Origin of the sequence: Devosia naphthalenivorans (genome assembly GCF_003056355.1) — a bacterium.
GTDB lineage: Bacteria > Pseudomonadota > Alphaproteobacteria > Rhizobiales > Devosiaceae > Devosia > Devosia naphthalenivorans.
The window spans coordinates 1-113,413 of sequence record NZ_PYVW01000012.1 but is presented as its reverse complement, the minus strand read 5'-3'; the positions used below and the strand labels follow the sequence as shown (position 1 = coordinate 113,413).

Sequence of the window (113,413 nt, the reverse complement as noted above, 5' to 3'; positions counted from 1 at the left end):
GGATTTGCAGCTGCATGGCGGCGAAGAGGGGCTCGGCCGCCAGGTTTGGGACGGGCAAACCGATGAAGCCAACAATGCGGTGCGCTTCACCCATTTCAGCCCCGATGGCGCTATGGGCTATCCTGGCAATGTCAATTTCTCGGCGACCTACATGCTCAAGGGCAACCGGCTGCGGCTGGAGCTGACGGCAACGACGGACCGCGCCACCCCGATCAGCCTTGTCCAGCATCAATATTTCAACCTGGGCACGACCGACCATGTGCTTGACCACACCATCCAGGTCAATTCCAGCGCCTATACCGAACTGGGCTCCGACCTCGCTCCCACCGGCGCCATCCTGCCGTCTGCCAACACCAAGTACGATCTGCGCAAGCCACGGACCATGCGTGACGGCAGCGGCAACCCCGTGGAGTACGACATCGGCATGGCGCTCGACACCGGCCGCAATTTCTCCGATCCAATTGCTACGGTGATCTCGCCGGACCAGGATTTGACCCTCAAGCTCTGGAGCGACCGCCCCGGCGTTCAGGTCTATAACGGCGTGTGGACCGAAAGCGCCGTGCCGGGTCTTGGCGGCAAGAGCTACCAAAAGCATTCCGGCTTCTGCCTTGAAGACCAGGCATTTGCCGACGCGGTGCACAATCCGCACTTCCCCAACGTGATCTATTCGCCCGACCGGTCCTATAGCCATTGGTGCGAGTTCGAGATCGCCTGACGAGCCAATCGGCCCAGCGCTGCTGCCACGCCTTGTCACCATGGGGTCTCATCGTCTCTCCAACAACCCGGAGAAGACCCCATGGAACCCTTTACCATTGCCATCCCCGACGCCGACATCGCTGATCTCAAAAATCGGCTCGGCGCCACGCGCTTTCCCCAAAGCGTTCCGGGCGTCGGCTGGGACTACGGTATCAACGCCGGTTTCCTGCGCGAATTCATCCATTACTGGGCCGAGCAGTTCGATTGGCGCAGCGCCGAAGCGCGGCTCAACAGCTTTCCTCAATTCACCACCGAAATCAGCCGCCAGACCGTGCATTTCGTCCATGTACGGGGCAGGGGAACAAGCAATGTCCCGCTGCTTCTCACCAATGGCTGGCCCGCCAACTTCGTCGAGCTTCTGCCACTGGTGCCGCTGCTGACCGAGCCCGTGGATGGTGTTGCCTTCGACATCATCATTCCGTCCTTGCCCGGTTATGGCTTTTCCAGCCAGCCAACGGCATCAGGCATGAATCTCTCCGCCATCGCCCCGCTCTGGGCCGAACTCATGACGCGGCTGAACTATCCCCGCTTTCTGGTCTCCGGTTCGGACCTCGGAGCCGGCGTGGAAATGGCACTAGTGCGTCAGTTTCCCGAGCGCTTGATTGGCGCGCATTACGTCAATGTCTATTCAGGTTTTCAGCCGCCCGAGCAGCCAACGCCCGAGGAAGCCGAGTACGCGCAGAGGCTCAGGCAATGGGAGTTTGCCGAGGGCGCTTACGCCATGATCCAGGGCACCAAGCCCGCAACTCTCGCCGTGGGACTTAATGACTCCCCCGCGGGGCTCGCCGCCTGGATTCTCGAGAAATACCGCACCTGGAGCGACAATGGCGGCGACATCGCCAACGCCTTCGAGATGGAAGATCTTGCCACCATCCTGAGCGTCTACTGGTTTACCCAGACCATCGGCAGTTCGGTACGCCTCTACAAGGAAGCGTTCAGCGACCCGATGCTTGCGCAGAAGGGCCCCAAACACGACGTGCCCCATGCCGTACTGCTGCCGCCGGCGGATTATCCGGCACCGCGCGCCTGGGGCGAACGGAACTTGTGGAACATCGTGCGCTGGACCGAGCTGACCAGCGGTGGCCATTTTCCGGCGCTGGAAGTGCCCGAAGCCATGGCGCACGATATCAGAGCGTTCCATGCGCAAATCGCGTAATCTTGGCGCATCCCGACCTTCGATCGACTCAGGGGAGCACATTGCATGGACAAGACCGAGCGGCTGTTTGCCGTCATGGATGCCTTACGCCGCCACCGCCGGCCAGTCACCGCTGCGGCACTGGCCGAGGAGCAGGGCGTTTCCGTCCGCACGCTGTACCGCGACGTGCAAACCCTTATCGGTCTGGGCGCACCCATCGATGGTGAAGCGGGGGTCGGCTACATGCTGAAACCCGGCTTCTTCCTGCCACCCCTGATGTTCACCCCCGAGGAGCTCGAAGCCCTGGTCCTCGGCGCCCGCTGGGTCGGCGCGCAGCCTGACGATGGTCTTGGTGCCGCGGCCAGGAACGCCCTCGCCAAGATCGCGACGGCCTCGCCCGAAGATCTGCGCGATCGCATCAACGATACCGGCTTGTGGCCGGTCGCGGTTTGGACCGAAAAAAAGCCCATGCCGGTTCTCGGCCAGGTACGGCTCGCCATGCGAACGGAAAAAGCCATCCTCATCTCCTACGAGGATGAAGCCGGCAATTCGACGGAGCGCACCATCTGGCCAGTGCAACTGGCCTATTACGAGGGCAAGCAGACCATCGCCGCCTGGTGTTGCCTGCGCACCGCCTTCCGCCATTTCCGCACCGACCGCATCATCGATCTGACGGTCACCGACCAACGCTATGGCAAGCGCCGCGCCGTCCTCGAGCGGGAATGGCGTGACACCTGGCACGAGGACCGGCGTCATCTCGGCTGAGCCGGTTTCACGTGAATCACGTCAGACGGGAAGAATGACTTCCAGCCATCCAAAAGCCAGCGCGGCCAGCAGCAGCGTGTGGAACAGCGCGATGGCCCAGGTCGTCGCCACGAAGCGCGGCTTGACCGTCTTGTGCCGGTAAAATTCCTGCGCACAGAGCCCGCCGATGATGCCGAAGCTCAGATCGACCACATGAAGGTTCGCCTCGCTGACGCGCCAGCGGTTCGCCATCGCGTAAATCTTGTCGAAACGGTAGAGCAAAGCCGAAGCAAGCCCCATGCAAACGTAAAGCATACTCAGCCATAAGGGGGCATGCTCGCTGCTAATCGCGAGCAGAATCAGCAGCGTGATCGTAGTTGCTGCGGCCACCCGCAGGCCCAGCTTGTAGCGGGACACCGAAGGAGATTTGCTTCCAAGCACCTTCTGCAGCGTCGATGCGGGAGACCGCACCGCCTGCGTTACCCGCACGTCAACGGCCGAAGGGCGTCCCTTGCGTCCGGCCGCAATCTCGAAAGTCAGCCGGTCACCGATCCGCGGGCGAACACCCCCGTAAACCTTTGATATATGGACGTAAAAATCGTGCCCCGCGTCATCCCGCACGAAGCCATAGCCGCCCTTATTGTTCCATTGCACCAGCTCGCCGGCCCGGCGCGTCACGATCTTGCTCACCAGCCAGCATTAGCCAGCAATTTGTTAACAGGACCTAAGCAGCCCAAGGAACCACCGGGAAACGTTAACAGCGGACCAAGCCTGGCCTAGGATTCACGTGAAACACTTATCCACAGCTTTGTGATTCCAGCCTAAGCCGCCCCCATATTGAGCCGGTAACTCAAGGCTTCCGCGATATGTGAACGCACCACCCGTTCGCTTCCTGCCAGATCCGCCAGCGTCCGCGCCAGCTTTAGGACGCGATGATAGGCTCTGGCCGAAAGATTGAATCGCTCAGCCGCTTGCAGCAGCAGGTTCTGGCTCTCGCGGTCCGGGTCGACCACGGCCTCGATCAGCGTCGAGCCTGCCGCCGCATTGGTGTACACGCCCACAGCGCCCCTCTCCCGGTAGCGCTGCCTCTGCCGTTCCCGGGCTGAAGCAACGCGCTGAGCCACCACGGCAGAGCTTTCGGCCTGCACCGCCGGCGCAATCATGTCGGCGGCGGTGACAGCGGGAACATCGATGCGAATATCGATGCGATCGAGAAACGGCCCTGAAACGCGTCCCTGGTAGTCGGCAGCACAGGCCGGTCCACGCCGACAGGTGTGTCCGGGCGTGCCCGCCAGCCCGCACTTGCATGGGTTCATCGCCGCGATCAGCTGCACCCGGCTGGGGTAACTCACCCGCGCGTTGGCGCGGGCAATGACCGTCTCGCCCGCCTCCAACGGCTGGCGCAGACTATCGAGCACACTGGGAGCAAACTCGGGCAGTTCATCGAGGAACAGCACGCCATTATGCGCCAGGCTTACCTCGCCCGGCCTGACCTTCAGGCCGCCCCCGACCAGCGCCGCCATCGAAGCCGAATGATGCGGCGCCCGGAATGGCCTGCGATCCGACAGACCACCGCCGGCCAACTCGCCCGCGATGGACTGAATCATCGAGATATCGAGGATCTCCCGCGCATCCAAGAGCGGCAGGATCGAGGGCAAACGCTGCGCCAGCATCGACTTGCCAGCGCCCGGTGGTCCGATCATCAGCATGTTATGCCCACCAGCCGCCGCCACTTCGAGCGCACGGCGCGCCACCTGCTGGCCTCGCACATCCGCCAGATCAGGTAGGCCAACTGCCGATACGTGCTTGCGCGGCTCGGGCCTCGCCGCAAGCTGATGGCCGGTCAGATGATTGACCAGCGCCAGCAGGCTTTCGGCCGCGATAATGTCCAGCGTTTCGCCGGCCCATGCGGCTTCCGAGCCTGAAAGGGCAGGGCAGATCAACCCTAGTTCACGCCCCTGCGCCGCTATCGCGGCAGGCAATACGCCGCCGACATGGGCGAGGCGCCCGTCCAGTCCGAGTTCACCCAAAGCCAGATAGCCGTTGAGCGCGTCCTGCGGAATCGCGCCAATCGCCGCCATGATGCCCAAAGCGATCGGCAGATCGTAGTGGCTGCCTTCCTTGGGCAAATCAGCGGGCGCAAGATTGACAGTAATTCGTTTTGGCGGAAGTCCCAGGCCAGACGCCACCAGTGCCGCGCGCACCCGCTCGCCGCTCTCCTTGACCGCCTTGTCGGGCAGCCCAACCAGCACAAATGCTGGCATTCCAGGCGCTATCTGCACCTGAACATCGACAGGTACGGCCTCGATGCCGCGAAACGCCACCGTCGCCACGCGCGTAACCATAACTGAAAGTCCCCCAAGCCCGGCGCACCCTAGCAAACCTACGTAGGGTGAACAAGAACGTAGCGCGAACACGAAACACCCCGTTAACCACGCCACTTGCCACAGCGGTAAACCTAATCGGTCGTTAACCGCGCCATGTTGAATCAAAGGCTTGGTTTATGTGTAAGCAGAGTTCCGAGCATGCTGTTCCGCCGTCCTTTTCCCTCGTTCTCCACGATCGCAAAGGGCGCCATGTCGGCAGTGCTGGCGGCGGTTTTGGTAGCTTGTTCGTCCGGCGGAGGGCTCTATGGCCCGATCCAGGGCGATAACCGGCCGCACTCAGGTGTGGATCGTGCTCGCGGGATGCCGATCCAGGGGATCGACGTCGCGCGCTACCAGACGCACATCAACTTTCGCGAAGCCTTCCAGTCCGGAATTCACTTCGTCTTCATGAAGGCCACCGAGGGCAAGGATTACCTCGATCCCCATTTCCGCAGCAACTGGGTCAAGGCACGCGATGCCGGCATGCCCCGTGGCGCCTACCACTTCATGACCTGGTGCTCGCTTGCCTCCGAACAGGCTGCCTGGTTCATCGCCAATGTTCCCGCTGATTACGACGCACTGCCACCGGTGCTTGATCTCGAGTGGAACAACCACTCAAGCTGCCGCAACAAGCCAAACCGCGCCGATGCGCTGGAGAAGATCCGCTTCATGCTGGACGCGATGGAGCGTCACACCGGCAAGCTGCCGATCATCTATACCGACATGAACTTCCACCGCGATGTCCTGGAGGGCGAGTATTTCCCGAACGCCTTCTGGCTGCGCTCGACCGCCGCCGAACCACATGAGCGCTACTCAAACCGCACCTGGACCTTCTGGCAGTGGACACAGACCGGCGTGGTCCGCGGCATCAAGGGCGAAGTGGACCGCAACGCGTTCTATGGTGGGCAGAACGAATGGATCCAGTTCCTGCTCACTGGCTGCGATCCCCGCGCCATCGCTTCGCTTGGCCCCACCGGCAGATGCCAATCAGCCAAGTAAACCAAGGCTTGCCAGTCCTTGAGGCCAGGTCTAGCCTTGGATGTGCTTTGGGACATACGTCCCATTTGAGGAGGAATTGAACATGGCCAAAGGGCAAATGCGTAGCAACAAGGAAGCCAAGAAGCCAAAGAAGGACAAGGTCGCCGCGACCAAGGCCGTTACCGGCTTGGGCGCTGGCAGCACCGGCAACACCGCAAAGAAGTAGGTGGCTTCACCGCCAGCATGGACGGCTTCCAGGGTCGCCCATGCTCAGGCCAAGGCGTTCGACAGCCGGCGTGGCCTGACTGGCCGTGACACTCGGTGCCGAAGCCGCCAGCATCGCAATGATCAACAAAGCCAGTACTACAGCGATACGCATAGCGCGGCTCCCTCGGAAACAGGACCGACGAACCTCTGCGCTGCTCGCCTCCCGCCGTCAAAGCTAACGTTAAGCTATCGTTAACGACAGCAATTGAGACAAATTCTCAGCGCCGCCGGCCCGAGCGGCGGACCACCTCATCTCGTAGAAAGCGCAAATCTTCCGGGTCGAGCTTGGCTATGTCGGCGGCAAGCCGATTGGTGAGCTCAGTCGCCTCGGGCGCCAGTCCGCCCGTGTCGATCGAAACCTTTGGATCGCTGATTTCCGCCAATCGTTGCAGTTCTTCCGCTTCATCCCAGATGACATTGAAGAACGTAATGATGCGGTGCAGCAGGAACCCCGTCGGCTTGCCCCGCCGCCCATGCTCGAGCGCCGACAGGTAAGCGCTCGATACATTGAGCGCTGCCGCCATGTCCTTGAGGGATATGCCGCGCTCCTCACGCAGTGCGCGCATCTTGGCGCCGAGCGGGGTCATGGCCGGCGCAGGCGCACATACCACGCCCCCTCGCCACCATGCCCGCGCGCGGCCGTGCTCCAGCCCGAAACCATCGGCGCCAGCGAGGGTTCGCTGAGCCAGATCGGTAGCATGGTCCGCAAAATGCCCCGCTCATTCATGGCGGCAATATAATCATCATCGGTCTTGGCGCCCTTGCCGGTAATGACCAGCACGGTCCGGTCACCCCGGCTCCAGCGCGCGTGCAAATAGCGGTGCAATGCGCTGCGCGCTTCTGCCTGGGTCATGCCGTGCAGGTCGATGCGTCCGTCGATCTCAATACGCCCCCGGCCGAGCTTCTTGCGAATCGATGGCTCAACTGCCTTTTCCGGCCGCTGTGCAGAGGGAAGTGGCGCCTGATAGGGCGGCAGGAAGGGCTTGCGCGGTGGCTGCCTAGTCGGTAGTGCCTTTATCGGAACCGCCGGCATTTCCTCGGGCGGCAGCGGCAGGGGCGTGCCGTTCATCTTCAGCAGCCCCTTGCGGCGTAGCGGATCAACCGTGGACGCCACCGCGGTCCAGAGGTGAAAATCGTGCGGCAGGCGCTTGGGATCACGCTTGGACATGGCGCTGCGCCGAACCTGCCGCTTCCGGTTAGTCGAGTTGGCTGGTGGTCACGACCTTCCAATTCGGGTCGCGCGACTTGGGATTGCGCGCAAAAGTCCATTCATCAGCAATGGTTTGGACCTGGTCGGCATTGCCCTCCACCAGATTGCCATCCTTGTCGCGCGTGGCAGAGACGACTTCGGCGTGGAAACGCACGGTAAGCATGACGTTTTTCTTGTCGTACTCGGCCTCGAAGATTTCGGTCTTGGGGAGGCCGACAAAGGTGAAATCGACCGTCTGGCCAGCGGCTTCGCGATCCGCGATTGCACGCTGGAAGCCGTCGAACACGTCTTTTTCCAGCAAATTCTTGAGGGTTTGCCGGTCGCCGGTGGCAAAAGCGGTGACGATCATCTCGTAGGCCTGCTTGGCGCCTTCGAGGAAGGATTTGGGGGTGAAGGTGTTATCGGCGCCGGCAACGGCGCGCAAACCCTCGGCCAATTCGGGGTTGTTCTTGGAAGCCTGCTCTATTTCTGCTTCGATCTTGCGCGTGCGAAGCTCGTCATTTAGCTCGGGATTGCCCGCTCCACGCGGCCGGATTGGCACCACTGTTTCTTCGCTTGCCGCCGCCTCGGCAGGCTTGCGCCGTTCCAGCGGCGGACGCTCGTTGCCGGTGCGGGTTCCCAGCACCGATCGGAGGCGGAACAGAACAAAGACCGCGACGGCGATCACGATGAGAGTGGGCAGATCGAAAAATTCGTCCATGAAGCAGTGCCTTACCGTCGGGGCGTCGATTAATAACGCGGGAACGCTCGCTGAGCGCAGCAATTGACCTATATATAGGAAATGGCTCACCTCAAAACCAGTTCACCATGGGGGGAGCGAAGTTTTGTCGCCCCACGCCAAAGGAAATCAGCCAGTGCTCCGTTTTTTAGGCCTCGGCCTTATTGCACTTCCCATCATCGAAATCGCCATCTTTATCAAGGTGGGTCAGACGATCGGGCTGCTGCCAACCCTTGCGCTGGTGATCGGCGCGGCCTTGCTCGGCGGCCTGTTGCTGCGCGCCCAGGGCATTTCGGTGCTGACGCAATTGCGCAGCAATGTGAGCGCTGGCCACATGCCGGCACGTGCCATCGCCGATACCATGATGATCGGTATTGCGGCGCTGTTCCTGGTTCTGCCGGGCTTTCTGAGTGACATTGTCGCCCTGCTGCTGCTGATCCCGGCGGTACGCGGCTGGATCTATGGGGCGCTTGCCAAACGGGTCACGGTCGTTGCGAGCACTCCCCGTCATCCGGCGGCCGATCCGCGGGGCAGGCCCATCAATGGACCTTCCACCATCGATCTGGACGAGGATGACTATCGTCCGCAATAGGAGCCACTGCGCCCCCGTGCTTGTGAGCCAACGCCAAAGATGTTAGCCAGCCGCAAGCAGTTTTCCGGCAAAGGATCCGAGTGAATGTCCGATGATACACAGGGCGGCGCGGCCCCCCAGGCCAATCCGCCTTCCATGAACATGGTTGGTCAGTATATCCGCGACCTCAGCTTCGAAAATCCGGGCGCACCCGGTTCGATCATGGCCGGCGGCGGCAATCCGGCGTTCAACGTTTCGATCTCGGTTGCGGTCAAGAAGCAGTCCGAGGATCTCTATGCGGTGGAGCTGACGCTCAACGCCAAGGCCAACCGCGAGCAGACCGTGCTGTTCAATGTCGAGCTGGTTTATGGCGGCGTGTTCCGCCTCAAGAACGTGCCGGAAGCAACGCTCAGCCAATTGCTGATGATCGAATGCCCGCGCCTGATCTTCCCGTTCGCGCGCCAGGTGCTCGCCAGCGTGACCCAGCAGGGCGGCTTCCCGCCGCTGATGATGGAGCCGGTGGATTTCGCCTCGATCTATCGCCAGAATTTGGCAGCGCTTGCCGCCAAGCAGAATGCGGCGGCGCCGGCTTCGGAACAGCCGAACTAAGCCAATCTGCCAATGAATACGGAAAAGCCCCGAATCGGTTCGGGGCTTTTTGTTATTCGGCTGCCGTGCTGATCGTTTCCGCGTATTGCGTCCAGATCGCCTCATCGCCGAGCTTGGCGACAAAGGCGGTATGGGCTGCAAATTCCTCGGCGCTGATGCGCGGGGGCAGGGGTGCGGGGCGGGGCCGTGCGACGATGCGAGAAGCGATAGCATCGGCGCCGGACACGCGGTTTTCGGCGATCAGCGCGAGGCTCACCTGCTTGCCGCCGATCAGCTCGAGATAGACCTCGGCCAGGATCTCGCTATCGAGCAAGGCGCCGTGCAGCGTGCGGCGGGAATTGTCGATCCCGTAGTGCTTGCAGAGCGCATCGAGGCTGACGCGGGCGCCGGGGTGCTTTTCGCGCGCCAACATCACGGTATCGAGCACGGGGTTGCTCAGCGGCCGCCGTCCGGCGCGCTCCAGTTCGGCATTGAGAAAGCCCATGTCGAAGGAGGCATTGTGGATGACCAATTGGGCATCATCGATGAATTCGATAAAATCGGCTGCGACATCCTTGAACAGCGGCTTGTCGGCCAGAAATTCTTCGCTCAACCCGTGCACGCGAAACGCTTCCTCGGGCATGGAGCGCTGGGGATTGATATAGACGTGGTAGTGCCGGCCGGACGGGATGTGGTTGATCAGTTCCACACAGCCGATTTCAACCAGCCGGTCCCCCGCAGCGGGAGAAAGGCCGGTGGTTTCGGTGTCGAGGACGATCTCGCGGTTCACTTTTGTTGTTCCCTAGCTCGAACGGCCGCCACAAGGCTTGCGACCTCGGCCCGTGTCTGGTCGATCGGCACACCCGTATCAAAAAGATAGCTCGCCCGTGCTTTCTTTTCGGCCTGTGGGAGTTGGCGGGCAAGGATAGTATCGAGCTTTTCCCCGCTCATTCCCGCTCGGGCGAGCGCCCGCTGGCGTTGAACCGCTTCATCGACCCAGGTCACACCCACGGCATCGAAGCCGTAATCGTAGCCGCTTTCGAACAGAAGCGGCACCTCGACGACGGCGAGCGCTGCACCATTACGCTCGGCATCGTCCATGAACCGCTTTATGCGGGCGCGCACCAGTGGATGCACCACCGCTTCCAGGCGTTTGAAGCCTTCCGGTTCTTCGGCGAGCCGGCGCGATAAAGCTGTCTTGTCGATGGCGCCGCCCTGCGCGACGCCCGGAAACAGTGCCTCTACCGACGCGACCGCCTCGCCGGCATAGAGTTCGGAAACCGCCTCGTCAGCGGAGAACACCGGCACGCCCAGATCGGCAAACGCCTTGAGAACCGTGGATTTGCCGGTGGCTATCGAGCCGGTGATGCCGATGCGCTGCATGCTAATGGCCCAACGTGGCTTCGATTCTAGTCCGTAGTTTCGCATCGACGGCAGGACGGACCCCGAACCAGGCTTCAAACCCCGGCACGGCCTGGTGCAGCAGCATGCCCAGCCCATCCACAATTGGCAGGCCATGCGCCACGGCATCTGCCAGCAATGGCGTGACCAGCGGCGAATAAACGATATCGGTCACCAGGGTCGTCTTGGCCAGCAGGCTCAGGTCGAGCCAGTCGAAGCGCGATCCGTGCATGCCGACCGAACTGGTATTGACCACAAGGCCAATGCGCGGTGCCAGTTCGGCAAAGGCGTCGAAACCATGTGCCTCGAAGGGGCCATCGATTTCCCTGACCAATGCCTGGGCATTGGCGAGCGTACGGTTGAGCACATGGACCTTGCCGCCGTCGCGGCGGCGCAAGGCAACCAGCACCGCCCGCGCGGCGCCACCGGCGCCGATGATCAGGGCGTCGTTAGGGCCATCCGACCAGCCGGGCGCACCGGCATCGAGATTGCCCAGAAAGCCGAGATAATCGGTATTGGTGCCATGCACCTTGCCCTCGCGCACCACCAGCGTATTGACCGCGCCGATGGTTGTCGCCAGTGGATCGACGCTGTCGCACAGGGCAAACACCGCTTCCTTATGGGGGATGGTGACATTGCCACCGGCAAACTCGCCACTCCGCAAGCGCTCGAAAAAACCGGGCAGTTCACCCGGCGTTACATCGATCGCTTCGTAGCTCCCATCGATGCCATGTTCGGCGAGCCAGGTGCCGTGGATCAGGGGCGAGCGGGAATGGTTGATCGGATGGCCGATGACAAAGGCTTTGATGGTCAATTGAGGGTCTCGGGTGCGAACTCGCGCAACGCGGCCAATAGCGGCAGCAGTGGCAGTCCAAGAATGGTGAAGTAATCACCGGCAACAGTCTCGAACAGCCGGATCGAAGGACCTTCAAGCCGATAACCACCTACCGAAGCAAGGACCGCGTCGCCTTCCCGCGACAGAACATCATCGCGTTCCGCCTCGGAAAAGGCACGCATGGTGAGCTCGGCCGTTTGCACGTCGGACCACAGCAATTGCCCGTCGCGCATCAGCGCCACGCCGGCGTGGAGGCGATGGGTCTTGCCCCTGAGATAATCGAGCTGGGCGGCTGCGCCCTGCATGTCCAGCGGCTTGTGCAAAAGCGACGCACCCAGGCTCAGTGTCTGGTCGGCACCAATCACCAGCGCCCCGGAATGGTTAACCGACACCGCGGCAGCCTTGCGCTGGGCCAGCAGCAGCGCTACGTCCCGGCCATCTCCGCCGGCCTCGATTGCACCCTGTTCAAGGGCCCGTTCATCGAGCTCGGCAGCGGCAGTCGAAAACGCTAATCCTGCCTGTTCCAACAAGGCCTTACGGGTTTGACTCTGAGAAGCAAGGATCAACATGGAGCGATGTTTTCCACACTGTCATCCCCAGCTCAAGCCCGAGCTGTGGGAATGACTCATGACTTTGGCAATGTCGCCGACTTGTTCGACTTGGTTAGCGAAACGTTAACAGTTGGAGTCCGGGGGGTCCATTCCAGCGCTTGGGATAATTTTGGGGAAAACCCCATCGCCCGATGAAGGCTCGCCAGGCCGGTTTTGCACACTCAAAAGAGAATAGTTGACTCGGGAGTCGCTTCGTTAAGGCTCCGTTAACCATTGTGGCGAGGTGGTGCCGCAAATTGATCCACAGCGGTCTTAACCTGCTGTTAACCAAGAGGCTGCGCGCTTGTGCCGCCACGCAGCCAATTGTGGAGAGCGCTGAATTGCCTCAAAACACCGCCATGATAATACAAATACCAAGCAAGAAAGACTCTTTAGGGGGTTTGGAAGGGAAGAAGGATTTGGCTCACAAGCCTCTGCTCGCCACTGTTTTGGGACAACGCCAGGAACGGCCCCCGATCTGGATCATGCGCCAGGCAGGCAGATACCTGCCCGAATATCGCGAGATCCGTGCCAACGTCAGGAACTTCCTCGAGCTTTGCTATACGCCGGATCTTGCAACCGAAGTGACGCTGCAGCCGCTGCGCCGCTTCGACCTGGATGCGGCAATCCTGTTTTCCGACATCCTGGTCATTCCCGATGCGCTGGGACAATCGGTCCGCTTTGCGCAGGGAGAAGGCCCGGTCCTCGAGCCTGTCGATCCCCAAATCATCACGCAGCTTCGACGCGAAGGGGCTTTGGAGCATCTGGCACCAGTGCTGGAGACCGTTCGGCGGTTGCGGGCGGCATTGGCTCCAGAAAAGACGCTGATCGGCTTCTGTGGCTCTCCCTGGACTGTTGCTACTTATATGATCGGCGGACGCGGCTCGACCGACCAGGCGGCTGCCCGGCTGTTTGCACTCCGCCATCCCGAGGCCTTCGCGGCGCTGATCGATATCCTGGTGGCAACAAGCATCGATTATCTCGTCGCGCAGTTCGAAGCGGGCGCCGATGTGGTGCAGCTTTTTGAAAGCTGGGCGCTCAACCTGGACGATTCGGCATTTGCCGAGCGGGTGATCGAGCCGAACCGGCGGATCGTGGAAGGCGTGCGGGCTCGTGTTCCCAATGCGCCGATCATCGGCTTCCCGCGTGGTGCTGCTGGGAACCTCGCAAAGTATGCAGCGCTTACTGGCGTCAATGCGCTGGGTCTTGATTATGCAACCCCGCTCGATTTTGCAGCGAAGCATCTGCCCGACACTCTGCCGGTACAGGGCAATCTCGATCCGCTGCGGCTGGTCGCCGGTGGCAAGCAGCTCGACGAGCGTGTCGATCAGATCGTCTCGGCCTTCGCGAACCGTCCGCACATCTTCAATCTCGGCCATGGCATCGTGCCCGAAACGCCGATCGAGCATGTCGCTGCTCTGGTTGATCGCGTGAAAAACGGCTAGACGGCTGCGCTGAACGGAGTTTGCTTTCATGGAATGGGTCAAGGCACTGCATGTCATCTCGGTGATCGCCTGGATGGCCGGAATGCTCTATCTGCCGAGGCTGTTTGTGTATCATTCGGTGGCGGAGATCGGTTCGGTGCAGTCCGAGACCTTCAAGGTCATGGAGCGGCGGCTGCTGCGCGGGATCATCAATCCCGCCATGATCGCGAGCTATGTTTTCGGCTTCTGGATGGTTTTCGCCGGCTGGGTGGACATCTCAGCGGGCTGGTTGCACCTCAAGCTCGCCATGGTGCTGCTGCTGACGGTGTGCCATGGGGTTTTGGCCAAGCACACCAAGCTCTTTGCCCAGGACAAAAACACCAAGCCGCAGAAATTCTTCCGCATCATCAATGAAGTACCCACGGTCCTGATGATCATCATCGTCATTGCCGTGGTCGTGAAACCGTTCTGATCGGGCTTGTTTCACGTGAATCTGGCGGCAGGAAAAGCGTTTCGGTCTTGAATTTACCGGAATGACGCAGTATGTGATTTGCAACGCATCCCAATCTCAAGCTGACTTCCCAAGTCGCTGCGCGGTGCCTACCCCTCCCAAATTAGACTAGCCGTCCAGATTTCCCTCAAGGGTTTATCCGCTACATGCAGAATATGAAGCTCAGTGAGCTCAAGGCCAAATCTCCGGCCGAACTTTTGGTGTTCGCCGAAGAACACGAGGTCGAAAACGCTTCGACCATGCGCAAACAGGAATTGATGTTTGCAATCCTCAAGGAACTGGCCGCCCAGGAAGTTGATATCACCGGCGAAGGCGTCGTTGAAGTTCTGCCGGACGGTTTTGGTTTCCTGCGGTCCCCAGACGCAAACTATCTCCCAGGGCCCGACGATATCTATGTCAGCCCATCCCAGATCCGCCGCTTCGGCCTGCGGACCGGCGATACGGTCGAGGGCCAGATCCGCTCTCCCAAGGATGGCGAGCGCTACTTTGCGCTGCTCAAGGTCAACACCATCAATTTCGAAGACCCCGAAGCCGTTCGGCACAAGGTGAACTTCGACAATTTGACGCCGCTTTATCCGGAAGAGCGGCTGCGGATGGAATTGCCCGATCCGACGCTCAAGGATCGTTCCGCGCGGCTGCTCGATCTGGTTGCGCCGCTGGGCAAGGGGCAGCGTGCGTTGATTGTTGCGCCACCACGGACTGGTAAGACGGTATTGTTGCAGAATATTGCACAATCGATCGCGACTAATCATCCGGAGTGCTATCTGATCGTGCTGCTAATCGACGAGCGGCCGGAAGAAGTGACCGATATGCAGCGCTCGGTGCGCGGCGAGGTGATTTCCTCGACGTTTGACGAGCCGGCTTCACGCCACGTTCAGGTTGCCGAGATGGTGATCGAGAAGGCCAAGCGCCTGGTCGAGCACAAGCGTGACGTGGTGATCCTGCTGGATTCCATCACGCGTCTTGGCCGGGCTTACAACACCGTTGTTCCAAGCTCGGGCAAGGTTCTTACCGGTGGTGTCGATGCCAATGCCCTGCAGCGACCGAAGCGCTTCTTTGGTGCTGCGCGTAACATCGAGGATGGCGGCTCGCTGACCATCATCTCGACGGCGCTGATCGATACTGGGTCGCGCATGGATGAAGTGATCTTCGAGGAATTCAAGGGTACGGGTAACTCCGAAATCATCCTTGATCGCAAGGTCGCCGACAAGCGCATCTTCCCGGCGCTGGACATCACCAAGTCCGGTACGCGCAAGGAAGAGCTGCTGGTGGAGCCCGATATCCTCAAGAAGATGTACGTCCTGCGCCGCATCCTCAATCCGATGGGCACGATCGACGCGATGGAATTCCTGATGGACAAGGTCCGTCAGACGAAGACGAATTCCGATTTCTTCGATTCGATGAACACCTAGCATCATGGGCGCGCTGCATTTCGCTGCCGCCCATTCCTGCGCCTGACCATGCGGTCGGGCGATACAATCGTGGCGCTGTCCTCCGGGGCACCGCCATCTGGGGTCGCGGTTATCCGGCTCTCGGGGCCGGATGTGCCGGCCTATCTGCGGGCGGTGAGCGGCACAGTGCCTGAACCTCGCCGGCTCACGCTTCGGCCCATTGGGCAGCAGTCGCTGCTCGACCGTGGGCTTGTTGCGTATTTCCCCGCACCGCATAGTTTCACCGGTGAAGACTGCGCGGAACTACAGGTGCATGGCTCGCCTGCCGGGGTGCGGGCCATTCTCAAGCTGCTCACTGGCTTGGGTGCGCGGCTGGCTGAACCGGGTGAGTTCACTCGCCGCGCGTTCGAGAATGGCAAGCTCGATCTGGTGGAGATTGAGGGTCTGGGCGATCTACTTGATGCAGAGACCGAGAACCAGCGCCGGCAGGCCCTGGCGCGGTTTGAAGGTGGGTTGACGCAAAGGATTGAGATTTGGCGGAACAGCTTGCTGGATTTGCGCGCCGAGATTGAAGCGCGGCTCGATTTTTCGGATGAGGGCGATGTGGAGGAGAGCCTGCCGGCCGAGTTTGGGGCGCAGGTCGGCTCGCTGAAATCTGACATAGATCAGGCACTGCTTTCGGTGGAGCATGGGCGTATTGTTCGCGAAGGCATTCGCGTGGCACTGGCCGGGCCGCCCAATGTTGGCAAGTCCAGCCTTCTGAACGCCCTGGCGCAGTCGGATATCGCAATCGTTACAGATGAGGCGGGAACTACGCGCGATGTGCGGGAAGTTCCGTTGGACGTGAACGGCCAGCTTTATGTGCTGTTGGATCTCGCCGGTCTGCGGGAGACGGACAGCAAGGCAGAGGCCGAAGGTGTTCGTCGGGCGCAGTTAGCTATCGAGAATGCGGACATTGTGCTGTGGCTCGTAGCGCCAGATATTGAGGACATTCCACGCCCGTCGGTCACCGTTCCCTTGCTTACGGTTGCGACCAAGGCGGACGTTCGGATTGTACCCGAGGCAGATGTCGCAATTTCGGCCAAAACGAATGCCGGCATTGGTGAGTTGATGGCGGCGCTGCAGGAAATTGGCAGTAGTCTCGTGACTGGTGAACCTGCATTGCTCAGTCGCGAGCGTGATCGGCTCGCCCTCTTAGCGGCTTCTCAGGAACTGGATCGCGCCACAGCGCAATTGGGCATGCCAGAACTCGCAGCTGAAAGCCTGCGACGCGCTTCTCATTCCCTGGAGCGACTGGTCGGCAGGCTTGATGCGGAACGTGTGTTGGATCAGCTCTTCAGCAGCTTTTGCATCGGCAAGTGATTCACGTGAAACACCGGCCTTTGCAAGTCGCCCATACATCGGCGTGAATTGATTCACGTGAAACATTGCCGTATGGAGCCGGGTCTGGAGACATGCCATGAGTGATTATGCTGTTATCGTAGTCGGAGGGGGCCACGCAGGATGCGAAGCCGCGGCAGCGTCCGCACGCCTCGGCGTTCCAACGGCATTGATAACGCACCGGTTTGCCACCATCGGGGAGATGAGCTGTAATCCCGCTATCGGGGGCTTGGGCAAGGGCCATCTGGTCCGCGAGATCGACGCCCTTGATGGGTTAATGGGTCGGATCGCTGATCGGGCTGGTATACAGTTTCGCGTCCTGAACCGCCGGAAGGGTCCTGCCGTTCGAGGCCCGCGTGCGCAGGCAGATCGCAAGCTCTATCGGCTAGCCATGCAGGCCGCCATTTCTGCCCAGCCAAATCTCGATGTGATTGAAGGCGAAGTCGACGATATCCAGATCACTGATGGCGTCGTCAGCGGCGTTGTCCTCCTTGATGGTTGCCGGTTTGGCACCAAGGCCGTCGTGCTCACGACCGGCACGTTTCTCCGTGGCCTGATTCACCGGGGGGAGGAAACCACTCCCGCCGGACGGGTAGGTGAGAAGCCGGTTCTTGGTCTCTCCACAAGACTCGAGAATATGGGCCTGCAGCTCGGACGCCTTAAGACCGGCACGCCAGCGCGGCTCGACGCGGCAACAATCAACTACAGCGTCCTGGAAGAACAGCCGGGCGACGATGTTCCGGAGCCCTTCTCTATCCTGACCGGTTCGATTACCACACCGCAGGTCAGCTGCCACATCACGCGGACGACCGCGGATACGCACAGGATCATCTCCGAAAATCTTCACCGATCAGCCATGTATTCCGGGCGAATTCAGAGCCGTGGGCCACGATACTGCCCGTCCATCGAAGACAAGGTGGTGCGCTTCGCAGATCGTGACAGTCACCAGATTTTTCTTGAGCCAGAAGGACTTGAGGAGGACACCGTCTATCCGAACGGGGTTTCCACCTCGTTGCCTGCCGAGGTTCAGGAAGCCTTTCTGCGCACCATGCCGGGGCTAGAGAACGTCGTCATCCGGCGGCCTGGCTATGCCATCGAATATGACTATGTCGATCCGCGGGAGCTTCGCGCCACGCTGGAAGTGAAGCGTCAGCCGGGCCTCTATCTCGCCGGTCAGATCAATGGAACCACCGGTTACGAAGAAGCTGGAGCACAGGGGCTTCTGGCTGGGGCCAATGCCGCGCTGGCCTCGTCGGGCGCTGCGCCCATGATCCTGTCGCGCACTGAGAGCTATCTTGGAGTGATGGTGGATGATCTGATCACCAGAGGCGTGTCCGAGCCATATCGCATGTTCACGTCGCGTGCGGAGTTTCGCCTGCATCTTCGCGCGGACAATGCCGATCAGCGTCTTACGCCTTTGGGAATGGAGGTTGGTCTGATCGATGAGCAACGTGCCGAAGTGTTTGGTGAGAAGCGCGTAGCTTTGGATTCCGGTCGAAAACTCCTTAATGGCCTGACCATTTCGCCGAGTGCGGCTCGCAAGTCTGGGCTTGCGGTGAATGAAGACGGCAAGATCAGAACCGCCTTCGAGATCTTGTCCTATCCGGATATTTCGGCCCAGGACGCCGTTCGCGTCTGGCCGCAGATGGGAGAAATTCCCGCTACGGTCATGGAACAGCTGATGGTGGATGCGCAGTACGCCGTTTATCTGGACCGGCAGAAAGACGACATCGAGGCCGTGAAGCGGGATGAACAAAAGGTCATTCCTGATAGCCTGGACTATGCTGCTATTCCGGGGCTCTCCATGGAACTGCGTCAGAAGCTGGCCGCTTTGCGGCCGCAGACCATTGCCCAGGCGCAGGCTATGGACGGCATGACTCCTGCAGCTACGACGTTGTTGCTGGCTGTGATTCGCAAGGCCGGTCACCTGCGGCAGGCTAGCTAGTGGACAACGCCGCTCCCATCCGGCCCTACGCTAATTGCTTCTCGCGGCCTCTAAATAATGTCGCTGACGATCTGGAATCATATGCTCAGTTGTTGCGTAGGTGGCAGGCTGTGCAGAATCTTGTTTCACGTGAAACATTGAACGACGTCTGGTCGCGCCACTTCGCTGACAGCCTCCAAGTCGTCAAGCTGTTGCAGCCGACGGATGCGGCCTTCCTTGATCTGGGGAGCGGCGGCGGCTTTCCGGCCCTCCCACTTGCGATCGCACTGAAGGGGACCGCGCACCAGTTTACACTCGTGGAACCAAACAGCCGCAAGGTCAGCTTCTTGCGCACCGTAGCGCGCGAGCTTGACCTCAATGTCGATGTTCGCGCGGCGCGGAGTGACCAGCTGGCGCCCGAATCGCTGCCGGTTCCGGACGTAATTACCTCTCGCGCCTTGGCTCCGCTGCCGCAGCTTTGCACCTGGATGGTGCCGTTCTTTGCCCCCAGAACCCGTGCAATCCTTCACAAGGGCCGGGAACATGTTGAAGAGCTCGCAGAAATAGTTCCGCATTGGGATGTTAACGTGCTATTAACGCCAAGTGACACCGACCCGAGCGGTGTCCTGCTCACACTCACCGATTTGCGTGCGAGATCAGTTAGTTAGCGGCGAACGAGCTGGAGGCCGAAGCGTGCCCCGTATCCTTACACTAGCCAACCAGAAAGGCGGCGTCGGCAAGACCACGACAGCCATCAATCTGGCGACAGCCCTTGCCGCTATCGGTGAGCGCGTGCTGATCGTTGACCTCGACCCGCAAGGCAATGCCTCAACCGGCCTTGGCATTTCGCGTAACGACCGCGAAGTCTCCTCCTATGATCTTCTGGTCGGCGAAGCTTCCGTAGCTGAAGCTGCAATCATGACCAGTGTGCCCAATGTCGCTATCGTGCCGTCAACCATGGACCTGCTCGGCGTCGAGTTGACCATCGCGGGGCATGCCGACCGCGCGTTTCGCCTACGCAACGCCTTCAAGCAACTTGGCGAGCTGGCGATAAACGACAAACCGGTCAGCTATATCCTGATCGACTGCCCGCCATCCCTGAACCTGCTGACGGTTAATTCCCTGGTCGCTGCCGACGCCGTTCTGGTCCCTCTGCAATGCGAATTCTTTGCGTTGGAGGGCTTGAGCCAACTCCTTCAAACCATTGAACAAATCCGCTCGACGCTTAACCCGCGCCTGTCCATTCAAGGTGTCGTAATGACCATGTTCGACAAGCGCAACAATCTTAGTGAGCAGGTGCTCCAGGACGTGCGCAGCGAAATGGGCTCACTGGTCTATGACACTGTTATCCCGCGCAATGTGCGGTTGAGCGAGGCGCCATCCTACGGCAAGCCAGCTCTGCTCTATGATCTGAAATGTGCCGGTAGCCAGGCTTATCTGCGCCTGGCAACCGAAGTTATCCGCCGCGAGCGGCAGCTGAACGCCGCCTAGGAGGCCCGCAATGAACGAAAGACCAACACGACTTGGCCGCGGCCTGGCGGCACTGATCGGTGACATGGCCTCCATTGAAGGGGCCCGGGTGACGGAATCCGGTGGCATCAAGAAGCTGCCCGTGGAGTTCATCATTGGCAACCGCGCGAATCCGCGGCGGACCTTCAACGAAGACCAGCTTGAAGAGCTTACGAATTCGATTCGCGAAAAGGGCGTTATGCAGCCTCTGCTGGTGCGCCCGAGCGAAGACCCCAATATTTTCGAGATTATCGCCGGCGAGCGTCGCTGGCGCGCCGCACAAAAGGCCGGACTGCATGAGGTGCCGGTCATCGTGCGTGAGGTCGATGACAAGGAAGCGCTTGAGCTTGCCATCATCGAGAACGTCCAGCGCGCCGACCTCAACCCGCTTGAAGAAGCGATGGGCTATGGTCAGCTGATCGAGCAGTTTGATTACACCCAGCAGGATTTGGCGCAGGTGATCGGCAAGAGCCGGTCGCATGTCGCCAACACATTGCGCCTGCTTCGTTTGCCCGATGACGTGCGCGACATGGTGGCAAGCGGTTCACTGACCGCCGGCCATGCACGGACGCTGATTACAGCAGAAGATCCGGCCGGCCTAGCGCGGCAGATCGTTGCCAGTGGACTTTCGGTGCGTGACGCCGAAGCTCTCAGCCAGCAGCGGGACCTTGGGTCCAAGAAGAAGAGCGCGGCCGGCCTTGCCGAGCGAGACCCCAATACTGTCGCGCTTGAGCGGCAGCTATCGGATGCACTGGGATTGTCCGTCTCGGTGGCCCATGGCGAACGCGGCGGCAAGCTCGAGATTCGCTACAAGACGCTTGAGCAACTCGATGGTATTTGCAACAGGCTGACGAGACATCCGAACTAGCCGGATTCACGTGAAACATTAGTGCGCTGCGGCCATCATGCAGATGGCGAGAAGCGTACGGCGCAGGCTGGCCTCGGCAATAGCGGGACGCCTGCGTGTTTCCGCCGTGACCTGCAGGATGCGTTCTGCAGCCGTCGAGAGTGCTGATTCGCTCCATAGGCGCAGTTGCTGCTCGAGCGATCCGATGCGGGAAAAATGCGGCTTGGGTCGAAGTCCATCCAGCACTGCGCGCGGGCTTTTGCCGGTATCGACCTCTGCCCGCCACCGCCGCAAATTGGCAAAGTGAATGGTGCACATGGCGAGCAGGCGCTGACTATCGACGGCAGACGAAAGCGCCCGGTTGAGCGCCAGTTCAAGCTTCTCGGCATGTCCGCCGGCAGCCGCATCGAGAATGGCGTCGATGACGAGCATGCCATTATCGGCACACAATAGCAGCACATCCTCGCGACTCAAGGTCTTGCTGGATGCCGCATAAAGGCAGAGCTTTTCCAGTTCACGCCGGGTAATTTCCCGGTCGTTGCCCAGGATGTCGCGCAGCAATACCACGACATCAGGGTCGATCCTGATGGCGTTTTGGTTGAAGGTCTCGCGAATGAGCGCCTGCAAAGTCTCGTCACTATCGGGATAGCAGGGCAGGGCGCGGCCGAACTTGGCCGCCTCGACAAGCGCCCTCAGAGCGTCCTTGGGCGCTAGATTGCCGGCCTCCAGCACGATTGCCGCGCCATCAGGATCGTCCCTAAGTTCGGTCAGCGTCATCACCAGCGATTTCGTAGCGCCACGCACGCGCACGATCCGCTTGCCACCAAACAAGGACAGGGTTTTGGCTTCGACCGCGAGCACGGACGGGTCGAAATCAATCTCGGACCCTTCAAGGACGATCACATTGGCCGAAGCGGGGTCGTCCTCCGTCAGCTTGCGAATCAGCCGTTGCGCCGTTTCGCGCACTAGGCCGGCGTCAGGCCCATAGGCAAGAAAAATTCCTTGCGACAGATCAGGCCGCGTGACGAAGCGCGCGACCTCATGGGCCTTGAGCGCCGTCATCAGCGGCTATGGCCAGCCAACACCGCTAGCCGCAAGGATTCGGCAGCGGCCTTTGCAGCCCGCTCCATGGCCTCTTCCTGGGCGGTTCGGTCAGCCAGCACCTGATCGTTGCGGGTATAGCTCGCGGTTGCCCTGCGTGTGTATGTCCTTGCCACTGCACCGCTTCCGTCGCGCGGCGTGATGGTCAGCGTTACGCTCACCGTCACTTCTGCTGGCTTGTTGGGGTTTGCCGTTTGCGACAGCATCGTGTCGCTGAACATCGGTACCACCGCCACAGTGGCGAGTGGTGCCGACTGGCTCTCCGAAGAACCAAGGCGCAGCGCCAGCTCCTGGTAGACAATCTGTTCCAGCCGGCTGTTGGGCTTTGCATAGGCGAGTGCGAAGGAAGGCTGCGCCGCGAGCGTGCCGCTGTAGACGGGCGAAAAGCTGCATCCCCCGAGAGCAAAGGCGCTCCCGAGGATCATTCCATACAAAGCAGCGCGGCGCAGAGTTCTAGACAACGACATTGACGATCCTGTCAGGCACAACGACGATCTTCTTGACCGGCTTGCCATCAAGAATGCGGGCAATTTCGTCTAGAGACAAGACGCGCTGTTCAACTTCGGCTGCTGCAAGGCCCTTTGACACGACGATCTCGGCGCGACGCTTGCCATTGACCTGGATCGGCAAGGTGATTTCATCGTCCACCAGCAGGGCAGGGTCGACCTCCGGCCAGGCCGCATCGGCAACCAGGCCCGGCTTGCCCAGAGCGGACCAGCAGGTTTCGGCCAGGTGCGGCATCATCGGGGCGATCAGCTGTACGAGGCTGCCGACGCCTTCCTCAAGCGCCGCAATCCGGGTGGCAGGAGAGGCAGCCACCAGCCCGGCCGAGCGCACCAGAGCGTTGGTCAGTTCATAAATCTGGGCGACGGCACGGTTGAAGCGCAGGCCCTCGATGTCGCTGGCGACGTTGTGCACGGCGCGGTGGACGCTCTTGCGGAGCGCTTGGGCTTCCTGGTCGGCGGCCTCCCGCGCGGTGTCGGCGGATTGCTGGATCAGTTCGATGGTTTCGCCCACCAGCCGCCAAACGCGCTGCTGGAAGCGGCTGGCGCCTTCGACGCCGGCTTCGGTCCACTGCACGTCACGCTCGGGCGGGGAATCGGACAGCATGAACCAGCGGGCGGTGTCGGCGCCGTAGGTGGCAACGATTTCGTCGGGGTCGACCACGTTCTTCTTGGATTTGCTCATCTTTTCCACCGAACCGATGGTGATCGGTTCGCCGGATTGGAGGTGTTTGGCTTTACGGTCTTCGCCGATTGTTTCCAGCAACACGTCCACTGGGGCCACCCAATCACCCTTAGGCGACTTGTAGGTTTCGTGCGTCACCATGCCTTGGGTGAACAGGCCCTTGAAGGGCTCATCGATCCCGATATGGCCGGTCGCCTTCATGGCGCGGGTGAAATAGCGCGAGTAGAGCAGGTGCAGAATCGCGTGTTCGACGCCACCGATATATTGGTCCACCGGCAGCCAGTGGTCGGCAACGGTCGGTTCGGTCGGCGTTTCCGCGTGCGGTGCGGTGAAGCGGGCGAAGTACCAGGAGGAATCCACGAAGGTGTCCATCGTGTCCGTTTCACGCCGTGCGCTGGCGCCGCATTGCGGGCAGTTCACATGCTTCCAGGTCGGGTGATGGTCCAGGGCGTTGCCGGGCTTGTCGAAGGTCACATCCTCCGGCAGAACCACCGGCAGGTTCTTCTTGGGCACGGGAATGGTGCCGCAGACTTCGCAGTGGATCACCGGGATCGGGCAGCCCCAATAGCGCTGGCGCGATACGCCCCAGTCGCGCAGGCGATATTGCGCCTGAGCCTTGCCCCAGCCGTTCTTTTCGAACAGCGCAAGGGTCTGGTCCATGGCTTCCTGGCAGGTAATTTCGGCGCCGGGTTCGCCGAACCACTGCACATAGCGCACCTTCTGCGTCTTGAGCGGCACGAAGGCGGTGTCGCCAACCGGCTCGTCGCTGTCGAGTGGCTTGAACACGTCGATGACCGGCAAATCATATTTGCGGGCGAAGTCCAGATCGCGCTGGTCATGCGCCGGGCAGCCGATGACGGCGCCGGTGCCATAATCCATCAGCACGAAATTGGCGATGAAGAGCGGCAGTTCCCAGCTTGGATCGGCGGGATGGGTCACCTTGATGCCGGTGTCGTAGCCCAGCTTCTCGGCCTGTTCGATGGCGGCTTCCGAGGTGCCCATGCGCATGCACTGGGCGTTGAACTCCGCAATCGCGGGATTGCCTTCGCCCAGCGCCCTGGCAAGCGGATGGTCTGCCGCGATGGCGGCAAAGGTTGGGCCACGCATGGTGTCGGCGCGGGTGGTGTAGACGGGCAGGGTGTCAAAGCCGGCCGGCGCACCCTTGAGGCCGAATTCAAACGCCAGGCCCTGGCTCTTGCCGATCCAGTTGCGCTGCATGGTGCGCACTTTCTCCGGCCATTCGGTCAGCCCATCCAGGCCTTCCAGCAGCTCTTCGGCCATGTCGGAGATCTTGAAGAACCATTGCGTCAGGTCCCGCTGTTCCACCAGCGCACCGGACCGCCAGCCGCGGCCGTCGATGACCTGCTCATTGGCCAGCACGGTCATGTCGACCGGGTCCCAGTTCACCTTGGACTGCTTGCGGGTCACCAGGCCCGCTTCCATCATGTCGATGAACATCGATTGCTGGTGCTGATAATATTCCGGCTCGCAGGTAGCAATTTCGCGCGTCCAATCGATGGAAAGGCCCATCGATTGCAGCTGCGCCTTCATCGCTTCGATGTTCTGGCGGGTCCAGGTGCCCGGATGGGTCTTGCGCTCGATGGCGGCATTTTCAGCCGGGAGGCCGAAGGCGTCCCAACCCATGGGATGCAGCACATTGCGGCCCTTGGCGCGATAGTAGCGCGCTACGACATCGCCCATCGAATAATTGCGCACGTGACCCATGTGGATCCGGCCGGATGGGTAGGGGAACATCTCGAGGACGTAGTAAGGCTCGCGCGGGTCGTCATTAGAGGTGACGAAGCTTTTGGCATCGGCCCAAACCTGCTGCCATTTGGGTTCCATTTCGCGCGGATTGTAGCGTTCGCCGCTCACTGTCTATGTCCTTGGGTGATTTGCCGGAAGCGCACGCGAAGAAGCGGTGCGGCTTGCGTTTATGAAGGATTTTGGCTACCGGACCATCACCAGAAATCCCCCCTAAGGTCAACAGGAACAGGGCGAAAGCATGGACACTGCTGCCCCGGACAGCCTGATCAACATCCGCCACCGCATTACAGCGGCGCAAAGGCGCTTCGGCGCGCCTCCCCAAGTGGTGGAACTTGTGGCCGTATCCAAGACCTTTCCGGTCGAGGCGATCGAGCCGTTCCTCGCCGCAGGGCAGCGCGTCTTTGGCGAAAACCGGGTGCAGGAGGCGCAAGCCAAGTGGCCGGAGCTGCGGGCCCGCTACAGCGATGTCGAACTCCACCTGATTGGTCCGTTGCAAACCAACAAGGCGCGCGACGCGGTGGAATTGTTCGACGTGATCCAGACCGTGGATCGCGACAAGCTGGCCGGTGTGCTGGCGGTTGAGATGGCGCGCCTTGGGCGGCGCCTGCCGTGCTTTGTCCAGGTCAATATCGGGATGGAGACACAAAAGGCCGGCATTCCACCCGCGGAGGCCGTGGCATTCGTCGAGCGCTGCCGTACGGTGCACCAGCTCGAGATTGCCGGGCTGATGTGCATTCCGCCTGATGGCGTGCCTCCAGGACCCTATTTTGCCCATCTGGCGGAGCTGGCCAAGGCAGCGAATGCCTCCCAATTGTCCATGGGGATGAGCGGCGATTTCGAGACGGCCATCGCCATGGGTGCGACCTATGTTCGCGTTGGCTCGGCGCTATTTGGCGGCCGACCGGCAATCCCCTGATAGATTTGCGCTTTTGAGAGAGGACGTAAGGCCCGCTGCAACTTGTTGCCCCTATTCATCGTTCCTTTCCGAGATAACCTGTTGTGACGCGCTGGCCTTAAGTTAGTCTAGTTGCGTAGGCAGGCTCGGTGGTGCTGCAGACGACCGGAGAGAAATAATGAACAAGAGACGCATCCTGCTCGTGGACGACGATGCAGACCTGCGCCAAACCCTGGTCGAACAACTCGAAACCGAGGACGAGTTCGACATCCTGCAGGCTGGCACGGCCAACGATGCCTTGAAGGCCACGCGAGAAAAGAACGTTGATCTTATGATCCTCGACGTCGGCTTGCCCGACATGGATGGGCGTGAGGCTGTCAAGGTGTTGCGCAACGAAGGCTTCAAGAGCCCGATCCTGATGTTGACCGGCCACGATACCGACGCGGACCAGATCCAGGGGCTCGAATCCGGCGCCAATGACTATCTGACCAAGCCCTTCCGGTTCCCGGTGCTGCTTGCTCGCATCAATGCGGCGCTGCGCCAGCATGACCAGAGCGAGGACGTGGTGTTTACCATCGGGCCCTACAGCTTCCAGCCTTCGGCCAAGATCCTTGAGACCAATGATGGCAACAAGGTTCGCCTGACCGACAAGGAAACCTCCATTCTCAAATATCTCTATCGGCAGGGACCCAAGACCATCACGCGCGATGTCTTGCTCAAGGAAGTGTGGGGCTACAACAACCGCGTTACCACCCATACGCTTGAAACCCACATCTATCGGCTGCGCCAGAAGATCGAGCGTGACCCCTCCAATGCGCGGCTCCTGGTTACCGAAGAAGGCGGCTATCGTCTGGTCCCCTAAATATCCCAAGGGAATGGGTACAAATCGTTGCAAAATGGCCTATAGGATGAAGCGGCTTCGCCTTGGCGTGGCCGATGTGCATCCAGGTAGGATTGATGATCAGGGATCTTGCAGCCGAAGCGCTCGCGCAGGCTGAATTCTTCGATATTTGCGACGACGAGCAGCGGCGCATGCTGGCCTTTGCCGGCGATCAGCGACACTTCGATCCCGATGCCGTGCTGTACAAGGCCGGTGACGTGCCACAGGGCGCATTCGTGCTCATGAGCGGCACCCTTAAGGCTCAGCCACAAGGCGGTGGCAAGCCCACGACAGTATCCGCGCCGGGTAGTGTCGTATCTGCCATGGCGCTGATCCTCGCCAAGCCAAGACCCGTCACCATCACCGCGGTGACGGACACCCAGACGCTATTCGTGCCGCGCACGGCGTTTTTGAAGCTGATTCAGCAGTCGCCCGACTTCGCGCACCGCGCAATCGAGCGCGTCCAGCAGGATATCGGCAACTATCTCGGCGCGCTGCAGCCTGTCAGCCAGAAGATGAAGGCCGAGTAAGGGTCCAAGCCCTCATGGTGAGCCTGTCGAACCGCAGGGGCGTGTTCTCATCGTGCCACGACCTCGTCCTTCGACAGGCTCAGGATGAGGTCTACTGATGCAGGGTCACTGGACTTAGGGGCGCTAAACTCCAGCGAAGCGGGCGATGACCGGTACGTGGTCGCTCGGCTTGTCGGTCCAGCCGCGGGCGGGCTTGATGATCTCGGCGCCGATGCAGTGTTCGGCGATGTCGCGCGTGGCCCAGATATGGTCGAGCCGGCGGCCGCGATCCGAGGCTTCCCAATCGATGCCGCGATAGCTCCACCAGGAATAGATTTTCTGGTCATAGGGGACGTGCTTGCGCACGAGGTCGGTCCAGCCATGCCCGCCGTTCAGGATTGCATCGAGCGCCTGCGTCTCGGCCGGCGTGTGGCTGACGACCTTGAGCAATTGCTTGTGGCTCCACACATCGTTTTCATGCGGCGCGACATTGAAATCGCCGGCGATCAAATGGCCGCGCTCGAATGAGGCTTCACTGAACCAGCTGGTCAGCTCGCTCAAAAAACCCATCTTGTGCTTGAACTTGGGATTGATCTCTGTATCGGGCTCGTCGCCACCCGCCGGAATATAGAAATTGTGGACCGTCAGGGGGCCGCGGCCGAAATCCAGTACCGCCGACACATGTCGGGATTCGGGGATTTCGCAGAACACGCGGCTCGAAATATCGGTCAGCGGGAACTTCGAAACGATGGCTACCCCATGGTAGCCCTTCTGGCCGTGTACCGCCTGATGCGGGTAGCCTGCCTCGGTAAATGCGTTGGCCGGGAATTGGTCATTGGTGCACTTGATTTCCTGCAGCATCAGCACGTCGGGCTGATACTGGCGCAGGAAGTCGAGGACCATCGGCAGCCGAAGCCGAACCGAATTGATGTTCCAGGTAACGATGGAAGCGGACATGTTTACCCTTTGGCTGGCGACGATGTTCTTATCGTCAAGAGAGCGCCCAAGGTAAAGCCGGAAATGGCATAAACCTGACCTCGGCGCCCCAGCGTTTCACGTGAATCCATCAGCCCAGCAAAAAGCCCGGCCTTCTGCAAGGCCGGGCTCGATAAACTCAAATGCTGCAGAACTTATTCTGCCTTGGGCGCCTCATCGGCAGCGGCGGCCTGTTCGGCTGCAGCAGCCGCTGCTGCGGCTTCCGCGTCCTTGGCGGCCTGCTCAGCGGCAAAAGCCTCGGCAGCAGCAACCTTCTCGGCCTCGCGGGCTTCACGGGCAGCCAGGGCTGCGGTGCGCTCGCCGGCTTCTATCTTCTTGGTGCGCGAGTTGGTCGATTCGAAAATACGAGCCGACTTACCGCGACGATCGCGCAGATAGTACAGCTTGGCGCGACGCACCTTGCCGCGCTTGAGCACTTCGATCGAAGCGACGTTCGGCGAATAGAGCGGGAACACGCGTTCCACGCCTTCACCATAGGAAATCTTGCGGACGGTGAAGCTGGAGGTAATGCCGCCGCCATTCATGGCGATCACGACGCCTTCATAGGCCTGCAGGCGTTCCTTCTCGCCTTCACGGATCTTGACCCACACCTTGATGGTGTCGCCATGGGTGAATTCGGGAAGTTCGCGCTTGGCGGCGAGAGCAGCAACCTGCTCGGCCTCGATCTGTTCGATGATATTGGTCATAGCGATTCCGTTCTGAATCTTTTCAAAGGAGCGTCTGTTCGGTCCCCGAAGGGATCGAGCGCCCGGTCTTGGTTGGTAACGGAGGTGGTCGTCTTTTTATTGGTGCGGCCCGGGTCCGATTAGCCCGTGACTGCGATAGTGGCGCGGCTATAGGCGAAAACGCCCCGGGAGTCTAGTGTTTCGGACAGTTTTATGACTTCTGCGGCGGCAGCAAGTCCGGCCGGCGCTTGGCGGTGAGCGCCAGGCTCTGCTCGGCCCGCCATCTGGCGATCTTGCCGTGGTCGCCCGAGGTCAGCACCGGTGGGATTTCGGCACCCTCGAAGTTTTGAGGGCGGGTATATTGCGGGTATTCCAGCAACCCGTTTTCAAAGCTCTCATCGGCATGGCTGTCAGCACCGCCGAGGACGCCTGGAATCAGCCGAACGACAGCTTCCAGCAGCACCATCGCGGCCACTTCGCCGCCAGCCAGCACGTAATCGCCGATGGAAATTTCCTCGAGCCCACGGCCATCGATGACGCGTTGGTCGACACCTTCGAAACGTCCGCACACGATGACCGCCCCCGGACCCAGCGCCAATTCGCGCGCTCGGCTCTGCGTCAGCGGCTTGCCGCGGGGGGACATCAGGATACGCGGCCGTGCATCCCCTGCGGGCGACACCGTATCGATGGCCCGGGCCAGAATATCGGGCTTGAGCACCATGCCGGCGCCACCACCGGACGGCGTGTCGTCAACCGTGCGGTGCCGGTCGGTCGCAATGTCGCGCAACTGGATCGCCTCGAGCGACCACAGCCCGTCCGCCATGCCCCGCCCCAGCACGGATGCGCCGAGCGGCCCGGGGAAGAGTTCGGGAAACAGCGTGATGATCGAGGCGGAAAAGCTCAATCGGGCTCTTCCTCGCCCTCGGGGGCTTCCAGTGGCGCCACGATCACAAGGTAGCCCTCGGCTATCCTTATTGTCGGCACCACGGCCTTGGTGAATGGATAGAGGTAGGTGTCGCCGCTCTGCGCGTTGCGCACTTCGATCAGGTCGCCAGCCCCAAAATTGGGTAGGGCAGACACTGTGCCGATCACCACGCCACTATCGAGGCGCGCCTCTAGGCCAAGCAGGTCTGCGTGATAGAAATCGTCTTCGTCCTCGGGGTCGGGCAATTTGCTGCGCTCCACGTATAGATTGACACCGTTGAGCTGTTCGGCAGCGGTGCGGTCCGATATGCCCTTGATGTGAGCGACGACAACATTCTTGTGCAGGCGCACTTTGGACAGCGTGACGACCAGCCCATCCCGATCGGTGGCCAAGGGACCGTAGGACGCAATGGCTTCGGGGTCCTGGGTGTGCGTGGCGATGCGGACCTGGCCCTTGATGCCGTGTGCGGCACCGATGGTGCCCAAAAGAATGAGATTGCTGCTTGGGGTCGTCATGCTGGCTCCGGCTAGTCACTGCTGCTCATAGCAGGCAGCGCGCGGCTTGGGAATTGATCCGCCTCGGAACCCATTCGCTGGCAGGCGATTATCCGGCTAGAGTTTCCAAGGAGTTCAGCCATGGCCAGAATATTGACGTCACATGAGGAGATCCGCCAATGGGCGACTGCCCGGGGCGGCAATCCGATGATGCTCGATACTCCGGATGTGCACGAGGACCGCGTCCTGCTGCAGATCACCTTTGGCCAGCACGCCCTCAATGCCGAGCGCAATGAAGGCCCGGATAACCCGCTGACCGGCGGCTGGACGCTTTCCGGCTGGGACGAATGGCTCGAGCAGCTGGAGAAGAACGGGCTGGCACTTAAGGTCAATGACGATCAGCCGGGCGTGCTCGACAATGATTTCCACTTCGTGCCGCGCGAGGGCAACAGCGAAGAGCAGACCACCAACGCGGCCCGCCAGCCCGCCAATATCTCGATCAAAACACCCGGCAAGGACGACCGTTCGGCGCCCGATCCGACCTAGTCGTTGTCGGCTGCCGCCTCGATGGCTTCCATGTCATCGTCGGAAAAGCCGAAATGGTGACCCAGTTCGTGGATCAGCACGTGGGTGACGACTTCGCCGAGCGTGTTGTCGTCGTTCTCGGCCCAGTAGTCGAGGATGGCGCGGCGATAGAGGAACACGGTATTGGGCAATTGCCCGGTCTGGGGGACGGCGCCGTCTTCGGTCAGCCCGATGCCGGAGAAAAGTCCCATAAGCTCGAACGGGCTTTCCATGCCGAAGCCTTCGAGCACATCGTCTTCGGCGAAGTCGGCAACCGTGCAGGTCACATCGGCAGCTAGCGAGCGGAACGGCTCGGGGAGTTCCCGCAGGGCCTTGGTCGCCAGCGCCTCGATGTCATCGAGGGTGGGCGCGAACCGCGCCCCCCAATCGTTCTGGCTTACTGCCACTCGCGGATATCGACGAAATGGCCAGCAATCGCGGCAGCGGCAGCCATGGCGGGCGATACCAGATGGGTGCGGCCCTTGAAGCCCTGGCGGCCTTCGAAGTTGCGGTTGGAGGTCGAAGCGCAACGTTCCTGCGGCTTGAGCTTGTCTGGGTTCATGGCAAGGCACATCGAGCAGCCCGGCTCGCGCCATTCAAAGCCTGCATTGAGGAAGATCGTATGCAAGCCTTCGGCCTCGGCCTGATCCTTGACCAGCCCGGAGCCGGGCACGACCATGGCGCTGACGGTGGAAGCGACCTTGCGGTCCCCAATTACGGCGGCGGCAGCGCGCAGGTCTTCGATACGGCCATTGGTGCAGGAGCCGATGAATACGCGATCGACCGCGATCTCGGTGATCGGGGTGCCGGGCTTGAGGCCCATATAATCAAGGGCCCGCCACTTGGACGCGCGCTTGTTCTCGTCGGCAATGTCGTCGGGATTAGGCACTGCGCCGGTCACGGTGATTACGTCCTCGGGGGAGGAACCCCAGGAGACGATGGGCGGAAGCTTGGCGGCATCAAGGATGACCACCTTGTCGTAAACCGCGCCTTCATCCGTGTAGAGCGTCTTCCAGTAATCGACGGCCATGTCGAATGCTTCGCCCTTGGGCGCGCGGGGGCGGTCCTTCACATAGGCAAAGGTCTTTTCGTCGGGCGCGATCAGGCCAGCGCGGGCGCCGCCTTCGATGGTCATGTTGCAGACCGTCATGCGGCCTTCCATGGAGAGCGAACGGATCGCTTCGCCGGCAAATTCGATGACGTGGCCATTGCCGCCGGCGGTGCCGATCTCGCCGATGATGGCAAGAATAATGTCCTTGGCTGTTACGTGTGGTGGCAGCTGGCCGTCCACACGCACCAGCATGTTCTTGGCCTTTTGCTGGATGAGCGTCTGCGTCGCCAGCACATGTTCCACTTCGGACGTGCCGATGCCATGCGCCAGGGCGCCGAAAGCGCCGTGGGTCGATGTATGGCTGTCACCGCAAACAATGGTCATGCCGGGCAGGGTAAAACCCTGTTCGGGTCCAACGATGTGCACGATGCCCTGGCGCTTGTCGAAGGGGTCGAAATATTCGACGCCGAAATCCCTGGTGTTTTCGGCCAGAGCCGCGATCTGGATGGCGCTTTCGGGGTCCGGATTGGGCAGGGAGCGATCGGTGGTGGGCACGTTGTGGTCGACAACGGCCAGGGTGCGCTCGGGGTGGCGCACCTTGCGGTTGTTCATGCGCAGGCCCTCGAAGGCCTGGGGGCTGGTCACTTCGTGCACGAGATGCCGGTCGATATAAATGAGGGACGTGCCGTCCTCATTGTTCTGGACCAGATGGTCGTCCCAGATCTTGTCGTAAAGCGTGCGGGCCTTGGTCATGTCTATGTTCCGGCAGGAAGAGTTTGGAGTCGTTCTAAGCCACAGACAGCAAATGGGTCAAGTTAAACCGTACTCATGGGTACGGTTATTCGATCTCGACCCAGCCGGGCCCCTCCTGCCGAACCCCAGTCAGTGCCGGAAGTGGCGCATGCCAGTCATCACCATGGCGATACCGGCTGCGTCTGCTGCGGCGATCACTTCATCGTCGCGCATCGACCCGCCGGGCTGGATCACGGCCGTCGCACCCGCTGCAACCAAGGCTTCAAGCCCATCGGCAAAGGGGAAAAACGCGTCCGAAGCCACCACCGAGCCTTGCGTCAGCGCATCGGTGAGACCAGCCGCCCCGGCCGCATCGATGGACTTGCGATGGGCGACCCGTGCCGAATCCACCCGGGACATCTGTCCCGCGCCGATGCCGGCCGTCGCGCCGTCCTTGACGTAGATGATGGCGTTGGACTTGACGTGCTTGGCCACCTTGGCGGCCAGCTTGAGGTCCGTCAGTTCATGTTCCGTCGGCTGGCGCTTGGTCACCACCTTGAGTTCGCAATCGTCGACATTGCGGTTGTCGCGGCCTTGTACCAAGAGGCCCCCCGCAACGGATTTGACCTGCAGCCCCTCGGCCTTTGCGTCGGCCAGCCCGCCGGTCAGCAGCAGGCGCAGATTCTTCTTGGCCGCGATGATGTCCTGGGCTTCCGGTGTCGCGGAAGGCGCGACGATCACTTCGGTGAAGACCTTGACGATCTCGGTGGCGGTGTCGGCATCGATCTCGCGGTTGGTGGCGACAATGCCGCCAAAGGCCGAAACCGGATCGGTGCGCAGCGCCCGGAGGTAAGCGGTCTTGAGATCGCCCGCTACGGCGACGCCACACGGATTGGCGTGCTTGATGATGGCGACTGCGGCGCTTTCAGCGGGGTCGAATTCGCTGACCAGTTCGAACGCGGCATCGGTGTCGTTGATGTTGTTGTAGCTCAGCGTCTTGCCCTGCACCTGACGCGCGGTTGCAACGCCGGGGCGGTTCTCCCCGGTCTTGTAGAAGGCGGCCCATTGATGCGGGTTCTCGCCGTAGCGCATGACTTCGCTCAGCGTGCCAGCAAAGCTGCGATAGGTCACATCGGCAAAGTCGATCTCACGAGCGAACCAGCTTGAAATAGCACTGTCATAGGCTGCGGTGCGGGCATAGGCCTTGGCCGCCAGTTTCTGGCGCAGCTCGAACGGGATGCCGCCGGCCTTGATGGCCTCGAGAATGGCCGGGTAATCGGCGGGGTCGACCACCACCGTAACATAGGCGTGGTTCTTGGCCGCCGAGCGCACCATGGCCGGGCCGCCGATATCGATGTTCTCGATGATGTCGTCGTAGCCAGCGCCCGAGGCGACAGTCTTCTCGAAGGGATAAAGATTCACAACCACGAGGTCGATCGCACCGATCTCATGCTCGTCCATGGAAGCGGCGTGCTCGGGCTTGTCGCGCACCGCCAGCAGGCCACCATGCACCTTGGGGTGCAGCGTCTTGACGCGGCCATCCATCATTTCGGGAAAACCCGTCAGGTCAGCGATTTCGCGCACGGGAAGCCCGGAATCCTTGATCAGCTTGTGGGTGCCGCCGGTAGAAACCAGCTCGACCCCGGCCTCCGAGAGACCTTTGGCGAACTCAGCCATGCCGGCCTTATCGAATACCGAAAGCAGCGCCCGCCCGACCTTGACTGTCTTGCTCATCTGGGTTTTCCGCGTGTTTGTGAGTGGTCCGCGCTCGCTAGCATGAACCCGCCAGCGCGGCTAGTTCTGTTCCAGCGTAAAGATCCAGGCAATCTCGCGATCGGCCGCGACTTCGGTCTCCAGCACCAGTTGGCGCGTCTTGTGGAAGCCGACATAGGCCGATTGGCGCACGCTTTCCTCGTCGCGGAAATCGGCGCCCTCCCAAAGAAAGCTCCAGACCGCACCGTTCGGCAGCACCAGCCGCACGATATCCTCATTGTTGTTGCGCCGCACCAGCACGCCCGGCGCCAGATGGAACCGCGCCGAGAGGATGCCTTTGGGGCTTCCGTGCCCGATCAAGCGATCCTGGCCAACCAGGGTCGTGCCGCCCGAAAGCAGTGTCACGCGGCGTTCGATATCAACTCCGAACTGCCTGGCATACCCACCGCTGGTCATGGTGAGCAGATGGTCGTGTGCGTCGAGCTCCACCTGTGGCTTGCCTGACCCAGCCAGATCTTCCGCATCGATGGTGGGCCCGGAATGCGCCACGCCTTGCTGGAACAGCGCCTTGCTCTGCGGCAGGTCGGACGGAGCGGGCCCGCAGGAGCCAAAGATCAGCTCGCTGCCATGGGAAAATTCGAGCGCAAGGGCGCTGGCATGAAGCTCCCCATCCAGCCCTGGTGGAGGCAGGAGTCCCGTATCGGCGATCACCACCGCATCGCCATCACGCAGGATGCCATAGCCGCCCAGCAGCATGGACCGCCGCTTGCGGCTGGGGCCATTGGACTGGATGGCGATCAGCACGTCATGGGGCAAATGCCCGGTGCCGTTGAAGAATACCGGCTCACCGCTCGACAGCGTCAGCGCATCGAGGCTTTCGTGCATGCGGTCGATCTGGGCGGCAAGTTCATTGGCCGCCTCGGACTTGCTGGCGCTGGCGACGCCGCGCACGCTCAACAATTCCACCAGCAATTGCAGCTGCACTTTGGGGCTGCGCGAGAGGTGCATGCCGTTGTCGTCGAGCTGGCTGGCGAGCAATCTGTTGAGCCGCTCCACCTTGCCGGGCACATCGGTCTTGTCGTCCTGCTCGCAATGTTCGGCGCCCAGCACGGCAATGGCGGCAAATAGCGAATCCGTCGGCTCGCTCGCCAATGGCCCGCGAATCTTGAGGCTTTGCACCTGGGTGCCGATGACGCGCTGGATGGTTTTGGCCTGTTCGGGCGTCGCGCCTTCGAGCAGCAGGGGCAGGTGGCGCAGCCAGTTGAGCACGCGCTGCGCCGTCAGCTGCACGGTCCAGCTATCGCTCTCGAACTTGCCTTCGCGGCCGATCCAGTCGAGCACCAGGGTGCGGGCGAAGCGGCGCTCGCCATTGTCGGTTACGTCGCGGAAATGGCGCAGCCAGGAAAAACCGTGCAGATTCAACCACCAATCGAGGTGTTCGACGTCGACAGAAAAGGGAGAGGTGCCGCCGGTTTCAACCAGCTTGCTGGCGAGCAGGTAGCGGCCCGACATCATGTCGCGCACGGCGTCGCGGTCTGCGGGGCGGAATTCGGGGAGGTCGCCGGCAAAGGCGTCGTCGGCCAGGCTCCGCCAGGTCCAGCGTAGCAGGGGCAGCGTTACCGAAGCGTCGGCAAAGCGGTAGGCAGCACGCTGCAATTTGTGGCGAGCACGCTTCAGCATTGCTCTGGTCTTGCAGCACGCCCGACCCTGGCGTGCTTCCCTGTTTGCTTGCTCTTCAACGCCACATACCTTTGCTGGGCCGCCTTCCCCCCGAAAGACGCCGAATCGGCACTGTAGTCTGACGCGGTCTTAAAGCTGCCGGTGAAAATGCGATTTCCACCTATTCGCATCATGACTTACTGCCGGCGAAAACGCGCTACAAAAAATCCATCCATGCCGCCGTCGCGTCCGCCAGGCATCATGCCGGGATGGGTGCGCACCAGTCCGCGCGATGAAACTGCCTGCTCAAGCCCGGTCAATTCACCTGGTTCGATTGGCCAGAGCTTGAGGCCGGGCAGATGCTCCAGCGCCCAATCGACCTGTTCCTCGCCCTCGGCAGGTTCAAGCGAGCAGACGCAATAGATCAGCACGCCACCTGCATCGACGCAGCGGAAGGCGTTGGTCAGAAGCGCGCGCTGCAGCCGCATGCGGCCGGCCACGTCGCCGGATGAACGATGCCAGATCACCTCTGGATGGCGGCGGAACGTTCCGGTGGCCGAACAGGGGGCGTCGAGCAGCACGCCGTCATAGGGGGATCCGGGAGCATAGGTGCCGGCATCGCCGACGATGATCTCGGCCTTGTAGTCGAGCCGTTCGAGATTGCCCTTGAGCCGCTCCACGCGCTTGGGGTCGCTGTCCAGTGCCGTCACCAGGTGACCGGCCTTGATCAATTGTGCCGTCTTGCCACCGGGGGCGGCGCACAGGTCGAGCACCCGCTTGCCCGGCGTCAGACCCAGGAGGCGCGCCGGAATGGCTGATGCGGCATCCTGCACCCACCAGCGGCCTTCAGCATAGCCGGGCAGGGCCTCTACTGGCCGGTCCCGCTGTTCGATGCGCACGGTATCGGCGATCACCGGCTCGGCACTCAATTGGTCGATCAGTTCGGCGTCGTCGTTCTTGAGGGTCAGATCGAGCGGCGCGCCGGCGAGCAGGGCGTCGGAGAAACCGGAAATGGCTTCCTCGCCATAGGCTTCCAGCCAGGTATCGCCAAAAGTTTCGGGAATCAGCAGATCATCGCTCAGCATGCCGAATTTGGCCGAATTGGCCTGGGCATTGCGCAAGACGGCGTTCATCAATCCGCTCAAATGGCGTGCCTTGGGATCGCGCTTGGTGGCTTCTACCGCCAGGAACAGCGCCGAATGGGCGCCAAGATCGGGCAGGAACACCAGCTGGGCGAGGGACAGCCGCAGCACGGCTTCGAAGGTGCCGGACTTACCGGGCATGCCCTTTTCGAGCAGCGCGTGAATAATGAAGTTGAGCTGGCCCTGGCGGCGCAGGGCCGTGGTGATCAACCTGTTGGCCAGCGCACGATCGCGCCCGTCGGGCAGATCGCTTGCGGTCAGGGGCGAGAAGTTTTCGCCCGCCAGAACAGATTTCAGCCGCTGTGCAGCAACGAGGCGGAGCTTGAGCCCCGCCGGATCAGGTTTGTTCGCCACGCTTCTTTTTTATCCCCAGGGACCGCGTTGTCCGCCGTCCTCGTCGGTCCGTCCGACGGTCGGCACGCGCCAGCCACCGCCGATGTCGCGACCGGTCGTGGTCGGGGTAGGGCGAGGCTGAGGCCTTTTGCCCTTATCGTCCACCTGCATCGATGCTGCAAGCTTGCGCAGCGCTGCGATGCGATTGCCAGTATCAGGGTGGGTGGAAAAGAGGTTGTCCATGCGCGCGCCCGACAGGGGATTGATGATGTACATATGCGCCATGGCGGGGTTGCGTTCAGCCGCGACGTTGACTTGCCGCCGGGCGAGTTGCGCGATCTTTTGCAGGGCAGAAGCCAGCGCCAACGGGTCGCTCGAAATTTCGGCGCCGTCTTTGTCTGCTTCGTATTCACGGGTGCGGCTCACCGCCATCTGCACGATCATGGCGGCAACGGGCGCGAGAAACATCATCAGCAGCGCGCCAATGCCGCCCAGCGGATTGTCGCGGTTATTGCCGCCGCCAAAGAACAGCCCAAACTGCGCCAGCGCCGAAATTGCGCCGGCAAAGGTCGCGGTGATGGTCATGATCAGGGTATCGCGCGAGCGGATATGGGCCAGCTCGTGCGCCACCACGGCGGCGACTTCGCGGGTATCGAGATATTTGAGCAGCCCGCTCGATACCGCAACGGCGGCGTTCTGCGGATTGCGGCCGGTGGCAAAGGCATTGGGCTGGTCGGACTGGATCACATAAACCGCAGGGGTCGGGATTCCGGCCTTGCGCGACAGCACGTCGACCATGTCATAGAGTTCGGGGACGCGTGAGCGCTCGACGGGCACGGCGTTCTGCATGCGCAGCACCAGCTTGTCGGAGTTCCAATAGCTGAAGAGATTGGTGAGCAGCGCAAAAACGAAGGCGATCATCATGCCGCTGGTGCCGCCGATGAAATAGCCGACAACCATGAACAGCGCCGTCAGCGCTGCAAGTAGAACGGTGGTGCGGAATGTGTTGAACATCAGGAGCCCTTGGGTTCGCGTTGTTAGGCAATTATGTTGTGATCCCAAGGGTTCCATGCAAGCGCATGACCAAATGGTAATCTGGAGTGATGTCCATGAGCGAGCAAAGCGAAGACGAAGCACCGCGGCCGCCACTGAGCGACGCTGCCAGGCGGGCGCTGGCCGAGGCGGAGGCACGCCGTCGGGAGATCGATGCCAAGGGCGCGTTCGCGCCGAAGGAAGAAGGCGGGCGTGGGGGGCTCGAGCCGGTGCGTTATGGGGATTGGGAGATTAAAGGGCTGACGAGTGATTTTTGAGGGTTATTGCGCCACATCCTGAGCGTTCGATAAGTTCGGGATGTTGAAGGATGTGGTCGCGGCGCGATTTTGCCACGCCCTCGTGGTTCGACAGGCTCACCATGAGGGCTGCTGCCAGTCGTGTGTCTCTACAGCGTACGGCTCCATCGTCCCCTCGCCCCTTAGGGGAGAGGGTAGCGCCGCCAGGAGTGTGAGCGACGTGGCAAAGCTGGGGTGAGGGGTGCGATGCTGGGATATCACCTCGTTGCAGCATCGCACCCCTCACCCGGCGCTACGCGCCGACCTCTCCCCTGAGGGGCGAGGTGATCAGAAAGGCGAGGGGCGGGGTGACTCGAGGTTTAGCCTCGCGCCTTTTTGATCGCCGGCAACAATTCCGCCTCGATCGCCTTGGGCGTCAGCGGGCCTACATGCTTGAAGGTGATGACGCCTTGGGCATCCACGACGAAGGTCTCGGGCACGCCGTACACGCCCCAGTCGATCGAAACACGACGGTCCCGATCGGCGCCGACTGCGTCATAGGGATTGCCCAGTTCAGCCAGAAACGCCCGCGCATTTTCCGGCGCATCGGACTGGTTGATGCCAAAGAGGCGCACGCCTGTCACGTCCTTGAGGGCCACCAGCAGGGGATGTTCGTCGCGGCAGGGGATGCACCAGCTGGCAAAGACATTGACCACCGTCACTTCGCCCTTGAGCGCGGCGGTGTCGAAGCCTGGAACGCCAAGCTCGGGCACTGCGGCCATGGTGAAGGCCGGCGCCGGCTTGTCGATCAGGACGGAGCGGACCAGATTGGGGTCGCGATTGATCGAGAGGGCAAACACCGCCACCAGCGCCACCAGCGCGATCAGCGGCAGGCCGAACAGCACATAGCGCATCATTTGGCGGACCGGCTGGCTTCAAGGGCCGCGAGCTTTTTCGCCGTGTTGCGGGCGTCGATCAGGGTCCAGCCGATCAGGCCCGCTACGCCAAGCGCCACGCCTAGATAGGCCCAGATGATGAAAACCGCATGTGGCCCCAGATCGATCACGATGATGCCCCCTGCGCAGCCTTGCGTTGCAGGGTCACAACGCGGCGGCGCTTGATCTCGGTGTGCATGGCTTTGAGGTGCAGTGTCAGAAACAGCAATGTAAACGCGACAAACATCACCATCAGCGGCGTCAGGATCGAGCCGGGCATGCGTGGTCCATCGGCCCGGAAGACGCTGGCGGGTTGATGCAGCGTCGACCACCAATCGACGGAAAACTTGATGATGGGAATGTTGATGGCCCCCACGAGCGTGAACACCGCGATGATCCGTGCGGCGCGCAACTGGTCATCAAAGGCGCGCCACAGCGCGACGATGCCCAGATAGATGAACAGCAGCACCAAGGTCGAGGTCATCCGCCCGTCCCATTCCCAGAACGTGCCCCAGGTTGGCCGGCCCCACAGCGCGCCGGTGAACAGCGCCAGCGCCGTGAAGAGGGCGCCCAGAGGGGCGGCGGCCTTCATCGATACATCGGCCAGTGGATGGCGCCACACCAGCGTGCCCAGCGCCGACACGGCCATGATGCCGTAGACGAACTGGGAGAGCCAGGCATTGGGCACGTGGACATACATGATGCGCACGGTATCGCCCATCTGGTAGTCCTCGGGCGAAGCGAAGAAGGCGAACCACAGACCCACCACGAACAGAACGGCGGTAAGCGCGGTCAGCGGCCACAGCAGGGGTCTCGTCCAGGCGACGAACTGCCCCGGGTGGGCGATCCGGTTCCACCAGCTTTGCTTGGGGGCTGTGTCTATGCTCATGGGCCTAAATTCACCATTGAGGGTTGGGGCAACCCACTGGGTAATTCCCGCGAAAGCGGGAACCTCCGTTTTCTTCGTGCATCCGCCAACAGAGGTTCCCGCTTTCGCGGGAATGACCCGGTAGCATATTGCGCATCATCAGAACGTCCATGGCTCTAATCTTCAGCCGAACTTATCGCAAGGGCGGCGGCGAAGGGAGCCAAAGCCGCTGCCATGAGGCTCAATGCCGCAAGAAACAGCAGCGCCGCGCTCGATTGCGTAGCCGTGATGGCGCCGACGCCGAAGATCAGCACGGGTATGGAGAGCGGCGCAATCAGGATGGGGGCAATCAGCCCCCCGCGCCGGATCGACACGGTTACGGCGGCGCCGATGGCCCCGAACGCCGCCAGGGCAGGGGTGCCCAGGAGGAGCGACAGAACCGTCCGCCAGAACGCGTCTCCTTCCATTGCCAGCAACACCGTCAGTACGGGTGAAGCGAGGATCAGCGGGACGGCGGAGACCAGCCAATGGGCAATCACTTTTGCGGCAATGGCAGCACTCAGGGGCAGGTCGGCATGGCGCAACAGCGTCAGCGTGCCGTCCTCATAGTCGGGGCGGAACAGCCGGTCGAGCCCCAGCAGCATTGCCAAAAACGCCGCGATCCAGACAATGCCGGGCGCGATCCGCTCCAGCAGCGCCTTGTCGGGCCCTACGGCAAACGGAACGATGGCCCCGACGATCACGAAGAACAGCACCAGCGTCAGCACGTCCCCGCCGCCGCGCAGTGCCAACCGCAATTCGCGGCCCAACATGGCGGCGAAAGCGTTCAAGCCTCTGCTCCAAGCAGTAGAGTGTGGAGACGGCCGGGGCCGGGCAGGGTGATGGGGTCGTGCGTGGCGGCGATGGCGAGACCGCCCACGCCCAGGTGCCGGTCGATCAGCTTCGAGACCAGCTCGTGCCCGGCCGCATCAAGCGCCGCGGTCGGTTCATCTAACAGCCACAGCGGCCGCAGGCTCACCAGCAAGCGTGCGAGGGCCAGGCGCCGTGTCTGCCCGGCCGAGAGATAACCGGCGTCCAGATCCCGCAATTTGCCCAGGCCCACTTCCGCCAGCGCTGCATCGGCGGCTATCCCGGTTGGGCCGTTCATGCTGCGCCAGAATTCGAGATTTTCCCGGACCGACAGCCGTGGTTTGACCGCATTGCGATGGCCGCAATAGTGCAGCATGGGGCTATCGTCATCTGACCCCTGCAGCGCGAACGATCCCTCCAGCGGCGAAACGATCCCGGCAAGGGTCAACAGCAGCGTCGTCTTGCCGGTGCCGTTTGGCCCGCGCAGCAGCATGCACTGACCGGGCTCCACCGAAAATGTCAGATCACGGGAAAGCGCCATGCCTCCGCGTCCGCAGGCAAGGCCTTCGGCGCGCAATGCCAGCGGGGGAAAGACTTGCCGATCGGTCATGACCCCTTCTCGTATTGAACGAAAGGTCGGGCTGGCAAGCCCCATCGTTGTTCTCTATAAGCCCTTGTAGATTGGATTCATTCCAGGAAAGGCAGCGCTGTTGAGCGGTTTACGGGGGTTTCCCCGGGCCGGCGCGCCGCCGCAACCGACAAGATTAGGGCGGAACACCATGACCTCGGTAAACAGCTTCAACGCGAAATCGACCCTTACGGTCGGCAGCAAGACCTATACCTATTATTCCATCGCAGAAGCCGAAAAGAACGGCCTCACCGGCGCGTCCTCGCTGCCGCACTCGATGAAGGTGGTGCTGGAAAACCTGCTGCGCTTCGAGGACAACCGCACCGTGCACCGCGAGGATATCCTGGCTGTCGCCGAGTGGCTCAAGACGCGCACCTCCGAGCACGAGATCTCCTATCGCCCGGCTCGCGTGCTGATGCAGGATTTCACCGGCGTTCCCGCCGTGGTCGATCTGGCCGCCATGCGCGACGCCACTGCCAAGCTCGGCGCCAATCCGCAGAAGATCAATCCGCTGGTGCCCGTCGATCTGGTGATCGACCACTCCGTGATGGTCGACAGCTTCGGCTCGCCCCTCTCGTTCGGCCAGAACGTCGAACTCGAATATGAGCGCAATGGCGAGCGCTATGAATTCCTGCGCTGGGGCCAGTCGGCGTTCGACAATTTCCGCGTCGTTCCGCCCGGCACCGGCATCTGCCACCAGGTGAACCTCGAATATCTGGCCCAGACCGTCTGGACCAAGGACGAGAACGGGGAAACCGTCGCCTATCCCGATACGCTGGTTGGTACTGACTCCCACACCACCATGGTCAACGGCCTGGCCGTGCTGGGTTGGGGCGTTGGCGGTATCGAGGCGGAAGCGGCCATGCTGGGCCAGCCGATCACCATGCTGATCCCAGAAGTCGTCGGCTTCAAGATGACGGGCCGCATCAACGAAGGCGTCACCGCAACCGATCTGGTGCTGACCGTCACGGAAATGCTGCGCAAGAAGGGCGTGGTCGGCAAGTTCGTGGAGTTCTACGGTCCGGGCCTCGATTATCTCAGCCTCGAAGACCAGGCGACCATCGGCAACATGGCGCCCGAATATGGCGCGACCTGCGGCTATTTCCCGGTCGACAGCGATACGCTGAAATATCTCACGACGTCGGGCCGTGATCCGGAGCGCGTGGCGCTGGTGGAAGCCTATTCCAAGGCCCAGGGCATGTTCCGCGACACCAATTCGCCGGACCCGGTTTTCACCTCGACCCTCGAGCTCGACCTCTCCACCGTCGTTCCCTCGATCTCGGGCCCCAAGCGCCCGCAGGACCGGATTGCGCTCGATAATGCCAAGGAGGCGTTCGCCGCAGCCTTGCCCAAGGAATTCGGCAAGACCGACGAGCCGCAGATCGCGGTCGATGGCCGTGATTTCGCGCTGGGCCATGGCGATGTCGTGATCGCCGCGATCACCTCGTGCACCAATACGTCCAACCCATCCGTACTGGTTGCTGCCGGTCTCGTCGCTCGCAAGGCGCGCGAGTTGGGCCTCAACAGCAAGCCATGGGTCAAGACCTCGCTGGCCCCCGGCTCGCAGGTCGTCACCGATTATCTGACCTCCGCCGGGCTGCAGGACGATCTTGACGCGCTGGGCTTCAATCTTGTCGGCTATGGCTGCACCACCTGCATCGGCAACTCGGGCCCGCTGCCGGCGGAAATCTCCAAGGCGGTGCAGGCCGGTGATCTGGTTGCAGCTTCGGTGCTGTCGGGCAACCGCAACTTCGAGGGCCGCGTCAATTCCGACGTGAAGGCCAACTTCCTGGCGTCCCCGCCGCTGGTCGTGGCTTATGCCATCGCCGGCTCGATGAAGATCGACATCACCACCGAACCGCTCGGCACATCAAAGGACGGCAAGCCGGTCTATCTTCGGGATATCTGGCCCACCAACCACGAGATCGCCGAGATCGTGCGCCAGCACGTCACCAAGGAAATGTTCCAGGGCCGCTATTCCGACGTCTTCAAGGGCGACGAAAACTGGCAGGGCATCCAGATCGAAGGTGGCGAGACCTATGGCTGGAACTCGTCCTCGACCTATGTGCAGAACCCGCCCTATTTCGAAGGCATGTCGATGGAGCCCAAGCCCATCACCAATGTCGCCGGCGCCAAGGTCCTCGCACTGTTCCTTGATTCCATCACCACCGATCACATCTCCCCGGCCGGCTCGTTCAAGGCTTCGACGCCTGCCGGCAAGTACCTCGAAGAGCGCCAGGTCGCCCCGCGTGACTTCAACTCCTATGGCGCCCGTCGCGGCAACCATGAAGTGATGATGCGCGGCACCTTCGCCAATATCCGCATCAAGAACCAGATGCTCCCCGGCGTCGAGGGTGGTTACACCAAGGGCCCCGATGGATCGCAGATGCCGATCTACGATGCAGCCATGGCCTATCAGAGCCAGAACACGCCGCTGGTGATCTTTGCCGGCAAGGAATACGGCACCGGCTCCTCGCGTGACTGGGCGGCCAAGGGCACGAACCTGCTCGGCGTGCGCGCCGTGATCGCCCAGAGCTTTGAGCGTATCCACCGCTCGAACCTGGTCGGCATGGGCGTCATCCCGCTGCAGTTCAAGGAAGGCGAGAGCTGGCAGACCCTGGGCCTCGACGGCACCGAAACCATCGACATCGAGGGCGTGACCGAGATCACCCCGCGCGCCCAGGTCACCGTCAAGATCACCCGCGCCGATGGCACGGTGTTGCCGATTGAAACGCTGTGCCGCATCGATACGGCCAATGAGCTCGACTACTACAAAAACGGCGGCATCCTGCACTACGTGCTGCGTAGCCTCGTCGCGGCGTAAAGCCCTTCTGTTGCAAGCGATCAATGGCGGCCCCCGTGGCCGCCATTTTGTTTTGGCGGCGACACAGCTCCGCTAAATCAGACTCTCACCCTCTTTTGACTAGCGGCGCCCGATCACGGCGGCTTACAACTCTGCCCATGACGAAAAGCCCATACTTCCGCATGGCCCTTGGCCTGGTCGCCCTTGGCTTGCTGGCGGCACCCGCCGGCGCCGAGAACATGCGAGCACGCCCCAAGGCCGTGGTCGAACTCTTCACCAGCCAGGGCTGCTCGTCCTGCCCGCCGGCCGATGCGCTGCTGACCGGGCTGGCTCAGGAAGAAGACGTCATCGCCCTGGCCTATCATGTCGATTATTGGGACTATGTGGGCTGGAAGGACACCTTCGCCCATGCCGCCTTTTCGGACCGGCAGCGGGCCTATGCCGAAAGCTGGGGTTCTTCGCGCATCTATACGCCGCAGATGGTGGTCAATGGCCGCAAGGGCGTCGTCGGCTCGCGCCGCAACGACGTGCATCGGGCGCTGGATGGGGTTGCCTTGCCGCTCAAGGTCGACATCACCCGCGAAGAGGACATGCTCAAGATCGCCATTCCGCCCAATGGCGGGCTGGCCGATGCCGTGGTGTGGATGATTACCTATCTCGACCGGGCGGACGTGGCGATCGACAAGGGCGAGAATGCCGGCAAGACCATGGCTTATACGCAGGTGGTCACGGGGCGGCAGGTGTTGGGCATGTGGGAGAGCGCCAGCGGCGCCAATCTCAAGCTGCCCATTCCCGAAGTCCTCGCCGATACCAGCACCGGCATCGCGGTGATCGTGCAGCAGGAGCAGGATGGACTGCCCGGCCCGATCCTGGGCGCGGCAGCGTTCGATCAATAGACACAAAAATCCCGTCCCTGGGGGCAAGGACGGGAGAAGTCTGACTGGTCAACTCAATTGTGGCTGACACCCGGGCTTCAAGGTTTGGGGGCTCGGTAGGCCCGGGTGCCAGTCACTGGAGGCAATGGAGAGAAGCTGACCTCGCATTCTGGCGCGGTGAGGGACAAACTGTGTCCGAATTGGGGTATTTTGTCTTTCCGCAGTGCCACGCTTGCATCATCTGGTAATTGCCGCGATCATGACAGGACGTTGACAACAGGAGGTCATCGGACCGGTGCATAGCCGTAACCCGAACGACAAGGCGGTCAGTCTGGCGCTCGTGCATACCGCGCACGAAGCGCCCCAGCCCGCACCCACCAAAGTGCCGGCCATCGTGGCGTTCGACCGCAGGGAGCTGGCACTCATCCTCAATGTCTATGGCCGCAAGGTCGCCCAAGGCGACTGGCGCGACTATGCGATGGATTTCCTCAAGGAGCGGGCCGTGTTCTCGGTCTATGCGCGCGTTTCGGAGCGCCCGCTGTTTATCATCGAAAAAACCCCACGCTTGCGCAACCGCCAAGGCCAGTATGCGGTCACCAACCAGCAGGGGCGTATTCTGAAGCGCGGGCATGAGCTGAGCCTGGTGCTCCGGGTGCTCGATCCGGATCTGGTTGTGGTGGGGTAGAGCTGGCTTCCGAGTAGACCTGATGGTGAGCCTGTCGAACCATAAGGTCGAGCGAGCGGAGGATTGGGTGCCACGCCCCCGTCCTTCGACAAGCTCAGGATGAGGTCTACTGATGGATCCCTTCTGTGCCACGCCCTAAAGCGCCAGTTGCAGGTGCACGATGTCGTGCCAGCGGTCGAACTTGAAGCCGACCGCTTCGTAGCGCCCGACATGGCGGAAGCCGAATTTTTCGTGGATGGCGATCGAGTTGGCTGTGTCGGCGGTAATCACCGCGATCATCTGGCGGAACCCGAAGGCACGTGACTGCAGCAGCAATTCGGTCAGCAGCGCCTTGCCGATGCCGCGCCCCTTGGCATCCGGGTGCAGGTAGATCGAATCCTCGCAGGTGAAGCGGTAGGCGGCCCGCGGCCGATAGAAGGAGGCATAGGCGTAGCCGATTGTCCTGCCATCCAGTTCCGCCACGATCAGCGGATGCCCCAGCGCGACCAGATGGGCGTACTTCTCGGCGATCGCGGATTCGCTTGGCACTTCGGTATCGAAGGTGATCGCCGTGTTTTCCACGTAGTGCTTGTAGATTGCCGTTATGGCGGGCACGTCGCCCCAATGAAACTGGCGGAGAGAGTAATCGGACACTGGAGGCGCTCGGCAAAAGAAAAGGACCGCAGCTGTTGTAAGCTGCGGTCCCGTTTATCGTCCAACCAATTCGCTGGTTGCTTACTCGCGGTTGCCGAACAGGCGGAGCAGCATCATGAACAGGTTGATGAAGTCGAGGTAGAGGCTCAGCGCGCCCATGATGGCGCCCTTGGCCAGGACTTCGGCGCCATGCGCTTCGTCATAGCCTTCCTTGATCTTCTGGGTGTCATAGGCGGTCAGGCCAACGAAGATCAGCACGCCCACGGCCGAGATGGCAAACTCGAGCATGGAAGACTGCATGAAGATGTTGACGACCGACGCGATGATCAGACCGATCAGCCCCATCATCAGGAAGCTGCCCATCCCCGTCAGGTCACGCTTGGTGGTGTAGCCGTAAAGGCTCATGGCACCGAAGGTGGCGGCGGTGATGAAGAACACCTTGGCGATGGACGCGTCGGTATAAACCAGGAAGATCGAGGAGAGCGACAGGCCCATGATGGCCGCGAAGGCCCAGAAGGTCGCCTGTGCGGCCGGCACGGAAAGCTTGTTGATGCCGAAGCTGAGGACCAGCACGAAGGCCAGCGGCGCCAGCATCACGACCCACTGCAGCGGGCTTGCGAACAGCAGATAACCCCACTGCGTGACATACTGGCCATTGGCCAGCTGGCCTACGGCAGCATCGGGGTTGGTGGTGATGGCGGCTGCGGCGGCGAACCAGGCGGCAAGCCCGGTCACCACAAGGCCAATACCCATGTAATTGTAGACGCGCAGCATGTAGCTGCGAAGGCCCTCGTCGATGGCCAAGGCCGAGCCGGCCCGCGCACCGAGGGTCTGACGGTCATATTCAGCCATAGTCGGTTTCCTTTCCCAATTGAAAAGCGATGTATTGCACCGCCGGTGGGCATTGGTTGCCACTTGATCGACAATATGGATTGAGGATCAGTCCATTACAAGATGTCTTGCTGCCGGTTGCGACGATTCGACTGGCCCGGAAACGCATCCGTGTTAGGCTCTTTTCGAATCGCCAGATTGACTCGAAAGAGGAGGGTTCATGCCTCGGCTCTTTACCGGCCTTGAAATTCCGGCCGACATTGGGTTTGCGCTTTCCCTCAAGCGCGGTGGATTGACCGGTGCGCGCTGGATCGACGCCGACAATTATCACATCACGCTGCGCTTCATCGGCGATGTGGATGGACAGACCGCCGACGAGGTTGCGCAAAGCCTGGATCGGCTGTCCAACTCCATGCCCTTCGATGTGCGGCTCACCCATCTGGGCACCTTTGGCGGGGACAAGCCGCGCGCCCTCTATGCCGGCGTCGAACCCAGCGAAAGCCTCACCCGGCTGCAGGCGGCGCAGGAGCGCGTGCTGCAACGTGCGGGGCTCGCGCCCGAGGGGCGCAAGTTCGTGCCGCATGTGACGCTGGCCCGGTTGCGGGGCGGCAATGCCATGGAAGTCGCCCGCTTTATTTCCGAGGCCGGGCGGTTCGAGCCGCTGAGCTTTCCGGTAGGGCGGTTCGTGCTTTATTCCAGCCGGGATTCGGTGGGCGGCGGCCCCTATGTGGTGGAGCAGAGCTATCCGCTGGCGGCCTGAGCGGTCACGCAAGTGTTAGCACAATGTTAACCCCGGCAGCGCAAACCGGCAGACATGAGCCTGCACTCGCCAAATTCCCGCCGCGTTTGCCTCGCTATTGAGACAAATACGGTCGGATGCGGCGGCGTTTGACATCTTGGTAACCATGTTCAGGGCAAACTACGCGGGCAGCTTCCCCCGAACCGGAACTCTCAGAACAAGAGGATGATTTTGGCGATGACGACGAAAACCGGTAGCCTGGTCCTTGGGCTCGCGGTCGGCGCGATCATGGCTCTGGCCCCTGCCGCTCAGGCGCAGCAGGCGACCGAGCTGGGTACTTTCAACGCCTGGACGGCCTGGCAGGCCAATGACGCAAGCGGGGTAATCTGCTATGTGTCCGCCACGCCCACGTCCAGCGAGCCAGCCGGCGCCAATCGCGATCCGATCCACTTCATGATCATTCACCGCAAGGGGATGGGCACCAAGAACGAAGTGCAGACCATTATCGGCTATCCCTATAACACCAGCGATGCCAAGGCGAGCGCCACCATCGATGGCAAGTCCTACCCGATGGTCACCGAAGGTTCGGCGGGCTGGCTGGCCTCTACGGGTGATGAAGCCGGGTTCGTCCAGGCCTTCAAGGCCGGCAGCAATCTGGTGGTCAGGGGCACCAGCCAGCGTGGAACCGATACGGTCGATACCTATTCGCTCTCTGGTGCAACGGCGGCCGTCAACGCGATCGACGCCGCCTGCCAATAGTTTTCCGGGTTGCCCCACTTGGGGCGTTTCCCCATAACTGGGCGATGGGCCGCTGGCCCTTCGCCCTTTGTCTTTGCTGAGGCCCCCATGAGCAGTTACGCCTTTGCGATCGCCCTTGCCGGCATCGTGACCCTCACCGCCACAGCCAGCGCACAGCAGGTGCGGTTGCTGGATGAAAGCCGCGCCTGGGCCAGCTATGGCGCCACGGACGCCTCGGGTGACGTATGCTTTGCCATGAGCAAGCCCGAAAGCGTCACGCCTACCCCCGATGGCTATACGCAGGCCTATATCTACATCACCAACCGTCCGGCCGAGAGTGTCGCCAGCGAATTCAACCTGGTCGCCGGCTTCACCTTCCAGCCCGATAGCCTTGCGACCGTCAGCGTGGGCGGCCAGAGCTTCAATCTCTTTACCCAGAACGACGCCGCCTGGCTCGACGATGCTTCGCAGTCCGAAGCCCTCGCCAGTGCAATCCGCGCCGGCTCGTCCCTGGTCATCGAAGGCACCACGGCCAACGGCATCAAGGTCACGCAGACGTATTCCCTCTCCGGCGCTACGGCGGCGCAGCAGTCGATCAAGTCGGACTGCTAAGGGGAGGCTCGGGCTTTTCCCGATCATTTCGCCTAGCCACCAGCCGTCACCCTCGGGCTCGACCCGAGGGCTGTGTACTTTCCTCACAGTCCCGCAAAGTATAGCCCCCTCGGCTCCAGGCCGAGGGTGGCGATCCGGGGTGTGGCGCGATCTCTCTCCCACCCCCACACCGCCCTGTGACTTTGCCTAAACCCTCCCCATATGATAAGGGCCACGCCAATTCCCGATCTTTCGAACCCTTGAAGCCGAGCCCATGAGCATTGCGCTGAACCTTGACCATTCGACCGCCCTGCGGCCAGCTGCTGCCAGCCGGCCCTCGCTGATCGGGCTCAGCAAGGCGCAGATTGCCACGGCGCTGGTGGATGCCGGGATCACCACGGACCGAGAATCGCGTATGCGGGCCAACCAGTTGTGGAACTGGCTCTATGTCAACGGCACCACCGATTTCGACCGCATGACCAATGTGGCCAAAGGCGTGCGCCAGAAGCTGGGCGACACCTTTATCCTCGATCGCCCCGAGATCGTTTCCGAGCAGGTTTCGAGCGACGGCACCCGCAAATGGTTGTTCCGTTTTCGCGATCCGGCCAATCCGAACTACCCGCCCGTGGAAGTCGAAACCGTCTATATCCCCGAGCAGGACCGCGGCACGCTTTGCGTTTCCTCGCAAGTTGGCTGCACCCTGACCTGCTCTTTCTGCCATACTGGTACGCAAAAGCTTGTCCGCAACCTCACGGCCGGCGAAATCCTGGGCCAGGTGCTGATGGCGCGCGAGCGGCTGGGCGATTTTCCCGGCGGTACGCGCCCCGATGACGGTGGGCTGGTGCCATCCGGGGAAACCCGCGCGATCACCAATATCGTGATGATGGGCATGGGCGAGCCGCTTTATAACTACGAGAACGTCAAGCAGGCTCTGCTGATTGCTTCGGCCGGCGACGGCATGAGCCTCTCCAAGCGCCGCATTACCCTCTCGACCTCCGGTGTCGTGCCGTTCATCGAGCCGACCGGCCGCGAGATCGACGTGATGCTGGCGATATCGCTGCATGCAACGAACAATGATCTGCGCGATGTGCTCGTGCCGATCAACAAGAAGTGGCCGCTCGAGGAATTGCTGGAAGCCTGCCGCAATTATCCGGGGCTTTCCAATGCCCGCCGCATTACCTTTGAATATGTGATGCTGGACGGGATCAACGACAGCGATGCCGAAGCGCGCGAACTGGTGCGGCTGCTGGCCGGCATTCCCGCCAAGATCAATTTGATCCCGTTCAATCCATGGCCGGGTTCCAATTATGGTACCTCGCCATCGTCACGGATCGAGCGCTTCGCCGATATCGTAAACAAGGCCGGCTATGCCAGCCCCGTGCGCACGCCGCGCGGTCGCGATATTTTTGCTGCCTGCGGCCAGCTCAAGAGCGAAAGCGAGCGCTTGAGCAAGAAGGACCGCGAGGCGCTTGCGGGGTGAAGTGGGTGGCGGGCAGTCGCCACTCGGTTGAGGAGTGACCTGCATGGCTGTGGTCTATCGTCGGATGACCGTGGCGGATACCGGTCTATTGTCCAATGTCGCGGCCGATGTGTTCGATGAACCGATCGATCCGGCACGTGTGGCGAATTATCTGGCATCTGCCGGGCACCTGATGGTGCTGGCCTGTGTTGACGATCTGGTCGTCGGCCAATGCACCGGGGTAATTCACCACCACCCTGACAAGCCCACCGAACTCTATGTCGACGAGGTCGGCACCGGCAGCGCCTATCTGCGCCGGGGGATCGCTACGGCCATGTTGGCGGAGCTCTTCGATTGGGCAAGGGAGCTGGGCTGCGAGGAGGCCTGGCTGGGGACGGAACTCGACAATGTCGCGGCCAACAGTCTCTATCGCCGTATAGGCGGGCGGCAGGACACGATGAGCTACTATGAGTTCACCCTGAGGCCTACTTCCGCAGAATAACCCAGATGGCGTGGATCAGGCCGGGGAAATAGCCCAGCAGCGTCAGCAGGATATTGAGCCAGAAGTGCAGGCCGATACCGACCTGGAGGAAAACGCCGACCGGTGGAATGATGACCGACAGGATGATGCGCAGAATATCCAAGATGTGCCCCTTTTGCAGTTATGATCTGCTAAACCCCGGGGGCCGGCCAAACGTTCCTATTTTCGCCCTTCCGCCAGCAGGATCGTCGCTGCGAACGCCATGAACACGGCGGCAAAGCTCCAGTTCAGCGCGCGCGATACCCATTGATTGTCCCGCAGGGTCGTGGTCAGCCATTCGGCCGCAAGCACGACGGCGATAACCACCGGCATCGAGATCACGACGAACTCGACGCCGAGGAACAAGAGCTTGGCCGAGGCTGCCGGATCGGTCGCCGAAACGAATTGCGGCAGGAAGGTCACGAAGAACAGCGCGACCTTGGGATTGGTCAGGTTGATCCCCAGCCCGGTCATGAAGCTTTGCCGGAAGCTGGGCATTTTGGCGCCGGCCTGCCGCGATACCAGCAGCCCGCCGCCTGAGCGTATCGCCTGTACGGCAAGCCAGATCAGGTACAGTGCGCCGACGATCTTGAGCACCCAAAAGGCTGCAGGAGCCGCTACGATCAGGACGGAAATACCGAAGGCGACCAGGGCGGTGTGAACAGCGATGCCGGTTATCGCCCCCATTACGGTCGCAAAGCCATGAGCGCGCCCGAAGCTCATGGTTCGCGACACGAACAAGGCCATGTCAGGGCCAGGCGTAACAGCAAGCACGAAAGCGGCCAGTGCGAAGGCAAGGAGCACCGGAAGATCGGGAATAAAGGCCGGCATGGGGAGGGGACCTGAAGAATCTCTTGCGCCAACAATTGCACGCAAGGCCACACCTGACTAGGGTGCGCCCGATTTCCGGCCCGCGGCGCGGGTGTCCCACGAAAAGCGCAAAAGATCATGGCAAAAGACATCAAGAAAATCGTGCTGGCCTATTCGGGCGGCCTCGACACTTCCATCATGCTCAAGTGGCTGCAGGAACATTACCAGGCCGAGATCATCACCTTCACGGCCGATCTGGGCCAGGGCGAAGAACTCGAGCCGGCGCGCCGCAAGGCCGAAATGTTCGGCATCAAGGACATTCGCGTGGTCGACCTGCGCGAGGAATTCGTGCGCGATTTCGTGTTCCCGATGTTCCGCGCCAATGCCCTTTACGAAGGCCAATACCTGCTCGGCACCTCCATCGCCCGGCCGGTCATTGCCAAGCACCTGGTCGATATCGCCCGTGAAACCGGCGCTGACGCCATCGCCCATGGCGCCACCGGCAAGGGTAATGACCAGGTTCGGTTCGAGCTGACTGCCAATGCGCTGATGCCGGGCCTCAGGGTCATTGCGCCATGGCGCGAATGGGATCTGCGATCGCGCACGGCGCTGCTGAGTTATGCCGAAAAGAACCAGATCCCGATCGCCAAGGACAAGCGCGGCGAAGCACCGTTCTCGGTCGATGCGAACCTGCTGCACACATCTTCTGAAGGCATGGTGCTGGAAGATCCGGCTGTGCCAGCGCCCGATTATGTCGCCCAGCGCACGGTCGATCCCGAGCAGGCGCCAGACACCCCCGAGATCATCACCATCGGTTTTGAAAAGGGCGATCCGATCTCGATCAATGGCGAGGCGCTGTCGCCCGCGGAATTGCTCACCAAGCTCAACGAGCTGGGCGGCAAGCACGGCGTCGGCCGGCTCGACCTGGTGGAAAACCGCTTTGTCGGCATGAAGTCGCGCGGCCTTTATGAAACGCCCGGCGGCACGATCCTGCTGGCGGCGCGTCGCGGCATTGAATCGATCACGCTGGATCGTGGTGAAGCCCATCTCAAGGATGAGTTGATGCCCAAATATGCCGAGCTGATCTACAACGGCTTCTGGTACTCGCCCGAGCGCGAAATGCTGCAGGCGCTGATCGACAAGTCCCAGGAGTTCGTGGCGGGTGAAGTCAGTGTCAAGCTCTACAAGGGCTCGGCCAATGTGATTGCGCGCACCTCGCCCTATTCGCTTTATTCGATGGACCTCGTGACCTTCGAAGAGGGTGCAGTGGCCTATGACCATCACGATGCCGAAGGCTTCATCCGGCTCAATGGGCTGCGGCTCAAGACCTGGGCCGCCCGCAACAGCAAGGCCGGGCGGTAGCTATTCTGCAGTCGCTTTCACTCACCTATTCGACATCGGCGTCATTCCCGCGAAAGCGGGAATCCCGCTTTGCCCTCGAATGAAGTGGGATTCCCGCTTTCGCGGGAATGACATGGTGGTGAAGGAATGACATGGCGGGTGAAGGAACAGCGTGGTGGGTGGAAGAATGACGCGGTGAAGGCGAGTGGCGCGGAGGGGACTGCGGCCGATGGCATCTGGCTGCCTGCCCCTTCATGGCTCGTTAACGGGAACACACTAGCGTCACTCCCTGCGTCACGCAGAAGCAAAGGCGGGGGAATATCGGGTGCAAGCGGAAGACGCAGGCAGCTTGGGTGAAAAGGCTGAGGCGTTGCTGCTCGATGCTGCGCTCGAGAATATTCCCTATGGCTTTTGCGTTTGGTCGCCGCAGTTTCGCCTCGTCATGTGGAACAAGAACTGGCGCGATATCTACGGCTTCTCCAAAGCCCGCATCCGCCGCGGCATGACCCTGGAGCAGGTGGTGGAACTCTCCATCGCCTTGGGTAACCACTCCGGCCAGACCGTCCACGATTTTTACGAAACCTATACCGAGGAGCTGCTCTCCAACAGGAGCGGCATTCGGACCAGGAGCCGCGAGGTGGTGCATGGCGACCGGACCATCGAACGCGCCCATGTCTACTCGCCCGAGCTGGGCTGGGTCATCACCCACGAAGACATCACCGAAGAGCTTGCCCAAAGCGAGATTCTGGACCGGCGCAAGCTGGAGCTGGAACGGCAGAACATCCGGCTCGACGCCGCGGTCAACAATATCTCGCAGGGCCTCTGCATGATGGATGGGCTCGGGCGCCTGGTCATCTGCAACGAGCCCTATGCCCGGATCTACAACCTGCCCGAGAAATTGCTACGCCCTGGTACCCAGCTCAAGGACATCCTGGGGCATTTGTTTGACGTGGGCATGAGTTCGAGCGGCACGCGCGAAGAATATATTGCCTGGCGCAATGACGTCATTGCCCGGCGCGAATATGGCAAGAATGTCCATGAGCTCAATGGCCGCATTATCATGATGCAGCACCATCCGATGAAGGATGGGGGGTGGGTCTCGACGCACGAAGACATTACCGAGCAGAAGCAGAACGAAGCGCGTATCCGCCATCTGGCGCGGCACGATGCGCTCACCGATCTGCCCAACCGCATCGAATTTCTCGAACAGATGGCCAAGACCGAGGCTGGACTCAGCCGCGGCGAGATGGCGGCGGTGCTCTATATCGACCTCGATCACTTCAAGGCGGTCAACGACACGCTGGGCCATGCCGTGGGGGACGAGGTCATCAAGCAGGCTTCGGCCCGCCTCTGGGGCACGACGCGCGAGACCGATGTGCTGGCGCGGCTGGGTGGTGACGAATTCGCCCTGCTGATGCGTCCGGTCGATGCCGTGGGCGATGCCGCCAAGGTCGCCGATCGCATCATCAAGGCAATCGGCGCGCCGATGTTCATCGGTGGGCAGCAGATCGAGATCGGTGCTTCGGTCGGTATCGCCGTGGGTCCGGGCGATGGCGTCAAGACGGATACCCTGGTCAAGAATGCCGACCTGGCGCTCTACAAAGCCAAGAGCGAGGGGCGCTCGACCTATCATTTCTTCGAGAGCGGCATGGATGCCGCGCTGCAGCAGCGGCGCTCCATCGAGGCAGGCTTGCGGCTTGCACTGCAGCGGAACGAGTTGCGCCTGGTTTACCAGCCGCTGCTGGGGCTGGCGGAAAACAGCGTAAGTTGCGTTGAAGCCCTGCTGCGCTGGGACCACGAGGGGCGCACTATCTCCCCGGTCGAGTTCATTCCGATTGCGGAAGAAACCGGTTTGATCGTTGCGATCGGCGAGTGGGTACTCCGCGAGGCGCTCCAGACCGCGGCCACCTGGCCGGGCGACGTGCGCGTGGCGGTCAATCTCTCGCCCATCCAGTTCCGCAATCGTGATCTGGTCACCGCCGTCAGGGCCGCGCTGCTCGAAGCGAAGATGCCGGCCACGCGGCTCGAACTGGAGATCACCGAATCCCTGCTGCTCAATGAAAACGAGATGACGCTGCGGGCGCTGCATGAACTGCGTGCCATGGGCGTTCGCATCTCCATGGACGATTTCGGAACCGGCTATTCTTCGTTGAGTTATCTGCGATCTTTTCCCTTCGACAAGATCAAGATCGACCGCTCCTTCATGGCCGATCTCACCACAAGGCGCGACAGCCAAGCCATTATCCAGGCGATCATCGGGCTGGGGACCAGCCTTGGCATGACGACGACCACCGAGGGCGTTGAAACCGAAGAACAATTGGCGCTGGTGCGGCTTCACGGTGCCACGGAAGTACAGGGCTTCCTGTTTTCCCCGCCGCTCTCATCTGCGTCGCTGGCCAATTTGCTGCATTCCGAAGCGGCCAAGAAGCAGGTCGCGCGCAAGAAGGCCTCCTGAGAGCACGCATCACCACTCCGCAAGCCACCTTTGCGCCCTGTGCGCTTGTGAAAAATCGTATTCTGCTGTAATGCACCGCCAAATGCGCCATTCCTGCGTTTGCGGGACCTGGTGTGCGTTCACTCCCGCATGGTTCGTCCGTTGCAGTCCGCCTCACCAGACGCGGACCCGGTTTTGGGATCATGCCAACCAGGCTGATCTCTCTTAATGTCCTTGCGCAATATCGCCATTATCGCCCACGTCGACCACGGCAAGACCACGCTGATCGACGTCCTGCTCAAGCAGTCCGGTTCGTTCCGCGAGAACGAGCGCGTTGAAGAACGCGCCATGGACAGCAACGACATCGAACGCGAGCGCGGCATCACCATCCTGGCAAAGGTCACGAGCCTGCTCTGGAAAGATACCCGCATCAACATCGTCGACACCCCCGGCCACGCCGACTTCGGCGGCGAAGTCGAGCGTATCCTGTCGATGGTCGATGGCGTGGTGCTGCTGGTCGACGCGGCCGAGGGCCCGATGCCCCAGACCAAGTTCGTGCTCGGCAAGGCGCTGGCCCAGGGCCTGCGTCCGATCGTTGCCATCAACAAGATCGACAAGTCCGACGAGCGTCACCTCGAAGTGCTCGAAGAAATCTTCGACCTCTTCATCGCTCTCGACGCCACGCCCGAACAGCTCGATTTCCCAGTGCTCTACGGCGCGGCCAAGCTCGGCTGGATGGCCAATGAGCCCGATGGCGCGCGCGAAAGCCTGGCGCCACTACTGGACAAGGTCATCGAGCACGTGCCCGAACCAAAGGTCGAAACCGGCCCGTTCCGCATGCTGGTTACCACCATCGAGCGCAACCCGTTCCTGGGCCGCATCCTGACCGGCCGCATCTTCTCGGGTTCAGTCAAGGCTGGTGATGCCATCCACACGCTGAACCGCGAAGGCAAGATCGTCGAAAAGGGCCGCGTCTCCAAGGTACTGGCCTTCCGTGGTCTTGAGCGCAATCCGATCGAAGAAGGCTTTGCCGGCGATATCGTCGCCATTGCCGGCCTCGAAACCACCACCGTCGCCGACACCATCTCGGTGCCGCAGAACATGACCCCGATCCCTTCCAAGCCGATCGATCCCCCGACCCTGTCGGTCACCTTCCGCATCAATGACGGCCCGCTGGCCGGCCGTGAAGGCGACAAGGTTCAGTCGCGCGTCATCCGCGAACGCCTGATGCGCGAAGCCGAAGGCAATGTAGCGATCCGCGTGACCCCCGGCGATGACAATGACAGCTTCGACGTTGCCGGCCGCGGCGAATTGCAGTTGGCCGTGCTGATCGAGAACATGCGCCGCGAAGGGTTCGAACTGACCATCGGCCGCCCGAAGGTTTTGTACAAGGAAGAGAACGGGCAGAAGCTCGAGCCGATCGAGGAAGTCATCATCGACGTCGATGACGAGCACACCGGTGCCGTGGTCCAGAAGCTGACCGAGCGCAAGGGTGAACTCACCGACATGCGCCCGTCCGGCGTTGGCCGCACCCGTATTCGCCTCCTGGTTCCCACCCGTTCGCTGATCGGCTATCAGGCCGAACTGCTGAGCGATACCCGCGGCACCGCCATCTTCAACCGCCTGTTCCACGAATTCGCTCCCTTCAAGGGCGAACTGGCCAGCCGTCGTACCGGCGTGCTGATCTCGAACGGTACAGGCCAGGCGGTGGCCTTCGCACTGTGGAACCTGGAAGATCGCGGCCCGATCATGATCGACGCTGGCGTCGATATCTATGAAGGCATGATCATCGGCGAGCATAGCCGTGAGAACGACCTGGAAGTGAACGCCCTCAAGGGCAAGCAGCTGACCAACATCCGCACAACCAGCAAGGACGAGGCGGTTCGTCTGACCACGCCCAAGAAGCTGACGCTGGAACAGTCGATCGGCTACATCGCGGACGACGAATATGTGGAGGTCACTCCCAAGTCGATCCGCCTGCGCAAGATGTGGCTCGACCCCAATGACCGCAAGCGCATGAGCCGCGCTTCCAAGTCGGCTTAAGGCAAGGACCACCAACACACATGATGTCATTCCGGCGCAGGCCGGAATCCACCCTGAGATGACCCAGCGTTCACCGAGCGCCCCAGGACCTCAGGATGGACCCCGGCCTTCGCCGGGGTGACATCGCGGTTGTTGACGCTGCAACGGGAGAACAGCCGTGAGCGAATTCATCGTCGGCCTCATCACCCAGTGGAGCTATCTGGGCATCTTCCTGCTGATGGTGGCGGAGAACATCTTCCCGCCCATCCCGTCCGAGCTCATCATGCCGTTCGCCGGCTATGTCGCGGCCAATGGCCAGCTCAACCCCATCGGTGTGCTGGTTGCCGGCACGCTGGGCTCGCTCCTCGGCACTTCGGCCTGGTATGTCGCGGCGCGGCTGCTGGGTCTCGACCGGTTCGTTTGGCTCTGCAACAAGCTGGGGCGCATCGCGACGCTGAGCGAAGACGACATCGACAAGGCCGACCGCTGGTTCAAGCGCCACGGCATCTGGGCGGTGTTCATCGGCCGGCTGATCCCCGCCATTCGTACGCTGATTTCCGTCCCGGCAGGGCTTGCCGCCATGCCGTTCGGCCAATTTCTCGCGATCTCCGCCATCGGCACGGTGATCTGGACCGCCATCCTCACCGCGTCGGGCTATCTGCTGAAGGCCAGCTACCACATCGTTGAGGCCTGGGTAGATCCGGTTTCCACCGGCGTCGTCGTGCTGGCGGTGGTGATCTATCTATATCGCTTCGTTACCTGGAAGCCGATCAAGGACATCGGCTAGTTTTCGCATTTCGCAAGCGCCGTTGCATTCTGCAAGGCATGTTGACCTGCGCATCGCGCAAATTCACCGCCTCTTAACACCTGCTCCCCGGTTTGCCTCACGGTCGAACTTGGCATGGTTCGTGCAATCCAAAGCGATGTCCGGAGAGTGTAGTTTTGCGTACCGGACCAAAGCAGTCATTGGGCCTCGTTCCGTGCGACCGGAACGAGGCCCGGATGTTTCCCGGCTGCGCTCTTGCCCCAAGCCCCGTCAACCACTAGATATTTGCCAGCTTTGTTCCGGAGACGCCCATGCGCGCCGTGCTCGACATCATTCTTTTGATCCTGCAGCTCTACTGGTGGGTGGTGCTGGCCATGATCATCATGAGCTGGCTGATCTCGTTCAACGTCATCAACACGCGCAATCAGTTCGTCGAATCGGTGTGGCGCATCCTCAATCAGCTGACCGAGCCGGTGCTGCGCCCGATCCGGCGCGTGATGCCCAATTTTTCCGGGCTCGACCTCAGCCCGATCATCCTCTTCATCATCCTGTTCTTCATCGAACGGGTGATCATTTATTATATCTATCCCAACGTATTCTGATCGGACGTCAGCACCGCCACGAGGCGGAACTGCACCCCATCGGGATGGAAATCGAGATTGGCCTGGCTGGCTGAGCCGGACAGGCCGCCTTGCAGCAGGCGCGTGCCAAAACCCCTGACCGATGGCGGGGCGACCGGCGGTCCGCCGCTTTCAGCAAAGCGCAGTTCGAACGCCGGCGCGCCATCCATGTCACAGTGGCCCCAGCTGATCTCGACCCGGCCATCAGGCGCCGAGTGAGCGCCATGCGCCACGGCGTTGCTGGATAGCTCGTGCAGAATGAGCGACAGCGATAGCGCTGACTTGGGCGCCAGAAAAATGTCCGGCCCCGATACCAGAACCCGCCGCCCGTCCAGCAGCTGGGTTGCCGTATCGACCAACGCCCGCAGCGGCGCACGCTCGCCTTCGCTGTGCATCAACAGGTCATGGGCCCGGGCGAGCACATCCAGCCGGGTGGCGATCATTTTCTTGGCGGTATCGAGCGGATAGGCGCCGCGCAGGGTTTGGTTGACGATGCTCTGCACCACCGCCATCTGGTTCTTCATGCGGTGATTGAGCTCGGCGCTCAGGAGATGGCGTTCCTGCTCCCTGCGCCAGGCGTCCGTCTGATCGCGCATGACGACCAGAACTCGCCCGGGTCCGCCGTCCTCGTCTGGAATCGGGCTGACATGCACATCCCAGAAGCGGGGATTGCCCGAGAAGTCCTCGCGCGGCGCCGAAAACTCTCCGGTGCCACCAGCTTGTGCGGCTGCAAAAGCCTTACGGGCATGATCCCGGGCCTGCTCGGGCCAGAACTGCTCCCATGACAAGTGCCGGAGGGCTTCCCAGTCGGTGACCTGAAGGAGCTTGCGGCCCATGGGGCTCATGAACAGCAGCCTGCCCTCGGAATCGAATACCGCAATGCAATCGCGCGAGGCCGCAAACACGCTGGCTAGGACGGCACTGTCCAAAGCATAGCCAGCCTCGTCATCGGGCAGTCTGTTCAGAGTCGAAGTCATGCGATTACCCTAGCACGCGGATCCGCGCGGGTCAGACCAAGGCGAAGATATTTCTCGACTGTGGGGCGGGGAGGCTTATTCCTGCGCCGTGGTTCTCAGTCGGCACCCTCTGCGGGGAGGGTTCAATGGTGGGGTCGCATGGCCCCGATATCGAGGCTTCCCGCACCCCCTCCCAACCTCCCCCGTCAAGGGGGAGGTGCCGCTCGGTGGCGGTGGCGATAAGGTGCTACCGCCAACGCAAAGGCACTACGGTGCTCTCTACCCCAGATGCGCCAGCACTGCGAGGAGCAGCAGGGCCACGATGTTGGTGATCTTGATCATCGGGTTGACGGCAGGGCCTGCCGTATCCTTGTAGGGATCGCCGACGGTGTCGCCGGTTACTGAAGCCTTGTGGGCGTCCCCACCCTTGTGGTGGGTGACGCCGGCCGAATCGGTGAAGCCGTCCTCAAAGCTCTTCTTGGCATTGTCCCAGGCGCCGCCGCCTGCGGTCATGGAGATGGCGACGAACAGGCCCGTGACGATCACGCCCATCAGCATGGCGCCAAGAGCCGAGAAGCCTGCCGCCGCGCCCGCGATCCAGTAGATCACGAAGAACACGACGATGGGCGACAGCACCGGAAGCAGGCTCGGCACGATCATTTCGCGAATGGCGGCCTTGGTCAGCATGTCGACCGCCCGGCCATAGTCGGGCTTTTCGGTGCCAGCCATGATGCCGGGCCGTTCCTTGAACTGGCGGCGTACTTCTACCACCACGGATTGGGCTGCGCGGCCCACAGCAGTCATGCTCATGCCGCTAAAGAGGAACGGCAGCAGGCCACCAAACAACAGGCCAACCACCACGTAAGGGTCAGCCAGCGAGAAGGTCAGCGTGCCCATGCCGGCGAAAATGGCAGGTGCATCGGGCAGGGACGAGAAGTAGATCAAGTCCTGCGTATAGGCGGCGAACAACACCAGGGCTCCCAAGCCGGCCGAACCAATGGCGTAACCCTTGGTCACTGCCTTGGTGGTGTTGCCAACGGCGTCCAGTGCGTCGGTATTGTGGCGCACTTCCTTGTCGAGGCCCGCCATTTCGGCGATGCCACCGGCATTGTCGGTGACGGGACCAAATGCGTCGAGCGCCACGACGATACCGGCGAGCGCCAGCATGGTTGCGACGGCAAAGGCGATGCCGAACAGGCCGGCAAGATTATAGGTGACGATAATGCCGGCGATGATGACCAACGCCGGCAGGGCGGTGGATTCCAGCGAAACCGCGAGGCCCTGGATCACGTTGGTGCCATGGCCGGTGACCGAAGCTTCGGCGATGGAATTGACCGGGCGCCGATTGGTGCCGGTGTAATATTCGGTGATGACGATAATGAGCCCGGTGATGACGAGGCCCGCCACGCCGCACCAGAACAGGCTCCATGGGGTGAAGGTTTTGTCCGAGGCTTCGATGGCGACGTTGAGATCGCCGAATACCATCCATAGCACGGGCAGCAAGGCGACCAGCGAGAGCACGCCGGTGGCGATGATGCCCTTGTAGAGCGCGCCCATGATGTTGTTATCGGCACCGAGCTTGACGAAATAAGTGCCGATGATCGAGGTGACGACGCAGGCGCCGCCAATGGCCAGCGGCAAAACCATGCCCGCCAGCTTGAAGGCATCGGGCAGGATGATGGCAGCCAGCACCATGGTAGCCACGATGGTCACCACATAGGTTTCAAAGAGGTCGGCGGCCATGCCGGCACAGTCGCCGACATTGTCACCCACGTTATCGGCAATGGTCGCCGGGTTGCGCGGGTCGTCTTCGGGAATGCCGGCTTCGACCTTGCCCACCATGTCGCCGCCCACGTCGGCACCCTTGGTGAAAATGCCGCCGCCCAGACGGGCGAAGATGGAAATCAGCGAAGCGCCAAAGCTGAGTGCGACCAGGGAATCGATCACCACCCGGTCATTGAACGCGAAGCCCAGGAACTGGGTCAGAACGATGAAGTAGAGGGTGACGCCGAGCAGGCCGAGGCCTGCCACCAGCATGCCGGTAACCGCGCCTGACTTGAAGGCGAGGTCTAGGCCCTTGCCCAGCGAGGATATCGCCGCCTGCGCCACGCGGACATTGGCGCGAACGGACACGTTCATGCCGATGAAACCTGCGGCGCCAGACAGGACGGCACCGAGCAGGAAGCCGATAGCTGCATAGATGCCGAGCAGGAAGAAGGCGGCGATCAGGATGACAACGCCGACAATCGCGATGGTGGTGTATTGCCGCTTGAGATAAGCCGATGCGCCTTCCCGCACCGCGGCGGAGATTTCCTGCATCCGGGCGCTGCCGGCATCGGCAGCAAGCAATTGTTGGGTGGTGATTACGCCATAAACGATAGACAGACCGCCGCACAGAACGATCAGCCACAATGCCAAAGTCATTCGAAACGTCCCTCTAGATTTCCTCCGGGGACTCCATGCAGGACCCAGCCGGTCCTCCAACCAGCATGGCGCCCACCCTCGCAGAGCCCCCTCCAGGGAGGGAGCTTAGCGGGATTATGGGGTTAAGCAATGGATATTGCGATGTTTTGTCGCGGGGGACTGCTGACGGGTCGTCAGGAGGCTGCAAGCCGCTGGAAGGCAGAGGGGCGCGGGGCGGCGCCGAGGGCGTTGGCGATTTCCAGCACGCATTGGTCGGCATCGAGCAGCGACGTATCGAGTTCCAGATCATAAATGCCGGGCATATGCACGGCATCCTGCCAGCGCTGCACCGGCTCGGGCACCCCTTCGCCGCTGGCATAAAAACCATTCTGCGGATCGGCATTGCGCCTTGCCATGATGACGTCAAGCGGGCAGCGAACGCCCACAAACAGCACGCTAAAGCCAGCCAGACGACGGGCGCAGCCCGGCAAGATCCCGAGGGACCGGGAGTAGCTGTCATGGTGGCCAAGATCGGCCACGACGTCGAAGCCGAGCCGGGCATGGGCTGCTATCGAATCGTAAAGGGCGAAATAGAGGCTGGGTATATGCGGCTCAAGGTCGGGCCGCTCACCGCCCGGGCGCAGCCCGATGCCGGGACGGAGAGCCGGTGGCAAGGCCATACTGGCGACATCGACGCCAAGATTGATCCAGTTGCCAGCCAACTTGTCCTGCACGGCGCGGGCGATAGTGGATTTACCGGAGCGCGGCACGCCGTTGAGGATGACGATGCGGCCGCTCATTTCTTGCGCCCGGGAATGTCCTGCCCGTTCTGATGCAGGACGAGGCCGGTTACGGTGCCGTCCTCGCTCCGTTCGAAACTGATCTGGGCGTCCACTTGCCTGAGGAAGAACTTGGTTTGCGATTCGGGGAAGGCTTCGAGACGTTGCTGGCCGCTCGCCTGGATAAACAACTGGCCGTCTTCAGCCGTCACGGCGATGGAAAACTCCGGACCAAGCTCATAGGTGCCGACAAAATCCTGCAATAGCGCCGGATCGATCTCGATGGCCTCTCGTGGCTGGGGTTGCGGCGCCAGCGCGGCATTCTCGTCGATCAGGTGAAAGCCGATATCCTCGATACCTGTCTGGGTAACGGAATTGGCGAGCACCACGACAGCCTTCCTGGTTTCCCGATCAAAGCCGATGAAACTGTTGAACCCGCCTGTGATGCCGTTGTGCCAGACAGTGGTGCCATTGTCGTGCTGCAGAAGCATCCAGCCAAGCCCGATGCTCATGCGCGGCGAACCGGCGGGGCGGGTGTCCTCAAGCATCAAGGCAAAGGCGGCATCGAGCGGGCTTGCGTGCTGGCCACTGGCTGCCGCAGCGAATTTGGCGAGGTCGGCGGCAGTCGAAATAAAGCCGCCAGCCGGGGCGAAGATATCGAATTCCCAATGGGGCACGGGATTGCCTGCACGGTCATGGCCGCCAGCCAGGCGCAGCGGGTCGCTGGCTTCAAGCGACGTATCGGTCATGCCGAGGGGATCGAGGATACGCTCCCTGACGAGTTCGGCATAAGGCTTGCCTGCCGTATGGCTGATGGCTTCGGCCAGCAACACTGCGCCGGTATTGGAATATTCGAACTCGGTACCCGGGGCGTGCGGCAGGGTAAATTCTGCCAGAAACGCATAGAATGGTTCGGCGCCATAGCCGGCATAGGGGTTCAGCGGATCGGCTGTACCCAGATCGGGCGGAATGGACGGTAGGCCAGCGCTGTGGGTCGCCAGATCGAACAGCGTGATCGGCTGGCCTTCGAATTGGGGGAGCTTGGTGCCTTCGGGAAGGTAGTTCGCGACAGGCGCCTCAAGCTCCATCGTGCCGTCGAGCACCATCTGCGCCAGCAGCAGACTGCCGAACAGCTTGCTGATCGAGCCGATCTCGAAGAGCGTGGTTTCATCGACCGGGGTTTCCCCATTGGCATCAGCCATGCCAATGCTGGTGAACACCGGCGTGTCATTCTCGATGGTGGCAGCAACAATGCCGACGCCCTGCTGGTCGCGCTCGACGCGGTCGGAGAGGATCTGGGCGGCATCCTGCGCGAACGCTGCCGTCATGGGCACCAGCAGAGCAAGCAAGGCAAGAGCGTGTCGCATGAGGGCCTCCGGGAATTTGCTCCCGGCGCAGGTTACAGCCAGATGCGGCAAGGATGAGGCGAGCCGCATTGGCCGCTCGCCTCATTGGCAGGTCTATTGGGCGTTCTTGTACATTTCGATGGAGTCGAGGATCACCTTCTTGGCGTCCTCATAACCGCCGACATGGGAGATCTTGGCCCATTTGCCGGGCTCGAGATCCTTGTAGTGGGTGAAGAAGTGCTTCACGCGCTCGATCTGGATTTCCTGCATGTCGCCGATATCCTTGACCGCGTCATACATGCGGGTGAGCTTGGAAACTGGCACGGCAAGGATCTTTTCGTCCTGGCCTCCATCGTCTTCCATGAACAGCACGCCAAAGGGGCGGCAGCGCACCACAGCGCCAGGCACCAGCGGGCGCGAATTCATGACGAGGATGTCGAGCGGATCGCCATCGCCGCACAGGGTGTGTGGAACGAAGCCATAGTTCCCGGGATAGCGCATGGGCGTGTAGAGGAAGCGGTCGACAAACAGCGCGCCCGAGGCCTTGTCGATTTCGTACTTGATCGGCTCGCCACCCAGCGGCACTTCGATGATGACGTTCAGATCGTCGGGCGGGTTCTTGCCGGTGGGGATGGCGTCAATGTTCATTTGTTGCTCGGAATCCGTTGGTCGTGGTGGCAATAATTGGGCGGCGTTGTGCCTAGTTGAGGCCGCAAAGGCAAGTCAGTTTGGCGCAAGGCTGCTGATCGGAGCGAGGTTTTGATGATCAAATTGCTTGCCGTTGGACTTCTGGCTGGAGCACTGACCGCGCCCGCACAGGCAGCTTTTACCAGCGCCTATACCGATATCAACCTCGATCAGTGCCTGGTGCTGGACTCCGATGATTTCGGCTCCGCCTGGTCCTGCCCGGGCTACAAGGGTTATCCGCTGCTGGTCAGCGAAGGGGATTTGCGCTTTTCGTTGCGCTATGGTTTCAACATCGACAACGAGCCCAGAGGACAAACACTGGGTCCTTTCAACCGCTTGGGGCCCAAGCTCGAATGGCGCCTGACCAATGCCATGGGCCGCTGGATGCCGATCGCGACCATCGTGCGCTACCACACGGCGGACCCGGAAACCGGCGAGGACAAGGGCCAGATTCTGGTGGTGACGCAACTGGTCGAGGGCAATACCTGCCACATCGCCTATATCGACGCGCTGGCCAATCCCGATGCCAACGAGCTGGCGCGGGAGGCAGCAGATAGCTCGGGCGACTTCGATTGCGCGAGTGAGGAGGTTGAAACCATCGGCAAGTTCGAAGCCTGGTAAGCGCCAGGAGGCCTTCGACAGGCTCAGGATGAGGTCTGTTGAGGGATCAGGACTGTGCCTTGGCAATCTGGTTGCGCAAAACGGTCCGGTCGCGGCTGGAGACGCCGATGAGTTCGGCCACGCGCCAGACCATGTTGTCTTCGAGTTCGTGATTTTTGTTGTCGGAAAAAACCACCGTCCACATCATGCGGATGATCTCGATGCGGTCTTCCATTTCAAGGGCGGTCAAGGCCGAGGTGAAGCGGTAAAAATCCACCGCTTCGGCGTCCCGGAGCGCGGCTTCCTTGATCAGCCGGTCGACGCTGGCTTCATCGAGTTCATAGTGGTCGACCAGGGCCCCGCGGATGGTCTTGCGCTCTTCGTCCTTCATCTGCCCATCGACCGAAGCCAAGTGGACCAGAAGCACCGCAACGGCAAGCTTTGGATCCTGGCTGGAGAGCGCCGCTTCGGGCTTGTTGAACAGACGGGTAATGGCCTCAAACATGGGGCAGACTTCCTTGAACGGAGCGGCAGAATCAGCGATGTGGCTTAGGCCGTCCGGGCGGAAAGGCTTGGCTCAGAGTTAGCAGCCGCAGCGATTTCCTCAATGGTGCAAAGCCGGGACTCACGCGGTCTTGACCGCGATTGGTGCCTATGGGCAACAGCTTGGCGTCACAAAAATGACTCGACTCCTCTGAGATTCGGAGTCTAGATGTTCCTGTTTTGTTCACAGCAGGAAGGTCGACACGATGACCTTGTCCGATCGGCAACAGCGCCTTGCCGCGCTGCGGGATAGTATTGCCAATATCGAGCGCAAGCCTGCCTTGGCTGAGGCACGGGCTTTGGTGGAACATCAGCCCGGTGAATTCCCCGTGCTGGCCGGCGGGCTGCTGCAGGAAATGTTCACCGATGAGCGCCGCAATGCCGGTGCGCTGCTCGGCTTTGCCTTGGGCCAGGCCAAGGGGCTGCTCACCGAGCAGCGGCTGGCGGTTGTCTACCTGCAACTGGCCGACGAAGCGCAGAAGCTGGGCATGCCTTATGGTCCGGGGCTGCTGAGCTTTGGCTTCGATCCGGATGCACTGGTATTCGTGCGGGCTGCCAGCATGGCCGAACTGCTCTGGGCTGCCGAGGAAGCCATTGCCTGCCGGGCCGTGGCGGCGGTGGTGGCCGATATCGGCAGCCATTCCAGATTGCTCGATTTCACCGCCAGCCGTCGCCTCAGCATGCGCTCCGCCGCCACGGGAGGCTCGATCTTCCTGTTGCGCTACGGGCAGGGGCGCCAGGCAAGCGCGGCGCATCTGCGCTGGCGCCTGTCCCCCGATCAGAGTGCGCAAAAACGCTACGACGCAAAGGCGCCGGGCCCGCTGCGCTGGCGCGCGCAGCTGGAAAAGGGGGCCATCATCAAGAACCAGACCGAATTTGTGCTGGGGTGGACGGAAAATGGATTCGCAACATTCACTGCTCAGCGCCGCGGTGCAGACCGGCATGCCGGGGGAGCGCCGCTTCCTCGTATTGTTCCTGCCCAGCTGGCCGACGGATTATCTCAAACGGCGTGACATCCAGCTCAAGTCACCACTGGTACTCTATGAGCGCATCAAGGGCGGGCTGCGGCTGGCGGCAGTCGATGCCGAGGCGGCGCGATGCGGGCTCAGAGTGGGGCAGAACCTGGCCGATGCGCGCGCCATGGTGCCCGATCTCACCGTGCTCGAAATGGATCGCCCGTTGCTGGAGGCCGCCTTTGCCGATTTTGCCGACTGGCACTCCAATGCCAGCCCGCTGGTTTCGGTGATGAGCGATGTGAGCGGTTTCGGCGATTTGGTGCTCGACATTACCGGGGTGGCCCACCTTTTCGGTGGCGAACGGCCCATGCTGCGCCTCCTGCTGAGCCGGCTGCGCGATCTCGGCTATACGGTGGCCGGCGCCATTGCGCCCACTATCGGGGCGGCCTGGGGGGTCAGCCATTTCGCCCGCAGCCAGGTGGTCGAGCGGACCGATCTCGAAGCCATTCTCGATGGATTGCCGGTCCATGCGCTGCGGCTGACCCCAGCCCAGATCGCGGGCCTCACGCAGATGGGGCTCAAGACCATCGGCCAGTTGCGGCCGCGTGAACGCAAGCCGCTACAGGCGCGGTTCGGCCTGTCCCTGCTGCAGCGACTCGACCAGGCCCTTGGCCATATCGAAGAGCGGATGACGCCGCGCCTGCCCATGGCCGAGCGCTATGCCGAACGGCGCTTCGCCGATCCGATCGGGCTGATGGACGATGTGCTCATGACCTGCCATGACCTGGCCATCCAGCTTTCCATCCGTCTTGAGGCCGAAGGGCAGGGCGGGCAGGCCTTCCATCTCTTCCTCTATCGTGTCGATCACAAGGTGATGGCGCTGTCGGTCAATTCGGCGCGGCTGACGCGCGATCCCGAGCATATCACCAAGCTCTTTTCCAACCGCTCCGAACGGCTGGAGGGGGAATACGACGCCGGCTTCGGCATCGACATGATCCGGCTGGCAGTAAGTTCGGTATCCCAGCTCGATGCGGTGCAACTGGGCGCCTTCTCGCATCAGGGCGTTGCCGAGGATCTCGACCAGCTCAATGACCGGATGAGCAGCCGTCTCGGCGCCATGGCGGTGCTCAGGACGCAACTGGTCGAGAGTCATATCCCCGAGCGGGCTGCGCGCCTCGTGCCGGCGCTGGCTGCGGTCAATGTGCCTCGTGCAGGCTGGCCCATCCCGGCCCGGCCGCTGCGCTTGTTGCCGGTGCCGGAAATGGTCGCGATCAATGCCGAAGTGCCCGAGGGCCTGCCCGCCTCGATGATCTGGCGGCGCGAAAGCTACAAGATCGAAAGGGCCTCCGGTCCCGAGCGGCTGGGCGCCGAATGGTGGCGCAGCGGTCAACGCCTGCAATTGGTGCCATTGGAGAAGCCAAAAAAGGGCGAGGAGCCGCCCTATATTCCTGACCTCGCCCTGTTCGAGCCCGATGCCGTGACGCGGGATTACTACGTCGTCGAAGACGCTGCCGGCCGTCGCTTCTGGATCTACCGGCGCGGCTTTCACCAGCAAGGCGAGCCGGCGGTCTGGTACCTGCATGGATTTTTCGCATGAGCCAGATCGTTCCCTTTGATCCATCAGCCAGAAGCCGAACGCCACTGCCGCGTCAGCAAGCCGGCTTTGCCGAACTCATCACCACCAGCAATTTCTCCTTTCTCAGGAGTGGATCACATCCCGAAGAGCTGGTTTCGGCCGCCATGCAGATGGGCATGACGGCAATGGGTCTCTGCGACCGCAACAGCTTTGCCGGCGTGGTGCGGGCCTATGTGGTCGTGCGCGATCGGGACAAGAAGCTCTTTCCCGATTTCCGCTACCTCGTAGGGGTGCGGCTCTGTTTCGCCGATGGAACGCCCGACATCATCGCCTATCCCACCACCCGGGTGGCCTATGGACGGCTGTGCAAGCTGCTCACCGTTGGCAACCAACGCGGCGAAAAGGGCAATCCCAAGCTGTTCTTCAGCGATTTGTTTGGATCGGGCGGCCCGGCTGCGACCAACGAACAGGGACCTTCGGAAAATTATGCACAGGGCCAACTCTTCATCCTGGTGCCCGACGAGACGAACTGGCCGCTGACGGCGCAGACCCTCGATACGCTGTCGCGGCTAGCGCCCGAGCGAGTCTGGGTGGCTGCTGCACCACGCTTTGACGGTCAGGACCGGGCTCGCCTCAACCGGATAAACGAGCTGGCCCAAGTTCACCGCGCCAGGATGATCGCGACCAACGACGTGCTCTATCACGAGCCCAACCGCCGGATGGTGCAGGATGTAGTGACTTGTATCCGCGAACATCTAACGCTGGAAACCGCCGGTTGGCGCCTTGCCGCCAATGCCGAGCGGCATCTGAAGCCGGCCGACGAGATGGCCAGGCTGTTCCGCGAGCATCCCGATGCCATCGCCGAAACTGGGCGCTTCATTGGCCGCATCGACTTCAGCCTCGACCAGCTTAAATACAATTACCCCGAGGAAACCATAGGCGATGGCGAAACGGCGCAGCAGACGCTGGAACGGCTGACCTGGGAGGGAGCGGCGAAGCGATATCCCCGAGGTCTTTCCGATAAGCTAAAACGCAGCCTGTGGTCCGAACTCTGCCTCATTGCCTACAAGGGCTATGCGGCCTATTTCCTGACGGTGCACGACATCGTCAGGTATGCCCGCTACGAGCGCAAAATCATGTGCCAAGGGCGTGGATCGGCGGCAAATTCCACCGTCTGCTTCTGCCTTGAAATTACGGAGGTCGACCCCGAAAACGCCAATCTGGTCTTTGGCCGCTTCATCTCCACCGAACGCGACGAGCCGCCCGATATCGACGTCGATTTCGAGCATGAACGGCGAGAGGAGGTGATGCAGTATGTCTACAAGAAATATGGCGGCAAGCGCACCGGGCTGACGGCCAACGTCATCTCCTACCGCTCCAAGAGCGCCATTCGCGAGACTGCCAAGGTGTTCGGCGTTTCCGACGACACCGTGGCAGCTCTCAACCAGTTGCATTGGGGATGGGGCTCCAAACTGGGTCTGGCCGAAATGACCAAGATCGGCCTGAGCCCGGATGATCCGGCCCTGGCGCAGATGTTCGAGGTGATCAAGGTTCTGCGCGGTTTTCCGCGCCATCTCAGCCAGCATGTCGGCGGCTTCGTCATCACCCGCGATTCTCTCGAAAGTCTCGTTCCCATCGGCAAGACGGCGATGGAAAGCCGGCAGATCATCGAATGGAACAAGGACGATATCGATGCCCTGGCCATTCTCAAGGTCGATATCCTGGCGCTGGGCATGCTGAGTTGCCTGCGGCGTGGTTTCGAGCTGATGCAAGTGCATTACGGGAAAAAGCCGGCGCTGACCGAACTGCTGGCCGAGGAGAATGGCAAGGGCCAGTTCGCCAAGGAACGGGTTTATGCCATGACGCACCGCGCCGACACGATCGGGGTGTTCCAGATCGAAAGCCGGGCGCAAATGTCGATGCTGCCACGCCTCAAACCAAACAAATTCTACGATCTCGTCATTGAGGTTGCCATTGTCAGACCGGGGCCGATTCAAGGAGGCATGGTCCATCCCTATCTGAAGCGGCGGCAAGGGCTGGAAGAGGTCAGATATCCCAGCGAGAAGCTCAAGGCTGTGCTGCACCGCACCTTGGGCATTCCGCTGTTTCAGGAGCAGGCGATGCAGATCGCCATTGTCGGCGCTGGGTTCTCGGCGGGCAAGGCCGACCAATTGCGCCGAGCCATGGCGGCCTGGCGGCGGACCGGCAAAATCGCGCAATTCGGTGACGAGTTCATCGCCGGCATGATTGCCAACAAATATGATCTGGATTTCGCCAAGGCCAGCTTCGCCCAGATCCAGGGCTTTGCCGAATACGGTTTTCCCGAGAGCCATGCGGCATCATTCGCCTTGCTGGTTTATGCCTCCTGCTGGCTCAAATGCCATTATCCGGATGTCTTCGCCTGTGCGTTGCTCAACAGCCAGCCGATGGGTTTTTACGCCCCCAGCCAAATCATCCGGGACGCCATCGAGCATGGCGTCGAAGTGCGAGAGGTCGATGTCAATCTCTCGGACCTCGAATGCGTGCTGGAAGATTGCGTGGATGAGAACGGTAATAGGCGCTGGGCGCGGGATCATCTCTGGTCGCAGCATGCCGATATGGCAGGTGACATTCATTCCAACAAGGCAATCCGGCTCGGCTTTTCTCAAGCCATTGGCGTGCCGGAGGCGGATGTGAACATCATCGTCGCCCGGCGCGGCCGGGGCTATGACTCGGTGCGCGATCTGTGGCTGCGTACCGGTGTTTCCATAGCGACCCTGGAAAAGCTTGCACGAGCCGATGCTTTTGCATCGCTCGGCCTGTCCCGCCGCGAGGCGCTTTGGGCGGTCAAGGGTCTGGTTGGTACGCATGGTGCCGATACGCTGCCGCTGTTCGAGGCAGCCGGGCGTGTCAAGACCGCGGCCGACCTGGAGGCGGGCCTGCCCAAAATGCTGCCCGGTGAAGAAGTGATCCACGATTATTCGACCCTGAGCTTTTCCCTCAAGGGCCATCCCGTGCAGTTCATGCGGCCATGGCTTGAACGGCGGGGTGTTACGCGGTCGGATCATCTGGGGCAGGTCACGCCGGGCCATCGCATCGAGGTGGCGGGGCTGGTGTTGGTGCGGCAGCGTCCGGGGACGGCGAGCGGAGTGATCTTTGCCACGCTGGAGGACGAGACCGGCATTGCCAATATCGTTATCTGGCCAAAAGTGTTCGAAGCCAATCGCAAGACGGTGCTGGGTTCCCGCATGCTGGCGGTCCGCGGCCAGTTGCAGCGCGAAGGTCTTGTCATCCACATCATCGCCGAGCAACTCACCGACATGACCCCGCAATTGCTCGAAGTCAGCAATGGTGCCGAAATCGGGGACAAAGTGCTGGCGCGAGCGGACGAGGGTAAATCGGGACCGGCCGGCAGCCAGACCCAGGATCGCATCGCCCTGCGGGAAATCGAGCTGGCGCGCCGCCGCGCTTATGCCTCGCTGCCGGGTGGGCGCAATTTTCATTAAAGATCAACCCGCCGGCACAATCATCCTTCTTTGTGCATCAACCATTAAGCACCTGTTCACCCTTCTTGAGCAAAGGCGGGCGTTCTCCCCTGCTGCTGGCTTTTGCGAAGGCGTTCTTAAGAGCTATGGGCTTTGATCCAAGGGCAAAATGGGGATCTCACGGGTGTTTTCTTCGGCCCGCAATTCAATGCCGGCGCTCGATTATGTGTCCATCATCCGCTCGGTCTATGGCGACCAGCGTGCGATGTTGGCCGGCGTCATTGCCAGTGCATGCGCCGCCGCGCTCTGTGCCTATAACGCCCATTCTCCCGCGTTGTGGATCGTGGCGTTGGCGTTCGTCCTGTTTGGCATCGCCCGCTATTTGAACATGCAGGCCTTCTGGCGTGCGTCGATCGGCAGCGATGATGCCGAGGCGGCCGAGCAATGGGAAAACCGGGCGGTTATCCTGGGGTCCCTGGTCGCGGCGGTTTATGGCGCGTTCTGCCTGGTGAGCATGGCGGTTGTCAGCAATCCCTATGCCGAACTGGTCAGTGCATCGCTGTCCATCGCGGTCATGGTCGGCCTCTGCGCGCGTAATTTCGGACTGGATCGGCTGGTCGCCATCCAGATGCTGCTGGTGATCGCGCCGCTGTCGCTGGGCCTTCTGCTCAAGGCCGATATCTACCACCCGCTGCTGGCAATCCTGCTCGTGATCATGCTCGCCAGCTTCCGCAAGCTCGCGAGCGATATCCGTTCCATTCTGCTCAGCGCTGTGCATGGGCGGGTGGAAGCGTCCCGACTTGCGACGCAGCTCGATATGGCGCTGAGCACGCTGGAACACGGCCTGTGCATGCTCGATGAGCGGGGCGTTGTCGCGGTTGCCAATGAGCGCGCCCTGCACCAGTTCGCACATCTTACGGCGCAGCCGCTGATTGGCGCCTCGTTTGAGGCGGTCCTCAAGGAACTGGCTGTTCAAGGCGCTTTGCCGAGCACTGCCGTGGACCGGTTGCTGGACATGGTCGGCCGGCGCAGCCCGGGCAAGGTCCTGCTGGCCCTGCCGAATACGCGATATTTCGAGGTAACGGTGAGTTCGCGCGGCGAGCGTACCGTGCTCCTGTTCGAGGACGTCAGCGAACGCGTGGCGTCCCAGGAGCGCATCAGCTTCATGGCACGGCACGATACCCTGACCGGGCTTCCGAACCGTACCTATTTCGGCGAAGTGGTCGCCGAGGATCTCGAGGCGCGCAAGCTGGAGAAACCTCCACGCACCGTTTCGCTCATGATCATCGACATCGATGAATTCAAGCACGTCAACGACACCTTCGGCCATATCGTCGGTGACCAGTTGCTGGTGCAGGCTGCGAGCCGGCTACGGGAGTGCCTCCCGGCAGCAGCGATCGTGGCGCGGTTGGGTGGCGATGAATTTATCGTCTATCGGGGCTTGGTTGGTGAGATTGCCCAGGCTCGTGCCGATGCCCAAGCCGTGCTCGACGCCTTCGCCACCCCGTTTGTGCTCGATGGTCTGATCCTGCCTGCCAATGTCAGCGTGGGGCTCGTCACCAGCGTCATGGCAGACGATCTCATCGACGATCTGATGACCAAGGCGGATCTGGCGCTTTATTCTGCCAAGGGCAATGGCAAGGGGCGCAGCCAGGTTTTTCATGCCCAGATGGATATCGACTATCATTACCGGCAGCGCCTCAAGACCGACCTGCTCGAAGCGGTGAGAGGCGGCGCGCTCACATTGGCATTCCAGCCGCTGGTCGATATCGCAACACGCAGGGTAGTGAGCTGCGAAGCGCTTGCGCGGTGGAACCACCCGCTTCTGGGGCCGATTCCACCCTCGACCTTTATTCCCTTGGCCGAAGAGATGGGCTTGATCTCCGATATCACCGCCTGGGTCATCGAGCAGGCAGCAGCCGAATGCAGCCGGTGGCCGGAGGAGGTCGGCGTGGCCGTCAACATCTCCGCGCGCGACTTCAGGGGCGCGGATTTGCTCAAGCTGGTGGACGAGGCGCTGGCAAAATTCGGGCTGGCCGCGGAGCGCTTCGAGGTCGAGGTGACCGAGACGGCCGTGATCGAAGAGCGCGATATTGCCCAGCGCGTCCTGACGGCTTTGGCGGCCAGGGGGCTGTCCATTGCGCTCGATGATTTCGGAACCGGATATTCCTCGCTCAGCTATCTAAGCGCCCTGCCGTTCACCAAGCTCAAGATCGATCGGTCCTTTGTCGCAGATATAGCCAGCAACGGGCGTGCGCTGCGGCTACTCTCCAATGTAGCGCGGCTGGGACGTGACCTTGAGCTCACCGTTATCGCGGAGGGCATCGAAACCGCGGAACAACTGGCTGCGATGATCGAACACACCGGGGTGCAGCAGGCGCAGGGTTATCTGTTCAGCCGCCCATTGCCCGCCGCAAATGTGCGGGCCTTGATCCAGCGGTTCAATGATCTGTCCGAAGACAGGCTGGATGATGCCATGGTTAATTTCGGCTAAGCCGCTATAATTCAAAGTATAATTGGAGAAAACAGCCGCACGGTGCAGTGGGCGTGCCATTTTTCCGCATGGCATTGATGGTAAATAGATCATTAACATGGCTCCGTTCAGGAGTCGTTGTTAATGAGTGCGGTCGTCCACGCGCCAAGTCGCGCATCCCAGTTTGCCGAAACGCTGATCGACCTGCTCGATCGCGTTCAGTACCGGAGGGTTTCGGTGTCCGAGCAATTGGACCCGGTATATCGGCTGCGCTACGAAGCCTATCGGCGTGAAAACTTCATCCCGATCAACTCCCAGGAAATAACCCGGGACGATTATGACAATGCCGCCAATTGCTACAGTTTTGGCGTCTATATCGACTCCGAGCTGGTCAGCTCTATTCGTTTCCACCATGTGACTGCGGAGAACCGCACCTCACCGAGCCGGACCATCTGGCCGGAAATCCTGGAACCCATGCTGGACCGGGGCGAGAGCTATATCGATCCAAGCCGCTTTACCGCTGACCACGACGCGTCTTTGGCATTGCCCGCCTTGCCTTACCTGACGCTGCGGATCGTGGCGATGGCAAGTGAGCATTTCCGCGCCCGATACTGCATCTCCTCGGTGCGGGCTGAGCACGCGGCCTTCTACCGGCGGGTATTCGGCTCCAGGCAATTGGGCGAGGAGCGCAGCTGGGGCGAATTGCTGTTTCCCGTATGCCTCTATGCGGCGGAAGTGCCGGAGATTCGCGACCGCGTGGCGGAACGCTATCCCTTCTTCATGTCCACTGCCGAAGAGCGGCAAGCACTGTTCAGCTCGGAGGAAGGCCCACGCAAGATCATCGCGCCGAGTGCGAGGCTCGCACATCGCCTAGCCGCAATAGAGACGCATCAGGGCTAAACTTTAGGGGAATCTGGTGCCGCTTGCGTGACTCGAACACGCGACCCCATCATTACGAATTGTTTTTCGTAACAATATCAGAGATTTAGACACCCTACGAAATCGTTGGACCCTACTGGACAAGCCATTGGCCGGAATCCGCTTTCAGGAGTCGAGCGATAGCATGGGGTATCACCCGGTTGCCACCCCTTTGATCTCGCGACACTACTAGAAGCCTACAGTTAACCGTGTGCCCTACTAATCGGCACTGCACCCCCCCGACCTCCCCCATCAACGGCACTGACAGCTTGGGCCGGGGGCGGGAGTCCGTGGGCGTCGGGATGTCCCGGGTTCCTCAAATTCCTGACGTGACGACCTGACTACCCTCCGCGCCGGTCCTTGTTGCCCTTTGGTATGTTGTCGGCGATTCGCTTCAGTTCATCGACCTCGTCGGTCTTTGCATCTGCCAGACGTTCCGCCTCTTTCCGGCTTGCGTCAAAGTTCTCGTAGCGCGCCTCAGCAATCTGAGTTGCCAGCTTGTGAGAAACCGAACCAGCGTTTCTAAGGACATTCAGTTCGTTGGAATGCAGGAAATTGTCCAGCACGCTTTCCCATTCCGCCAACTGCATTGTCTGCCGACGTCTGGCGCGCAAATCAGCGGTGTCCAGAAACATCGTGACGATGAGATTGAGTTCTGAAATCTCCGGCTGTGCGAGATAATTCTTTGCGGTTACGACATCGGCCTTGCGCACTCGCGACCCTTTCCATGAAGTCAGCCCCATATTTGGGGCAGCGGCGTCAGCACGAGCGATGATAAGCTCGGCAGCGGTATGACCGGTGACCGCGTGCAGCATCTTATTTTGGATAGTCGCATAGAAGGTGTTCACGGATTTCGAGCTGGCATCGTAATCCTCGCTAAGCGCCAGGATGTCGCGTACCTTCTGATAGAAGCGTGCTTCCGACGCCCGGATGTCGCGAATACGCTCAAGCAGCTCGTCGAAATAATCGTAATTCGGCTGCTTTAGCCGGGCATCGTCCATCACGAAGCCCTTGATGAGGTACTCACTCAGCGTCGTCGTTGCCCATCTACGGAACTGGACCCCGCGCGCTGACCGAACGCGGTAGCCTACGGCAAGGATCATATCGAGGTTGTAGTGCTTCAGCGCGCGAGAAACCGAACGACCGCCCTCGGTTCGAACTTGTAAGAGCTCCTTACAAGTTGCGGCCTCGTCCAGTTCCCCTTCCTCGTAGATGCTCCCAATTTGCTGAGTCATTGCCTGAGGAGAGGTTTGGAACAGCTCGGCCATCTGGGCTTGCGTCATCCATGCCGTTCCATCAATCGCGCGTAATTCAATCCGATTACGACCGTCTTCTGTGGTGTAGAGGATAAGGTTGTCGTCAGCCATCGGCAGCAAGCTCTTTCAGATAGGTATGGTTCAACCAGCGAGAACAATCACCGTCATGGCGTCTGTCTAGGATGGCAGCGTCAGATGTTCCCGCTGACCAAAAAGCGGAATGCAACAAATGCGGAAAATGAGCCAACAGGCATACACGGCGTCAGGACCGTAGGGGCTGCTGTCGTTCAGAAGCCCATGAGCAACCGCATGGCGAAGGCTTGGTCCCGGTTTGGACAAGAAGACGTTGTCAATGTCCGCCGTGATGGCGTCTCCGAACGCCTCTTCCAATTCTGGACGCATCTGCTCAAAAAGCGCCGATATGGTGCGATCTTCTTGTACCTGCTTGGCGTCGTCGAACGTTGTGACGTCATGGCCGTTCAGTTTCAGAATGTGGCGAAGAGAATTTTCCAGCATGGGCGTCAGGATATACAGAGCGCTTACGCAGTCGCCTTCGAAGAAGCGGGCAAAGCCCCGACTGAACGTGTTGACCAGATCGTCCGGTACGAACGGGCTATGCCGGATAAGAGCCTGAAATGTATCTTCACCGACGTAATAATTCCCGGTGATATATTGGCGCGCTACCTGAACCTGTCCTGAAACGTGGATACCCCTGCGCATGCTCTCCTGCTGAGCGATCTGCACCCGGATAGCATCGCCGTTATCACCATCACCGAAACCTCCACCCTCGGATTTATGAATCACTTTGCCTTCGTGGTCGTGAAATGATGCACCGAACAAGGAAGAAAGCGGATGGTCGTTGATAGACTTCACAGCATCCTCCATGAGCTTCTTCGGCGAGGGGGATCGTTCCAAGTCTGCAAAGATCAACAACAAGTCGATGAGATCACGTTCGCCCTCAAGCTGCCCCTTGACCTGATCCGCGATTTCGCTGAGGTCCATGGGGTGGGAGAATGACGACATTTCCTCTGCAATACCGGACTGGACGTCGATTAATTTGTGACGAAGTTGGGTGCGTCGTTCTCTCTGCCCCGGTACGCCATGATATTCGGCGATTGCCTCGCTGAGCCAGTGCGACGCCAGCATCGCTGAAGTGTGTTTCTCAGACTCGGCAACAAGCGCTTCAGCGGCACCTGTTCGGCACCGATTCTTTCCATCCTCATCCTTCGCATAATGATGCCCACGAGCCGCCAAACGCCAAAGCTCCACAATCATGTGGGAACCAGGTTCTGGAACTCCCCCTGCTAGATAAGCATCTATTTCTGCGGCGATGATGTTCGGATCGGATATGCCAAAATCCAAGTCCATCTCGAAAAACCAATGGACAGGTACAGGATTGCTGCCCGTGATAGCTCGTGCCCTTATTGTCGTGAGCAGCGTCCGCGCGGCGATAACCTCATCACTGTCCCACCCGAGTGGCCGACCCATCGACAGCGCCCGTCGTAGAACATCCCGCGATGTAAGCCCCAAGAGCGGATCATCGCGGTCAAGACGATCCTTGAGGGAGCCTGAACCCAGCCCCTCCACGATTGCAACGTAGGATGCGATGGCGGCACGACCTAATTGGTGCCTCTTTCGCTCCAGAAGCCAACAAAGGTCAGATAGCCGCGCCCTCAGCATTGGATTGGTTGCATTCTCAGCCGCGTAAGCAAGTACCGAGACCGGAATACCGCGAAAGTCCTCTGGAATGGCCGATCGTCGGTCTCCCATGATCATCATCGCTCCGAAGGGTGCATTGCGGTCATTCGGTTTGAAGTGAAGGTCCGTAGCGGCCGACAGCATCGCGAAGACCTTCGCAGCGGCTTCGTTGCCTTGCGTCTCCTGTAGCCCCTTTGCTTCCGTGCGGTACAAGGTGCTCAATTCACTGCAATCAGCAGAATTGCACCCGATGATAGGGGTTTCAAACTCTAGCCCGGCAATGTCATCTCCCGTTGCCTGAAGCCAGAAAGGCGGCCCATCTGCTTGAGTTTCCGCTTCAGCAGGTTCCTCCGGTTGTCCTTCACGCCCCGTCATAGCTGCGGTCCATCAATGGCTTGGCTTTGTCCAGCTTGGCGACATCCGTGATGATGACTTCAAGGTCGCCAGTGCCGAAATGGCCGATGTTGCGCACGTCGCGGGTAAAACCGGGCTCAAGTTCGATGGTGTCTGGATCGACCTTCAGGAAAACCTTGAGGTGCCTGATCTGCGGTTTGACCTCGACGCATGCGAAGTTCTTCAGGCGGCGGAAGGCGACGTAGTTGTCCAGGGTCTTCAACTCGACATCATCCCCCAACGCCAGCAGATACGCCTTTGTCGCCTCGTAGAGGTCTACAAGGTTTTGGTCGGCATCCGCGAGGTATTGCGTAACCGTCTTCTGGCGAGACCGCGGTCGCGCTGCGGCAGGCTCGCCTTGGGCGTCGATGTTGACAGGGATTTCGCGCGTGGGCCGTTCCGATGCCGAGGTGAGCAGTTCGAACAGCAATAGTTCGTCGCCAAAGCGGCGATAGCGAACCAGCGCGATGTTCCGGTTCATCTGGTTGACCGCATGAGCATCGTACTTGGTGAAGTCGCCGGCTATGCAGACCAGCCGAGGGGTTCCCCAATCAACGGCCTTTGCCTGTTCGGCACCAAAGCGCTCCAGAACAAGCCATTCGAAATCGCGGCGGTGGTCCATGAGCCAGTCGAGATAGAACAAGCCTTGATTGATTACGTTCTCGTTGCTTGCCCGCTTATACTCGACGATGACCGGCGAACCGTTCTCGTCGATGCCGAGCGAGTCCATGCGCCCGCCGTTCGTCGTCGGAAACTCGGATGCAAGAAACCGCACACCAAGGAACGCTTCCATGTTGCGTTCAATGAGAGTCTGCAGCGACTTTTCCAGCGCGACCGCGCTGCCGCGAAGTTCGGTGACCTCGCCGGTCTCCGTTCGGAATAGTTTTATGTCGCTCATCAATCGTTTCCCCCGGCTATGATACGAGCCCTACACCATAATTTTCTCAAGACGAGTTTTGCGTCGTTCCCAATTGGGAAGCTTTTTCTCAAGAAGCTCGAAGAAGGCAGGGCCATGGTTCGGTTCCTGGACGTGGCAAAGCTCGTGAACTATGACGTAGTCGACGCAGTCGACTGGAGCCTCTATCAAACGGGTATTAAGCAACATGTGCGTTCCGTCTGGAGACATACTGCCCCATCGCTTGGTCAACTTGCGCACGGTCAGCTTAGGCTGCCCGCCGATTTCTGGGAAAGCTAGAAATAGCGACGTAAGTCGTTCTGATAAAATTCGCTTGGCCCGGCTTTGAAACCAAGCCCTCAGGAGCTTTTCGGTTTTCTCGGCAGACCGTATGCCGGGATATCGGATCGCAATTTGGTCCCCCTCTATCGCTACCCGTGATCGCACGGACTCCTCAACCCACAGCCTGAATTGCCGCCCGAGATAGCGGTGCGTTTCCCCCGGAACATATTGGCGAGGCGGTGTGATCGGACGGAACTGCTCGAACTCTCGTCTAGTTTTCAAGATCCAGCGACCGCGTCGCCGTAGTCTTTCCTCAATAGCTTCTAGAGCTGAGGACTGGGGCGCAACCGTTAGGACGCCACCATCCGGAAACACCGTGATGCTGAGTGTTTTTCGAGGGGAACGTTTCAGCGCGTAGGGTACAACTTGCCCCCCGAGTTCGATCCTGTGTGCGGTGAAATCCTTGGTCATCTAAAACTTCAACTGCCGGCGACCGATGCCAAGGGCACTATCGATCATTGTGTCCATCGCACCGGTTTGCAGACCATAAAGCCCATGCGAATTCTTGATTTCGTCGTAGAGGAAATCGTCCATCGCATTGCGGATTTCGTTCAGGGTATCCGGATCATCTTGCCAGTCGATCGTGCCATGCCGACGTATGATCTCGTCGAACGCAACTGCGGTTTTCTCGGCAAAGTCTGACGCTTCGGTCGGGGGCACGACGCTGGCAAAACCATCAATCAGCTTGCGGTAGATGGAGCTTCCCGACTCGTTGCCCTTCAGGCGGACTGGAACATCATCTGCGGCATTGCGATTGACCACGCCGTTTCGGATGTCCTGCACGCGCTGGAAATAGTCCTGCTCGCTCAGACGACCGGCGCGAAACTCCTCGATCGTGTCCTTGATCATCTTGGAGAAGCGCTCATAGAAGACCCGGTCGTCGTCCATCTTCTCGGTGATGGTCTTGGCTGTCGCACTCGCAATGGCGTCGGCCTTGGCCGCAAGGCTCCCGGTTTCTTCAAGCACAACTTGCTGAAAACCGGCATCGTCGAAAATGTTGACCGCTGCGACGATGGGAACGACGCCATCGGTCGTGATGTGCTTATCGAGAAGCGCTTTTATTTTGGCGTCGAGCTCCTTCGAATTGGCATCGTCAAGCCGATCCGCATAGCGCCGGGCAACGGAGCGCCGCAGATTCTCGAACCGTTTGAGGTCGGCCTTGTACCCATCAATGACGCGCTGATCGGTTGTCTGCGTGAAGATTTCGGATGAAAAGGCTAGCTGAAGCGCCTTCGCGTATTCCCGAAGTCGATCATAGAAATCCTGCCGCCGAAGATCGTCGACGAGGGAGGATTCGAATGCTTCTTGATCGTGCTGATTGCGGGTCGATTTGAAGAGATCGAGGAGGGCTGCATGCTTGTCTGGCAGCGTGTCGGTTTCCTTACGGATCGCTTGCAGCGCATCCGCGACATCGGCCTCGTCATAGCCTTCGAAGGCGGAATACTGCGTTAGCGCTGCGTCAAGCTCGCCAAGGATTCCGGCATAGTCGATGATGTGGCCGAATTCCTTCTTCTCCCCGGTGTCATCTTCATAAAGGCGGTTCACACGGGCGATAGCCTGCAACAGGCCGTGCTCTTTGAGTTTCTTGGTGAGGTAGAGCACCCGGTTGCGCGGCGCGTCGAAGCCAGTGAGAAGCTTGTCGACAACGATGAGGATATCCGGGGCGCCGTCGCCCTTGAAGCGTTCGATGACAAGCTCTTCATAGCGCTCGACAGAGCCGTGATTGGCTTTGACCTGCTTGACGAATTTGTCGACTTCGTCGCTTGGCTCTTCGTTGACCTGCTCGTGATTGTCCCGGTCATCGCTGGGCGAAATGACGGCTTCGCTGGTCACATCACCGAAGCTGTCGAGCAGCTTCTTGAGGATCACCGCCGCGCGACGACTCTGCGCCACTAGCTGACCCTTGTAGGGTGTCGCCTTCCAGTTTCGCGAGAAGTCCTCGGACACATCGGCGGCAACCTCGACAAGATACGGTTCGGCGCTCAAGACTTCCCGGCCGCGCGAGAATTTCCGTTTAAGCTCGGCAATCTGGTCAGGCGACAGCCCCTTGGTGTGGCGCTCGAACCAACGATCAAGCGCCCTTTCGTCGACATCGGTTTCCACCAGCCGCCCTTCATAGAGAAGTGGCACGACTGCCCCGTCCTCGACGGCTTCGTCGATCTTGTAGGCATGGATCAGCCCGCCGAAGCGGTTGAAGGTCGAGCGCTCCTTCTTCAGCAAAGGCGTGCCGGTGAAGCCGATATAGCAGGCGTTCGGGAATACCTTGCGCATCTGCTTGTGCAGGCTCTCATCATCCTTGATGGTTTGGCTGCGATGGCTTTCATCGACGAGCAGGAACACGTCACGGCTTTGGTCGATGGTTTCGCGGGCGCGCAGGCCGGACTTGAATTTGTGGATGAGGGTGGTGACGATTCCCGCTTTCTCCTCGACGAGATCAAGCAAGTGGCGTCCGGTCGTGGCTTGGCGAACATCCAGACCGGTAGCTTTGAAGGTGTCGCGGATTTGGCGGTCGAGATCACGCCGGTCGGTCACCAGAACGATGCGCGGATCGTCGACCAGATTGGCTATTTCCTTGGCCAGCATCACCATGGTCAGCGATTTGCCGGAGCCCTGCGTGTGCCAGATCACGCCGCCCTTGCGGCGCTCATGGTCGTCATATTGCGACAGGCGCACGAGAGCAGCTTGCACCCCGAAATACTGCTGATATCGAGCGATCTTCTTTATTCCGCTTTCGAATAGGGTGTACAAACGGATCAGATCGATGACGCGATCTTTGGAAAAGAGTGCAGCAAGCGTATTGTCGAGCGGCGTCGGCAGCCGACCGTCCGCGCCATCCATCAATCCTTCATGGCGACGGCGGTGCAGCGAGAAGTCGGCGAAGATGGCGCTGGCCTCAACAGGGTCGAGCGGTGCGTTCACCAATTCGCCGATGCGGCGTTCGCTGATCTCCTTTTCCCGCCACTTCGCCCAGAACTGCTTCGGCGTGCCGGGCGTCGCATAACGAGGATCGGAAGAATTAGCCGCAAGCAGGATTTGCGCTGAAGCGAAGAGGCGCGGAATTTCGTCTGCACCCTGATTGCGGATGCTCTGGCTGATCCCTTGATCCGTGTCCTCGGCCGATTTCTTGAGTTCAATGACGGCAACTGGAATGCCGTTGATGAAAAGCACAACGTCGGGACGGCGAGTATCCGTGGCGCGTGAGCGCTCGACGGGGAACTCCGCCGTCATGTGGAACAGATTGTTCTCGGGGTTCCGCCAGTCGATATAGGCGAGCTGGCGGCTCTTGGTTTCCCCTTCAATCGTGATGGGGATGCCGGTGCCAAGCTGTAGGAGATTGGTCACCGTCTCATTGGTGGCCTGCGCGCCCTTGCTGGTGTCGCTCAGCGCCGCTTGCAGCTTGCCAATGGCTTCCTGCGCAGCGGCGTCAGTGACGGGCCAGGTCTTGCCGCGCTGCTCGATCCGGTTGATCGCTGGCAGCCGTTCGGCCAACACATCTTCGAGCAGGGTTGAGGCCATTCGCCCGCGCCGCCCCGCCTCGCACTCGGCGCGCGTCTTGTAGCGCCAGCCGAGATTGGCGAGCAGATGCAGGGTCTGCACTTGCACGCCACCAGCCTCGGAGGTCGGGAATTGCGGGCTTGGGCTCATCCCGTCGCCTCCGCTCTTTGCACCTCTGCCCCGACAGCCTCGTCAATGTCTCGCCCGCCGGGCAGAAGCCGATCGATGCTCGGCGGCACCGGTCAATCGCCATTCAGGAGCTTCTGCATCAGGCCACGTTTTTGGAGACGGAGGCGTTTCAAGAGTGCGACGGTTTGATCGAGTTCGTCGTCAACGTCATTGAACAGAAGGCCGACTTCTTGCCGCTTCTCCGCTTCCAAGCGCGGACCTTGCACCTGCCCACCACCAAGAACGGCGACCCGCTGAACCTGCCGCTATCAGCTTTCCTTGCGGGCTTGCTGACCAAGCGCAAAGAGGAGGCGGACGGCTCGCCTTGGGTGTTCCCCGGTCCCGGCAAGAACGGTCACCTCGTGGAGATCAAAAAGTTTCTGCTCCGCGTCACCACGGGGTCGGGCGTCAGCTTCACCCTGCATGATCTGCGCCGCACCTTTATCACCATCGCCGAAAGCCTCGACGTTCCTTACTACGCGCTCAAGCGGCTCCTGAACCACCGCGCCAACGGCGACGTCACGGGCGGCTATATCGTGGTCAATGCCGAGCGGTTGCGCGTGCCGGTAGAACTGGTCGCGGCCCGGATATTGGAGTTGGCCAATGTCAGTCAGTGACTCCACATACCGGGCGACCTTGGGCGATGGAACAAGCGTGCTGGAACGTGTTTTGCTCGCCATTATCAATGCCCACACGACCGGCAAAACCGAAGGCCGTCAGCAGGAGCGGTTAGACGCTGCGATGGTGGCGTTGATCGGGCCGGCGACACGGGTTGAGCACGACCTGGAGCGCGCGCTGCACTTTATGGCGCGGCATAGACAGCGCGACATCTGCGATGTCGAGATGCGTGCGCTGCGCTCCTGTTCGGTTGCCACCATCGGCACGGCACAGACAGTTCCGGAATTGGCAAACCTCGCAGCGCGTGAGGTCATGGGCTGTACCCGTGCAACCGATGTGCAGGAGACAGCCCGCGTCCTTTGCGAGATGTTCCGCAGGCGTGACAAGGTCAATGATGTCGAGCCGGATCACGTCCGGGAAGCGTTAGAACGCGAAGCGATGCGCCGGATACTGGATGAGCTTGCCGAATGGGATGTGCCGAGCATCATTTCAAACTAAATTCGTGCCATATCAGATGATTGTCACGAAATTATTGGACACCATTGCAGCGCCGTCGTTACCGATTGAGGTGACCAGAAACCTATGGCATGATGAAGGTGGATGTACTGACAAACATCCGACGGATTAACATCCGTGGCGGGTGACCTTGGGCGCTGACCCTCTGGACCACACCCTTTGGGGGGTCGATTCCCCGCCGTGTCCTTTGAATGATGACCGATGAGTGCGAACGGGGCCTGAACCTCCCTTTCCCGCCTTGGCACGGCGCTACTCCAAGGTCACAGCAATGCGTGTGGAAACCATATCACGCGCCCGTTTCCCGGGCGCGAACACCCCCGCCGAATCCCGCCAACATACAAGCCCTGAAAAGCTCCTAACCACTGGACAGGTGGCACAGCTTACGGGGCTGAGTGAATCGTATTTTGAGAAGGGCCGGATCTACGGGTACGGCCCCAGTTTCATCCGTCTGCGGCCCAAGTCCAGAAGCGGGGCGATCCGCTATCGCCCTGAAGACCTTCAGCGCTGGCTCGCGGAACGCGAATGCAACCCGGAGGAGGTTTGTCATGACTGACCTCCTTCAGTCCAACGCGCAGCAGGCAGTCGCCTTCGTGCTTTGGCTAAACCCGAACACGTCGATACATCTCGAAGCACATGAAAGCTCTGGCGGCGCGCGCCCAAGGCCGAAGGGTTATCCGCCCCATGCCGCCGATGCGGCGCAGCGTTTCGTTACCGGCAACAACGGCGATGGCCTTCGGCGCAACCTCTACTTCCTGCCCAATGCGGAATTGATGACAGGGGGCCGTGCCAAGGCAAACATCTCTGCGTCACGCTTCCTATGGGTTGACCTGGACTGCAAAGACTATCCTGGCGATGAGGCGCTTCAGCGGGACACAGTCCTTGGCCTGCTGAGTGACGACAAGTTGCGCCCGCGAGGTGTACCCAAGCCGACAGCATTCTGGTTCACTGGCGGGGGCTATCAGGCGATTTGGCGGATGGCTGGACCCGTCCCGGCAGAAGAGGCAGAGGCACATAATCGCGCCTTACTCGTAGCATTCCGAGGCAAGTCTGGGCCTATAGACGTGAGCCGGCTGCTCAGGCTGCCGGGGAGCGTCAACTGGCTGAGCGACAACAAGCGCGCGGCTCGCCGCGAACCTGCCAAGGCGTTCCTTATGGAGCCGCTTTCATTCGCCGCCGCCCCGGTCACCTATACCCTGGACGACTTCCAGCTTCGACTGGACAAGGGCAAAGCGCTCGCAAGTCAGGATAGCAGCAAAGCGCCCATCGATATTGACGGTATCGAGCCACTGCCGCTGCCCGATGATCTTGGTGATGTGATCCCGCTCGATCCGGTTTGGGCCGAAGCCATCGCGACCGGCAAGAACCCGCCCGACAAGAACTATCAGTCACGGTCGGAACTCGTCTTTGCCGCTGCGCTCTGGCTTTTGGGCAAGGACGTCGCGCCGGGGTATGTCGTGTCGATTCTGACTTGCCCCGACCTCGGTGTAAGCGGTCATGTCCGAGACAATCCTAACCCGCTGCGCTATGCGAAACGGCAGGTGGCGCGGGCGATGGAAACTATCGCTCTTCGCGGTCAGGGTTGGCCCAAGGTCGATCAGCATGGACGTCCAGCGTCGAATGCACCCGAGAACGTGCGGTTCGCTCTTGCCATGCTCGATGTTGATGCGCGGCGTAATATGTTCACGCATGAAGATGAGGTGACAGGGCTGGGGCTCGAAGGCCGCGACATAACGGATATCAGCGATATCCTGTGCAGCATATTCGACCGGAAGCTGGATTTCCGTTGTGGCGTGACAGTCATCCGACGCGAGCTGATCACAATCGCCTACGAGCGAGCGTTTCATCCGGTCGTCGACTACCTGGATGGCCTGTCGTGGGATGGTGTTGCCCGCCTCGATAGTTGGCTCAGAGACTATTGCGAGGCAGAGGACACCGAACTGAACCGCGAGTTCGGCGCGAGATTCCTGATTGCCGGAGTGAGACGGATCAAACAGCCCGGCGTCAAATTTGACACGATGCTGGTCCTGGAGGGTCGGCAGGGTGTGGGCAAATCGCGTGTGGCGGCGCGACTCGCAATTCGTGACGAATGGTTCTGCGGCAATCTAAACCTGAACGCCGACGCCAAGACCAAGGCGGAACTCGTATCGCGCGCATGGATTGTCGAGTGCCAGGAACTGGACGGCGCGCGCAAAGCCACACTGGATGCGATCAAAGCGTTCCTCGCCACACCTATCGATACTTACCGCCGCGCCTATGCGCACAATGCTGGCTCCTATCCCAGACACTGCGTCATCATAGGCACGACGAACGAGGATGCGTATCTGCGGGACGCGACGGGGAACCGACGATACTGGCCTGTAAGGTCGGAACCATCGACATGGATCGTTTCAACATCGACGTTCACCAGCTTTGGGCAGAGGCCGTCGTTCGAGAGCAAGCGGGTGAGCCGATAACTTTGCCTCAGAGGCTTTGGGAGGCCGCCGATGACCTACAGTCTAGCCGCATGATAGAAGACCCTATCAGTATCGCGCTTCAGGGTGCGTTCGCCGAACGCACAGGGCGCGTCTCGATGGAGAGCGTCAAGCTGCTGTTGGGGTATGAGGCAGGCCGAATGTCAGCAGGAGAGTTCCAGCGGATACAAGGTGCCATGGTGGCGCTTGGATGGGCATACGGAACCTACCGGCTCTATGATCTCGGTCGCACTCAACGAAGCGCCCGCAAGGGATTCTGGCGCGGCAATTCGGATGAACAGAAAACCGAGATGATTGCCAAGCGCATTGAAGGCGGCGTTGTCGTTCTCGAAGCCGTCGTCGACAAGACCGTTGAAGGCAGCCCATTTTGAGTAGCCCGTTACCTGCAACCCGTTACCCAAACGGGTTGCAAACCATGCCAAGCCGGGGCGGGGGTAGCGCACTACTCCCCACCCCGGCTTAGTGTTTTGAGGCTTAAGTTACAGTTGCAGGTAACAACGAGGATAAGCCGCTGGCTTTGGGCATGCCTATGCCCACACATGCTCGGCATGGCCCTCAGATAGCTTCAGAGCGCCCCTCCGAGCCCCACTGGCGCGGTTTAGGTGTAACCGGCGTGGAGCAATGCCACAGCACGCGCATGGGCGAGCTTGACGGCCGCCACAGGGCTCAAAAGTCAGCCCCATAACTTCTGACCTTACTCGGCTGCCTTCACGTCGCGAACGCCTTGAGCATTCTTGCGGCGCGGTCGAGTTGGTCGTCGTTCATGCGCGAAAGAGTGCCATTGATCTCGGTCAGCAGACGCGCCCGTTCGCCGGTGCCGGGGAAAGCATCGGCTCCGAATAGAACGGGTGCGGGAACGCCGAACGCCACCGCGATTTTCTCGGCCGTCTCGAAAAGCGGCGCGGCTACGCCTCGTTCGATTTTGCCGATAGTCTCGCGGGAGACGCCGACCTGACCGGCAAGCTGCTCAAGGGTCCAGCCCTTGGCCTTTCGGTGATGGCGCACATTTGCACCGAATAGTCGCTGAAGCTCCATTGCGCACCTCTTCCTGACGAAAGCGGCAATCGGCTGCGCAAATCGAGAAATGAGAATTTTGCATTCTCACAAACGAGAACTATAACATCTCATATGGCTAAGGTCGATGTTGTGGTTCTGTACCATGGCGGCGTTAGAAACTCTGGGATACGTCTTCAACTGGCTCTTGCTGATCTTCTTCGGTGGTCAGGCCGTAATCTTCGTCGGCCTAGTGCTGTGGATGGTTTGGACGGACGGGATAAAGCCAAGGCTCATCCCCGCCGATGACATCGCCCGCGTAGCTGACGACATCATCGCTAGCTATTCGGACCCGGAGCTTGAAGCTTTCGCCCGCCATGAGCGCGCGTGGTACGACAGCGACGGCGCAGAGCAGACCTATTGGTATCGCGTGCGGAAAGCCGTCAGGCGTCGGCTGGAAGCGCGCTGAGGCGCGTCAGTCGAACAGCGGGCCGTGACCGCCACCAGCGGCCTTGCGGCGAACCTCGTCCTCGCGGGCCTCACTGACCTCGCGCCAGATGTCGTAGGTCTCGCGCACCATCTGGTCGAGTTCGTCGAACCCAAAAAGTTCGACGCCCTGTCGGTGCTTAGCTTCACTGGACGCCGGTCATCAGCCGCGTCGCCGAACTGCACAATGCCGAGCCGAGCGGCGGCGAAGTCGGGATTGGCGACCCGGATATGCTCATGCATCACCGAGAAGACGAAACGCCTCGCCTCAGCCGTCAGGCGCTTGCCGCGCCTGGGATCGATGAAGATCACCAGTGGCGCATCCTCCAGCGCCGTCACCATCGGCAACCAGTACTCTACCTTCTCGCCGACGCTCAGCGACAGGGCGAAGAAGGCTTGAGAGCGGCTGCGCAAGGCATGGGAGCGCGCGAAGTCATGCAGCCCCTTGGCGACGAGCAGGTTGGCGTCGCACTCATCCTCGGACGTCGCCTTCGCCCGTATCAGTCGTTCCAGAACCGGCCATGCGGTCGGATCGGCCGATGCGAACATATCGGGCTGGACATTGAAGATGTCTGCGAACCGGGAGCGTACTGGCTTGTAGGTGATCGTTGGATGCCCGAGCTTGAAATGCTCAAGGGCGCGGCGCTTCTGGTCGGTCGGCAGCGTTGCGACGCGGGCAAGGTCGATCTCAGGTAAGCGGCGTATCTTCATCCGGCTCTCCCGCGACCGGAGCCGCGCCAACGGAAACCTTGTGATTCTTGAATCGGTTAACGATTACATCATCGGGGATTCGCAATCCCAGTGCAACCGACGTTCGCCCTTTGTCCGCAATGTAGTGCCACGGCGCGTCCTTGGCGTGGGAGATGTCCACCAGCCGTCCCGGTGATAGACGACCATAGGACGATACGATACGCGCCACATGTCGGCGAACGGATAGGTCTTCGGGCAGACTGAGTGTTGTACGCTCGCCGGTCATCACGTTCTGCCCGGTCGCGCGGAAGTCGATAGGGGAACTGCCAGCCGTCTTAAACGCGGCGTATGCGGTGGGATGCACCGGCCCATATTGCCATGCCTCGAAATAGCCGCTGACCAGAGGTCGTTTGCCTTCGATCAGGAAAATGGAATGGGCGAAGTAGAGGAGTTTTTGAAGGGCGAGATTGGTGACCTTGATCCCCGACCTGTCAGCCTCGTCCAGCATGAGGTTGGCGACGGCTCTCGGATCGTATGGACCACCGGTCATCTGCGCACTTTGACTTCCTCGGGCTGGGAAGTGGTGCCGCTTAGGTGACTCGAACACCTGACCCCATCATTACGAATGATGTGCTCTACCAACTGAGCTAAAGCGGCAATGGGTGGCCTTTTACGTTGGGTTTTCGGCCGGTGCAAGAGGCAAGGGGGCTTCCGAGGGCAATTGTGCGGGCAGTGATGCTGCGGAGCGTGAAGAGACCGTTACCGGCACTTTCCACTCGAAGGCGTCGAGCTTGCCGGTAACAGGGGAAACCGGCTCCCATTCGTCGCTCACCAGACCATCGGCGGTCCATGCAGGATCTCGTGGTGCGCGCACGGCACGGGCCAGCCACTCGCGCGCCTTGCCCTGATCGCCGGTCTGGCCTTCCTCGATTTCGGCCATCAGGCTGGAAACGCCTTGCGTTGCCTCCGATCCGGAAAATGGCGCCAGCGCATCGCGGGCCAGCGGCCAGTCATAAGCATCAATGGCAGCGCGGGCCAAGGCCATGCCGGCAGCGCGATGGGGTGGGGGAATTTCGATGATTTCGCGCAGGCGCTTCAGCCGGTCGACCGCGGAGGCGCCGGGCTGGGCATGGGCATAAAGCGCGGCCACGTCGGGGTGGCCGGTGGAGCGCCAGATGCGGCGCAACAGGCTCATGGCCTTGCGCGTTTCGCCGCGATTGATGTGAATGCGGGCGGCGATCAGGGCTGCGGGGACAAAGTCGGGCAAAAGCTTGAGGGCGGTCAGAGCGTGATCCAGCGCTGCCAATGGATTGCTGTTTTCGGCTTCCCGCGCCCGGGCGGTTTCGATGACGGCCTGACGCCGGCGCTTTCTGGCGCGGTCCTCGCGATTGCTCGCGGGCTCTGCATTGACCATGGCCACTGCCTCTGCCCACTGGCCTCGGCGGGTCAAATCGTCGAATACCGCTTCTGCCGCCCAACTGCTTTGGGGTGCCAAGGCAAGGGTCTTGCGGGCGAAGGTCAGCGCTGCTTCCGGGCGGTTCTGGGCGCGAGCCTGGTCATAAAGGCCGGTGAGGGCCGCCACGGCGGTTTTCTCGCTCGCGATCAGGGCGCGGTAGTGTTCGCGGGCGGCAGGCATGTCGCCAAGGGCGAGGTCGGCGCGGGCCTCTAGCAGCTTGGCGGCAGAATTGCCCGGCAGGCGCGTCTGTGCATCGCGGGCAAGGGAGCGGGCGCGGCCGGGGTCGCCGGCTTGGAGCGCTACGAAGGCGTCGGAGAGCGCCTCGACGCCTTGCAGATGGCGGCGTTCCTTGGCCCGCCGTGCCATGGCGCGCGGTGCCGTGATGATGCGGCGTATGATGGCCCAGACTACAATGACGACGATGGCCACCAGGATGAAGATAAACACCGCAGCACCCAGGCGAGGCTGCATGCGATAGCCCGCAACCTCCAGGGTCAGCGTGCCCGGCAATGAAATCATCCAGGCCGCGAGGGCTGCGATAACCAGCGATCCGACAATCCAGGAGGCGAGACGGATCATTGCGCGGCCTCGCCGGAGAGGGCCTGATTGCGCACGGTTTGCAGGAACTGGACGGCTTCGGCCTGCGCGTCGACCATGGCCGGCACGTCTCCGGCGGCATCCCGCATCGGCTGCGGCAGGGCATCGAACAGCGTCTTGGCCTGAGCAAAGTCGCGCCGGTCGATCGCGCCTTCAAGGCGCGAAGTAACGGCCTCGGGCGAGTCGCCTTCACGTTCACCGGTGGGGCGCAGGGCAATGGCGGAGGCGAACCAGTCGAGGGCGCCATCCTGCCAGCCGGCATTGGGGTCGGCGGGGCGGCCGGCGATGATGGCGGGCAAGGCCTGGTTGAAGCGCTGGGCGATCAGGTCGGGGCGGGGCAGGCCGGTGCCGGCGGCATTGGCGATGGCGGTGGGTATCTGAACCTGGGGCGAGGCGGTGCGCAGGCTGGCCAGTTCGGTTTCATAGGGCCGCCCGGTGGCGAAGGCGGTTTCGAGGCCGGAAAGGACCAGCGGCAGCTGCAGCACGGCGCCGATATCGCTGGGCTGTTCGGCCAGGGCAGCGCTGGTCTGGGACACCGAAATATCCAGATTGCGCAGGCTGGATTCGGCAATGCCGAGGCGGGCGGCGAGCTCGTCGACGCGGGTGCGGACGCCGGCAAGTTCGCCGGTTAATTCTTCCGTATCAACGGTTTGGGTCGGTTCGGTGGGGAGCGTGTCGATACGCGATTGGAGGGCCGCGATGTCGGCTTCGATCGTCGAAAGGTCCACCGGCGCGGAGGCTGGCGCTGCCGTCGTGGGGGTGGGTTCGGCCGATTCGAGGGCCGCGATGCGCTGGTTGAGGGCGGACAATTCGGACTGGGTGGTTTGGGTTACCGTTTCCAGTTCGGGGATGGCGGTGGCGAACTGGGAGAGGCGCGGATCGGGGGCTTGGGCGGGGGCTGGCTGGCTGGGCCAGAGGCCGCCAAGGGCCAGGGCATAGGCGGCGGCGACGCCGAGGACGCCACCGGCGATGGTTGCGGCGATGGGGAAGCTGCGCGGGGCGCGAGCTTCGGTTTTGGGTGGAGTTTGCGGCGGTTTTGCTGCCGTTCCGGCGGTTTTTTGCTCCGGTTTTGCTTCCGGTTTGCTCGCGGTTTGCTTCGCCTTGCTCGCTTCAGGGTTCGCTGACGGGGTTTCGCGCGCCGTCAGGTCGAGCACCGGTGGTTTTACCGCACCCGATTTCGTGTCGCCGGCTCCAGCTTTTGGATCATTGCCCTTGGTGTCCGCCATCGAAGGGTATCCTCTCGTTCAGGGCCTATCATGACCCAGTTTGTTCGCGTGCAACAGCCAGCGCCAGTGCCATCATGGCGTCTTCGTCCGGCCGGTCGGCCAGGCTGATGCGATTGAAGTGGTTTTCCAGCAGCGGTTCGGCCACGGCCTCGCTGAGGCAGAGCATCGCAAGCCGGCTTTTCTGCGTCTGGTCCAGTGATTTGGTGAGCTGGGCGAAAATTTCGGCGGTGCGCCGGGAATAGCTCAGGACCTCGGTGATGCGGCCGTCCTTCAGAGCGGCCATGATGTCCTCGGGCAGGCTATCGACGGCAACCATGTCATAGATGCGGGCGGTGACCACCATGATGCCGAGTGGGGCGACGGCTTGCGCCAGATCGCCGGCGCTGTAGCGGCCCGTGGGATGGAACACCGGGCCCGGCAGCCGGGCGATGGCCATGGCATTGACGAGATCCTGCAGCGCCCCGGCAGCGCTGCTGACCCGCCTGAAACCAACGGCCTCGGCTTCGCGCGCGGTACGATCGCCCACGGCAAAGACCGGCAATTGCAGATAGTTGGCCAATACGCCCCGCTCATCGAGGGAACGGATGGCGTTGGTGCTGGTGAGCACCATGGCGGTGAAACCATCTGGCGGGGGCAGGCTGACATCGAGCGTCTTGCGCACCATGACAGCGGCTGCCTGGGCCGGGATTTCCAGTGCCTGCAAGCGGGCGAGCGTCGATTGGCAGTCCGGCTCGGGGCGGGTGACCAGCATGTTGGTCATCGCGTGGCCGCCCATTGTGCCAGCCATTCGGTGCCGGCCTGGCGGATCAGGTCTTCTCCGACCTCGCGGCCGACAATATGGGGGTCCGATCCCGTGGCCGCGCTGTCGAAGGCGGTTTTTCCGTCGAGGCTCAGAATCTGTCCTTTCAAGGTCAGCGTTGCGCCATCGAGGCGCGAAAAGGTGCCGACCGGTGTGCGGCAGGAGCCATCGAGCACGGCGAGCATGGCACGCTCCGCATCCACCGTCAGATGGGTCGGCTTGTGGTCCAGAACGGCGACGAAATCGGCCATGGCCGGATTGTCGCTGCGCACGGCAAGCCCGATTGCGCCCTGTGCAGGCGCCGGCATGAAGATTTCCGGATCGAGCAGGGCGGTGGCGCGGTGGCTCTCGCCCAGCCGGTTCAGTCCGGCGATGGCCAGCATGGTGGCATCGGCGACGCCATCCAGCAGCTTTTGCAGGCGCGTGTGCACATTGCCGCGAAACGGCACGATTTCGAGATCGGGACGCTGGCGCAGCACCTGGGCTGCCCGGCGGATGGAGGAGGTGCCGAAACGGCCGCGCTCGGGCAGGTTGTCGAGACCGGCCACGGCCACCGAAATGAAGGCGTCGCGCACATCCTCGCGTTCCAGCACGGTCGGCATGACGATGCCCGGCGTCAGCCTTGTCGCAACGTCCTTGACGCAATGCACGCCGATATCGACGCGGCCGGCGAGCATGGCCTCGTCGATTTCCTTGGTGAACAGGCCCTTGCCGCCGATTTCGGTGAGAGGCTGGTTGCTCGCCTGGGTGCGGTCGCCACCGGTCGAAATGACTTCGATGACGATGTCGTCTTCAGCTATTCCGTGGGCTTGCGCCAACTGGCTGCGCACCATCCTGGCCTGCGTCAGCGCGAGGGGGCTGCCGCGCGTTCCGATCCGGGCGAAAGGGGCTGGCGATTGCAATCTCTTAACGTCCTATAGTAGGCAGGGTTACCTTTGGAGTAACCAGTTCGTCGTGACCGGGCAAGCGCAAGCCACTATCCTAGGCATAGAGACCAGTTGCGATGAAACCGCGGCGGCGATCGTCGTGCGCGACCAATTCGGTGGCGCTAACATAAGTTCCAATGTGGTCCGTTCGCAGCTCGATGAACATGCGGCATTCGGCGGCGTCGTGCCCGAACTGGCTGCGCGGGCGCATGTGACCTATCTCGATCACATCATCGCGCAGGCTTGCCGGGAGGCGGGCGTGAGGCTGGACGAGGTCGACGCCATTGCGGCGACCGCTGGGCCCGGGCTGATCGGGGGCGTGCTGGTGGGGCTGACGACGGCCAAGGCGCTGGCGGCAGCACTGGGCAAGCCACTGATTGCAGTCAATCACTTGGAGGCCCACGCGCTGACGGCGCGGCTGACCAATGGAATAGAGTTTCCCTATCTGATGCTGCTGGTATCGGGCGGGCATTCGCAGTTCGTGCTGGTGCGCGGCGTCGGCGACTACGAGCGCTGGGGCACGACAATCGACGATGCCCTGGGCGAGGCCTTCGACAAGGTGGCAAAGCTGCTCAGCCTTGGCCATCCCGGCGGGCCGGCGGTGGAGGCCATGGCCAGGCAGGGGGACCCCAAGCGGTTCAAATTTCCGCGGCCGCTGCTGCGCGAAGCGCGGCTCGATTTTTCGTTTTCGGGGCTCAAGACCGCCGTGCGGCTGCAGGCCGAGGCATTGGCGCCGCTGAGCGAAACGGATGTTGCCGATATCGCGGCAAGTTTTCAGGCTTCGGTGGCCGAGATTGTTGCCGTTCGGTCGCGGCAGGCGCTGGAGCGATTTGCCCGCGATTTTCCGGACCAGACGATGCAGCTTGTGGTGGCCGGGGGCGTTGCGGCAAACCAGGCAATTGCGGGGGCGCTGCGGCAGGTCTGCGACGAGGTGGGAGCGATGCTGGTCGTGCCGCCGATTGCCTTGTGCACGGATAATGGGGCGATGGTTGCCTGGGCCGGGGCCGAACGCTTCGCCCTGGGCGTTCACGATGGGCTGGATTTCACGGCCCGGCCGCGCTGGCCGCTCGATCTGCCGGATATGAGGATAGAACCCGATGCGGCTTGAAACCGTCGATGTGATCGGTGGCGGCGCCTGGGGCACGGCGCTGGCGCAAGCGGCCGCCATGGCAGGCCGGACGGTCAATCTGGTGGTGCGCGATGTCGCGCAGGCCGACGAAATCAACGGCAATCGCACCAACCAGCGTTATCTCGGCGAACAGGGGCTGCATCAGGCGATAACGGCCAGCGGCGAGGCCATCGCCGCCGATTTCGTCATCCTTGCCGTTCCGGCGCAGGCGAGCCGGGCCGCGCTTGGCGCCATGGACCCCAGCACGCTTGCCGGCAAGCCGGTGGTGCTGTCGGCCAAGGGGCTCGAGACCGGGACGTTGCAGCGGCAGAGTGAAATTCTTGCCGACATGGCGCCCGGCGCCATTCCGTTCGTGCTGTCCGGACCAAGCTTTGCCGCCGATGTGGCGGCGGGCCGCCCCACGGCCGTTACGCTGGCGGGCGACGATGCCGAACTGACTTCGGCGCTGGCAGGGGCGCTGGCGGGACCGAGTTTTCGCCCCTATGCGGCCGATGACCGGATCGGGGTCGAGATCGCCGGAGCGCTCAAGAATGTTTATGCGCTGGCCTGTGGCGCGGTGGATGGCGCCGAACTGGGCGCCTCGGCACGTTCGGCGCTGATCGCGCGCGCCTATGCGGAAATGGCACGCATGGTTTCGGCCATGGGCGGCTCCGCGCATACGCTGACCGGGCTTGCCGGGCTGGGCGATCTGACGCTGACCTGCACCTCGGTGCAGTCGCGTAATTACCAATTCGGCATGGCGCTGGGGCGCGGGCAGGGCGTCGAGGCGATCCTGGTCGGTGGGGCCAAGCTCGCTGAAGGCGTTGCCACGACGCCGGTGGCCGATGCGCTCGCCAAGAGCCTTGGGGTCGATGCCCCGCTGGTTGGCGCCGTGCACGCGGTTTTGAGCGGCACGGCCGATATTGCCACTGTTGTTGCGGGGCTGATGTCCCGCCCCCTGAAACGAGAGGACTGAAATTTCATGCTTTACGCGATGATCGCCAAGGACAAGCCGGCCACATCTGACAAGCGGCTGGCGGTGCGGCCGGTGCATCTGCAGCATCTCGATAGCCTGGGCCAGCAATTGCGGCTGGCGGGCGCGCTGCTCGACGAAGCGGGCACGCCGGAAGGCTCGCTGGTCGTGGTGGAAGCGGAGTCCATCGATGCGGCCAAGGCGATCTTCAATGCCGATCCCTTCGTCTCCGAGGGCATTTTCGAGAGCATCGAGATCAAGCCCTGGCGGCTTGCCTATGATCACATGTCGCCGAAGGCCTGATCCAAGTGGCCTATTGGTTGATGAAATCCGAGCCGGACGTTTTTTCGTTCGACGACATGATGGCCAAGACCAAGCGGGGCGAGCCTGAATCCTGGCATGGGGTGCGCAATTATGCGGCGCGCAACAACATGAAGGCCATGGCGATCGGCGACGAGGCGTTTTTCTACCATTCCAATATCGGCAAGGAAATCGTCGGGATCATCAAGGTGATCGCGCTGGCCCATCCCGATGATACTGCCGAGCTCAACGCCAAGGGCGAAGTGGTCTGGGAGTGCGTCGATGTGGAGGCGGTAAAGCCACTGCCCAAGCCGGTGACGCTGGCGACGGTCAAGGCGACGCCGGAGCTGGCGGACCTGGAACTGGTCAAGCTGTCGCGATTGTCGGTGAGCAAGGTTTCGGCTGAGGAGTGGGCGTTGATTTGCCGGATGGGTGGGTTGTAGGAGGCGCGGCACCTTGGCTGTCGGGCACCGGTTCACCTATCTGCGATAGCCTGCCCAATAGGGAGGGAGTACCGCATCATAACAAATGAAAGCATCCGGAGTGAACACTTCCCGGGAGTCATTGTTCATCCGGCATGAGCGGTGAGAGGCCCTCGGGTCACGCCCGAGGGCAGCGCGGTGGGTGGGGGTGCCGACCCATCACCCGCCTGGCTTCGCCCCGCGCGCCTGCCAAGCCTTCACCCGCTCCTTGATCGTCTTCCGCCCCTCATGCAGTGCCGCCAGCACACTCACCTGCCAGCCACGCCGCCCGACGATCACCGTGCCCATTGCCTTGTGATTATTGAAAAAATTCAGCGCCGAATGTCCCTCGGCCGTGGCTGCAGCATCGACCCCGTCGAGCGCCTCGGACGCATAAAACGCCTCGATCAGCAGGTATTCCAGCGCCATGCCGGGCCCCAGCTTCTTGAACGCCTCGTCATAGGCGATCTTGGGCGTATAGGCCGTGCGCCCCGTCCGGATCGAAAGCTTCATGGCGATCGGCTTGCCATCCAGCAACAGGCTGTCCAGCGTCGCCAGCCCCGGCGCATAGGCGGCGCGGGCAAAGGCTGCGTCCTTTTCGTGCGACAGGAACGACGTTCCCTGCTCGCCCTTCCAGCCGGAGTGTTCCAGGCTGAGGAAATCCCCGAGCCGCTGCGTCAGCGCTTCGGGTTCCTCCACATGCTCGAGCTCGATCTTGCCCGCTTCGCCCAGCCGCCGCATGGTGCGGCGCACGTCCTTGAGCCGGTTCTTGGACAGTACCTGCTCCAGATGCGCTTCAAAGCCACCGGCCAGACGCGTCAGATGCGCCCGCTCATAAGGAATGACCACCCGCCAGTGCAGGCCCGCCTCCCGTGCCGCGGCGTCCAGCAAATGGCTCGCTGCCGAACCCGTATTCACATCCGCAAATGCCCATAACCCGGGAGCCTTCCCCTGGCTCACCTGCGTGGCCCAGGCTTTTGCCACCGCCTCGGCATGGTCACGATGCAGCAGCGGCGTGCCGCTGAACTGGTAGATATTGGCCAGGCTATTGGCGACGGGAAACGGCGCCGGCACATTGGAGCGCGGCTGCGTCAGGAACAATCCGGCCAATTGCCCCCGTCCGGTCCGGAAGGCAAAGCCGCGCACCGCCTTGCTGTTATCCAGCGTATCCAGCCCGGCGATCACATGGCGCCGGTCATAAAACGGGTTTTCGACCAGCGCCGCCGCCGAAAGCGCGTCCCACTCCTCGGCCCCAAGCGCTCGCAGGCCGGCGGCATCGAGGCGTTCGAGCGACTGAGAAACGCCCGAAACAGCTGCAAAATCTGGCCTGCCGCCATCGAATGCCAATGCGCTCGTCATGTTTCATCATCCTGCTGGCTAGCCGCCCGGTGCCCCTGCATACAGGTTTTTGGCCCCTGGGCGGGCAATCACCGCGCGCGCTGGTTAATTGCGGCTGAAATCAAGCCCTTGCTCCGGCCGCCAGAAGGGGCGCAACGCCGCTTTGCACCCCGCCCGCTGGTATTTTGCCGACAGTTCCGCCATATAGAGCCAAAGGGCCGGATGTGCCGGCCAAACCAGACAATTCGCGGAACCGGCAAATTGAGCACCGTCCCCTTTCTCAAGATGAACGGGCTGGGCAACCAGATCATCGTCGCTGACATGCGCGGACGCCCCGGCCGGGTGACGCCGGAAGCCGCCATCGCCATCAATGCCACCCCCGGCACCAAGTTCGACCAGATCATGGCCATCCATGATTCCCGGACCCCCGGCACGGCCTATTACATCGAGATCATCAATTCGGACGGCTCGCGCGCCCAGGCCTGCGGCAACGGCATGCGCTGCGTCACGCAGTTCCTGGCGTCCGAAGGCGATCTCGATGCGTTCACCTTTGAATCCGTGGCGGGGATTCTGTTTGGCAAAGTCGAGGCGGACGGGCTGATTACCGTCGACATGGGCACGCCCAAGTTTGCCTGGTTCGAGATCCCGCTCGCCGAAGAATTCGCCGACACCCGCCAGATCGAACTCCAGATCGGCCCCATCGACGCCCCGGTTCTCCATTCGCCATCGGTCGCCTCCATGGGCAATCCGCACGCCACCTTCTGGGTCCACAACGATGTCTGGAGCTATGCGCTGGACCGGTTCGGCCCCATGCTGGAGAACCATCCGATCTTTCCCGAGCGGGCTAATATCTCGCTGGCACAGGTTCTTACGCCGGACCGTATGATCCTGCGCACCTGGGAGCGAGGCGCTGGCCTCACCCAGGCCTGCGGCACCGCCGCCTGTGCCGCCGTCGTCAACGGCGCCCGTACTCGCCGCACCGCGCGCAAGGTCACAGTCACCCTGCCCGGCGGCGATCTCACCGTCGAATGGCGCCCCGATGACCACGTGACCCTCACCGGTCCGTCCGAACTCGAATGGACCGGCACGCTCGACCCCGTCTCCGGCATCTGGGCGCGCAACGAGGTCGCCGCCTGATGGCTATCGAAACCCTCACATTCGGCTGCCGCCTCAATGCCTATGAGGCCGAGGTGATGAAGTCCGAAGCCGAAAAGGCCGGGCTGGACAATGCCGTCATCATCAACACCTGCGCGGTGACCGCCGAGGCGGTCAAGCAGGCCAAGCAGGCCGTGCGCAAGGCCCGCCGCGATCACCCGACCGCCCGCATCATCGTCACCGGCTGCGCCGCCCAGACCGAAGCCCGCTCCTTCGGCGACATGGCCGAAGTCGACCTCGTCATCGGCAATGAAGACAAGATGAAAGCCGCGAGCTACCAGCCCATGGTGTTCGGCACCCCGCTGAACGACAAGGTGCAGGTCAACGACATCATGAGCGTGCGGGAAACTGCCGGCCATCTGATCGAGGGTATGGACGGCCGCGCCCGTGCCTTCGTGCAGGTCCAGAACGGCTGCGATCACCGCTGCACCTTCTGCATCATCCCCTTCGGCCGCGGCCCCTCGCGCTCGGTGCCCATGGGCGCCGTCGTCGATCAGGTCAAAAAGCTCGTCGCCAACGGCTACCGCGAAGTCGTGCTGACCGGGGTGGACGTCACCTCCTACGGCCCCGACCTGCCCGGCAATCTCACTTTGGGCAAGCTCACCCAGGCCATTCTGCGCCACGTTCCCGACCTGCCCCGCCTGCGCATTTCCTCCATCGATTCCATCGAGGCCGACGAAGCGCTCTATGACGCCATGGCGAGCGACCATCGCCTGATGCCGCACCTGCACCTGTCGCTGCAATCGGGCGATGACATGATCCTCAAGCGCATGAAGCGCCGCCACAGCCGCGACGACGCGCTGGCAATCGTGGGCAAGCTGCGCACCCTGCGCCCCGACATGGTGTTCGGCGCCGATATCATCGCCGGCTTCCCCACCGAAACCGACGAAATGTTCGAAAACACGCTTGCCATCGTGGGCGAGGCGGAGCTGACCTATCTCCACGTCTTCCCCTATTCCCCCCGCGAAGGCACCCCCGCCGCGCGCATGCCGCAAGTCAGCAAGACCGTCGCCCGCAATCGCGCCGCCCTCCTCCGCGCCGAGGGTGACCGCCAATTCGCCAAACTCTGCCTCAGCCGCGTCGGTCACACCGAAAACGTGCTGATCGAGCGCAACGGCATGGGCCGCACCGAACAGTTCGTGCCGGTCAATGTGCCCGGCGCGCAACCGGGCGAGTTGCTGGCCGTTCGAATACATGATGTGACCGCCGAAGGGCTGGTGGGCGAGGCACTGCAGCGTGCGGCCTAGACCCCGGCACGCCCTCGTGGCACTGAACTGAAGGCATAATCCATGAGCGAACAAAAGCCGGGTTTCTTCAAGCGCCTCTGGGGCGATCTCGTTGGCGAACCGCCCACGCAGCCCGCGCCCCCCGAGCCGCCACCATCCCCGCCGGAGCCCCAGCCGGTGGAGCCCGAAACACCCTCCGCGCCCGAGGATGTGCCGCCTCCCGGCCCGCCCGAAACCACGCCCGAATACGTGGAAGAGATCGAGGAGCAGGCCACCACCCGCACAGAGCCTGAGCCCGAGCCGGACCTCGTCGTCGCGCTCGATCCGCCCGCCATGGTCGAAATCCCCGCCGAACCCGCACGCACCAGTTGGTTCGACCGCCTCACCACCGGCCTCAAGCGCTCCTCGGATCAGCTGACCGGCTCAATCACCTCGGTCTTCACCAAGCGCAAGCTCGACGCGGCAACGCTGGACGAGCTCGAAGACGTGCTGATCCAGGCCGACCTCGGCATCGAAACCGCCACCGCCATCACCGATACCCTGCGCCGCGACCGGTTCGATCGTGACGTATCGGGCGAAGACGTCCGCGCCGTGCTGGCGGCCGAAGTCGAAAAGGTGCTCGGCCCCGTCGCGCAGCCGCTCACCGTGAACAGCGTCCAAAAACCCTTCGTGATCCTGATGATCGGCGTCAACGGTTCGGGCAAGACCACCACCATCGGGAAGCTGGCGCAGAAATTCGCCGCCGAAGGCCGCTCGGTCATGCTGGCCGCCGGCGATACCTTCCGCGCCGCCGCCATCGAACAACTCCAGGTCTGGGGCCAGCGCACCAATGCCCCGGTGATCTCCCGCCCCGCCGGCGCCGACGCCTCGGGCCTCGCCTTCGATGCGATGACGCAAGCCAGAACCGAAGGCCGCGACGTCCTCATCATCGACACCGCCGGGCGCCTCCAGAACCGCGACGAGCTGATGAACGAGCTCGAAAAGATCATCCGCGTCATCAAGAAGGTCGACCCCACCGCCCCGCACGCGACGCTCCTCACGCTCGATGCCACCACCGGCCAGAACGCCCTCAAGCAGGTGGAAATCTTCGGCCAGCGCGCCGGCGTCACCGGCCTCGTCATGACCAAGCTCGACGGCACGGCCCGCGGCGGCATTCTGGTAGCCATCGCCCGTAAATTCGGCCTGCCGGTGCATTTTATCGGCGTCGGCGAAGGCGTTAATGATCTCGAAGCCTTTACCGCTTCAGACTTCGCCCAGGCCATTGCCGGCCGCCGCTAACCGCAATGTGACCACGCTTGCCCCCTATCCCGGCCTTGCAAGGCGAGGCGCTTGCCTCCACATTGCGCGGACACGAAAGAATAAGCCCATGACCGACAAAGCCGCCGAACCCGAGCTCAACTGGGACGAACTGCGCCCGCAGATCATCAAGATGGCACTCGAACTGGGCCCGCTGGTCGTGTTCTTCATCGCCAATGCCCGCGCCGACATCTTCGTCGCCACCGCCTGTTTCATGGCCGCGATGACGGTGTCGCTGGTGCTGACCTGGCTGATCCTCAAAAAGATCGCCGTCATGCCGCTGGTCACCGGCGCCGTCGTACTGGTCTTCGGCGGCCTGACGCTATGGCTGCAGGACGATACCTTCATCAAGATCAAGCCGACCATCACCAATTCGCTGTTCGCGGCGGTGCTGCTCGGCGGCCTGCTGTTCCGCCAGTCGCTGCTGAAATACGTCTTCGGCGACGTCTACAAGCTGCAACCCAAGGGTTGGTCCAAGCTGACACTGAACTGGGGCCTGTTCTTCGTCGTCCTCGCCATCATCAACGAAGTGCTCTGGCGCAATTTCTCGACCGATTTCTGGGTCGCCTTCAAAGTCTGGGGCGTCATGCCGCTGACCGTCCTGTTCTCGATCAGCCAGCTATCGCTCCTCAACAAATACGCCCCCCCGGACGAGCCCAAACACGTGCCGCCCGTGGTGGTGGAAACCTGAGGTTAGGTTCCCACAAATCGTCACCCTCGGGCTAGACCCGAGGGCCCTTACTTGAAGCCCGCAAAGCAAGTGCAGTCTCCTTGGGTCGAGCCCAAGGGTGACGATCCCAGCGGCGGGCAAATTGTCACCAAGCCCGACAACCCACCCAGAAAACCAAACTCCCCCACCCACCGCGCTGCCCTCGGGCGTGACCCGAGGGCCACGTCCCCGGGCACAATCGCTCCGGCAGGGGCTCCCTGGGCGGCCCTCGAGTCAAGCCCGAGGGCAGCCCGGTGTTTTTGGTAACATCGTGCTAATGGCTAACATCCCGGCGTTGCGCGCCGACCACTCCCCTCAGGGACGAGGTGACCGGAGCCGGCCATAGGCGGTCAGCTTCAGCCCTTTGAGCGCAGCTTGAACAGGGTGCGGCGGAGCCATTGGGCGGTTTGCCAGAGGGCTGGGGTTTGTTTGATGAGGCGTTTGGTGGCGTCGCGGCGCCTGGTGGCGCTGGCGGCGAAGCGGCCTTTCAGGGATAGGGCTATGAGGCTGTTGAAGACGGGCTCGGCTTCGGTCCATTCGGTTTTGTAGTCGAAATCGCCCAGGCCCATGTCGAAGGTGGTGACGCCGGTGACGGTGAGGGCGTCCATCAATTCGGCGATGAGGATGCCCATCAGGCTGTAGCGGGCGGCGGGGCCGGACGTGGTGGAGTTGATGTATTGCGAATAATGGGTGCCCGAGTGGAGGCCCCAGCTGGTGGCGACGATTTCATCGCCGGCATAGAGAGCGTGCAGGCACAGGGTCGGGTGCTCCTGCGTAAAGCCGGCGCGGGTGAGATCGCGGAACAGCCCATGGAATGGCGCTTGGGCGAACATGTTGTCGATGCCCATTTCGGCGAAGCGGGCGCCGCGCTGATCGAGAAACGCTTGGTGGACGAGGGTGAGCGTCGGCTCGTCGCGCACGCGGACCAGCCGGACTTCGCCATGCTGCTCGGCAAGGCGGCGGCGGCCGCGATTGATGTTGCTGCGCCGCTTGGTCGTGAGGCGATGGTCGATATAGGGGACCGGGGTGGGGCCGATGGTGGCGGTGTATAAATTGGATGCGGCGGGCGCGTGGTCGAGCACCAGCAGGGGGTTGGACTGGCCCTGCCAGGTGCGGGGGAGATTGGCGAGCGAGAGCAGGTCGAGCCCGCCCACGGCTTGGGCGATCGCGGCAAAAATGGCGTGCAATTGCGCTGGGGTCGGCGTGAAGCGGGGTTCGGCGAGGAGCCAATCGGCATTGGATTGCTGCGCGCCCAGGAGGTGCGCCTTGGTGAGGCCGCGCCGTTTGCGCAGGCCCAGGGGGAGGAGGGCCAATGCGTGGCCGTTCTGCTTGACGACGGCAATGGCGATGCGGCTATCGGCTTCGGCGCCGGCGGCGAGGAGCGCGGCGATCCAGTCGAAGCGCTGGTAGGGGGGAAGGACGCATTTTTCCTCGAGAGTGCGCCAGACTGGTTCGGCGGCGGCGAGGCTGTCGTGGATGTCGATCTCGTAGGGGTTCGCGGCGGTCTGGGGCGCGCCAGCGATGATTTCCGGGGCTGTGGAGAGGTCCGACATCGGGTTGGTCCTGATAGGGGCAGGTGGCGGGAAGATAGGGGGAAATGGGGAGGAATTGATTAATGGCGGGGCTGCGGGCGCGGTCGTCATCCTCGGGCTTGATCCGGGGGCGATTCCGGAAGCCCTTGCGGGAGCGGTGTGTTCGCGGAACGTGGCCCTCGGGTCGAGCCCGAGGGAAGCATGGCGTTTTTGAGTACATCGCGGTACTGGCAGGCGTTGGATGTGAATACTCGTTTGACGCTGGGTGGTGCGAGAGCAGCTATATTCGGGTCAATCCACCCCCCCACCCTTGATCCCTCCCCGCAAGGGGGAGGGTGTCGACTTGGGGAGCTGGGTCCGGGTGGGTTCGGGGCTGCCGTTTTGGCGCTTTCCTTGACTCGCGGGCGGGTTTCCCCTAAACGGCTGCTCATTCATCAGGCTCAAGCTCCTGAAAGCCGACCGGGACCCCACCGGGGTATAAACCGATCCCGGAGGTTACCATCCGCCAGCGCGTTGCGCCCGCGGGTGGGTTTGGCGTTTGGCTGGATGAACCCATATCTCCTCGGCGTGCCCGAAGAGAAAAGGACAAAAATATGTTTGAGAGCTTAAGCGACCGGCTTGGCAAGATCTTTGATGGCCTGCGCGGCCGGGGTGCCCTGAGCGCCGCGGACGTCGATGTGGCGCTGCGCGAAATTCGCCGCGCGCTGATCGAGGCCGACGTATCGCTTGAAGTGGTGCGGGCGTTCGTCGAGCAGGTGCGCGACCGCGCGGTGGGCGTCGAAGTCACCCGGTCGGTGACGCCGGGCCAGCAGGTCGTCAAGATCGTGCATGACGAACTGGTCGGGGTGCTGGGCGAGAGCGCGGTTGCGATCGATCTCAATGCGACGGCGCCGGTGACCTTGCTGATGGTGGGCTTGCAGGGCTCGGGCAAGACCACGACGACGGCAAAGATCGCCAAGCGTCTCAAGGACCGCCAGAAAAAGAAGGTCCTCCTTGCTTCGCTCGATACCCGCCGCCCCGCTGCCATGGAGCAGTTGCGCGTTTTGGGCGAGCAGGTCGGCGTGGATACGCTGCCAATCGTCACCAGCGAAACGCCGGTGCAGATTGCCCGCCGCGCCGAGCGCGAGGGCCGGTTGGGCGGCTATGACGTGCTTATCCTCGATACGGCGGGTCGCACCCATGTCGATGAAGAGCTGATGGTTGAAACCACCGAGATCAAGGCGGCAACCAAGCCGCACGAGATCCTCCTGGTGGTTGACGCCCTGACGGGCCAGGACGCGATCAATGTCGCGCGCTCGTTCGATACGCGGCTCGATATCACCGGCATCGTGATGACGCGCGTCGACGGCGATGGCCGCGGCGGTGCGGCGCTGTCGATGCGGGCGGCGACCGGCAAGCCGATCAAGCTGATCGGCGTCGGCGAAAAGATGGATGCGCTGGAGGATTTCCATCCCTCGCGCATTGCGGATCGAATCCTGGGCATGGGCGACATTGTTTCGCTCGTGGAAAAAGCGGCCGAGCACGTGTCGGCCGAAGACGCCCAGAAGATGGCCAAGAAGCTCAAGAAGGGCAGCTTCGACCTCGACGATCTGCGCAACCAATTGCTTCAGATGAAGAAGATGGGCGGCATGGGCGGCCTGATGGCCATGATGCCGGGCGCCGGGCAGATGAAGAAAGCCATGGCGGGCGCCAATATCGACGAGAAGGTGTTCGATCGGCAGATCGCCATCATCAACTCGATGACCAAGAAGGAACGCGCCGAGCCCGACCTTTTGAACGCCTCGCGGCGCAAACGCATTGCGGCTGGCGCGGGCGTGGAAGTCAGCGAGATCAACAAGCTCGCCAAGCAGCACCGCCAGATGGCCGACATGATGAAAAAGGTCGGCAAGGGCGGCATGGGTGCGCTGGGCGGCATGTTCGGCGGCAAGATGGGCAATATGCTCGGCGGCATGCCGGACATTTCCAAGATGGACCCGGCCCAGCTCGAGCAGATGGCCCGCCAGGCCGGAATCGATCCGAGCCAGCTCAAGGGCCTGCCTTCGGCGCCGACGCCGCAACTCTCCCAGAAGCTGCCGACCGATGTCGGTGCGCTGCTGAAATCCTCCGGTTCGGGCCTTCCGGGCCTGGGTGGAGCTCCCCGTTTCCCCGGCCTTCCCGGCCTGGGCAAGAAAAAGTAAGTCGTTCAACCAAACTCAAGGAATACCCAAATGTCCCTCAAGCTTCGTCTTTCGCGCGGTGGCACCAAGAAGCGCCCATTCTACCACATCGTCGTTGCCGATGCCCGCTCGCCCCGCGATGGCCGCTTCATCGAAAAGCTGGGCACGTTCAACCCGCTGCTGGCCAAGGACAATGAAGGCCGCGTCGTGCTGAACAATGAGCGCGCCACCCACTGGCTCTCGGTTGGCGCCCAGCCGACCGACCGCGTGCTGCGGTTCCTCGATGCTGCTGGCCTCACCAAGCGCGAAGCCCGCAACAACCCGAACAAGGGCAAGCCGGGCGAGAAGGCAACCCAGCGCGCCGAGGAAAAGGCTGCCAAGGTTGCAGCTGCCAATGCTCCGGCCGAGGAAGCTTCGGCCGAGTAATCGGTTGCTGGTTTTGGAATGAAAGAGCCCCGGTGCCGATGCGCCGGGGCTTTTTGTTTGTGGGGTGTTGAGAGCCCCCATATTCGGGCCAATCAACCCCCACCCTTGATCCCTCCCCGCAAGGGGGAGGGTGTCGACTGCGAATCCAGGTTTTAAGCCTTGAGCTTCGCCAGGATCGCGGCACCCATTTCTTCGGTGCCGACGGTCCTGCGGTTGTCCTGGGCGATGTCGCCTGTGCGCAGGCCGTCGCTGAGGACGGCGGAGATGGCGTTTTCGATGTTGGTCGCCAGTTCGATCATGTTGAACGAATAGCGCAGGGCCATGGCGACCGAGGCGATCATGGCGATCGGGTTGGCGATGCCCTGGCCGGCGATATCGGGCGCGGAGCCGTGGACGGGCTCGTAGAACGCCTTGCGCTTGCCGGTGACCGGGTCGGGCGCACCCAGCGAGGCCGAGGGGAGCATGCCGAGCGAGCCGGTGAGCATGGCCGCGACGTCGGAGAGGATGTCGCCGAAGAGATTATCGGTGACCATGACGTCGAACTGCTTGGGGTTTCGCACGAGCTGCATGGCGGCGTTATCGGCGAGGATGTGGTGCAGCTCGACGTCGGAATAATCCTTGCCCACGCCCTTGACCACTTCGTCCCAGAGGACGCCGGACTTCATGACGTTCTTCTTGTCGGCGGAGTGGACCTTGCCCGAACGGGTGCGGGCGAGGTCGAAGGCGACGCGGGCGATGCGGTCGATTTCGTAGGTCTCGTAGACCTGGGTATCGATGGCGCGCTTCTGGCCTTCACCGAGGTCGGTGATGGTTTTGGGCTCGCCGAAATAGACGCCGCCGGTGAGTTCGCGCACGATCAGGATATCGAGGCCTTCCACCAGTTCGCGCTTGAGCGAGGAGGCGTCGGCGAGCGCGGGATAGCAGATGGCAGGGCGCAGGTTTGCGAACACGGCCATTTCCTTGCGCAGGCGCAGGAGGGCGGCTTCCGGGCGATGCTCGTAGGGCACGTCGTCCCATTTGGGGCCGCCCACGGCGCCGAAGATCACGGCGTCGGCCGATTTGGCCTTTTCGGTGTCTTCGTCGGTGATAGCGACCTGGTGCTTGTCGTAGGCGGAGCCGCCGGCGAGGCCGGTGTCCGTGGAGAAATCGGTGAGCTGCTCGCTATTGGTCCAGGCGATCAGCTTTTCGACTTCGGCCATGATCTCGGTGCCGATGCCGTCGCCGGGGAGGAGGAACAGGGAATGGGTGGCCATGGGATTGTCCTTTAGCTGTTCGCGGCGCCGATGCGGGCGGTGACTTCGATTTCGATTTTCATGCCGGCTTCGATCATCTGCACGATCAGCATGGAGGCGGCAGGGCGGATGTCCTTGAAGACGGGGCCGACTGCCTTGACCACGGCGTCGACATCGTTGCGGTCCCCGACATAGTAGACCACGCGCACGGTATCCTGGATCGAGGAACCGGCTTCGCGCAGCGCCTTGTCGATGGTGGCGAGGGCATTGGCGGCCTGCGCGCCGACATCGTCGGGCATGGTCATGGTGGCATAATCATAGCCCGTGGTGCCGGACACATAGACAGTGTCCTCGTGGCGCACGGCGCGGGAATAGCCGAAGGTCGTCTCGAAAGGCGAGCCGGTGGAAATGCGCTGCATGGTGATCCTTAGAGCCAGGGACGCTCGGAGGCCATCTTGCCTTCGAATGCGGAGATGGACGGGTCCGACTTCAGCGTGCCCGCGATATCGTCGAGCCCTTCGAGCAGGATCTGCTTGCGGGACGGATCGATGTCGAAATGGATGGTACCGCCATCGGGGCCCTGGATGGTCTGGGCTTCGAGATCGACAGTCAGCGTGGCGTTGGAGCCGCGCTCGGCATCGTCGAGCAGCAGTTTGAGCTGGTCGGGAGTGACGACCAGCGGCAGGATGCCGTTCTTGAAGCAGTTGTTGTAGAAAATATCGGCGAAGCTGGTGGAAATCACGCAGCGGATGCCGAAATCGAGCAGGGCCCAGGGGGCGTGCTCACGGGAGGAGCCGCAGCCGAAATTGTCGCCGGCAACGATGATTTGCGCGCCGCGATAGCCGGGCTTGTTGAGCACGAAATCAGGGTTCTCGCTGCCGTCCTCGTTGTAGCGCATTTCCGAAAACAGCGCGGCGCCCAGGCCGGTGCGCTTGATGGTTTTCAGATACTGCTTGGGGATGATCATATCGGTGTCGATATTGATGATCGGCAGCGGCGCCGCGACACCGGTCAGGGTGGTGAACTTGTCCATGAGGAATCCTCGCTTTGCCAAGGGTCTTTGCGCAAAGCGGGGTTGGGGTCAAGTCGGAACCGTACTCGGGGGTACGCCTGATGCAATATTTCCTGGCTTGCGGGGCTTTGCTTTGGGTCCACTCCCTGATCTCTCACCCCCACTGGGCGGCCCCTCCCCCTTGACGGGGGAGGTTGGGAGGGGGTGCGAGAGCCCCGGTATTTGGGGCCAATCGTCCCCCACCCTTGATCCCTCCCCGCAAGGGGGAGGGTGTCGACTGAGACTATGGGTGATTGAGCCGATGGCGATGGCTGAGGGGCCGGTGGCTCAGGCCGCGAGGCTTTCGCGGGCGTTGACGCCGAGCATCAGGTTGAGGTTCTGGACGGCGGCGCCCGAGGCGCCTTTGCCCAGATTGTCGTAGACCGCAACGAGCACGGCCTGGGCGCGGGCGTCATTGGCGAAGACGTGCAGGGTCATGGTGTTGGTGTTGTTGTGCGCCTGTGGATCGAGGGCCGGGGTCTTGGCGGTGTCGCTGAAGGGGGCGACGACGACGAAGCTGTCCTTGATGGCAGCGAAATGATCGGCGATGGCGGCGTGGATTTCGCGGCCGGTCGGCACTTTTCCCAGATGGCCCAGCTGCAACGGCACGAAGGTGGTCATGCCTTGGGCAAAATCGCCGACCGTGGGCACGAAGAGCGGCTCGCGCGACAGACCGGTATAGGCGGTCATCTCCGGCAGGTGCTTGTGGGTGAAGGTCATGGCATAGGGCATGAAGTGGCTGGCGATGGCGTCGGCTGCCTCATATTCGGCGATCATCTGCTTGCCGCCGCCCGAATAGCCCGAAATGCCGTTATAGGTGACGCCGAAGTCCTTTGGCAGCAGGTTGGCCTCGATCAGCGGGCGGACCGTGGCAATCAGGCCCTGCGGCCAGCAGCCGGGATTGGCGACAAAGCGGGCAGAGGCGATTTTGCCGGACTGCGCACGGTCCATTTCGGCAAAGCCATAAGCCCAATCGGGGTCGACGCGGAAGGCCGTCGACGCATCGATGACGCGGGTGGTGTCGTTTTCGATCAGCGAGACGCTTTCCCGGGCGGCATCGTCGGGCAGGCAGAGAATGGCGACGTCGGCGGCGTTGAGCAGGCGCTTGCGCTCATCCTGATCCTTGCGCTTGTCGGGCGCAATGGAGAGCACTTCGAGATCGCGGCGGTTTTCGAGACGTTCGCGGATCTGCAGGCCCGTGGTTCCGGCTTCTCCGTCGATGAAAATCTTGGCGACCATGGGCGTGCTCCTGTTGTCCAAGCGTAGATGGACCGCGCGTGGGGCGGGGTCAAGACCTTGCCCCGAGCGCGAGCCCGCCCTCGTGGTTCGACAGGCTCACCATGAGGGCTCAGGCGGTGTCTCGCTTGCTGTGAGTGCCGCCCAATGCCATGAACTATGTAGCAAACACTGCGGAGGAACGCATCCATGACCCCTCATAACCATGCCAAGCCGGGCGACTATGCCGACGCGGTGTTGCTGCCGGGCGATCCGTTGCGGGCCAAGTGGATCGCGGAGACTTTTTTGGACGATGCGCAGCTGGTCAATTCGGTGCGCAATTGCCTGGGGTTTACCGGCACGTGGAAGGGCAAACGCGTTTCGGTGCAGGCCACGGGCATGGGGCAGCCGTCGCTGGGCATCTATGTGCATGAGCTGATCAATGTTTATGGGCTCAAGACGCTGATCCGGGTGGGGACCTGTGGTGGGCTCAATGCCAAGGTGAGGGTGCGCGATTTGATCCTGGCGCAGGCGGCATCGACAGATTCGACCATCGTTCGGGATCATTTCGGGGCTTACAGTTTTGCGCCTATCGCAGATTTCGGTTTGTTGCGCTCGGCGGCGGAGAAGGCGGAGGCGCGAGGGATGCGCTGCCATGCCGGGAACATGCTGAGTTCGGACATTTTCTACCATGAGGATGGGCTGGCGGCTTATGGCAAGCTGATGGCGCATGGAGTGATCGGCGTCGAGATGGAGGCGGCGGCGCTTTATACGCTGGCGGCCCGGTTCGGGGTGAAGGCGCTGGCGATCTGCACGATGACCGATTGTTTGGTGACGGGTGCGGAGATCGGGGCGGAGGAGCGGCAGAGTTCGTTGCGGGAGATGGTGGAACTGGCGCTTGAGGTGGCGGTGGAGGGGTAGGCTGCTATCGCGGTAGACCTCATCCTGAGCTCGAAGGACGAGGTCTTGACGGGGTCGGGGTGCCCGCCCTCGTGGTTCGACGGGCTCACCATGAGGGCTCATTGGGGCATGAGGGCTCATTGGGGGTAGTGTTGGGTTGTTTCCTGTCAGTTCCATCCACTGTGCCATTCCCGCGAAAGCGGGAACCCCTGTTTTGAAACGGAGGTTCCCTCGACTCACGCCACAAGTGCAACACCTGCTATGGTGTTGGTGCGATGGGAACTTTGTATGAGCAGTTGAGCCTGCGGGAGCGGGTTGAGATCGACATTGGGCGGCGCAAGGGGCTCTCGATGCAGGCGATCGGCCAGATGCTGGGGCGTTCGGCCTCAACCATCAGCCGTGAGTTGGGACGCAATGGCAGCCCCACCAGGCATT

The 113,413-nt window shown here is 61.7% G+C and carries 110 protein-coding genes, 1 tRNA gene and 2 pseudogenes (1 of these 113 cut by a window edge); 56 read left to right on the top strand and 57 right to left on the bottom strand.

The genetic code is table 11. From position 1 onward, the window contains the following. The 3 genes from C8264_RS15070 to C8264_RS15060 all read left to right on the top strand — a co-directional run. Positions 1–715: the 3' portion of an aldose epimerase family protein gene (locus C8264_RS15070; protein ID WP_108461796.1), read on the top strand. The gene continues 296 nt to the left of window position 1, outside the view; the window shows 715 of its 1,011 coding nt (coding positions 297–1,011); the start codon falls outside the window, past its left edge; its stop codon occupies positions 713–715. An 81-nt stretch (positions 716–796) separates the two neighbouring features. Beyond that, positions 797–1,912: an epoxide hydrolase family protein gene (locus tag C8264_RS15065; protein ID WP_108461795.1), complete on the top strand. Its 1,116-nt coding sequence runs from the start codon at positions 797–799 to the stop codon at positions 1,910–1,912. Positions 1,913–1,957: 45 nt separating this feature from the next. Then, complete coding sequence (locus C8264_RS15060) at positions 1,958–2,656, top strand: helix-turn-helix transcriptional regulator (protein ID WP_108461794.1); 699 nt, start codon at positions 1,958–1,960, stop codon at positions 2,654–2,656. 21 nt (positions 2,657–2,677) lie between these two features. Here the strand turns inward: C8264_RS15060 and C8264_RS15055 are convergent, their stop codons facing one another. Together C8264_RS15055 and C8264_RS15050 are read right to left on the bottom strand one after the other, a co-directional pair. Beyond that, positions 2,678–3,325: a cold shock and DUF1294 domain-containing protein gene (locus tag C8264_RS15055; protein WP_108461793.1), complete on the bottom strand. Its 648-nt coding sequence runs from the start codon at positions 3,323–3,325 to the stop codon at positions 2,678–2,680. Positions 3,326–3,456: 131 nt separating this feature from the next. Further along, a complete protein-coding gene (locus C8264_RS15050; protein ID WP_108461792.1) occupies positions 3,457–4,980 on the bottom strand; it encodes a YifB family Mg chelatase-like AAA ATPase in 1,524 nt (507 codons plus the stop codon). Positions 4,981–5,160: 180 nt separating this feature from the next. Between C8264_RS15050 and C8264_RS15045 the strand changes: the two genes are divergently transcribed. Both C8264_RS15045 and C8264_RS22750 read left to right on the top strand, forming a co-directional pair. Then, positions 5,161–6,000: a glycoside hydrolase family 25 protein gene (locus C8264_RS15045; RefSeq protein ID WP_108461791.1), complete on the top strand. Its 840-nt coding sequence runs from the start codon at positions 5,161–5,163 to the stop codon at positions 5,998–6,000. A gap of 82 nt (positions 6,001–6,082) precedes the next feature. Beyond that, the gene (locus C8264_RS22750; protein ID WP_281261456.1) at positions 6,083–6,205 is read left to right on the top strand and encodes a hypothetical protein; all 123 of its coding nucleotides are present in this window, start codon (positions 6,083–6,085) and stop codon (positions 6,203–6,205) included. Positions 6,206–6,211: 6 nt separating this feature from the next. On the opposite strand, the gene C8264_RS22215 is transcribed toward C8264_RS22750, so the two are convergent. From C8264_RS22215 to C8264_RS15030, 4 genes are all read right to left on the bottom strand, one after another. Next, entirely contained in the window at positions 6,212–6,358 is a 147-nt protein-coding gene (locus tag C8264_RS22215; protein WP_162783680.1) for a hypothetical protein, read from the bottom strand. 106 nt (positions 6,359–6,464) lie between these two features. Continuing rightward, positions 6,465–6,833, bottom strand: coding sequence for a helix-turn-helix domain-containing protein (locus C8264_RS15040; RefSeq protein ID WP_108461790.1), 369 nt, complete (start codon positions 6,831–6,833; stop codon positions 6,465–6,467). After that, positions 6,830–7,414 (bottom strand): Smr/MutS family protein, encoded by a 585-nt coding sequence (locus C8264_RS15035; protein WP_108461789.1) that lies wholly within the window; start codon positions 7,412–7,414, stop codon positions 6,830–6,832. Before C8264_RS15035 ends, C8264_RS15040 begins: the two co-directional genes overlap by 4 nt. 28 nt (positions 7,415–7,442) lie before the next feature. Next, a complete protein-coding gene (locus C8264_RS15030; RefSeq protein ID WP_108461788.1) occupies positions 7,443–8,156 on the bottom strand; it encodes a Tim44/TimA family putative adaptor protein in 714 nt (237 codons plus the stop codon). A gap of 154 nt (positions 8,157–8,310) precedes the next feature. On the opposite strand from C8264_RS15030, the gene C8264_RS15025 reads away from it, so the two are divergent. Both C8264_RS15025 and secB read left to right on the top strand, forming a co-directional pair. Further along, positions 8,311–8,766 (top strand): FxsA family protein, encoded by a 456-nt coding sequence (locus tag C8264_RS15025; RefSeq protein WP_162783679.1) that lies wholly within the window; start codon positions 8,311–8,313, stop codon positions 8,764–8,766. 84 nt (positions 8,767–8,850) lie between these two features. Continuing rightward, the gene (secB, locus tag C8264_RS15020; RefSeq protein ID WP_108461786.1) at positions 8,851–9,354 is read left to right on the top strand and encodes a protein-export chaperone SecB; all 504 of its coding nucleotides are present in this window, start codon (positions 8,851–8,853) and stop codon (positions 9,352–9,354) included. A 52-nt stretch (positions 9,355–9,406) separates the two neighbouring features. On the opposite strand, the gene dnaQ is transcribed toward secB, so the two are convergent. From dnaQ to C8264_RS15000, 4 genes are read right to left on the bottom strand one after another with little or no spacing between them, the layout of a single operon-like run. Beyond that, a complete protein-coding gene (gene dnaQ / locus C8264_RS15015; RefSeq protein ID WP_108461785.1) occupies positions 9,407–10,123 on the bottom strand; it encodes a DNA polymerase III subunit epsilon in 717 nt (238 codons plus the stop codon). Continuing rightward, positions 10,120–10,716: a dephospho-CoA kinase gene (gene coaE, locus C8264_RS15010; protein WP_108461784.1), complete on the bottom strand. Its 597-nt coding sequence runs from the start codon at positions 10,714–10,716 to the stop codon at positions 10,120–10,122. Before coaE ends, dnaQ begins: the two co-directional genes overlap by 4 nt. Position 10,717: 1 nt before the next feature. Beyond that, complete coding sequence (locus tag C8264_RS15005; protein WP_108461783.1) at positions 10,718–11,548, bottom strand: shikimate dehydrogenase; 831 nt, start codon at positions 11,546–11,548, stop codon at positions 10,718–10,720. Further along, positions 11,545–12,138: a Maf family protein gene (locus tag C8264_RS15000; protein WP_108461782.1), complete on the bottom strand. Its 594-nt coding sequence runs from the start codon at positions 12,136–12,138 to the stop codon at positions 11,545–11,547. The genes C8264_RS15005 and C8264_RS15000 overlap by 4 nt, the downstream gene beginning before the upstream one ends. Before the next feature lie 440 nt (positions 12,139–12,578). On the opposite strand from C8264_RS15000, the gene hemE reads away from it, so the two are divergent. The 8 genes from hemE to C8264_RS14960 all read left to right on the top strand — a co-directional run bounded on the left by hemE (position 12,579) and on the right by C8264_RS14960 (position 21,166). Next, a complete protein-coding gene (gene hemE / locus C8264_RS14995) occupies positions 12,579–13,604 on the top strand; it encodes a uroporphyrinogen decarboxylase (RefSeq protein ID WP_245893240.1) in 1,026 nt (341 codons plus the stop codon). 28 nt (positions 13,605–13,632) lie between these two features. Then, positions 13,633–14,055, top strand: coding sequence for a protoporphyrinogen oxidase HemJ (gene hemJ / locus C8264_RS14990; RefSeq protein WP_108461780.1), 423 nt, complete (start codon positions 13,633–13,635; stop codon positions 14,053–14,055). A gap of 185 nt (positions 14,056–14,240) precedes the next feature. Then, on the top strand, positions 14,241–15,506 hold the full coding sequence (rho, locus tag C8264_RS14985) for a transcription termination factor Rho (protein ID WP_108461779.1): 1,266 nt from the start codon (positions 14,241–14,243) through the stop codon (positions 15,504–15,506). A 69-nt stretch (positions 15,507–15,575) separates the two neighbouring features. Continuing rightward, positions 15,576–16,847 (top strand): tRNA uridine-5-carboxymethylaminomethyl(34) synthesis GTPase MnmE, encoded by a 1,272-nt coding sequence (gene mnmE / locus C8264_RS14980; RefSeq protein WP_245893239.1) that lies wholly within the window; start codon positions 15,576–15,578, stop codon positions 16,845–16,847. A gap of 97 nt (positions 16,848–16,944) precedes the next feature. Continuing rightward, on the top strand, positions 16,945–18,810 hold the full coding sequence (gene mnmG, locus C8264_RS14975) for a tRNA uridine-5-carboxymethylaminomethyl(34) synthesis enzyme MnmG (protein ID WP_108461777.1): 1,866 nt from the start codon (positions 16,945–16,947) through the stop codon (positions 18,808–18,810). Next, positions 18,810–19,457, top strand: coding sequence for a 16S rRNA (guanine(527)-N(7))-methyltransferase RsmG (rsmG, locus tag C8264_RS14970; protein WP_108461776.1), 648 nt, complete (start codon positions 18,810–18,812; stop codon positions 19,455–19,457). Before mnmG ends, rsmG begins: the two co-directional genes overlap by 1 nt. Positions 19,458–19,482: 25 nt before the next feature. Next, positions 19,483–20,280 carry a ParA family protein gene (locus C8264_RS14965; protein ID WP_162783678.1) on the top strand — a complete coding sequence of 266 codons (798 nt, stop codon included), beginning with the start codon at positions 19,483–19,485 and terminating at the stop codon, positions 20,278–20,280. A 10-nt stretch (positions 20,281–20,290) separates the two neighbouring features. Then, the gene (locus C8264_RS14960) at positions 20,291–21,166 is read left to right on the top strand and encodes a ParB/RepB/Spo0J family partition protein (RefSeq protein ID WP_108461775.1); all 876 of its coding nucleotides are present in this window, start codon (positions 20,291–20,293) and stop codon (positions 21,164–21,166) included. Between the two features lie 18 nt (positions 21,167–21,184). Here the strand turns inward: C8264_RS14960 and holA are convergent, their stop codons facing one another. From holA to leuS, 3 genes are read right to left on the bottom strand one after another with little or no spacing between them, the layout of a single operon-like run. Further along, on the bottom strand, positions 21,185–22,207 hold the full coding sequence (gene holA, locus C8264_RS14955; RefSeq protein ID WP_108461774.1) for a DNA polymerase III subunit delta: 1,023 nt from the start codon (positions 22,205–22,207) through the stop codon (positions 21,185–21,187). Next, positions 22,207–22,713, bottom strand: a complete 507-nt coding sequence (locus tag C8264_RS14950) for an LPS assembly lipoprotein LptE (RefSeq protein WP_162783677.1) — start codon at positions 22,711–22,713, stop codon at positions 22,207–22,209. Before C8264_RS14950 ends, holA begins: the two co-directional genes overlap by 1 nt. Continuing rightward, complete coding sequence (leuS, locus tag C8264_RS14945) at positions 22,700–25,309, bottom strand: leucine--tRNA ligase (RefSeq protein WP_108461772.1); 2,610 nt, start codon at positions 25,307–25,309, stop codon at positions 22,700–22,702. Before leuS ends, C8264_RS14950 begins: the two co-directional genes overlap by 14 nt. A gap of 130 nt (positions 25,310–25,439) precedes the next feature. Between leuS and C8264_RS14940 the strand changes: the two genes are divergently transcribed. The 3 genes from C8264_RS14940 to C8264_RS14930 all read left to right on the top strand — a co-directional run bounded on the left by C8264_RS14940 (position 25,440) and on the right by C8264_RS14930 (position 27,506). Then, positions 25,440–26,117, top strand: coding sequence for a YggS family pyridoxal phosphate-dependent enzyme (locus C8264_RS14940; protein ID WP_108461771.1), 678 nt, complete (start codon positions 25,440–25,442; stop codon positions 26,115–26,117). A 157-nt stretch (positions 26,118–26,274) separates the two neighbouring features. After that, complete coding sequence (locus C8264_RS14935) at positions 26,275–26,958, top strand: response regulator transcription factor (RefSeq protein WP_108461770.1); 684 nt, start codon at positions 26,275–26,277, stop codon at positions 26,956–26,958. A gap of 95 nt (positions 26,959–27,053) precedes the next feature. Next, complete coding sequence (locus C8264_RS14930) at positions 27,054–27,506, top strand: cyclic nucleotide-binding domain-containing protein (protein WP_162783676.1); 453 nt, start codon at positions 27,054–27,056, stop codon at positions 27,504–27,506. A gap of 123 nt (positions 27,507–27,629) precedes the next feature. Here C8264_RS14930 and C8264_RS14925 read toward each other — a convergent pair whose 3' ends face one another. From C8264_RS14925 to rimM, 4 genes are all read right to left on the bottom strand, one after another. After that, positions 27,630–28,442, bottom strand: coding sequence for an exodeoxyribonuclease III (locus C8264_RS14925; RefSeq protein WP_108461768.1), 813 nt, complete (start codon positions 28,440–28,442; stop codon positions 27,630–27,632). Between the two features lie 173 nt (positions 28,443–28,615). Beyond that, positions 28,616–29,167 carry a 50S ribosomal protein L19 gene (rplS, locus tag C8264_RS14920; protein ID WP_108461767.1) on the bottom strand — a complete coding sequence of 184 codons (552 nt, stop codon included), beginning with the start codon at positions 29,165–29,167 and terminating at the stop codon, positions 28,616–28,618. Between the two features lie 190 nt (positions 29,168–29,357). Continuing rightward, entirely contained in the window at positions 29,358–30,050 is a 693-nt protein-coding gene (trmD, locus tag C8264_RS14915; protein WP_108461766.1) for a tRNA (guanosine(37)-N1)-methyltransferase TrmD, read from the bottom strand. Continuing rightward, entirely contained in the window at positions 30,047–30,586 is a 540-nt protein-coding gene (rimM, locus tag C8264_RS14910) for a ribosome maturation factor RimM (protein WP_108461765.1), read from the bottom strand. Before rimM ends, trmD begins: the two co-directional genes overlap by 4 nt. A 120-nt stretch (positions 30,587–30,706) precedes the next feature. Here rimM and C8264_RS14905 point away from each other — a divergent pair, with 120 nt between their 5' ends. Then, positions 30,707–31,111 (top strand): hypothetical protein, encoded by a 405-nt coding sequence (locus C8264_RS14905; RefSeq protein WP_162783675.1) that lies wholly within the window; start codon positions 30,707–30,709, stop codon positions 31,109–31,111. On the opposite strand, the gene C8264_RS14900 is transcribed toward C8264_RS14905, so the two are convergent. From C8264_RS14900 to htpX, 6 genes are all read right to left on the bottom strand, one after another. Further along, positions 31,108–31,536, bottom strand: coding sequence for a metallopeptidase family protein (locus C8264_RS14900; RefSeq protein ID WP_108461763.1), 429 nt, complete (start codon positions 31,534–31,536; stop codon positions 31,108–31,110). The genes C8264_RS14905 and C8264_RS14900 overlap by 4 nt on opposite strands. Then, a complete protein-coding gene (gene leuC, locus C8264_RS14895) occupies positions 31,527–32,933 on the bottom strand; it encodes a 3-isopropylmalate dehydratase large subunit (protein WP_108461762.1) in 1,407 nt (468 codons plus the stop codon). Before leuC ends, C8264_RS14900 begins: the two co-directional genes overlap by 10 nt. A 129-nt stretch (positions 32,934–33,062) precedes the next feature. Further along, a complete protein-coding gene (purH, locus tag C8264_RS14890; RefSeq protein WP_108461761.1) occupies positions 33,063–34,646 on the bottom strand; it encodes a bifunctional phosphoribosylaminoimidazolecarboxamide formyltransferase/IMP cyclohydrolase in 1,584 nt (527 codons plus the stop codon). Between the two features lie 60 nt (positions 34,647–34,706). Beyond that, positions 34,707–36,305, bottom strand: a complete 1,599-nt coding sequence (locus C8264_RS14885) for a heparinase II/III family protein (RefSeq protein ID WP_108461760.1) — start codon at positions 36,303–36,305, stop codon at positions 34,707–34,709. A 176-nt stretch (positions 36,306–36,481) separates the two neighbouring features. Continuing rightward, a complete protein-coding gene (locus C8264_RS14880; RefSeq protein ID WP_108461759.1) occupies positions 36,482–37,780 on the bottom strand; it encodes an RsmB/NOP family class I SAM-dependent RNA methyltransferase in 1,299 nt (432 codons plus the stop codon). A gap of 9 nt (positions 37,781–37,789) precedes the next feature. Then, positions 37,790–38,773 (bottom strand): zinc metalloprotease HtpX, encoded by a 984-nt coding sequence (gene htpX / locus C8264_RS14875; RefSeq protein ID WP_108461758.1) that lies wholly within the window; start codon positions 38,771–38,773, stop codon positions 37,790–37,792. Between the two features lie 95 nt (positions 38,774–38,868). Between htpX and C8264_RS14870 the strand changes: the two genes are divergently transcribed. Next, positions 38,869–39,069, top strand: a complete 201-nt coding sequence (locus tag C8264_RS14870) for a DUF1674 domain-containing protein (protein WP_108461757.1) — start codon at positions 38,869–38,871, stop codon at positions 39,067–39,069. A 338-nt stretch (positions 39,070–39,407) separates the two neighbouring features. Here C8264_RS14870 and C8264_RS14865 read toward each other — a convergent pair whose 3' ends face one another. The 5 genes from C8264_RS14865 to ccmA all read right to left on the bottom strand — a co-directional run bounded on the left by C8264_RS14865 (position 39,408) and on the right by ccmA (position 42,289). Beyond that, positions 39,408–39,944 (bottom strand): DsbE family thiol:disulfide interchange protein, encoded by a 537-nt coding sequence (locus C8264_RS14865; protein WP_205245691.1) that lies wholly within the window; start codon positions 39,942–39,944, stop codon positions 39,408–39,410. After that, positions 39,941–40,093: a heme exporter protein CcmD gene (ccmD, locus tag C8264_RS14860; RefSeq protein ID WP_245893237.1), complete on the bottom strand. Its 153-nt coding sequence runs from the start codon at positions 40,091–40,093 to the stop codon at positions 39,941–39,943. Before ccmD ends, C8264_RS14865 begins: the two co-directional genes overlap by 4 nt. Continuing rightward, positions 40,090–40,851 carry a heme ABC transporter permease gene (locus C8264_RS14855; RefSeq protein WP_108461756.1) on the bottom strand — a complete coding sequence of 254 codons (762 nt, stop codon included), beginning with the start codon at positions 40,849–40,851 and terminating at the stop codon, positions 40,090–40,092. Before C8264_RS14855 ends, ccmD begins: the two co-directional genes overlap by 4 nt. A 155-nt stretch (positions 40,852–41,006) precedes the next feature. Continuing rightward, on the bottom strand, positions 41,007–41,660 hold the full coding sequence (gene ccmB, locus C8264_RS14850) for a heme exporter protein CcmB (protein WP_245893236.1): 654 nt from the start codon (positions 41,658–41,660) through the stop codon (positions 41,007–41,009). Continuing rightward, on the bottom strand, positions 41,657–42,289 hold the full coding sequence (ccmA, locus tag C8264_RS14845) for a heme ABC exporter ATP-binding protein CcmA (RefSeq protein ID WP_108461755.1): 633 nt from the start codon (positions 42,287–42,289) through the stop codon (positions 41,657–41,659). The genes ccmB and ccmA overlap by 4 nt, the downstream gene beginning before the upstream one ends. A gap of 169 nt (positions 42,290–42,458) precedes the next feature. Here ccmA and acnA point away from each other — a divergent pair, with 169 nt between their 5' ends. The 3 genes from acnA to C8264_RS14830 all read left to right on the top strand — a co-directional run bounded on the left by acnA (position 42,459) and on the right by C8264_RS14830 (position 46,670). After that, a complete protein-coding gene (gene acnA, locus C8264_RS14840) occupies positions 42,459–45,131 on the top strand; it encodes an aconitate hydratase AcnA (protein WP_108461754.1) in 2,673 nt (890 codons plus the stop codon). 137 nt (positions 45,132–45,268) lie between these two features. Next, the gene (locus C8264_RS14835) at positions 45,269–46,006 is read left to right on the top strand and encodes a DUF1223 domain-containing protein (RefSeq protein WP_108461753.1); all 738 of its coding nucleotides are present in this window, start codon (positions 45,269–45,271) and stop codon (positions 46,004–46,006) included. Between the two features lie 274 nt (positions 46,007–46,280). Continuing rightward, entirely contained in the window at positions 46,281–46,670 is a 390-nt protein-coding gene (locus C8264_RS14830; RefSeq protein WP_342748703.1) for a DUF2794 domain-containing protein, read from the top strand. A 135-nt stretch (positions 46,671–46,805) separates the two neighbouring features. On the opposite strand, the gene C8264_RS14825 is transcribed toward C8264_RS14830, so the two are convergent. Then, the gene (locus C8264_RS14825; RefSeq protein WP_108461752.1) at positions 46,806–47,303 is read right to left on the bottom strand and encodes a GNAT family N-acetyltransferase; all 498 of its coding nucleotides are present in this window, start codon (positions 47,301–47,303) and stop codon (positions 46,806–46,808) included. 81 nt (positions 47,304–47,384) lie between these two features. Beyond that, complete coding sequence (locus C8264_RS14820) at positions 47,385–48,155, bottom strand: Bax inhibitor-1/YccA family protein (RefSeq protein ID WP_108461751.1); 771 nt, start codon at positions 48,153–48,155, stop codon at positions 47,385–47,387. 199 nt (positions 48,156–48,354) lie between these two features. Here C8264_RS14820 and thpR point away from each other — a divergent pair, with 199 nt between their 5' ends. From thpR to C8264_RS14795, 5 genes are all read left to right on the top strand, one after another. Beyond that, complete coding sequence (thpR, locus tag C8264_RS14815) at positions 48,355–48,894, top strand: RNA 2',3'-cyclic phosphodiesterase (protein ID WP_108461750.1); 540 nt, start codon at positions 48,355–48,357, stop codon at positions 48,892–48,894. Between the two features lie 216 nt (positions 48,895–49,110). Further along, the gene (locus tag C8264_RS14810) at positions 49,111–49,632 is read left to right on the top strand and encodes an invasion associated locus B family protein (RefSeq protein WP_162783674.1); all 522 of its coding nucleotides are present in this window, start codon (positions 49,111–49,113) and stop codon (positions 49,630–49,632) included. A gap of 87 nt (positions 49,633–49,719) precedes the next feature. Next, the gene (locus C8264_RS14805) at positions 49,720–50,223 is read left to right on the top strand and encodes an invasion associated locus B family protein (RefSeq protein WP_108461748.1); all 504 of its coding nucleotides are present in this window, start codon (positions 49,720–49,722) and stop codon (positions 50,221–50,223) included. 253 nt (positions 50,224–50,476) lie between these two features. After that, the gene (gene rlmN, locus C8264_RS14800) at positions 50,477–51,682 is read left to right on the top strand and encodes a dual-specificity RNA methyltransferase RlmN (RefSeq protein ID WP_108461747.1); all 1,206 of its coding nucleotides are present in this window, start codon (positions 50,477–50,479) and stop codon (positions 51,680–51,682) included. Between the two features lie 43 nt (positions 51,683–51,725). After that, positions 51,726–52,163, top strand: a complete 438-nt coding sequence (locus C8264_RS14795) for a GNAT family N-acetyltransferase (RefSeq protein WP_108461746.1) — start codon at positions 51,726–51,728, stop codon at positions 52,161–52,163. Here C8264_RS14795 and C8264_RS14790 read toward each other — a convergent pair. Further along, positions 52,147–52,305: a YqaE/Pmp3 family membrane protein gene (locus C8264_RS14790; RefSeq protein WP_108396706.1), complete on the bottom strand. Its 159-nt coding sequence runs from the start codon at positions 52,303–52,305 to the stop codon at positions 52,147–52,149. The two genes, C8264_RS14795 and C8264_RS14790, sit on opposite strands and share 17 nt — an antisense overlap. Before the next feature lie 56 nt (positions 52,306–52,361). Then, positions 52,362–53,012 carry a LysE family translocator gene (locus C8264_RS14785; RefSeq protein ID WP_108461745.1) on the bottom strand — a complete coding sequence of 217 codons (651 nt, stop codon included), beginning with the start codon at positions 53,010–53,012 and terminating at the stop codon, positions 52,362–52,364. A 117-nt stretch (positions 53,013–53,129) separates the two neighbouring features. Here C8264_RS14785 and C8264_RS14780 point away from each other — a divergent pair, with 117 nt between their 5' ends. The 5 genes from C8264_RS14780 to C8264_RS14760 all read left to right on the top strand — a co-directional run bounded on the left by C8264_RS14780 (position 53,130) and on the right by C8264_RS14760 (position 60,156). Continuing rightward, entirely contained in the window at positions 53,130–54,353 is a 1,224-nt protein-coding gene (locus C8264_RS14780) for an argininosuccinate synthase (protein ID WP_108461744.1), read from the top strand. Between the two features lie 304 nt (positions 54,354–54,657). Beyond that, on the top strand, positions 54,658–56,787 hold the full coding sequence (locus C8264_RS14775; protein ID WP_108461743.1) for an EAL domain-containing protein: 2,130 nt from the start codon (positions 54,658–54,660) through the stop codon (positions 56,785–56,787). Between the two features lie 207 nt (positions 56,788–56,994). Beyond that, positions 56,995–58,809: a translational GTPase TypA gene (typA, locus tag C8264_RS14770; protein WP_108461742.1), complete on the top strand. Its 1,815-nt coding sequence runs from the start codon at positions 56,995–56,997 to the stop codon at positions 58,807–58,809. Between the two features lie 157 nt (positions 58,810–58,966). Beyond that, complete coding sequence (locus tag C8264_RS14765) at positions 58,967–59,575, top strand: DedA family protein (RefSeq protein ID WP_108461741.1); 609 nt, start codon at positions 58,967–58,969, stop codon at positions 59,573–59,575. Between the two features lie 290 nt (positions 59,576–59,865). Beyond that, a complete protein-coding gene (locus C8264_RS14760) occupies positions 59,866–60,156 on the top strand; it encodes a YggT family protein (protein WP_108461740.1) in 291 nt (96 codons plus the stop codon). On the opposite strand, the gene C8264_RS14755 is transcribed toward C8264_RS14760, so the two are convergent. From C8264_RS14755 to ppa, 5 genes are all read right to left on the bottom strand, one after another. Then, positions 60,138–61,151 carry an HWE histidine kinase domain-containing protein gene (locus C8264_RS14755; RefSeq protein ID WP_108461739.1) on the bottom strand — a complete coding sequence of 338 codons (1,014 nt, stop codon included), beginning with the start codon at positions 61,149–61,151 and terminating at the stop codon, positions 60,138–60,140. The genes C8264_RS14760 and C8264_RS14755 overlap by 19 nt on opposite strands. A gap of 258 nt (positions 61,152–61,409) precedes the next feature. After that, the gene (locus C8264_RS14750) at positions 61,410–63,554 is read right to left on the bottom strand and encodes a sodium-translocating pyrophosphatase (protein WP_108461738.1); all 2,145 of its coding nucleotides are present in this window, start codon (positions 63,552–63,554) and stop codon (positions 61,410–61,412) included. Between the two features lie 173 nt (positions 63,555–63,727). Next, positions 63,728–64,333 carry a chloramphenicol phosphotransferase CPT family protein gene (locus C8264_RS14745; RefSeq protein ID WP_108461737.1) on the bottom strand — a complete coding sequence of 202 codons (606 nt, stop codon included), beginning with the start codon at positions 64,331–64,333 and terminating at the stop codon, positions 63,728–63,730. Continuing rightward, entirely contained in the window at positions 64,330–65,679 is a 1,350-nt protein-coding gene (locus C8264_RS14740) for a serine hydrolase (RefSeq protein ID WP_162783673.1), read from the bottom strand. Before C8264_RS14740 ends, C8264_RS14745 begins: the two co-directional genes overlap by 4 nt. A 93-nt stretch (positions 65,680–65,772) precedes the next feature. Beyond that, positions 65,773–66,306, bottom strand: coding sequence for an inorganic diphosphatase (ppa, locus tag C8264_RS14735; RefSeq protein ID WP_108461735.1), 534 nt, complete (start codon positions 66,304–66,306; stop codon positions 65,773–65,775). Between the two features lie 114 nt (positions 66,307–66,420). Between ppa and C8264_RS14730 the strand changes: the two genes are divergently transcribed. Then, a complete protein-coding gene (locus C8264_RS14730; protein WP_108461734.1) occupies positions 66,421–66,966 on the top strand; it encodes a hypothetical protein in 546 nt (181 codons plus the stop codon). Positions 66,967–67,012: 46 nt separating this feature from the next. Here C8264_RS14730 and C8264_RS14725 read toward each other — a convergent pair whose 3' ends face one another. Next, a complete protein-coding gene (locus tag C8264_RS14725; RefSeq protein WP_108461733.1) occupies positions 67,013–67,450 on the bottom strand; it encodes a tellurite resistance TerB family protein in 438 nt (145 codons plus the stop codon). Positions 67,451–67,694: 244 nt separating this feature from the next. Here C8264_RS14725 and C8264_RS22210 point away from each other — a divergent pair, with 244 nt between their 5' ends. The 5 genes from C8264_RS22210 (at position 67,695) to C8264_RS14700 (ending at position 76,857) form a co-directional block, all read left to right on the top strand. Continuing rightward, positions 67,695–68,501, top strand: coding sequence for a hypothetical protein (locus tag C8264_RS22210; protein WP_162783672.1), 807 nt, complete (start codon positions 67,695–67,697; stop codon positions 68,499–68,501). Further along, a complete protein-coding gene (locus C8264_RS14715; protein WP_162783671.1) occupies positions 68,386–70,041 on the top strand; it encodes a Y-family DNA polymerase in 1,656 nt (551 codons plus the stop codon). The genes C8264_RS22210 and C8264_RS14715 overlap by 116 nt, the downstream gene beginning before the upstream one ends. Then, the gene (locus tag C8264_RS14710) at positions 70,038–73,505 is read left to right on the top strand and encodes an error-prone DNA polymerase (RefSeq protein WP_108461730.1); all 3,468 of its coding nucleotides are present in this window, start codon (positions 70,038–70,040) and stop codon (positions 73,503–73,505) included. Before C8264_RS14715 ends, C8264_RS14710 begins: the two co-directional genes overlap by 4 nt. 163 nt (positions 73,506–73,668) lie before the next feature. Beyond that, positions 73,669–75,978: a putative bifunctional diguanylate cyclase/phosphodiesterase gene (locus C8264_RS14705; protein ID WP_162783670.1), complete on the top strand. Its 2,310-nt coding sequence runs from the start codon at positions 73,669–73,671 to the stop codon at positions 75,976–75,978. 123 nt (positions 75,979–76,101) lie between these two features. Beyond that, positions 76,102–76,857 (top strand): N-acyl amino acid synthase FeeM domain-containing protein, encoded by a 756-nt coding sequence (locus tag C8264_RS14700; protein WP_108461728.1) that lies wholly within the window; start codon positions 76,102–76,104, stop codon positions 76,855–76,857. Between the two features lie 359 nt (positions 76,858–77,216). Here the strand turns inward: C8264_RS14700 and C8264_RS14695 are convergent, their stop codons facing one another. From C8264_RS14695 to C8264_RS14675, 5 genes are all read right to left on the bottom strand, one after another. Beyond that, positions 77,217–78,242, bottom strand: a complete 1,026-nt coding sequence (locus C8264_RS14695; RefSeq protein WP_108461727.1) for a virulence RhuM family protein — start codon at positions 78,240–78,242, stop codon at positions 77,217–77,219. 66 nt (positions 78,243–78,308) lie between these two features. Further along, positions 78,309–80,204 (bottom strand): DUF7380 domain-containing protein, encoded by a 1,896-nt coding sequence (locus C8264_RS14690; protein ID WP_108461726.1) that lies wholly within the window; start codon positions 80,202–80,204, stop codon positions 78,309–78,311. Beyond that, complete coding sequence (locus C8264_RS14685; RefSeq protein ID WP_108461725.1) at positions 80,191–81,120, bottom strand: DUF5655 domain-containing protein; 930 nt, start codon at positions 81,118–81,120, stop codon at positions 80,191–80,193. The genes C8264_RS14690 and C8264_RS14685 overlap by 14 nt, the downstream gene beginning before the upstream one ends. Before the next feature lie 30 nt (positions 81,121–81,150). After that, on the bottom strand, positions 81,151–81,870 hold the full coding sequence (locus C8264_RS14680) for a M48 family metallopeptidase (protein ID WP_108461724.1): 720 nt from the start codon (positions 81,868–81,870) through the stop codon (positions 81,151–81,153). Further along, a complete protein-coding gene (locus C8264_RS14675) occupies positions 81,871–85,104 on the bottom strand; it encodes a type I restriction endonuclease subunit R (protein WP_108461723.1) in 3,234 nt (1,077 codons plus the stop codon). It abuts the gene before it with no gap. On the opposite strand from C8264_RS14675, the gene C8264_RS22390 reads away from it, so the two are divergent. From C8264_RS22390 to C8264_RS22940, 4 genes are all read left to right on the top strand, one after another. After that, complete coding sequence (locus C8264_RS22390; protein ID WP_205245690.1) at positions 85,095–85,739, top strand: site-specific integrase; 645 nt, start codon at positions 85,095–85,097, stop codon at positions 85,737–85,739. The genes C8264_RS14675 and C8264_RS22390 overlap by 10 nt on opposite strands. Then, a complete protein-coding gene (locus tag C8264_RS14665) occupies positions 85,726–86,238 on the top strand; it encodes a hypothetical protein (RefSeq protein ID WP_162783669.1) in 513 nt (170 codons plus the stop codon). Before C8264_RS22390 ends, C8264_RS14665 begins: the two co-directional genes overlap by 14 nt. Positions 86,239–86,801: 563 nt before the next feature. After that, on the top strand, positions 86,802–88,709 hold the full coding sequence (locus tag C8264_RS14655; protein ID WP_108461720.1) for a virulence-associated E family protein: 1,908 nt from the start codon (positions 86,802–86,804) through the stop codon (positions 88,707–88,709). Then, complete coding sequence (locus C8264_RS22940) at positions 88,634–89,098, top strand: hypothetical protein (RefSeq protein WP_425430683.1); 465 nt, start codon at positions 88,634–88,636, stop codon at positions 89,096–89,098. The genes C8264_RS14655 and C8264_RS22940 overlap by 76 nt, the downstream gene beginning before the upstream one ends. Before the next feature lie 535 nt (positions 89,099–89,633). Here the strand turns inward: C8264_RS22940 and C8264_RS22850 are convergent. Next, a pseudogene (locus C8264_RS22850) lies at positions 89,634–89,762 on the bottom strand (helix-turn-helix domain-containing protein); the annotation flags it as partial. Positions 89,763–89,886: 124 nt separating this feature from the next. Between C8264_RS22850 and C8264_RS14640 the strand changes: the two are divergent. Then, positions 89,887–90,189, top strand: a complete 303-nt coding sequence (locus C8264_RS14640) for a hypothetical protein (RefSeq protein ID WP_245893233.1) — start codon at positions 89,887–89,889, stop codon at positions 90,187–90,189. Between the two features lie 6 nt (positions 90,190–90,195). On the opposite strand, the pseudogene socB reads toward C8264_RS14640, so the two are convergent. The 7 genes and pseudogenes from socB to hemC form a co-directional block, all read right to left on the bottom strand. Beyond that, a pseudogene (gene socB / locus C8264_RS14635) lies at positions 90,196–90,917 on the bottom strand (type VI toxin-antitoxin system SocB family DNA replication inhibitor toxin). Beyond that, on the bottom strand, positions 90,895–91,446 hold the full coding sequence (gene socA / locus C8264_RS14630) for a type VI toxin-antitoxin system SocA family antitoxin (protein ID WP_108461717.1): 552 nt from the start codon (positions 91,444–91,446) through the stop codon (positions 90,895–90,897). The pseudogene socB and the gene socA overlap by 23 nt, the downstream one beginning before the upstream one ends. A 31-nt stretch (positions 91,447–91,477) precedes the next feature. Beyond that, positions 91,478–91,553 (bottom strand) — tRNA-Thr (locus C8264_RS14625). Positions 91,554–91,566: 13 nt separating this feature from the next. Beyond that, entirely contained in the window at positions 91,567–92,931 is a 1,365-nt protein-coding gene (locus C8264_RS14620) for a heme biosynthesis protein HemY (protein ID WP_108461716.1), read from the bottom strand. Beyond that, positions 92,928–94,175 carry a COG4223 family protein gene (locus tag C8264_RS14615; RefSeq protein WP_108461715.1) on the bottom strand — a complete coding sequence of 416 codons (1,248 nt, stop codon included), beginning with the start codon at positions 94,173–94,175 and terminating at the stop codon, positions 92,928–92,930. Before C8264_RS14615 ends, C8264_RS14620 begins: the two co-directional genes overlap by 4 nt. Positions 94,176–94,203: 28 nt before the next feature. Next, entirely contained in the window at positions 94,204–94,962 is a 759-nt protein-coding gene (locus C8264_RS14610) for a uroporphyrinogen-III synthase (protein WP_108461714.1), read from the bottom strand. Then, positions 94,932–95,876 carry a hydroxymethylbilane synthase gene (hemC, locus tag C8264_RS14605; protein ID WP_108461713.1) on the bottom strand — a complete coding sequence of 315 codons (945 nt, stop codon included), beginning with the start codon at positions 95,874–95,876 and terminating at the stop codon, positions 94,932–94,934. The genes C8264_RS14610 and hemC overlap by 31 nt, the downstream gene beginning before the upstream one ends. 76 nt (positions 95,877–95,952) lie before the next feature. On the opposite strand from hemC, the gene tsaD reads away from it, so the two are divergent. The 4 genes from tsaD to C8264_RS14585 are packed head-to-tail and all read left to right on the top strand — an operon-like array spanning position 95,953 to position 98,724. Further along, entirely contained in the window at positions 95,953–97,008 is a 1,056-nt protein-coding gene (gene tsaD / locus C8264_RS14600; RefSeq protein ID WP_108461819.1) for a tRNA (adenosine(37)-N6)-threonylcarbamoyltransferase complex transferase subunit TsaD, read from the top strand. Continuing rightward, positions 96,998–97,984: an NAD(P)H-dependent glycerol-3-phosphate dehydrogenase gene (locus tag C8264_RS14595; RefSeq protein WP_108461712.1), complete on the top strand. Its 987-nt coding sequence runs from the start codon at positions 96,998–97,000 to the stop codon at positions 97,982–97,984. Before tsaD ends, C8264_RS14595 begins: the two co-directional genes overlap by 11 nt. 6 nt (positions 97,985–97,990) lie before the next feature. Next, positions 97,991–98,284 carry a YciI family protein gene (locus C8264_RS14590; protein ID WP_108461711.1) on the top strand — a complete coding sequence of 98 codons (294 nt, stop codon included), beginning with the start codon at positions 97,991–97,993 and terminating at the stop codon, positions 98,282–98,284. 5 nt (positions 98,285–98,289) lie between these two features. Further along, positions 98,290–98,724, top strand: coding sequence for an EVE domain-containing protein (locus tag C8264_RS14585; protein ID WP_108461710.1), 435 nt, complete (start codon positions 98,290–98,292; stop codon positions 98,722–98,724). Between the two features lie 198 nt (positions 98,725–98,922). Here C8264_RS14585 and C8264_RS14580 read toward each other — a convergent pair whose 3' ends face one another. Further along, entirely contained in the window at positions 98,923–100,101 is a 1,179-nt protein-coding gene (locus tag C8264_RS14580) for a GNAT family N-acetyltransferase (RefSeq protein WP_108461709.1), read from the bottom strand. Between the two features lie 264 nt (positions 100,102–100,365). Here C8264_RS14580 and dapF point away from each other — a divergent pair, with 264 nt between their 5' ends. From dapF to C8264_RS14560, 4 genes are all read left to right on the top strand, one after another. Continuing rightward, positions 100,366–101,217: a diaminopimelate epimerase gene (dapF, locus tag C8264_RS14575; RefSeq protein ID WP_245893243.1), complete on the top strand. Its 852-nt coding sequence runs from the start codon at positions 100,366–100,368 to the stop codon at positions 101,215–101,217. Further along, complete coding sequence (mtaB, locus tag C8264_RS14570; protein WP_108461707.1) at positions 101,217–102,482, top strand: tRNA (N(6)-L-threonylcarbamoyladenosine(37)-C(2))-methylthiotransferase MtaB; 1,266 nt, start codon at positions 101,217–101,219, stop codon at positions 102,480–102,482. The genes dapF and mtaB overlap by 1 nt, the downstream gene beginning before the upstream one ends. Positions 102,483–102,524: 42 nt before the next feature. Further along, positions 102,525–103,739 carry a signal recognition particle-docking protein FtsY gene (gene ftsY, locus C8264_RS14565; protein ID WP_108461706.1) on the top strand — a complete coding sequence of 405 codons (1,215 nt, stop codon included), beginning with the start codon at positions 102,525–102,527 and terminating at the stop codon, positions 103,737–103,739. Between the two features lie 88 nt (positions 103,740–103,827). Next, complete coding sequence (locus tag C8264_RS14560; protein ID WP_108461705.1) at positions 103,828–104,448, top strand: septation protein A; 621 nt, start codon at positions 103,828–103,830, stop codon at positions 104,446–104,448. A gap of 374 nt (positions 104,449–104,822) precedes the next feature. On the opposite strand, the gene C8264_RS14555 is transcribed toward C8264_RS14560, so the two are convergent. Then, positions 104,823–106,019 carry a GNAT family N-acetyltransferase gene (locus tag C8264_RS14555; RefSeq protein WP_162783667.1) on the bottom strand — a complete coding sequence of 399 codons (1,197 nt, stop codon included), beginning with the start codon at positions 106,017–106,019 and terminating at the stop codon, positions 104,823–104,825. A gap of 572 nt (positions 106,020–106,591) precedes the next feature. Here C8264_RS14555 and ffh point away from each other — a divergent pair. Further along, a complete protein-coding gene (gene ffh / locus C8264_RS14550; protein WP_108461703.1) occupies positions 106,592–108,175 on the top strand; it encodes a signal recognition particle protein in 1,584 nt (527 codons plus the stop codon). Between the two features lie 30 nt (positions 108,176–108,205). Continuing rightward, positions 108,206–108,580 carry a 30S ribosomal protein S16 gene (rpsP, locus tag C8264_RS14545; protein WP_108461702.1) on the top strand — a complete coding sequence of 125 codons (375 nt, stop codon included), beginning with the start codon at positions 108,206–108,208 and terminating at the stop codon, positions 108,578–108,580. 152 nt (positions 108,581–108,732) lie between these two features. Here rpsP and leuB read toward each other — a convergent pair whose 3' ends face one another. The 4 genes from leuB to argC all read right to left on the bottom strand — a co-directional run bounded on the left by leuB (position 108,733) and on the right by argC (position 112,102). Further along, positions 108,733–109,833 carry a 3-isopropylmalate dehydrogenase gene (leuB, locus tag C8264_RS14540; RefSeq protein ID WP_108461701.1) on the bottom strand — a complete coding sequence of 367 codons (1,101 nt, stop codon included), beginning with the start codon at positions 109,831–109,833 and terminating at the stop codon, positions 108,733–108,735. An 11-nt stretch (positions 109,834–109,844) separates the two neighbouring features. Then, a complete protein-coding gene (locus C8264_RS14535; protein ID WP_108461700.1) occupies positions 109,845–110,231 on the bottom strand; it encodes a RidA family protein in 387 nt (128 codons plus the stop codon). Positions 110,232–110,239: 8 nt separating this feature from the next. Next, positions 110,240–110,845 (bottom strand): 3-isopropylmalate dehydratase small subunit, encoded by a 606-nt coding sequence (gene leuD / locus C8264_RS14530; RefSeq protein WP_108461699.1) that lies wholly within the window; start codon positions 110,843–110,845, stop codon positions 110,240–110,242. A 306-nt stretch (positions 110,846–111,151) separates the two neighbouring features. After that, on the bottom strand, positions 111,152–112,102 hold the full coding sequence (argC, locus tag C8264_RS14525; RefSeq protein ID WP_108461698.1) for an N-acetyl-gamma-glutamyl-phosphate reductase: 951 nt from the start codon (positions 112,100–112,102) through the stop codon (positions 111,152–111,154). A 186-nt stretch (positions 112,103–112,288) separates the two neighbouring features. Here argC and deoD point away from each other — a divergent pair, with 186 nt between their 5' ends. Next, the gene (deoD, locus tag C8264_RS14520) at positions 112,289–112,999 is read left to right on the top strand and encodes a purine-nucleoside phosphorylase (RefSeq protein WP_108461697.1); all 711 of its coding nucleotides are present in this window, start codon (positions 112,289–112,291) and stop codon (positions 112,997–112,999) included. Positions 113,000–113,253: 254 nt separating this feature from the next. Beyond that, positions 113,254–113,413, top strand: a 160-nt coding sequence (locus tag C8264_RS22935) for a helix-turn-helix domain-containing protein (RefSeq protein WP_162783666.1), incomplete at its 3' end; no start/stop codon positions are given.

Coding starts and splice junctions, on each gene's coding strand:
- C8264_RS15065 (WP_108461795.1), top strand. CDS start 797: ATGGAACCCTTTACCATTGCCATCCCCGACGCCGACATCGCTGATCTC.
- C8264_RS15060 (WP_108461794.1), top strand. CDS start 1,958: ATGGACAAGACCGAGCGGCTGTTTGCCGTCATGGATGCCTTACGCCGC.
- C8264_RS15050 (WP_108461792.1), bottom strand. CDS start 4,980: ATGGTTACGCGCGTGGCGACGGTGGCGTTTCGCGGCATCGAGGCCGTA.
- C8264_RS15045 (WP_108461791.1), top strand. CDS start 5,161: ATGCTGTTCCGCCGTCCTTTTCCCTCGTTCTCCACGATCGCAAAGGGC.
- C8264_RS22750 (WP_281261456.1), top strand. CDS start 6,083: ATGGCCAAAGGGCAAATGCGTAGCAACAAGGAAGCCAAGAAGCCAAAG.
- C8264_RS22215 (WP_162783680.1), bottom strand. CDS start 6,358: ATGCGTATCGCTGTAGTACTGGCTTTGTTGATCATTGCGATGCTGGCG.
- C8264_RS15040 (WP_108461790.1), bottom strand. CDS start 6,833: ATGACCCCGCTCGGCGCCAAGATGCGCGCACTGCGTGAGGAGCGCGGC.
- C8264_RS15035 (WP_108461789.1), bottom strand. CDS start 7,414: ATGTCCAAGCGTGATCCCAAGCGCCTGCCGCACGATTTTCACCTCTGG.
- C8264_RS15030 (WP_108461788.1), bottom strand. CDS start 8,156: ATGGACGAATTTTTCGATCTGCCCACTCTCATCGTGATCGCCGTCGCG.
- secB (WP_108461786.1), top strand. CDS start 8,851: ATGTCCGATGATACACAGGGCGGCGCGGCCCCCCAGGCCAATCCGCCT.
- coaE (WP_108461784.1), bottom strand. CDS start 10,716: ATGCAGCGCATCGGCATCACCGGCTCGATAGCCACCGGCAAATCCACG.
- C8264_RS15000 (WP_108461782.1), bottom strand. CDS start 12,138: ATGTTGATCCTTGCTTCTCAGAGTCAAACCCGTAAGGCCTTGTTGGAA.
- hemJ (WP_108461780.1), top strand. CDS start 13,633: ATGGAATGGGTCAAGGCACTGCATGTCATCTCGGTGATCGCCTGGATG.
- rho (WP_108461779.1), top strand. CDS start 14,241: ATGCAGAATATGAAGCTCAGTGAGCTCAAGGCCAAATCTCCGGCCGAA.
- mnmG (WP_108461777.1), top strand. CDS start 16,945: ATGAGTGATTATGCTGTTATCGTAGTCGGAGGGGGCCACGCAGGATGC.
- C8264_RS14960 (WP_108461775.1), top strand. CDS start 20,291: ATGAACGAAAGACCAACACGACTTGGCCGCGGCCTGGCGGCACTGATC.
- holA (WP_108461774.1), bottom strand. CDS start 22,207: ATGACGGCGCTCAAGGCCCATGAGGTCGCGCGCTTCGTCACGCGGCCT.
- C8264_RS14950 (WP_162783677.1), bottom strand. CDS start 22,713: ATGTCGTTGTCTAGAACTCTGCGCCGCGCTGCTTTGTATGGAATGATC.
- C8264_RS14940 (WP_108461771.1), top strand. CDS start 25,440: ATGGACACTGCTGCCCCGGACAGCCTGATCAACATCCGCCACCGCATT.
- C8264_RS14935 (WP_108461770.1), top strand. CDS start 26,275: ATGAACAAGAGACGCATCCTGCTCGTGGACGACGATGCAGACCTGCGC.
- C8264_RS14930 (WP_162783676.1), top strand. CDS start 27,054: ATGATCAGGGATCTTGCAGCCGAAGCGCTCGCGCAGGCTGAATTCTTC.
- C8264_RS14925 (WP_108461768.1), bottom strand. CDS start 28,442: ATGTCCGCTTCCATCGTTACCTGGAACATCAATTCGGTTCGGCTTCGG.
- rplS (WP_108461767.1), bottom strand. CDS start 29,167: ATGACCAATATCATCGAACAGATCGAGGCCGAGCAGGTTGCTGCTCTC.
- rimM (WP_108461765.1), bottom strand. CDS start 30,586: ATGACGACCCCAAGCAGCAATCTCATTCTTTTGGGCACCATCGGTGCC.
- C8264_RS14905 (WP_162783675.1), top strand. CDS start 30,707: ATGGCCAGAATATTGACGTCACATGAGGAGATCCGCCAATGGGCGACT.
- leuC (WP_108461762.1), bottom strand. CDS start 32,933: ATGACCAAGGCCCGCACGCTTTACGACAAGATCTGGGACGACCATCTG.
- purH (WP_108461761.1), bottom strand. CDS start 34,646: ATGAGCAAGACAGTCAAGGTCGGGCGGGCGCTGCTTTCGGTATTCGAT.
- C8264_RS14885 (WP_108461760.1), bottom strand. CDS start 36,305: ATGCTGAAGCGTGCTCGCCACAAATTGCAGCGTGCTGCCTACCGCTTT.
- htpX (WP_108461758.1), bottom strand. CDS start 38,773: ATGTTCAACACATTCCGCACCACCGTTCTACTTGCAGCGCTGACGGCG.
- C8264_RS14870 (WP_108461757.1), top strand. CDS start 38,869: ATGAGCGAGCAAAGCGAAGACGAAGCACCGCGGCCGCCACTGAGCGAC.
- C8264_RS14865 (WP_205245691.1), bottom strand. CDS start 39,944: ATGATGCGCTATGTGCTGTTCGGCCTGCCGCTGATCGCGCTGGTGGCG.
- C8264_RS14855 (WP_108461756.1), bottom strand. CDS start 40,851: ATGAGCATAGACACAGCCCCCAAGCAAAGCTGGTGGAACCGGATCGCC.
- ccmA (WP_108461755.1), bottom strand. CDS start 42,289: ATGACCGATCGGCAAGTCTTTCCCCCGCTGGCATTGCGCGCCGAAGGC.
- acnA (WP_108461754.1), top strand. CDS start 42,459: ATGACCTCGGTAAACAGCTTCAACGCGAAATCGACCCTTACGGTCGGC.
- C8264_RS14835 (WP_108461753.1), top strand. CDS start 45,269: ATGACGAAAAGCCCATACTTCCGCATGGCCCTTGGCCTGGTCGCCCTT.
- C8264_RS14820 (WP_108461751.1), bottom strand. CDS start 48,155: ATGGCTGAATATGACCGTCAGACCCTCGGTGCGCGGGCCGGCTCGGCC.
- thpR (WP_108461750.1), top strand. CDS start 48,355: ATGCCTCGGCTCTTTACCGGCCTTGAAATTCCGGCCGACATTGGGTTT.
- C8264_RS14810 (WP_162783674.1), top strand. CDS start 49,111: ATGACGACGAAAACCGGTAGCCTGGTCCTTGGGCTCGCGGTCGGCGCG.
- C8264_RS14805 (WP_108461748.1), top strand. CDS start 49,720: ATGAGCAGTTACGCCTTTGCGATCGCCCTTGCCGGCATCGTGACCCTC.
- rlmN (WP_108461747.1), top strand. CDS start 50,477: ATGAGCATTGCGCTGAACCTTGACCATTCGACCGCCCTGCGGCCAGCT.
- C8264_RS14795 (WP_108461746.1), top strand. CDS start 51,726: ATGGCTGTGGTCTATCGTCGGATGACCGTGGCGGATACCGGTCTATTG.
- C8264_RS14785 (WP_108461745.1), bottom strand. CDS start 53,012: ATGCCGGCCTTTATTCCCGATCTTCCGGTGCTCCTTGCCTTCGCACTG.
- C8264_RS14780 (WP_108461744.1), top strand. CDS start 53,130: ATGGCAAAAGACATCAAGAAAATCGTGCTGGCCTATTCGGGCGGCCTC.
- typA (WP_108461742.1), top strand. CDS start 56,995: ATGTCCTTGCGCAATATCGCCATTATCGCCCACGTCGACCACGGCAAG.
- C8264_RS14760 (WP_108461740.1), top strand. CDS start 59,866: ATGCGCGCCGTGCTCGACATCATTCTTTTGATCCTGCAGCTCTACTGG.
- C8264_RS14755 (WP_108461739.1), bottom strand. CDS start 61,151: ATGACTTCGACTCTGAACAGACTGCCCGATGACGAGGCTGGCTATGCT.
- C8264_RS14750 (WP_108461738.1), bottom strand. CDS start 63,554: ATGACTTTGGCATTGTGGCTGATCGTTCTGTGCGGCGGTCTGTCTATC.
- C8264_RS14745 (WP_108461737.1), bottom strand. CDS start 64,333: ATGAGCGGCCGCATCGTCATCCTCAACGGCGTGCCGCGCTCCGGTAAA.
- C8264_RS14740 (WP_162783673.1), bottom strand. CDS start 65,679: ATGCGACACGCTCTTGCCTTGCTTGCTCTGCTGGTGCCCATGACGGCA.
- ppa (WP_108461735.1), bottom strand. CDS start 66,306: ATGAACATTGACGCCATCCCCACCGGCAAGAACCCGCCCGACGATCTG.
- C8264_RS14730 (WP_108461734.1), top strand. CDS start 66,421: ATGATCAAATTGCTTGCCGTTGGACTTCTGGCTGGAGCACTGACCGCG.
- C8264_RS14725 (WP_108461733.1), bottom strand. CDS start 67,450: ATGTTTGAGGCCATTACCCGTCTGTTCAACAAGCCCGAAGCGGCGCTC.
- C8264_RS22210 (WP_162783672.1), top strand. CDS start 67,695: ATGACCTTGTCCGATCGGCAACAGCGCCTTGCCGCGCTGCGGGATAGT.
- C8264_RS14715 (WP_162783671.1), top strand. CDS start 68,386: ATGGATTCGCAACATTCACTGCTCAGCGCCGCGGTGCAGACCGGCATG.
- C8264_RS14710 (WP_108461730.1), top strand. CDS start 70,038: ATGAGCCAGATCGTTCCCTTTGATCCATCAGCCAGAAGCCGAACGCCA.
- C8264_RS14700 (WP_108461728.1), top strand. CDS start 76,102: ATGAGTGCGGTCGTCCACGCGCCAAGTCGCGCATCCCAGTTTGCCGAA.
- C8264_RS14695 (WP_108461727.1), bottom strand. CDS start 78,242: ATGGCTGACGACAACCTTATCCTCTACACCACAGAAGACGGTCGTAAT.
- C8264_RS14690 (WP_108461726.1), bottom strand. CDS start 80,204: ATGACGGGGCGTGAAGGACAACCGGAGGAACCTGCTGAAGCGGAAACT.
- C8264_RS14685 (WP_108461725.1), bottom strand. CDS start 81,120: ATGAGCGACATAAAACTATTCCGAACGGAGACCGGCGAGGTCACCGAA.
- C8264_RS14680 (WP_108461724.1), bottom strand. CDS start 81,870: ATGACCAAGGATTTCACCGCACACAGGATCGAACTCGGGGGGCAAGTT.
- C8264_RS14675 (WP_108461723.1), bottom strand. CDS start 85,104: ATGAGCCCAAGCCCGCAATTCCCGACCTCCGAGGCTGGTGGCGTGCAA.
- C8264_RS14665 (WP_162783669.1), top strand. CDS start 85,726: ATGTCAGTCAGTGACTCCACATACCGGGCGACCTTGGGCGATGGAACA.
- C8264_RS14655 (WP_108461720.1), top strand. CDS start 86,802: ATGACTGACCTCCTTCAGTCCAACGCGCAGCAGGCAGTCGCCTTCGTG.
- C8264_RS22940 (WP_425430683.1), top strand. CDS start 88,634: ATGGATCGTTTCAACATCGACGTTCACCAGCTTTGGGCAGAGGCCGTC.
- C8264_RS14640 (WP_245893233.1), top strand. CDS start 89,887: ATGGCGGCGTTAGAAACTCTGGGATACGTCTTCAACTGGCTCTTGCTG.
- socA (WP_108461717.1), bottom strand. CDS start 91,446: ATGACCGGTGGTCCATACGATCCGAGAGCCGTCGCCAACCTCATGCTG.
- C8264_RS14620 (WP_108461716.1), bottom strand. CDS start 92,931: ATGATCCGTCTCGCCTCCTGGATTGTCGGATCGCTGGTTATCGCAGCC.
- C8264_RS14615 (WP_108461715.1), bottom strand. CDS start 94,175: ATGGCGGACACCAAGGGCAATGATCCAAAAGCTGGAGCCGGCGACACG.
- C8264_RS14610 (WP_108461714.1), bottom strand. CDS start 94,962: ATGGCTGGCACAATGGGCGGCCACGCGATGACCAACATGCTGGTCACC.
- C8264_RS14595 (WP_108461712.1), top strand. CDS start 96,998: ATGCGGCTTGAAACCGTCGATGTGATCGGTGGCGGCGCCTGGGGCACG.
- C8264_RS14590 (WP_108461711.1), top strand. CDS start 97,991: ATGCTTTACGCGATGATCGCCAAGGACAAGCCGGCCACATCTGACAAG.
- C8264_RS14580 (WP_108461709.1), bottom strand. CDS start 100,101: ATGACGAGCGCATTGGCATTCGATGGCGGCAGGCCAGATTTTGCAGCT.
- dapF (WP_245893243.1), top strand. CDS start 100,366: ATGAACGGGCTGGGCAACCAGATCATCGTCGCTGACATGCGCGGACGC.
- mtaB (WP_108461707.1), top strand. CDS start 101,217: ATGGCTATCGAAACCCTCACATTCGGCTGCCGCCTCAATGCCTATGAG.
- ftsY (WP_108461706.1), top strand. CDS start 102,525: ATGAGCGAACAAAAGCCGGGTTTCTTCAAGCGCCTCTGGGGCGATCTC.
- C8264_RS14560 (WP_108461705.1), top strand. CDS start 103,828: ATGACCGACAAAGCCGCCGAACCCGAGCTCAACTGGGACGAACTGCGC.
- C8264_RS14555 (WP_162783667.1), bottom strand. CDS start 106,019: ATGTCGGACCTCTCCACAGCCCCGGAAATCATCGCTGGCGCGCCCCAG.
- ffh (WP_108461703.1), top strand. CDS start 106,592: ATGTTTGAGAGCTTAAGCGACCGGCTTGGCAAGATCTTTGATGGCCTG.
- rpsP (WP_108461702.1), top strand. CDS start 108,206: ATGTCCCTCAAGCTTCGTCTTTCGCGCGGTGGCACCAAGAAGCGCCCA.
- leuB (WP_108461701.1), bottom strand. CDS start 109,833: ATGGCCACCCATTCCCTGTTCCTCCTCCCCGGCGACGGCATCGGCACC.
- C8264_RS14535 (WP_108461700.1), bottom strand. CDS start 110,231: ATGCAGCGCATTTCCACCGGCTCGCCTTTCGAGACGACCTTCGGCTAT.
- leuD (WP_108461699.1), bottom strand. CDS start 110,845: ATGGACAAGTTCACCACCCTGACCGGTGTCGCGGCGCCGCTGCCGATC.
- argC (WP_108461698.1), bottom strand. CDS start 112,102: ATGGTCGCCAAGATTTTCATCGACGGAGAAGCCGGAACCACGGGCCTG.
- deoD (WP_108461697.1), top strand. CDS start 112,289: ATGACCCCTCATAACCATGCCAAGCCGGGCGACTATGCCGACGCGGTG.